Raw genomic sequence first — 110,236 nt, forward strand, 5'->3', positions numbered from 1 at the left:
GAAGTTCGAAACGCAATGCAGTTCGGCATAGGCCGGCAGCAGCGGCGCGGGCCCGGGCTTGCTTGGTCGGCTCGGCAGTTCGAGCACGCGCAGCTTCTTGCGTGCCCGCAGTTCCTTGTCGCTGAGTTCAGGCATACAGGCCTTGAAGGAACCAGCGCGGCGTGTCTTCCGCCAACCACGCCGTGGGCCGTTCCCGAAAAATCCAGACGAGCCCCGCGCCCGGGCTTTCGGCGATGAAGTAGTCACGCACCGCGAGATGGCCGTCGTCCCACCAGCCGGTCTCCAGGCGCTGCGGGCCGATGAGCTTGCTCAGGCGCCCCTGGTAATGCGGATGGCCATTGCGCACTTCGAGCGGCAGGGGTTTGTGCAGCAGCCACGGGGGGTAGAGGCTGCCGGGGGGCATGGCTGGTGCTGGTGCCGGTGCCGTTGATGGCGATGGCGATTCCGACGCCGACGCCGATGCTGATGCGGGCACACGCGCCGGCGCCGCGACCGTCTCCCCTGCCCGGCCCGCGCGCACCTTGCCCTTGGTTGCCCGGATTCTTTTCATCGCGGGTTGCCACGCCTGCATGTGCTCGGGCCGATGGTCCGCCTGCGCGACGGGCATGACGACCTGGTCGGCACCCAGGCGCGCGCCGAGCCGCTCGACCAGTTCGTGCAGCTTGTCGCCCTTGCGGTTGTCTTCCGGCAGGAAACTCGTGCTGGCGCCGGCCCATGGCGTGGTGTCGAGCGAGCGCAGCCGCAGCCAGCTGGCGGGCGCGGCGAGGCGTGTCAATGCAAGGCGCTCGGTCAGCAGGCGGCGCAGATGCGCCATGTCCTGCGTGGGCTCTGCCGTGCGCACGGCAATCTGTTCATGCGGCGGCAGGTTCACGCCGTTGTAGCGCTTGAGGTCGAGCGTCCATTGCAGTTCCAGCGCGAGCGCGCCGCGCTGGCGGGCCCGCAGCCAGATCTGCAGGCTGGTCAGCAGGCGGTTGGCCGACCACATGAGTTCAGAGGCGTTCTCGGCGAGCGCGGGCAACTCGATCTTCTGGTCGAACACATCGGGCAACGTGAGCCATGCGTGTTGTTCGGGCACGCGTCCCCAGGCCACGTCGAGCGCGTTGCGCAGGCCGGCACCGAAGCGCCGCACCAGTCCGCCGCGCGGCAGGGCGTCCAGGTCGCCCCAGGTGCGGCAGCCCATGCGCGCCAGCACGTCGAGGTGATCGCGCGCCGCGCTCAGGGTGTCCAGCGGCAGGCTGCCCGGCAGGTCGGCGCCGGAACGCTGGCCGCGCGCAAACAGCCGCAACCGCGCCAGCGCCACCAGGCTGGTCGCGCCCTGCGCCTGCTGGAGACGCACCGGCTCCGCGGGATTGAGCCGCGCCATTTCGCGCATCAGCGACTGGCGCCCACCCCACAGCCGCTCGCAGGCCGAGACTTCGAGCAACAGGCCCTCATCGACCCAGGCCACGCGCGGCGTGAACTGCAGCGCCCACCAGCCCAGGGCTTCGAGGCTGGGCATGGGAGGAGCGGGGGCAGAAGCCGGATGGGTTTCAAGCGGCCAACGCAATGCGATCCATTGCATAAGTCCGTTCCTGCTTCAACAACAAAAGTGGCGAAGCCTCGATGCGCACCACCGTCGCGCTTTCCTCCCGCGGCACGGGAGCCTCCTGCCACCGCCGCGCCTTGCGCCGCAACTGGCTCGCAGCCAGCAGGGCCGTCATGCGCTCGCTGCGCGCTGGCAGCACGACGGGCGCTGCCAGCGGCGGCCCGCGACGCTTGAGGATGTGGATGTCCATTTGCTGCTGCCCTGCCGCGCCCGCTTCGGCCGCCATCGCCGCATCGGCCACCTGCAGGCGCAGGCGTGCAGGCGAAGCCGACAGCGCCACCGATTCCGGCCGGAAGACGAAAAGCAAGGCCTCATGCTGCGCCGCCGCGAGCTGCAGCCGACGCAACTCCCCCACCCGCGCACGTGGCAGCCACGCCAACACCGCCGCCACTTCGGCGCAGCGCAGCGCCTGCTCGCAGGCCCACAGCCGCGCAGCCGGGGCTTCGCTGCGAATCCAGAGCAAGGCCTCGGATGGCAAGCCGCCCGCCGCCAGGGCAGGCGCAAAAGGCTCGTAGGGCGAGCCGATCAGCGCCACCGGCCCGCTCTTTTGCCGCACCGCCTGCGCCAAGGCCGGCAGCACCAGTTGCCAGGCATGCGCCTGGGGGCTGGACTGCAGCACTTCGGTGAGCGCACCCACCGGCCAGCCGCCGCCGGGCAACTGGGCGTCGAGCGCGGCGTGGCCCGTGGAAATGACCGCCGCGTCGGCCGCGCCCAACTCGTCGCCGCGCCAGATGGGCTGGCCTGCGGGAACCAGGGAGGAGTGAAGGGAAAGGAGGCCCATGATGGAATCTTGATTACTGTATTTTTATACAGTATCCTGATTCCCGCACGACTTTTTGTCGATGCATTTTTTCTAAAAACAAGATCTCTCATGCGCACCAAAAATATTCAGGGGGGAGGCCCACCCATCACCAAGGAGGCCGTTTTCACGTTGAAGCTCGAACCCGATCTGCGGGACAGCTTCAGGGCCGCAGCGCGCGCCGCCCACCGGCCGGCATCCCAGCTCATGCGCGAGCTGATGCGCGAATTCATCCAGCGCCAGCGACAAGCGGGCGAACAGGAGGAAGCCCGCAGCCGCAAGGCCGACGCCATCAAGGAAGCCCCGGCGACCCCTGCCGCCGTCGGCCGGTCCAACGAGGAAATCGAAGCCGAATTCGCGGCCCTGCGCGCCAGGGCGGCAGGCCAGCGATGAGGCGGGCCACCACTACCGCAGCAGGCTCCACCCCCATCCGAGCAAGCCCGCGGCCACGATGACGGGAATGACGCCGGCCTTGAAGCGAAACAGCGCCACCGCCGCCGCCACCCCGATGAGCGCCGACGCCCATTCAAAGGCGCCCGCGAACCCCTTGGGCCATAGCACATGCCAGGCAAAAAACACCGCCAGGTTCACGATCACCCCGACCACCGCGGCCGTGATGGCCGTGAGCGGCGCCGTGAACCTGAGCTTGCCGTGCGTCGACTCGATGAACGGCCCGCCCAAAAAGATGAAGAAGAACGACGGCAGGAAGGTGAAGAAGGTCACCACCGTCGCCGCCACCGCCCCCGACAGCAGCCACGAGCCGGCACCGAAGATCTCCTTCGTCCAGCCGCCCACGAACCCGACAAAGGCCACCACCATGATGAGCGGCCCCGGCGTCGTTTCGCCCAACGCGAGTCCATCGATCATCTGGGCGCCGGTCAGCCATTGGTGGTGCTCCACCGCGCCCTGGTACACATAGGGCAGCACCGCATAGGCACCCCCGAAAGTCAGCAGCGCCGCCTTGGTGAAGAACCACGCCATCTGCGTGAGCACGGCGTCCCAGCCGTACAGCGCCGTCAGCGCGCCGATGGCGAGCCCCCAAAGGCCCAGGGCCACCACCACGACCCACCAGAAGTGCACCCACGAAAAGCGCGCATGCGCGGGCGGCGGAGTCGCATCGTCGATCCATGCGGGTCCGAGCGACTTCACCACCTTGCCATGGCCCCCGCCCACCACGAACTTGCCTGGGGCCAGCCATCCCCCCAGGGCGCCGATCACCGCCGCGGCCAGCACGATCAGCGGAAAGGGCACGTGAAGGGCAAAGATGGCCACGAAGGCCGCAACGGCGATGCCCCACAACCACGCGCCCTTCAACGCCCGCGAGCCGATGCGCCACGCCGCGAACACGACGATGGCCGTCACGGCAGGCTTGATGCCATACAGCACGCCAGCCACCGCTGGCACGTTGCCGAAAGCCATGTAGACCCACGACAGCGCGATGAGGATGAACAGCGAGGGCAGCACGAACAAGCCGCCCGCCACCACGCCACCCCAGCTCCGGTGCATGAGCCAGCCGATGTAGGTCGCCAGCTGCTGCGCCTCCGGGCCCGGCAACAGCATGCAGTAGTTCAGCGCGTGCAAAAAGCGCTTCTCTGAAATCCAGCGCCGCCGCTCGACCAGCTCCTCATGCATGATCGCGATCTGCCCCGCCGGCCCGCCGAAGCTGATGAAGCCCAGCTTCAGCCAGAAGATGAAGGCCTCGCGGAACGTCAGCGGCGCTGGCGGCGTGCCCTTCCCGATCGCTGGCGTGGGCGTATCAATGGCGATGGTCCTGCGCGAGTGGCTCATGGCGATGCGAATGTACGTTCGAATCGACCTTTGCGTGCATCCCGTCTCCGCGTGACGCCGGCGCGCACGTCGTGTTCGCGCCGATGCGCTTCACCACAAATGCCTGCCGATACTGGGCTTGTTGCCCGAGCCAGCACCCGACCGCGCCTGCGCGGCTAAAGTCTCGCCTCCTTGGGAGACTTTGCCTCTTGTTCAGCTTCTTCGAAAAACTCCTGCATCCCTACCCCGACGACGAGCCGATGCCGCCGCCGTCCGGCTTCTTTGCCTTTCTGTGGGCCTGCACGCAGGGCCTGCGCGGCAAGATCCTTGCGATGGCCCTGCTCACCGCGGCGATGTCGGCCTTCGAGGCGCTGCTGTTCGCCATCCTCGGCCGCATCGTCGACTGGATCGGCGGCGTGGCGCCGCAGCAGCTGTGGGCCGAGCGCGGCACCACGCTCGGGTGGCTGGCACTGGTGCTGGTCGCGAGCATCGCCTTCGTCGCGCTGCAGACCATCGTCAAGCACCAGACGCTGGCGGTGAACCTGCCGATGCGCATGCGCTGGAACTTCCACCGCTTGATGCTCGGCCAGAGCCTGGCGTTCTATCAGGATGAGTTTGCGGGACGCATCACGGCCAAGGTCATGCAGACGGCGCTGGCCGTGCGCGACACCATCTTCGTGCTGGCTGACGTGCTGGTGGCGATGATGGTCTACGTCGCGACCATGATCATCCTGGCCGGCGCCTTCGACAGCTACCTCATCTGGCCCTTCATCGCCTGGCTGGTGCTCTACATCGCGACGATGTTTTTCTTCGTGCCGCGCCTGGGCAAGATCGGCAAGGCGCAAGCCGATGCGCGCTCGCTCATGACTGGCCGCGTGACCGACGCCTACACCAACATCGCGACCGTCAAGCTCTTCTCGCACGCGCAGCGCGAGGCCGGATTTGCGCGGGCGGCGATGCAGGATTTCATCGTCACCGGTTATGGACAGATGCGGCTGGTGAGCGCCTTCGAGATCGTCAACCACACGCTCAGCATGGCGCTCACAGGCGGAATGGCGGGCACTGCGCTGTGGCTATGGTCGCAGGGCACGATCGGCGTCGGCGCGGTGGCTGCCGCCACGGCCATGGCGCTGCGGCTGCAGGGCATGTCGCACTGGATCATGTGGGAGATGGCGAGCCTGTTCGAGAACATCGGCACGGTGCAGGACGGGATGAAGACCCTCTCGCGCCCGCGCACGGTGCTCGACGCGCCGGATGCCGTCGCGCTCGACGTGCCGCGCGGTGAAGTGCGCTTCGAAAACGTGCGCTTCAGCTACGGCCGCGAAGGGCAGGCAACGCGGCGTGTCATCGACGACCTGACCCTCACCGTGAAAGCTGGCGAAAAGATCGGCTTGGTGGGTCGATCGGGCGCCGGCAAGTCGACGCTGGTGAACCTGCTGCTGCGCTTTCATGACCTGGAAGACGGGCGCATTTTGGTCGATGGGCAGGACATTGCACGCGTCAAGCAGGACTCGCTGCGCGCGCACGTGGGCATGGTCACGCAGGACACCTCGCTGATGCACCGCTCGGTGGCCGACAACATCGCGTACGGACGTCCGGATGCCACCGAGACGCAAGTCCAGGCCGCGGCCGAGCGCGCCGAAGCGCATGAATTCATCCAGGCGCTGAGCGACGCGACCGGCCGGCACGGCTACACCGCGCACGTCGGCGAACGTGGCGTCAAGCTCTCGGGCGGACAGCGCCAGCGCATCGCCATCGCGCGGGTGATGCTGAAGGACGCGCCGATCCTGCTGCTCGACGAAGCCACCAGCGCGCTCGACTCCGAAGTGGAAGCCGCCATCCAGGCCAGCCTGTACCGCCTGATGGAAGGCAAGACCGTGATCGCCATCGCGCACCGCCTGTCGACCATCGCCGCGATGGACCGCCTCGTGGTGCTGGATGAAGGCCGCGTCGTCGAGGAAGGCGATCACCGGACGCTGCTGGCCAAGGGCGGCCTCTACGCACGGCTATGGGCGCATCAGAGTGGGGGCTTCCTGGGCGAGGAAGACTGAGGCCATAGACTTGGTTGCCTTGCTAGACAACATGGGAGCCGAAAGATGAAAAAGAATCTCTGGGCGCGCGCCACCGCCCTCCTCGCCGCCGCACTTTGCGTGGTGGGTTGCGACCCGCAGCGCATCAAGGAACTGGAAGAAGGTGTTTCGACCGAGGCCGACGTCCGCGCCCGGTTCGGTGAGCCCGAAAACATCTGGGACGTCCCCAACGGCCGCGTCCTCGAATTCAACCGCCAGCCGCAGGGCCAGAAGAACTACATGATCACCATCGGTCCCGATGGAAAGATGAGCGCGCTGCGGCAGGTGCTGACGCCGGAAAACTTCGCGAAGGTGCAACCCGGAATGGGTGCGGAGGACCTGCGCAAGATGCTTGGCAAGCCGGCCAAGCGCACGCCGTATCCGTTGAAAAATCAAACCGAGTGGGAATGGCGCTGGCTGCAGCCGCCGAATACGCCGATGGTGTTTACGGCGACGCTGAACGACGATCAGCGGGTGGTGAGTTCGGGGTCTTCGCCTGACCGGAGCACAGAGGCGAATTAAACGCTTTCGAGCATCTGCACTGCCGCCGCATCACGTTCGGATTTGAGGGATGGCTACGGTCTAGAAAATACCAAATCATCGGTTGAGACCAAAATGGTTGAAGCCAAAAACGGACGCCCACTAAGACACCGCGAGATACATTGACAACATGAACAACAAAGAAATATTTGAGTCTTTGTCCGAATTTCTTATAGAGCACGGTTATCGAATAATCGTAGATCAAGTTCGAGAAGAGCTTGCTACCGGCCGCATATCGGAGGAGAAAATTAGCACATTGGCGGAGGTAAGAGATAGCCCTCAGAGGGCGTTAGAAATTGAGTTCAAAAAGAGCTCAACCGCTGAATTTACTCGAAGAACTGAGTATTCCGAAGCCGACTCGATCGTGTTATTGCTTGAGGCTTCAAGGCGTGCGATATCTGAGGTAACGGTCATGGTGGCCGAACTTCGCGATACGCTTTTCCAAGACAACATTAAGGGCCTTAGCTTCAGGCCCGAGAGGGCAGGTGAAGTTGAGACCACCGTAGCTATTGACGAGTCAATAAACATCGAGATGGCACGGGGTCAAGGCGCGGCCATTGATCGTTTCATCCAAGACATCAGGAAGTCGTGATGCTCTCAGAAATAAAATCCGTACTCGGTTCAGCGATCGCAGCGAGTCCGGTTGCAGCCTCAGCGCTCTCAGATGTTTTTGAAGCATATGTTTTAATTTTGGTCATTCGTGCCGCCAGAGCAGAAGGCGGAAAGGTATCATTCGTTCGACGCGATGGATCTCCTGCCACCGAACTCCTGCTCAGGACCAGTCCAGGATTTATCTACTCAACGGCGCAGAACTACACGCACGCCGTTATTGAATTCAACTCCAGGCCCACCTTGGAAGTGCATGCCGGTATCAAAGTTGCGGGGAAATCACGAGTACTTCACGAACTCGATGTTGCCGTCCTAGATCGAGCCGAAGCTGAGAACTGCAGACTAAATCGAGTGTCCCCGCGCTCATCAAAGGTGAATGTCGGCATTGAATGCAAATTTTATTCGTCATCGCTTCAACTGCACTTGGCCAGAGGATTCATCGGGCTTGTGACCGACTTGTCTGTCAATACGCCATTCTTCGTAACGAACACCACTTCTGCTTCGGTCGAAAAACTGCTAAGCCACCGCGTTAAGCATGGATGGGAACATCAAATATCCCCAGCATGCAAGAATACAGAAGTAGACAGACTAGTCCATGCGCTGCGCTCATCGTTCAAGAACTATAAAGCGCAATGACGCGATCCGTAATTTGAACGGATCAGCAAAAACCGAAAAAATTCAATTTCTTCAAAATAAAACCTCTGGCATTTCGCGTCAAATGCTTGCCCCCTTGTCTTTGCGATATCATTTTTTATTGATGAGACACGACTTCAGCCAATCTATTAATCGAGGCAAGGTCGGAGCCAGTTGGAGTGCTAATCTGGAAATGCGGTATTGCATATCGCCCTTGACGGCGTTCGCAGAGTGGGCGTTGCCCCACGAAAGTGGAGTAAACACGGGAGTTGGACGCCCCGTCCAAGCGTTAGACGCGGACTGGATTCCGATTCGTTTACAAGGGGCGCACCTGCGGCGTCCAACCCTCCCCCCGGTTGTGGTCCAATTTCGGGTTCCGCAGCGGGCCGATTCCGGCCCCTCCACCCGAATACCCCGAGCAGCATCATGAGCACGATCCTTGAGAACCTCCCCACCGGCCAGAAGGTCGGCATCGCCTTTTCCGGCGGCCTCGACACCAGCGCAGCCCTTCTCTGGATGAAGAAAAAGGGCGCGGTGCCCTATGCCTACACCGCCAACCTGGGCCAGCCTGACGAGCCCGACTACGACGAAATCCCGCGCAAGGCCATGGCGTACGGCGCCACCAAGGCCCGCCTGATCGACTGCCGCACGCAACTCGTGGCCGAAGGCATCGCCGCCCTGCAGGCCGGCGCCTTCCACGTCTCCACCGCCGGCGTCACCTACTTCAACACCACGCCCATCGGCCGTGCCGTCACCGGCACCATGCTCGTGGCCGCGATGAAGGAAGACGACGTCAACATCTGGGGCGACGGCAGCACCTACAAGGGCAACGACATCGAGCGCTTCTACCGCTACGGCTTGCTGACCAACCCCGGCCTCAAGATCTACAAGCCCTGGCTGGACCAGCTGTTCATCGACGAGCTCGGCGGCCGCAAGGAAATGTCGGAGTTCATGATCGCCAACGGCTTCGACTACAAGATGTCGACCGAGAAGGCCTACAGCACCGACTCCAACATGCTCGGCGCCACGCACGAAGCCAAGGACCTGGAGCACCTCAACTCCGGCATCCGCATCGTCAACCCGATCATGGGCGTTGCCTTCTGGAAGGACGAAGTCGAGGTCAAGCGCGAGGAAGTGTCGATTAGCTTCGAGGAAGGCCAGCCGGTCGCCCTCAACGGCCAGACTTTTGCCGACCCCGTCGCGCTGCTGATGGAAGCCAACCGCATCGGCGGGCGCCACGGCCTAGGCATGAGCGACCAGATCGAGAACCGCATCATCGAAGCCAAGAGCCGCGGCATCTACGAAGCCCCCGGCTTGGCGCTGCTGCACATCGCGTACGAGCGACTCGTGACGGGCACCCACAACGAAGACACCATCGAGCAATACCGCATGAACGGCCTGAAGCTCGGCCGCCTGCTGTATCAAGGCCGCTGGTTCGACCCGCAAGCCATCATGCTGCGCGAGACGGCGCAGCGCTGGGTGGCGCGCGCCATCACCGGCGAAGTGACGCTGGAACTGCGCCGCGGCAACGACTACTCGATCCTCAACACCGAGTCGCCCAACCTCACGTACAAGCCCGAGCGCCTGAGCATGGAAAAGGTCGAAGGCGCCTTCTCGCCGCGCGACCGCATCGGCCAGCTGACCATGCGCAACCTGGACATCGTCGACACGCGCGACAAGCTGATGACGTACGTCAAGACCGGCCTGCTCGCACCCTCGACCGGCACCGAACTGCCGCAGCTCAAGGACAAGTAAGCCGGGGCTCGTTCAGGTTGCCGGGCCGCAACCTGAACAACCGCGCGATTCCCGCAGAGGCTGCCCCGTGCGTCCTACACGCGCAGGCTGTACCTTCCGACGGGGTTTGCGCTGCAAAGGCGAGATGCTGGAGACCTCTCAACACAGGAGGCTTTCAGCCGTGAACTCCATCATCTACATCGTCGGCTTGGTCGTGGTCGTCGTGGCCGTGCTTTCCTTCTTCGGGCTGCGCTGATCAACGCCGGGTGCACGCACAGCCCCGAGCGGCTGTGCTGCGCGCCGGTTTCATCCATCGCATGCGCTCGGGCATCATTGCGGGCATGACAGATTTCGACGCCCGCTCCCTCTTCATCATCAAGGCCGGCGACACCTTCGAGCCTCTGCGCCAGGCGCAGGGCGACTTCGAGCACTGGATCGCCCGAGGCCTTGAACTTTCCTCTTTCTCAACGCTTCCCGTGCGGGTGGTGGACCCTCGCCGTGGCGAAAGCCTGCCCGATGCCGCCGACTGCGCAGGCGTGGTGGTGAGCGGATCGCACGCCATGGTGTCGCACCGCGAAGCATGGAGCGAAACCACCGCGGCCTGGCTCGCGCAAGTCGTCGCGCAGGGCACGCCGGTGCTGGGCATCTGCTACGGGCATCAATTGCTCGCGCACGCCCTCGGCGGCGAAGCGGGCGACCATCCCGCAGGCCTTGAAGTCGGCACGGTGCACGTCACGCTGACCGGCGACGCCGCGCAAGACGCGCTCCTCCGCAACCTGCCTACGAGCTTTGCCGCCCATGTGGTGCATCGGCAAAGCGCGCTCGCGCTGCCGGCGGGCGCCGTGGTGCTGGCGGGCAACGCATTCGAGCCCCATCAGGCCTTTCGCGTCGGCGATTGCGCGTGGGGCGTACAGTTTCACCCCGAGTTCAACGCAGACGCCATGCGCGGCTATATCGACACAATGGCCGATTCGCTGCAAAGTGGGGGCGTCGATCCGGTTGCCCTGCGCAAGGGCGTGAAGGAAACACCCGAAGCCGCTGGCCTGCTGCAGCGTTTTGCCCACATCGCGAATGCCCATGCGACGTCGAGCCGAAAAGGCGAAGGCCTTGCGGCGCCGCAGGCACTCGCCACCACGACCTGAAGAAGAAAGCTGCCATGGCCCCACTCCCCAAAGCCGCCGTGCCGACGCCGCGCAAGCACTTCTCGATGATCCGTGGCTTTCACCTGGCCGACGTGTTCACGCTGGGCAATGCCGCATGCGGTGTCGGCGCCGTTTTCCTGGCGATGGCCTACATGGCCAGCCACTCCCAGGCGCAGTTCTTCTGGGCGGCAGCGCTGGCGCCGGCCGCCTTCATCTTCGATGTGCTGGACGGCCGCGTGGCGCGCTGGCGGCAAACGCATTCGGCGCTCGGGCGTGAACTCGATTCACTCTCCGACGTGATCTCCTTCGGCGTGATGCCCGCGGCGCTGGCCTTCGCGGCGGGGCTGGACGGCGGCTGGGACTGCGCGGTGCTGATCTACTTCGTCGGCTGCGGCGTGAGCCGCCTGGCGCGCTACAACGTGACGGCCGAAGCGCTTTCGGAAGGCGCCGACAAGGTCAAGTATTTCGAGGGCACGCCCATTCCCACCAGCGTGGTGCTGGTCGGCGTGCTGGCGTGGGCCGCCTGGAAAGGCAACGTGGGCGACAACGTGTGGGGCGGCGCGTGGCAGATCGGCCCGTGGCTGCTGCATCCGCTGGTGCTCATGTTCGGGCTGTCGGGCACGCTCATGATCAGCAAGACCCTTCGCATTCCCAAACTCTGACGACGACGACTTCCAATGGCACCCGGACTTCAGGAAATCTTGCGGCTGTGCGCCGCCCACCCACTCGCACCGGCGTGCGACCACTTCTACTTTCTGCGGCACGGGCAGACGGCGCGCAATGCGCTCAAGATCTTCCAGGCGCCGGACGAACCGCTCAACGAGACCGGCATGGAGCAGGCCCGGCGCGCGGCCCAACTGCTCGCGGGCGAGCCCATTCGCACCATCGTTTGCAGCGATGCGCAGCGCGCTTTCGACACGGCGCACACGGTCGCAGCGCCGCTGGGCCTCGTGCCGACGGCGACCGAAACGCTGCGCGAGCGCAACTTCGGCGTGTTGATCGGCACGTCTTCGGCCGACATCGACTGGGCCTGCGATCCGGAGAACGGCGAGTCGCTGGAAGTCTTCGTGGCCCGCAAGCGCGCAGCGCTCGAAGCCGCCCTCGCCCAGCCCGGCCCGGTGCTGGTCGTGGCACATGGCGGCTCGCTGTATGTGCTGGCAGCGCTTCTGGGCGTGCCCGCCGACTTGACGGTGCTGGGCAACGCGCAGCCATTGCGTTTTGAGCGCCATGGCCCCAACTGGGTGATCAGGCCGCTGTTGCAGCAAGAGGTGGACGGCGCGGCGGCCATCGCCTGAGGCGCGCCCGACAGGTCCACCGCATAACCACAGACGCCATGGACTTCAAGGACTACTACAAGACGCTGGGCCTCGAGCGCACCGCCTCCGAGGAGGAAGTGCGCAAGACCTACCGCAAGCTCGCCCGCAAGTACCACCCCGACGTCAGCAAGGAGCCGGACGCCGAGTCGCGCATGCGCGACCTGAACGAGGCCTACGACGTGCTGCGCGACAAGGAAAAGCGTGCCGCCTACGACGCGCTGGCCGATCGCGTGGCGCGTGGCGGCAGCCCCGACGGCGAGTTCCGTCCGCCACCGGGCTGGGACGAAGGCTTCGAGTTCCATCGCGGCCCGGGGCAAGGTCCGGCCGACCATGCCGACTTCAGCGAGTTCTTCTCCTCGATCTTCGGCGAGGCACAGCGTCGCGGCGCAGCGCGCCAGAACTACCGGGCGCGCGGCGAGGACCACCATGCGGCGGTCGAGATCACGCTGGAAGACGCCCTCAACGGCGCGGAGCGCGAGATCACGCTGCGCGCGCTCGACATCGACGAGCAAGGCCATCAGCAGTGGAAGCCGCGCACCCTGAGCGTGAAGATCCCGGCCGGCGTGCGCCCGGGCCAGTTCATCCGGCTGGCCGGCCAGGGCATGCCGGGACATGGCGGCGAGCCGGCGGGCGACCTCTACCTGGAAGTGCGTATCGCGCCGCACAAGCTCTACCGCATCGAGGATCGCGACCTGTACATGACGCTGCCCGTGACGCCCACCGAGGCGGCGCTCGGCGCGCAGGTGCAGGTGCCCACGCCCACCGGTGGCGTCGTCGAGGTGACGGTGCCGCGCAATGCGCGCAACGGCCTCAAGCTGCGCCTGAAGGGGCGCGGCCTGGCGGGCAAGACGCCCGGCGACCTCTACCTGCTCATCGACATCGCCCTGCCGCCGGCCGACACCGACGCTGCGCGCAAGGCCTATGAAGAACTCGCCCGCGTCGCGCCTTTCGATCCGCGTCGCCATCTGGGAGTGTGATGACCATGGCTACTGTTTCAGTTTCGCGCTTCACCGCCACCGCAGTGAGCGAATCCGACCCCATTGCGGCGAGCGAACTCGCACATGCATGCGGCGCCGGAATCGACTGGGTGGTGCAGCTCGTCGAAGTGGGCATCGTCGAGGTCCGCGCGTCCGACCGGCCGCCGCAGGACTGGCGCTTCGAAAGCGACGCGCTGCAGTGCGCGCTGGAAGCGCGTCGACTCGAGCGCGACTTCGGCGTCGGGCTGGACGCTGCCGCGCTCATCATCGACCTGGAGCGCGAGGTGCGCCGGCTCAAGGCCGTGCTTCAGGCCCGCGGCATCCGCGCAGCGTAGCGCCGCGCGAAAAGCGTCAAACCAGCAGGCCTCGCGCGTCAGGCCCGCGCCGGTTGCGCGGCCAGTTCTGCCCGCTTGTCGTGCCCGACGATCAGCACCAGCACAAAGGCCAGCACCGACAACAGCGCCAGGAACATCACGGCATAGACGTCGTTGCCCATCTTGTCCTTGAGAATCCCGAAGATCGTCGGACCCACGTACCCGCCCAGATTGCCGATGGAATTGATCCACGCGATGCCCGCCGCCGCTGCGATGCCGCTGAGCAGCGCGGTCGGCACGGTCCAGAACACGGGCAGCGCGGTGAAGATGCCGAAGGCAGCCAGCGTCACCGCCGCCATCTTGGGAATCGGCGACGAAAGCTCGGCCGCGGCCACCAGGCCCACGAAGATGCAGGCCAACGGGATCAGCAGGAACACCTTGCGCTCTTTCGTCGCGTCGGACCAGCGCGTCCAGAACAGCATCGCAATCGCGCCGACGAGGTACGGAAAGGCATTGATGAAACCGATCTGCACATTGCTCAGGCCACCGAAGCCCTTGATGATCTGCGGCAGGAAGAAGCCCAGGCCATACAGCGGCACCGTGATGCCCATGTAGACGAAGCCCAGCGCAATCACGCGCCAGTTGAACAGCGACTGCTTCCAAGAAATGCTGTGGATCGATTCGCGGTTGCGCTGCTCGGCGTCCAGCGTGCCCTGCAGCCAGTCGCGCTCTTCGGTGGTGAGCCACTTCGCATCCTTCGGACGGTCCGGCAGGTAGAGCAGCACGAAGAAGGTCAGGATCAGCGCAGGCACCGCTTCGATGATGAAGAGCCACTGCCACCCGTGCATGCCGCCCGTGCCTTCCAGGTTCAGGATGAAGCCGGAAATCGGCGCGCCGATCACGGTTGAAATGGGAATCGCGAACATGAACCAGCCCACGATGCGCGCGCGGTACGCCGCCGGAAACCACAGCGTGATGTAGAAGATCACGCCGGGGAAGAAGCCCGCCTCGGCAATGCCGAGCAGGAAGCGGATCACGTTGAAGCTCGTCGCCCCGCCCACCCACGCCTGCGCGGCCGAGACCAGGCCCCAGCTGAACATGATGCGGGCGATCCACCGGCGCGCGCCAAAGCGCTCCAGCGCCAAATTGCTCGGCACCTCGAACAGGAAGTAGGCGATGAAAAAGATGCCGGCAGCGCTGCCGAAGATGGCGGCGGTGAAGCCCAGGTCCTTCGACATGCTTGCGCCCGCAAAGCCCAGATTCACGCGGTCCAGGTAGGCGATGAAATAGCTCACCATCAACAGCGGCAGCAGCCGCCAGCTGACCTTGGACACGGTTCTCTGCTCAATCGGATTCATTTGTTCTCCAGTGTTTTTATATGTGGCGCAATGTTGCGACCGGCGGGTTATACCCCCGTGAGAGGCAGCCCGCTTGTCAACGGCCGTGTGTCTCGCGAGCGCTGCGTGCCCCCATCCCGACCTTCCCCCGGAGGGGGAAGGAGTCATTCATCCCTGCCTACCCGTGAGGCAAGGGGTGAATCAGTGCCCGACCTGCCCGCCCAGGTAGGCAGCTCGCACCGCATCGTCGGACCACAGCTGCGCCGGCTTGCCCGACACCGCCAGGCGGCCCGTCTCCAGCACATAGCCGCGATCGGCCAGCGAGAGCGCCATGCGCGCGTTCTGCTCGACCAGCAGCACCGTGGTGCCGCGCTTGCGAATCTCCGCGATGATGGAGAACACTTTCTGCACGATCACCGGCGCCAGTCCCAGCGAAGGTTCATCGAGCAGGAGCAGCCGCGGCCTGGCCATCAATCCGCGTGCCACGGCCACCATCTGCTGCTGCCCGCCTGACAGCATCCAGCCCAGGGTGTCTGCAAAGGGGCGGATGTCGGGGAACAGGTCGAACATCTCGTCGGAATCACGAATGAGTTCCGCCTTCGACAAGCGGCCGCGACTGGAGCCGCCGAGCATCATGTTTTCGCGCGAGGTGAGGCCGGGAAAAAGACGCCGGCCTTCAGGCACGTGCGAGATGCCGAGCTTGACGATGGCTTCAGGCCCCATGCCGGCAATCGATCGGCCATCGAACAGGATGTCCCCCGCCGCCGGTTTCAACAGGCCCGAGATGGCACGCAAGGTCGTCGACTTGCCGGCCCCATTGGCGCCCAGCAGGGTCACCACTTCGCCCGCATCCACGGACAGCGACAGCCCGTGCAGCGCCTCGATCTCGCCGTAGCGGACCACCAAGCCTTCAAGTGAAAGAAGGGGCATCGGGTTCGCTTCCAAGATAGGCGGCGATGACGTCGGGGTTGCGCAGCACCTCGGCCGCCACGCCATCGGCAATGCGGCGGCCGAAGTTCAGCACGGTGATGCTCTGCGCGACTTCACTCACCAGCGTCATGTCGTGGTCGATGATGAGGATGGTCAGGCCGCGCGCACTGATGCGCTTGAGCAAGTCGCGCAGGCCCTGCTTCTCGGTGGAGTTCAGGCCCGCGGCGGGTTCATCGAGCAGCAGCAATGTCGGGTTGCCGGCGAGCGCGCGGGCGATCTCGATGAGTCGCTGGTGTCCGTAGGAAAAGCTGGGCACCAGTTCATGCGCACGCGCCTCCAACCCCACGAAGTCCAGTGCAGCGCGCGCACGTTCGACCAGCGCCGCATGGCCGCCGGCGATCTCGTTGCCCGGATGTTCGGCGCCGATGATCACGTTCTCCAGCGCGGTCATCGAGCGGAACAGGCGGATGTTCTGGAAGGTGCGGCCCAGTCCGGACGCGGTGCGCACGTGCGGCGGCAAGGTGCTTACATCGCGGCCACCGAGCATCACGCGCCCGGCCGTCGCCACATAGATGCCGGACAGCACGTTGAGCGTCGTCGTCTTGCCCGATCCGTTCGGTCCGATCAGTGCATGCACTTCGCCGCGGCGCACGGAAAAGGAAATATCGTCCACCGCCTTGACGCCGCCGAAGTGCTTGCTCAGGCCCTGCACTTCCAGCGCCACCTCGCCGGGATTCGCCGCGTCCGAATAGGCCGGCTTGAGCATCAGGTCCGCAGGCGCATCGGTGAAAGGCGCAGGCGCCAGCCAGCGGCGAACGCGATGCTGCACGAAGCCCCAGATGCCGTCCTGCATGTAGCGGATGATGAGGATGATCGCCAGCCCGTAGATCGCCAGGTAAAGACCCGGCACGCTCTTGAGGAAGCGAAGGCTTTCCGGCAGCACGATGAGCAGCGCCGTGCCGATGAGCGCGCCAATCGGCGAGGCCACGCCCCCGAGCAGCGTCATCGTGATGAACACCACCGACTCCGCAAAGCTGAACTGGTCCGGGCTCACATAGGCAAAGCCGCCCGCGAAGAGCCCGCCGCCAATGCCGCCGAGGATGGCCGCCATGGCAAAGGCCGCCACCTTGGTCTTGTAGACGTTGATGCCCGCTACGCCTGCCGCGAGTTCGTTGTCGCGCACGGCCCGCATCGAGCGGCCGATGGGCGTCTGCGGCAGGCGCCACACGACGTAGCCAATGAGCGCGACGGCAAAGACGCACAGCCCCAGGAAGGCTTGCGACGACTCGAGCATCGCCGGCCGCTGGATGCGACTCACGCCGTCCGGCCCGTGCGTGACCGGAATCCAGTTGATCATGATGAGCGTCACGATCTGCTGGAAGCTGATGGTCACCATGGCCAGGTAGTGCCCGCCCAGCCGCAGCGTCGTCATGCCCAGGAAGGCGCCCATGACGAGCGCGATGCCAATGCCCATCAGCAGCGCCACCCAGAAGTTCAGGTGCAGGTCCGCCGTGCCCAGCCCCACCGCGTAGGCGCCAAAGCCGAAGAAGGCGGCTTGCGCAAGATTGATCTGGCCGCACAGCCCCAGCACCACGGTGAGCCCGAACACCGCAATGGCGAAGGTCGAGGTCTGCACGAGGATGTGCGCCGTGTAGCCCTGCAGGGGCGTCGTCGAGACAAGCGCCACGGCAACTGCCGCGAGCGCCACGTAGGCCAGTGTTCCGATGACGCCGCGCTTGCCCGCCACGTTCAGGCCTTCTCCGCGACGCGTTCGCCGAAGATGCCCTGCGGCCGGAAGATCAGGAAGGCGACGAGCACCAAGAAGGCAAATCCGTCCTTGTAAGGCACCGACACGTACGCCGCGCCAAAGGTCTCGATCACGCCCAGCGCCAGCCCGCCGATGATCGCGCCCTTCACGTCACCGAAGCCGCCGATGATGGTTGCCGCAAAGGCCTTGAGCGCGATGGTCGAGCCCATCTGGATCGACACGAAAAGAATGGGCGCAACCAGGATGCCCGCCACGCCGCCCAGCAGCGCCGAGTAGACGAAGGTCAGCATGATCATGGCCGCGACGGGAATGCCGAGCAGCGCCGCCATCTCCTTGTCCTGCGATGTGGCCTGCAGCTTCTTGCCCAGCAGCGTGCGTTCGAAGAACCAGAAGTTGAAGGCCACCAGCAGCAGCGTGACGACCATGATGAGCAAATATTGGCTGTCCAGATACACCGGCCCGATCTGGAGCCCCGGCGTCTCGAACCAGCCTTGCAGCACCTGCGGTTGCGGCCCGTACAGCGCCAGCACCGTGTTCGACAAAAAGATCGACGCACCGATGGTCGCGATGATCACCGGCAGGAAGGTGCGGTTGCGCAGCGGGTAATAGACACCCAGGTTGAAGATCGCCCCCAGCAGCGCCATGCCCGCGAGCGCCGCCAGGAAGGCCCAACCGTAGGGCCACTTCAGGTCCACCGCGAACACGACCATGAGGTACGCCCCCACCATCGAGAACTCGCCTTGCGCAAAGTTCACGACGTTGGTCGCGCGAAAGATCAGCACGAAGCCCAGCGCCACGAGCGCGTAGACCGAGCCGATGCCCAGGCCCGTGAAAAAGAGCTGAAGGGCAAGATCCATCGCAAGCGGATCAGCTTGCCGATTCGACGTGCTTGTCGAAGACGATGGTGCCCTTGTCGTTCCTGACGATGTTGTAGCCGTGCAGGCCGTCGCCGTTGGCGTCGAAGTTGTATTCGCCCTCGGCGCCCGCGTGCTTCTTGACCGACAGGATGGCCTCGCGGATGGCTTGCGGATCGGTCTTGCCGGCCTTGTTGATGGCCATGCACAGGACCGTGATGGCGTCGTAGGGCCAGGACGACTGGTTGTCCGGCGCCACCTTGGCCACCTCGCGATAGATCTTGCCGAAGGCCTTCGAGGCTTCGCTCGAATCTTCCGCGTAGTCGGCCACGCCGAAGGTTCCATGAAGCGCCGGCCCGGCCAGCTTCAGCGCCGTGATGTTCACGATCGACGGCGAGCCGATGTAGGGAATGTTCACGCCCAGCTGGCGAAGTTGCCGCGCAAAAACGCCCAGATCGTTCTCGAAAGTGAAGTACGAGCCGAGGATGTCCGCACCGGACTGCTTGATCGCCAGCACGACCGGCGTGAAGTCCTGGCTTTGGTTGGCATAGCCCTGGTCGAGCACGATGGTGGCGCCGTCCAGCTTGGCGAGGCCGGCCGTCAGGGCCTTGCCGCCCGCGGTGCCGAAGGCATCGGTCGAATGCACGATGGCCCACTTCTTCTTGCCCAGCGTCTTGACGCCGTATTCGGCGATCACGCTGCCCGAGTACGAGTCATTGGGGCGAAAGCGGAAGAGCCAGGGGTTGCCCATGTGGGTGAGCGCCGGATCCGTGCCGCCGATGAGCACCGGCTTGCCGACCTTCAAAACGTCGGGTGCCATGGCGTGCGTTTGGCGTCGAACGGATCGAGCCGAGGAAGGCCACGATGTCAGTCTGCGATGCCAGCTTTGAAAAGGCCAGCACCACGCCGGGATTGGTGGTCTGGTCGTCCTCGACGATCAATTCCACCTGCTTGCCCAGCACCCCGCCTGCCTTGTTGACCGCATCGACCGCCAGCTTCGCGCCGATCTGCGCATAGCGCCCGGACTCCGCAGCGGGCCCGGTCACCGGCGCGCACATGCCGACCTTGATGGTTGCGCCCTGTGCCGACGCCCGGCCGACAAAGGCAGGCAGCGCCACGGCTGCAGAAATCGCTCCGGAAAATCTGCGACGGGAAATGGTCATGTCTCTTCCTCTTCGTTGTTCTCAAAGATCGAAATTGACGCACTCGGCAGCGAGCAATGTATTTCACGTATGTCACAAAAAAGTTAAGGGTATTCATCCATGGGTGCCGCATGGCACGAAGCACAGCTTTGGTGCGTCACCACGCCAAGCATCGGCGCCATTCGTGAAATAGAAGCGCGGACTGCGCGTTACCGGCGGATAGGATCGCCGGCGTCCAGCCATAGAGGCGAAGTTTTCAGGGAGAGAAAGAATGATGAACGAGCAAAGGCCCGTGTCGTGGCTTTGCGCTGCCGCCCTGCTGGCGGCATTGAGCGCATGCGGCGCCAGGGGCGACAAGACGTCGCAAGCACCCGCCGCACCGATCAGTAAGGCCAACAGCCTTGTGGTGCCCGCCATCACCTATGGCAAGACCTCCGCCGGCTACAGCCTGAGTGCGTCGGACGACAAGTGCGATGTGCCAAGCGTCATGCGCACTGCCCTGCGCGACAAGCTCAGCGCGCCGCTCGAGAATCTATTGCACGAGGCGACGCCCGTCGCGCCGGACATCCCCGTGCTCAAGCTGGAGATCACCGACCTGCTCGCCAACGCGGGCGGCATCTACAGCGGACCGAAGATGGTCGAGATCAAGGGCACGCTCGAGCAGCAAGGCCAGGCGGTCGCGAGCTTCAAGGCCAGGCGCGCGTCCTTCCCGCTGATCGGCTTGCCGCGCACTACCTGCAACATCGTGAGCCGCGCGACCGACGCGCTGGCAGCCGACACGGTGGCGTGGCTCAAGCAACCGGTCGACGGGGTTTTCCTCGGCGACCGCTGAGCGACGCGGCGCGCCGCTTCAGCGCTTTTGAACCAGCTTCAGGATGCTGGAAAAGTCGAGCGCGCCATGCCCGGCCAGGCTGTGCGCGGCGTACAGGCTGCGGGCCAATCCGCCCAAGGGCGTGGCGGCGCGCACGGCACTGGCGTTTTCCTGCGCAAGTCCCAGGTCCTTGAGCATCAGGTCGGTGCCAAAGCCACCGGCGTAGTTCTTTGACGCGGGCGAGGTCTCCATCACGCCCGGCATCGGGTTGTACTTTTCCAGTGCCCAGTTGCCGCCCGAACTGCGGCGCATGATTTCCGACAGCACCTTGGGATCCAGCCCATTGGCAACGCCCAGGGCGAGCGCCTCCGACGTGCCGATCATCAGGATGCCCAACAGCATGTTGTTGCAGATCTTGGCCGTCTGCCCGGCGCCGACATCACCGGCGTGGAAGATGTTGGCGCCCATCTTCTCCAGCACCGGGCGCGCGCGCTGCAGGTCTTTTTCTTCGCCGCCGACCATGAAGGTGAGCGTGCCCGCAATGGCGCCGCCCGTGCCACCCGAGACCGGCGCATCGATCATCGCGATGCCGCGCTTGTGGGCCGCTTCGGCCACCTTGCGCGACGACGCGGCCGCGATGGTGCTGCTGTCGATGACGAGCACCCCCGCGCGAATCTGCTCCAGCAGGCCCGCCTTGCCGTCGCTCCCCAGATAAAGCGATTCCACATGCGCGCTGGCGGGCAGCATGCTGATGACGACGTCAGCGCCGACGACCGCGGCCATGGCGGACTCGGCTATCGTCATGCCCTCGCTCGCGTATTTGCGGCAGGCATCCAGCGAAAGGTCGAATGCGTTGACGGCATGGCCGGCCTTGTGCAGGTTCAAAGCCATCGGGCCACCCATGTTGCCCAGGCCAATGAATGCGATTTTCATGATTGCTTGTCTCCAGTTCTGGTTGCTTCTCTCGGGACTCAGGCCAGGGCGGCGAGCGGATGCGGCCCCTCGGTGCGCACTCGCAGATGCGCTTCGACGAACTGCGGCGTGATGTCTTCCAGCCGCGGCGGATTCCATTTTGGATTGCGGTCCTTGTCGATCAGCACGGCGCGAATGCCCTCCGCAAAGTCCTTCTGCGCGCAAAAGCCCAGCGACGCCCAATACTCCAGCCGGAACACTTCGGCCAGCGACATGCGCGGTACGCGCTGCCACAACTCGAAGGTGACGGCCGCCGAACTCGGCGCTCCCTTGGCAAAGGCCTGCGCCGCGCCCTGCAGCCACGCATCGTCGCTCTTGAATTCGCGCAGGCGTTTGGCGATGTCCAGCAGATCATCGCCCGCCATGAGTGCATTGATGGTGTCGAAATGCTCCCGCACTTTGGACGCGGGTGGCACGGCCCCTTCGCTGGCCTGCGCCAGGAGGCGCGACAACTGCGCGCGGTCGGCCTTGGCCTCGCCATGCCAGCGGGTGGCGGCGATGGCCTGCATCACTTGCGGCTTGCGGTCTTGCGGCACCATCACGTCCGCGAGGCCGCAGAACATGGCATCGGCCGCATTGATCTGCGCAGCCGTCAGCGCCAGGAACAGGCCGGTGCGCCCTGGCATGCGGCGCAGGAACCAGCTGCCGCCCACGTCGGGGTAAAGACCGATGTTGATCTCGGGCATCGCGATGCGGCTGTTCAGCGTGACGACGCGATGCGAGCACCCCGCCATCAGGCCCACGCCGCCGCCCATGACGATGCCATGGCCCCAGCACATCATCGGCTTGGGAAAGGTGTGGATGAGGTAGTCGAGTTCGTATTCCTCGCGGAAGAAGTCTTCGGCGTAGGTGTTGCGCTCGGGGCCGCACTCGAGCAGGGTCTGGTAGAGCTGGCGCAGGTCGCCGCCGGCGCTGAAGGCCTTTTCGCCTGCGGCCTGCAGCATCACGCCGACGACGCCAGTGTCTTGCGCCCATTCGCGAAAGCGCGGCAACAGCAAGCGCACCATGTCGACGGACAGTGCATTGAGCGCCGCGGGCGCGTTGAGGGTTGCCACGCCAAAGCGCTGGCCACTGGCGGTCTTGATTTCTTCGAAGAGAACGACGGGTTCGGTCATGGATTCAATAGCGATGTGAAAAGGCTGTGTTCAGCGGATGTCGCTGTCGCCTTCCAGCAATTTTCGCGCAACGATCACGCGCATGATTTCGTTGGTCCCTTCGAGGATCTGGTGCACACGCGCGTCGCGCACCAGCCGCTCGAGCGGGAATTCGCTCAGGTAGCCGTAGCCGCCGTGCAGTTGGAGCGCGTCGTTGCATACGTTGAAGCCGGCATCGGTCGCGAAGCGCTTGGCCATGGCGCAATAGGTGCTTGCGTCGGCGTGTCCGGCATCGAGCTTGCTGGCAGCGAGGCGCACCATCTGGCGCGCGGCCACGAGTTCGGTCGCCATGTCGGCGAGCTTGAACTGCAGCGCCTGAAAGCTCGCAAGCGGCTTGCCGAACTGCTGGCGCTCATGCAGGTAGCGCCGCGCGGCGTCGAGAGCGCCTTGCGCCGCGCCGACGGAACAGGTCGCGATGTTGATGCGACCGCCGTCGAGTCCCTTCATGGCGATGCGAAAGCCTTCGCCCTCCGCGCCCAGCAGGTTCTCTGCCGGAACGCGCACGTTGTCGAAGTTGATGGTGCGCGTGGGCTGACTGTTCCAGCCCATCTTGTGTTCCTTCTTGCCGTAGGTGACGCCCGGTGCGTCGGCGGGCACGGCAAAGGCCGAGATGCCGCCGGCACCGCCCGCGCCCGTGCGCGCCATGAGCACCAATACGTCGGTGGAACCCGCGCCGGAAATGAAGGCCTTGCCGCCGTTGATGACGTACTCGTTGCCTTGCAGTTCCGCACGCGTCTTGAGGGAGCCGGCGTCGGAGCCGGCGCCCGGTTCGGTCAGGCAATACGAAGCCAGCTTGCGGCCGCTGGTGAGGTCGGCGCCCCAACGCTTGCGCACGGCTTCCGTTCCCCACGTGCCGAGCATCCACGTCGCCATGTTGTGGATGGTGATGAAGGCGGTGGTCGAAGGGTCGACGGCCGCCATTTCCTCGAACACCAGCGTGGCGTCCAGGCGCGGCAGCGCGAGGCCTTCGATGCTCTCGGGCGCGTAGAGGCCGCAGAAGCCGAGTTCGCCGGCCTTGGCAATGGCGTCCCTGGGAAAGTGCGCCTCGGCGTCCCAGCGCGCGGCATGAGGTGCGAATTCGGCGAGCGCGAAGTCGCGCGCGGTCTGCGCGAAGGCGCGCTGTTCTTCGGTGAGTTCAAAGTCCATAGGTCGAATGATCAGGCATTCTTGTGCTCCCTCGCCCTGAATCGGACGCAGGGTATTTGCTCCCTCGCCCCTCCGGGGAGAGGGTTGGGGTGAGGGGCATGGGCCGTTGATGCGCCACGCACGATCAACCGCCCGGTGCCCTCACCCCTGCCCTCTCCCGGAGGGAGAGGGAGCAAGAGAACTTACTTCAGGCTGATCGTGGTGTTCACGCCGTGGCTCACCGTGCTGTCGTCGAACCAGCGCTCCGTCACCGTCTTGGTCTGCGTGTAGAACAACACAACCTGCTTGCCATACGGCCCCAGGTCGCCGAGCTTCGAAGCACGCGAACCCGTGAACGAGAACATCGGGACCGGCACCGGGATCGGCACGTTGATGCCCACCTGGCCAACGTCGATCTCTTCCTGGAACTTGCGCGCCGCCGCACCCGACTGCGTGAAGATCGCCGTGCCATTGCCGTTGGCGTTGCTGTTGATCAGCTCGATGGCCTCGTCGATGTCGTTCGCGCCCGCCACGCACAGCACCGGCCCGAAGATTTCCTGGTCGTAGATCGTCATGCCGGGCTTCACGCCCGAGAAGATCGTCGGGCCGACGAAGTTGCCCTTGTCGTAGCCCGGGACCGTAGGCTTGCGGCCATCGAGTTCCAGCGTGGCGCCATCGGCCACGCCGCGTTCGATCAAGCCCGTGACGCGGTCATAGGCCGCGCAAGAGACCAGCGGGCCCACGTCCACGCCCTTGTCCGTGCCTGCGCCCACCTTGAGCGTCCTGGCCTTGGCCACGAGGTCGGGGATCCACTTCTGCGCATCGCCCACCAGCACGGCCACCGACACCGCCATGCAGCGCTGCCCCGCGGCGCCGAAGCTCGCGCCGGCCAGTGCGTTGAGCGTCTGCTCCTTGTTGGCGTCGGGCATGACGATGGCGTGGTTCTTGGCGCCCATCATGCATTGCACGCGCTTGCCGGTGAGCGTGGCGCGGTTGTAGACGTGCGTACCGACCTTGGTCGAACCCACGAAGCTGATCGCCTTGATGTCCTTGTGATCGCAAATGGCGTTGACCACCGCTTCACCGCCATGCACAACGTTGAGCACACCGGGCGGAATGCCCGCTTCGAGCGCGAGTTCGCACAGGCGCATCGTGACCATCGGGTCTTGCTCCGAAGGCTTGAGCACGAAGGTGTTGCCGGTGACGATGGCCATCGGAAACATCCACAGCGGGATCATCGCGGGGAAGTTGAACGGCGTGATGCCGGCGCAAACACCCAGCGGTTGCAGCACGGTGTAGGTATCGACGCCGGAGGCCACGTTGTTGGCCAGTTCGCCCAGCTGAAGGTTGCCAATGGCAGCGGCGTGCTCCACCACTTCGAGGCCGCGGAACACATCGCCTTCGGCGTCGGGCAGCGTCTTGCCCTGTTCCGCGGTGAGGATGGCGGCCAGCTCGGCCATGTTCTCGCGGATGAGTTGCTGGTATTTCAGGAAGATGCGGGCGCGGGCGCCAATGGCGGTCCTCTTCCAGGTCTTGAAGGCTTCCTGCGCCGAGGCCACGGCGGCATCGACTTCGGCCTGCGTCGCGAAAGGCACACGGGCCAGCACCTGCTGCGTGGCCGGGTTGACGATGTCACGCCACTCGGTGGATCGGGATTCGACGAACTTGCCGCCGATGAGCAGCTTGACGGTAGCGACCTGTGTCGCGGGCGTGGTGGTGGCATCCATTTGCGTATGTCTCCTTGGGGAATTCGGTCTTGGGCAAGGGCATCGTAGCTTTGCAGATTTGCGATAGCAATAGACAAATATGCAGCCGCGATCTGCATAATTGCAAAGCATGGACTGGGACAACCTGCGCTACTTTCTCGAGCTGGCGCGCTCGGGCACCTTGATGAGCGCCGCGCGCCGGCTGGAAGTCGACCACACCACGGTCGCGCGCCGCATCCAGTCGCTTGAAAAGGAAGTGGGAACGCCACTCTTCGCACGCGAGGCGGGCGGCCATCGGCTCACCGAGGCGGGCCGGCGCCTGCAGCCGCAGGTCGAGGCGATGGAGAGCGCCTTCCAGGCCGTGGCGAGCACCGCGCCGGCTGCCCAGCAGGGCTTGTCGGGCGTGGTGCGCATCGGCGCGACGGAAGGCTTTGGCACCATCGTGCTGGCGCCGCAACTCGCCCTCTTTGCACGCGAGCATCCGGGGCTGACCATCGACCTGCTCGCCATGCCGCGTTTGGTGCATCTCTCGCGGCGCGAGGCCGACATCGTGATCTCGCTGGAGCGGCCTGCGCGTGGCGCGGTGCTGGTCACCAAGCTCACCGACTACACGCTGCGCCTTTACGCCGCCCGCGACTACCTGGCCCGGCACAGGCCGATCCAGTCGCGCGAAGACCTGCGCGGCCACAGCTTCATCAGCTACGTGGACGACCTGCTCTTCAGCAAGGAGCTGCAATACCTCGACGACCTGCACAAGCCCGACGCATTCGCGCTGCGCAGCACCAGCATCCTCGCGCAGCACGAAGCGGCAGCGGCCGGCGCCGGCATCGCGGTGCTGCCGGCCTTCATCGCCGACGCCGACAAACGGCTGGCGCGCGTGCTGCCCGAACAACCGCAGGCCAGCTTCACGCGCACCTTCTGGATGTCGATGCCGGCGGAGAACAAGCAGTTGGCGCGCATGCAGGCGGTGTGGGCGTTCCTGAGGGAAATCGCCGAGGGGCAGCGGCACGTGCTGACGGGATGAAGCCGGTTGCCTTGCCCGGAAACCGCCCGAACCAACGAACGAAACCGGCAAGAGGCATGATTCGCTACTTCCTGTTTCGGAGCGAGTCATGAAAGTTGCCGTCATGGGCGCGGGTGCCGTCGGTTGCTACTACGGTGGTCTGCTGGCGCGTCAGGGCCACGAGGTCGTGCTGATCGGCCGGCCGCAACACGTCGAAGCCATTGAACGACATGGCCTGCGCGTTCAAACAGCTGCCTTCGACGAACAGGTCAAGCTGGCGGCCAGCACCGGGGCGAGCGCGGCGGCAGGCGCGCAACTGGTGCTGTTCTGCGTGAAGTCGACTGCCACCGAAACCGCGGGCGCCGAGTTGAAGCCATGGCTGGGTCCGGACACCCTGCTGCTGTGCCTGCAGAACGGCGTCGACAACGCCGACCGCTTGCGCGGCGTCGTGCCGCAGGAAGTGGCCGCCGCCGTTGTGTGGGTTGCCACGGAGATGGCTGGCCCCGGCCATGTGCGGCACCATGGGCGCGGCGAACTCGTGATCGAGCCTTCGTCCACCAGCGCCGAGGTGGCCAAGGCATTCATCGCCGCGGGCGTTCCTGTCGAGATCTCGGACAACGTGCGCGGCGCTTTGTGGACCAAGCTCATCATCAACTGCGCCTACAACGCGCTGTCGGCCATCACGCAGTTGCCCTATGGCCGGCTGGTACAGGGCGATGGCATCACCGGGGTCATGAACGATATCGTCGCCGAGTGCCTGGCGATCGCGCATGCGGATGGCGTGGCGATACCCGGCGACGTGCATGCGGCCGTGCGCCGCATCTCCGAGACCATCCCTGCGCAGTACTCGTCCACTGCGCAAGATCTGGCGCGCGGGCGGCCGGGCGAGATCGATCATCTGAACGGCTTCATCGTGCGACGCGGCGAGGCGCTGGGCATCGCGACGCCGGTCAACCGGACGATGCAGGCGCTCGTGAAGGTGCTGGAGCGCAAGCAGCGCGAGAAATGGTGACGCTCTTGCGTTACTGCGCCGGCCACACCGGCGGGTGCGTGCCCGGCGGCATTGACGGACGCGGCCAGCCGGCGGGCGTGCGCGACAGTTGCGCGCTGTGGCGAACGCCCATCAACGCCCCGAAGCCCGATGACGAGCTTTCGAGATAGCGCTGGATGTCCGGCCTGGGCGCCTTCAAGCCCTGCGCGTCCCGGCCCAAACCGCGCAGCCACTGGCCGGTTTGCGCCAGCGACACCTGCACATGCCAGCTTCCGCCTTCGCGCTGCTGGCGCCAGAGCGCGGCCGATGCGCCAAAGGCCATGAGGTAGCCCGTCGCTTCGTCGAGGATCTGCATCGGCAGCGGGCGTGGCTTGCCGTCGCCGGATGCGGCCCCCTCCGCATGGTTGAAGCCCATGGCCGTCTGCACCAAAGAATCGAAGCCACGGCGCCCGGCCCACGGGCCTTGCGTGCCGTAGGCGCTGAGTGAAACGCAGACGATGCCGGGGCGAAGGCGCGCCAGTTCATTGACGCCAAATCCCAGTGCGGCCACGCCACCGGGCCGATAGCCCTGCGTGAAGACGTGTGCTTCGCTTGCGAGTGCGCGCAAGGCTGTTCGTCCTTCGTCTGTCCGCAGGTCGATGTGCGTGGACAACTTGCCACGGCTGGTGTCCGCAATGGCCGAGATGTTGGGCAGGTTCGGCGAATTCACCAGCATCACGTCGGCACCGTAGGCGGCCAGCGCGCGCCCGCCGACAGGGCCGGCCAGGATGCGCGTCAGGTCGAGCACGCGAATGCCAGTCAGCGGCCGTGCATCCGCAGCAAGGGCGGGCAGCGGCAATGGCGGCGCGTCGCCGATGCGTTCGATGGTGAACAGCGGCTGCGCTTCGATGGCTTGGCCCTGCGGCGTCGCGTCCCATTCGTCGAAGCTCCGCAGGGCCGTCGCGACCAGTCCTTTGGCCGAAGCCGCATCCTCGAAGTCTCGCGACTTCCATTCCATCAATGCCACTTCCGCGTCGGCGCGTTGGGCCTTTGCCGGGTCGAGGCCCAGCAGCCGCAAGGCGCCGTCGCGATGGTGCGCGAAGTTGGCGTGGACGCGCACATGCCCATCGGCACAGCGATAAAGCCCCGAGAAGGCGTCCCACAACTCCGGCACCTCGCCGTCGATGCTGAACCAGCCCGTGCATTCGACGGCCGCGTGCTCGACATCGACGCTGACTTGCTGGCGCGGTGAAGCGCGTGCATGCCCAAGTTCGCAGGCAGCCAAGGCTGCCGCCGCAATGGTGCTTTGCGCCGCGACACCGACGGCGAAGGAAGACGGCAAGCCGGGGCCGCTGCCCGTGAGGCTTGCAAATTCGAGCGCTTCATCCGGGAGATGCGCAGCCCGCCAAAGCGCCGCGAGGCAGTCGGTTGCATTCATGGAATGGCTCCCCAAAGAAACAAGGGCAGGGAGTGCTCTCGCACCGCCCTGCCCTTTGGCTGCTATGGCATTGACCGCCTACTGGATGAGCTTGACGCCCGTCTTGCCCTGCAGCGAGTCGAAGCTCACGCCGGGCGCCAGTTCGACCACCTTCAGGCCCTCGGGCGTCACGTCCATGACGGCGAGGTCGGTGATGATGCGGTTGACCACGCCCACGCCGGTCAGCGGCAGGGTGCAGTGCTCGAGAATCTTCAGGTCCTCGGTGCCGTCCTTCTTTTTGGCGACGTGTTCCATCAGCACGATCACGCGCTTGACGCCGGCCACGAGATCCATCGCGCCGCCCATGCCCTTGACCATCTTGCCGGGGATCATCCAGTTGGCGAGGTCGCCCTTTTCGCTGACCTGCATCGCGCCGAGGATGCTGAGGTTGATCTTGCCGCCGCGGATCATCGCGAAGCTGTCGTGGCTGCCGAAGATGGCGCTGCCGGGCAGCGTGGTCACGGTCTGCTTGCCGGCGTTGATGAGGTCGGCGTCGACTTCATCTTCCGTCGGGAAAGGGCCGATGCCGAGCATGCCGTTCTCGCTTTGCAGCCAGACTTCCTTGTCGCCCGTGAAGTTGGCCACCAGCGTGGGAATGCCGATGCCGAGGTTGACGTAGAAGCCGTCTTGCAGTTCTTGCGCCGCGCGTGCGGCCATTTGGTCTTGCGTCCAGGGCATTTCAGGCTCCTTTGTTCTTGATGGGTGCGGGCACTTCGCTGCCGACTGCCGCCTGGGCAATGACGGCTTGCGCCTCAACCTTGGCGGCTGCGGCGTCAACCGGCAATGCCGCGCTCACGGTGCGCTTCTCGATGCGCTTTTCCGGATTGCTGTTGACCACGATGCGGTGCACGTAGATGCCCGGCAGGTGGACGTCGTCCGGTGCGATGTCGCCCACTTCGACGAGCTTCTCGACCTCGACGATGCAGATCTTGCCGGCCATGGCAGCGGCCGGGTTGAAGTTGCGCGCCGTGAGGCGGAAGCGCAGATTGCCGGAGCGATCGGCCACGTCGGCCTTGACCAGCGCCACGTCGGGCACCAGCGAGCGCTCCATGACGTAGGTTTCGCCGTCGAATTCGCGCAGTTCCTTGCCTTCGGCCACTTGCGTGCCGACACCGGTCTTGGTGAAGAAAGCCGGGATGCCCGCGCCGCCAGCGCGCAGCTTTTCAGCCAGCGTGCCTTGCGGCGTGAATTCGAGTTCGAGTTCGCCGGCCAGGTACTGGCGCTCGAACTCCTTGTTCTCGCCCACGTAGCTGGCGACCATCTTCTTGATCTGCCGCGTTTCCAGCAGTTTGCCGAGGCCGAAGCCATCGACGCCCGCGTTGTTGGAAATGCAGGTGAGGTCCTTGACGCCCGAGTCCTTCAGGGCCTCGATCAATGCCTCGGGAATGCCGCAGAGGCCGAAGCCGCCAACGGCGAGTGTTTGTCCGTCGGCAACGACGCCCTTGAGCGCTGCTTCGGCGGAGGGGTAAAGCTTGTTCACGCGTGCTCCTCGGTGAAAGAAATCTGAGGGTTGAACGATACTACGTAGCGACATACGTAGTAATTCGTAGTGGTGACCCCCGATGACGGAGATCGATTTCAGGCTTGCTTTCGAACTTGCGCCCATTGGCATGGTCGTGTCGCGCAACAGGATCATCGTCGCATGCAACGCCCAGGTTTGCGAGATGTTCGGCGCGCAACCCGATGCGCTGGTCGGGCAATCCTTCAGCGTGCTCTACCCGAGCGTGGCGGAATTCGAGCGCATCGGCAAGCGCATGGAGCCCTTCCTGAACGCCAGCGGGCACTACGCCGACAACCGGATGATGAAGCGCCTGGATGGTGCATTGCGCGGCGAGACATTCTGGTGCCACGTGACGGGGCGTGCACTGAATAGGGAGGCACCGCACGAGGCCGGCATCTGGACCTTCGAGGATTTGGGTTCGCGGCGCACGGTGAAGGCCGAGTTGACGCCGCGCGAGCGCGAGGTGGCGGCGCAGGTGATGCGCGGGCTGACGTCGAAGGAGATCGGCAAGGCCCTGGCGATCAGCCACCGGACGGTGGAGATTCATCGGGCGCGGTTGATGCGGAAGTACAGCGCATCCACTACCGCCGAGTTGGTGCAGAAACTGATCGCGGGTTGACTTCATTTCCCTCTCCCCCCGGGATGTACAGACCGGGGACATGGGTAACAGGTGTGCGAGGACATGGGTGACACTTTTTCCTGTCTTGTCAGCAGGAGAGTGCAATGCCATGGAGAGGGGCCACCATGCAGGAGCAGCGAGAGGAATTCGTGCGCCTGGCAAGCTCGGAGGATGCCAACGTGAGCGAGCTGTGCCGACGCCACCAGATCAGCCGCAAGACGGCCTACAAGTGGCTGGCGCGCCACACCGAGGGAGCCTGCAGGACGCCCCCCGGCGCCCGCACCACAGCCCCACGGCCACGCCCGAGTGCGTGCAGCAACGGGTTGTGCAGGTGCGCCAGGCGCACCCGGCTTGGGGCGCGCGCAAGATCGCCCACGTGCTGCGGCGCGATCAGGCCATCACCCTGGCGGTGAGCACGGTCAACTCCATCTTGCAGCGCCACGGGCTGATTGGCGAGGCGGCCAGCCAGGCCAGCCGGCCATGGCAGCGCTTCGAGCACGAGCAGCCCAATGCGCTGTGGCAGATGGACTTCAAGGGCCACTTTCCGGTGGGCCAGGTGCGCTGTCATGCGCTGACGGTGCTGGACGACCACTCACGCTTTGCAATCGCGCTGCAGGCGCTGGACAACGAGCGCCACGCCAGCGTGCGCGAGCAACTCACGCGCGCCTTCGAGCGCTATGGCCTGCCCGAGCGCATCAACGCCGACAACGGGCCACCTTGGGGCACGGGCTGCCAGGGCATCAGCGCCTTGCACGTGTGGCTGGCCTCCCTGGAGGTCAAGCTCAGCCACAGCCGCCCGGCGCACCCCCAGACCAACGGCAAGGACGAGCGCTTCCATCGCACGCTCAAGGCCGAGTCGATCGCGGCGAACAACTTTCAGGACCTGGAGCAGGTGCAGGCCGAGTTCACGCGCTGGCGCCACATCTACAACCACCAGCGCCCGCACGAGGCGCTGGGGATGCACACGCCCGTGGAGCGTTATCGCCCCAGCCCCAGAACCCTCCCCGCGCAGCCCCCACAGCCGCAATACGAGCACCACGACCTGGTCAGGCGGGTGCAGCACGGAGGCTGGGTGAGCGTGCTCGGACGCATGGTGCGCGTGAGCAGTGCCTTGCATGGCCACGCGGTGGCGCTTCGCGCGCGGGCCGAGCAAGACGGCGCGTACGACGTGTTCTTTTTCAAGCAAAAGGTCGACTTTGTCGACCTCACAGCCTTCGACTAAGCTGTGCTGGACCTGTCACCCATGTCCTCGCACACCTGTTACCCATGTCCCCGGTCTGTACACGGGAGAGGGTCAGGGTGAGGGCACTGGGCCTGTCCACCGCCCCGCTTCATCCACCGCCCAAGCCCTCACCCCCGCCCTCTCCCGCCAGCGGGAGAGGGAGCAAGTCAAAGGCTCGCGAACTGCGATGGCCAGCGCTCGTTGCAATACTCCAGAAACGCGTCGATCTCATTGGACTTGTCGAACACCGCATCCGCGCCCAGCGTCATGCAGCGCTCGCGCATGTCCGCAGTGGCGTAGTTCGTCAGCACCACCACGCGCTGGTGCCGTTGACGGTTCATGCAGTCGCGCAGCACGCCCAGCCCGGAGCCTTCTTTCAGGAACATGTCGACCACCGCCAGGTGCCAGTTGGCCCCATTGTCGGCAAGCCACTGCGTGGCCTTGGCCTCGGTTTCCGCAAAGCCGATCACCGTGGCATCGGCCAGGTCTTCCAGAGCAGGAATCAGGTTGTCCCGAATGGTTGAGTTGTCCTCAACAAGAAAAGTGACCAGTGCCATGTCAAGCGGACTCAGCGACCCTTGACATCGAGCAGCTCCACTTCAAAGACGAGCGTTGCATTGGGCGGAATGGCGCCGCCGCCTGCGCCGGCCTTGCCGTACGCAATGCCGGGCGGACACGTCAGCCTGGCCTTGCCGCCCACCTTCATGAGCTGCAACCCTTCGGTCCAGCAGGCGATCACGCCGTTGAGCGGGAACGTGATCGGCTCGCCACGCGAGTAGGAACTGTCGAACTCCTTGCCGGAGTCCGGAAAGGTCCCGCGGTAATGCACCTTGACGCTGTCGGTCGCGGCCGGCGACTTGCCGGTGCCCTCCTTGAGCGACTGGTAGACGAGGCCACTCTTGGTGGTGACGGGCGCCGTGCCCTGGGCCCAGGCGGCAGACGCGAAGCACGACGATACGGCAAGGGCGGCACACAGTAGGAATCTCACAACAAGTCCTTTGGTGATTGGAAGAAGCAGGTCATTATTGCCCGATGCGCTACCGCACCACGATTGGACCGCAGACCTTCCACTTCGACGACCTGAAGCAGGTCATGGCGATGGCCAGCCCCGCGCGCTCGGGCGACTACCTGGCCGGCGTCGGCGCCGCGACGGCGCAGCAGCGCATGGCGGCGCGCCACGTGCTGGCGGAAACACCGCTGCGCCAGTTCCTCACCGAAGCGCTCGTGCCCTACGAAGACGACAACATCACGCGCCTCATCATCGACACGCACGACGCCGCCGCCTTCGCGCCGGTGGCCCATCTCACGGTGGGCGATTTCCGCGACTGGTTGCTGTCCGGACAAGCCACGGCGCCGGTGCTCACCGCGCTCGCGCCAGGACTCACGCCGGAAATGGTGGCCGCCGTGTCCAAGCTGATGCGCAACCAGGACCTCATTGCCGCCGCGCGCAAGTGCAGCGTGGTCACGCGCTTTCGCAACACGCTGGGCTTGCCGGGCCACATCGCCGTGCGGCTGCAGCCGAACCACCCCACCGACGACCTGCGCGGCATCGCGGCCTCCACACTCGACGGCCTGCTGATGGGCGCGGGCGACGCGGTGATCGGCGTGAACCCGGTCTCCGACAGCCTGCAGGCGCTCGACCGCCTGACGCGCATGCTGGACGAAGTCATCCAGAAATTCGCCATCCCGACGCAAAGCTGCGTGCTCACGCACGTCACGAACACCATGAAGCTGGTGGAGCGCGGCGCGCCGGTCGACCTGGTGTTCCAGTCGATCGGCGGCACCGAACAGACGAACCAGTCCTTCGGCGTCACGCCCGAACTGCTGGCCGAAGCGCAGCAGGCGGCGCAGTCGCTGCAGCGCGGCACCGTCGGCCAGAACCTCATGTACTTCGAGACCGGCCAGGGCAGCGCACTGTCGGCCAACGCCAACTTCGGCGTCGACCAGCAGACCTGCGAGGCGCGCGCCTACGGCTTGGCGCGCCGCTACCAGCCGCTGCTGGTCAACACCGTGGTCGGCTTCATCGGCCCGGAGTACCTCTACGACGGCAAGCAGATCATCCGCGCCGGCCTGGAGGACCACTTCTGCGGCAAGCTGCTGGGCTTGCCCATGGGCTGCGACGTCTGCTACACCAACCACGCCGAAGCCGACCAGGACGACATGGACACGCTGCTGGTGCTGCTGGGCAGCGCGGGCCTGAACTTCGTGATGGGCGTGCCCGGCGCGGACGACGTCATGCTCAACTACCAAAGCACATCCTTTCACGACGCCCTCTTCCTGCGCACCACGCTCGGCCTTGCCCGCGCGCCGGAGTTCGAGGAATGGCTGCAACGCATGCAGATCACCGACAAGGCCGGCCGCCTGTTGCCGCCGTCCGCGACGCACCTGCTGACCCCAATGAGCGCGCTGGCCGCGTTGACGGCATGAGCGCCGCGCCGGGCCGCCCCAAGCAAGTTCGCGCCCCCTCGGGGGGCAGCGAGGACACGAAGTGCCGAGCGTGGGGGCACAAGGATGCCGCGCCGGGCCGCCCCAAGCAAGCTCGCGCCCCCTCGGGGGGCAGCGAGGACACGAAGTGCCGAGCGTGGGGGCACAAAGATGCCGCGCCGGGCCGCCCCAAGCAAGCTCGCGCCCCCTCGGGGGGCACCGAGGACACGAAGTGCCGAGCGTGGGGGCAGCGATGAGCGCCGGCGGGCCGCGCGAAGGCGTTCACGTCGTGTTGATTGGCGCGGAGGTTCCTCAATGAGCGATGCGACCACACCGAGCCCCTGGCAAGACTGGCGCGCCGCCACACCCGCCCGCATCGCGCTCGGCCGCGCGGGCGACGCGACGCCGACGGACGAGGTGCTTCGCTTCGGATGGGCCCACGCACTGGCGCGCGACGCCATCCATGCCGAGCCCGACCTGGCTGCGCTCGAACGCGAAGTCCAGTCCCAGGGCTGGCAAACAATGCGCGTCAAAAGCCGCGCAAAAGACCGAACCGAATATCTGCGCCGGCCTGACCTGGGACGCTTGCTCAACGAGGAAGACGCCGGCCAACTGCAAGCACCCGCGGCAGGCTGCGACGTCTGCATCGTCGTCGGCGACGGCCTCTCCGCCATGGCGATCGAACGCAACGCCGCGCCGCTGCTGGCCGCGCTGCGGCAACAGTTGCCGCCGGACACGCGCTATTCGCCCATCGCCATTGCATCCCAGGCGCGCGTGGCCCTGGCTGACGACATCGGCGAGCGCTTCGGCGCCCGGCTGTCCGTGATGCTGATCGGCGAACGTCCCGGCCTGAGTTCGCCGGACAGCCTGGGCATCTACATCACATTCGATCCGAAGCGCGGGCGCCACGATGCGCAGCGCAACTGCATTTCGAACGTGCGTGCCGAAGGCTTGCAGCCCGCAACGGCTGCCGCACGGCTCGCGTGGCTTGTGCGTGAAGCCCTGCGCCGCGGACTCACCGGCGTGGCGCTCAAGGACGAGAGCGAGCACGCAACGCTCGAGGCCGGCCCCACCACTTTGACATTGGCGACCAAGCCCCAAGGAGACACCCCATGAGCGCGCCCCGCTATCCCATGGCCGAACTGGCCGACCTGCCCGAGGACATCCGCAAGACGATCCTCGAAGTGCAGGAAAAAGCAGGCTTCGTACCCAACGTGTTCCTGGCCCTCGCGCGGCGCCCCGCCGAGTGGCGCGCCTTCTTCGCGTACCACGACGCGCTCATGCTCAAGGAAGAAGGCTCGCTCACCAAGGGCGACCGCGAGATGATCGTGACGGCCACCAGCGCCGCCAACCAGTGCCTGTATTGCGTGGTCGCGCACGGCGCGCTGCTGCGCATCTACGAAAAGAAGCCGCTGGTCGCCGACGAAGTGGCAGTCAACTACCGCAAGGCCGACATCACGCCGCGCCAGCGCGCCATGCTGGACTTTGCAATGAAGGTCTGCGAGCGCTCGCACGAAATTGAAGAGGCCGACTTTCCGCCGCTGCACGTGCACGGCTTCAGCGACGAAGACATCTGGGACATTGCGGCGATCACGGCCTTCTTCGGGCTGTCCAACCGCATGGCGAGCTTCAGCGGCATGCAGCCGAATCCGGAGTTCTTCCTGATGGGCCGAGTTCCGCGCGAGAAGAAGAAATAGCGACCCGCGAACTCAGCCGTTGGTCGCGCTGGCGCGGCAGTTGGCCAGCATGTCCATCGGCTGCTTGTAGCTGGGCGAATCCACGTCCATCACCCCCAGCACCGTGTGGTAGAGGTTGTCGTGCGTGAAGGGCGAATTGAGCCCCGTTTCCATGCAGGAGCGCGACAGTTTTTCGCGCGCCTTCATGCCCTCGCTGAACCACATGACCAGGGGCACGTGCTTTTGCGCTTCCGGCGCAAAGCTGTACGGCACGCCATGCAGGAACAGGCCGAACTCGCCAAGCGATTCACCATGGTCGCTCAGGTAGAGCATGGCCGGGTCGTAGGTGGCGGACTTGCCCTTGAGCCAGTCGATGGTCTTGCCCAGGAAGCGGTCGGTGTAGGCGATCGAGTTGTCGAACGCGTTGACCAGTTCCTCATGGCTGCAGTCGGCCAGCACATTGACCCGGCATTCGGGCAGGAAGCGCTTGGCATCCGGCGACGAGCGCTTGTAGTAGGCCGGCCCGTGGCTGCCCATCTGGTGCATCAGGAGCACAACGCCCTTGGCACGTTTGGCGGCCGGCAGCGCGTCGATGCGCGCATCCAGCCCCTTGAGCATCACGTCGTCCAGGCATTCGTCGCCGTCACACATCGCGCTCTTCACGGCGGGATCGAGCCCCTGGAAAGCCGACGCGTGCGGAATGCGCTCACACACGCCCTTGCATCCGCCGGGCTGGTTGTCGAGCCAGAACACCGCAAGCCCCGCGGCCTGCAGCACGTCGGTGAGATTCTCGTAGTCGTCGCGGCTCGCCTCGAACGCTTCCTTGCCCAACGGCGAGAACATGCAGGGCAGCGACGCCAGCGTGCTCGTGCCGCAGGAACGCACGTTGTGCCAACTCAGCACCTTGCGGGCCGCCAGTTCCGGATTGGTGTTGCGGTCGTAGCCGTTGAGCGAGAAATGGTCGGCCCGCGCTGTCTCGCCAACCACCAGCACCAGCAGCGGCGGTCGCACCTGCGCGGCGTAGCTGGCGCCGAGGGCGGCGCCGCCGGAAACCGGAATCAGCTTGCGGTTGTATTTGAAGAGCGGAGCGACGCCCACCTTGATCGACGAATAGATCGGCGCGAGCGGGTTCGTCATGTAGCGCAGGTGAACGTTGTTGCGCATCAGCGGCGCAAGATCGCGGTTCATCGCGACGATGCCCGCACTGGCCACCGCGGCCGCGGCCAGCAGCAACAGCAGGTTGCGCCACAGTTGCGACAGGAAGCCCCTGCGAACCAGGCGCACTCGCCAGAGCGCAACAGCCGGCAGCGCAACGACTGCGAGCACGTAGAACAGCATTCGCCAGCTCAGCAGGTCGAGCGTCTCATGCATGTCGGTTTGCGAGGCGTTGGCCAGCATGCCGGTGTCCATGACGACCTTGTAGGTCAGCATGTAGTACTGCGAGATCGCGGCAATCAGCACCACCAGAAGCCATATCGGCTTCATCCAGCGCGACCAGGCCGTGAACGACAGGATGGCCACGGTGCCGCAAGCCACCAGCAGTGCCATGAGGCCAATGTGGGGCAGGTAGGTGGAGGGCGCTTCGCCAATGCGCGCCAGTTCGAGCCACAGCGGCCAGTTGGCCGCGAGCGTCAGGTAAAGGCCGAGCCAGACAACGACGTTGACCGGCGTGCGCGGACGTGCAAGCCTCGAACGAAAGCGCGATACAGGCGGCGTACCGGGGTCGTTGTGGCTGGAGGCGGGGGAAGCAGGCGCGGCAGAAAACACCAAAGCCGACGCTTTTGACACTGGCATCGTCCTAGTCTGTGAAACGGGAATGAAGTAACCCTGAACACCCTGTTCAGACAGCGTTCAGGAAAGGAGCAAATCAGATGGTTTGTTCCGTTTTCCGGGACATCAGGCGCTTGTTTCCTGAACGAATCGCCGACACAACCACGTCAACGACGAGGCCAACCACCCAGCACACCCATCCGGTCCACAGTGTATGGCTCATGTAGTGGGCGCCCCGCATTTGCTGCATGAGACCCAGAACAAAGCCGGCAGCGATCGCGCAGATCAACCACCAGCGCGCCACCTGCGGCAAGCGCCTGCGAAGGACGAAATAGCCGCCGACGTATGCGAAAGCCGCGGACGCGTGGCCTGCGGGAAAACACTTGCCGGGCCCTCCGTCGCGCGCACCCCAGGACCAATGTGAAACGTAGTGCGCCACACCTCCGAAAGCGTCGAGGTCCCACGGGCAACTGGTGCGGCTCGAATTCTTGAGCAAGGAGATGGCGACCACCGACCCGATCACGGTCAGTGCCAGTTGTGCGCGTTCGCTGCGACTGAGTTGACGCAAGAAGCCCAGAGGCCATTGAATGGCCACCACCAGCCCGATGGCCAGCACCCAACTCAAATCCTTGGCAGCCTCATGCATCACCAGCACCAGGAACCGGTTGTCGCGAAGGGGAAAGCCGGAGGGCCCACCGCCAAGCCAGCGCGCAGCCTGCACATCGAGGCCGCTGGCGTCCCACAGCAAAACGATCGCAAGCGAGAGAACGGTCCAGGCGAGAAGAGGCGAACGTGAGGGGCGAGGCGTCATTGAAGCCCACGATGTTAGCCAGCGAGGCTGAACAAATCCTGAGGACTGTGGCCCATCGCTGCACGCTAAACTTCCGCCACTCTCCAATTGAAGGACGGCAACGTGCGCATCTTGCTGGTCGAAGACGATGTCGCCTTGGCGAATGCGGTCTGCAGCTATCTGGAATCCAAGGCATTCGTGGTCGATGTCGCCAGGGGGATCGCCGATGCGCGCGCGGCCTTGCTGGGCGTGAAGTACGCCGCCGTGCTGCTCGACCTGCATCTGGTCGACGGCGACGGGCTGAACCTGCTGCCGCACGTGCGTGCACTGGCCGATCGCCCCATCGTCATCGTGCTCACCGCCCGCGACCAGGTCACCGACCGCATCCGCGGACTCGACGCGGGTGCCGACGACTACATCATCAAGCCTTACGACCCCGCGGAGCTGCTCGCCCGGCTGCGCGCGGTGGAGCGCCGGCGCAGCGCCAACAGCTCGACGGTGCTGCGGCTGGGGCTGCTCGAAATCGACCTGGCGCGCGACCTCGTGCAGAAGAACGGCGTGCCGGTGCTGCTCACGCAAAAGGAATGGGCCCTCCTTCGCGTGATGGCCACGCGCCCTGACCGCATTCACACGCGAGAGCTTCTGCAGGACGCGCTCTACGGCTATTCCGACGAAGCGGACAGCAACACGCTCGAGGTCTTCATCAGCCGCTTGCGGCGCAAGCTCGGACGCGGCCACATCGTCACGCTGCGCGGCCTGGGCTACCGCCTCTCGCCTTCGGACGAGGAAGACTGAATGGCCCTGTGGGCACGCCGGCGCGATGACAAGTCGCCGCACGCCGAATCACTGGCCGGGCACCTCACACGCACGCTGATCATCTGGGTGGGCGGCGCATGGCTCATCGGCGTGCTGGCGGTGGTCTGGTATGTGGACCACGAGATCAACCAGAACTTCGACAACGAGCTGGCCGAGATATCGCATCGGCTCTTCGACTTTGCGGCGCGCGAACTCGACGTCCCCGGCCAGCGCGACAGCACCGCTCCGCTCATCGCGTCGGAGCCACTGTTCTCCGAAGACACCGTGATGTTCATCGTCATGGATGCCAGCGGCAAGCAGCTGCTGCGAACGGCCGATGCGCCCACCCGATCCTTTGGTGTCCCGCTGGTGCCGGGCTACGCCAATGCGGGCGTATGGCGCATCTACACGGTGCAGCACCCGTCGCGGCCGCTCTTCCTGCAGGTGGCCGATCCGCTGGAGGAGCGGCGCACCGCGCTCAATCGCACGCTGCTCGGCCTGATCATTCCCCTGGCGGCCGTGCTGCCCCTGCTGGCGCTGGTGCTCCGGAACATTGCGCGAAAGGAACTGCGGCCGCTGCAGTGGCTCGCTGCCGAGATCCGCCAACGCGGCGGCGCCGACCTGCGTCCGATCGAGCTGCCGGCGCTGCCGCAGGAGCTGCGCTCGGTCGGCGACGACGCCAATCATCTTCTCGAGCGGCTCGCGCAGTCGCTGGACGTGGAGCGCGCGCTGGCCGCCAACGCCGCGCATGAACTGCGCACGCCGCTCGCGGCTGCGCGCCTGCGCCTGCAGACCGCGCTCGACCATGACCTGCGCCGCGAAGACATTGCGCAAGCCCTCGAAGCCTTGCGCACGCTGAGCCACCGCGCCGAAAAGCTCCTTCAACTCTCACGCGCGGAGTCGGGCGCGTCGTTGCGCCGCGAAAGCGTCGACCTCGTGCAGTTGGCGGGCGTCGTCGCGCAGGAGTTCTGGGCCGACGACGAAGCGCAGAAGCGCCTGGACCTGCGCGTGCCGCAAACCGAACTGGCGCACGTGCTGGGCGATGTGGATGCACTGGCCATCGCGCTGCGCAACCTCGTGGAGAACGCGTTGCGCCACGGGCCCGGCGTGCCGGTCGTCATCGAAGTCATGGCGCCCTGCACCCTGGCCGTTCGCGACTTTGGCCCCGGCGTCAGCGCCGAGCAACTGGAGACGCTTGCGCAGCGCCATGTGCGGCACAGCCCCATGCGCACCGGCTACGGCCTGGGCGTGTCGATCGTGAACACCATCGTGTCCAAACACGGCGGCCGCCTGGAACTTTTTTCGCCGCCGCCGGGAGCCAACAGCGGCCTGGAGGCGCGCATCGTGCTGCGGCCGATGGCCTGAACTGCTTCGTCGTCAAAGCGCAAAGCCGTCGTCCGCCGCGATCACCGCGCCGTTGACGAAGTGGCTCTGCGCACTGGCCAAGAGCACGACCAGCCCGTCCAGGTCTTCCGGCTTGCCCACGCGCTTTCTTGGCAGCATGGCGACGAGCTTCTGCCCGTTCTCGGTCTGCCAGTGGTGCGTGTTGAGCTCGGTGTCGATGTAGCCGGGGCACAGCGCATTCACGTTGATGCCGAAGCGCCCCCACTCCAGGGCCATCGACTTCGTCATCTGGATGACGGCGGCCTTGCTCATGCAATACACGCCAATCTGCGGCAAGACCTTCAGGCCCGCCATCGACGCGATGTTGATGATGCGCCCGCCCGTGTAAGTGCCGGGCGCCGCACCGCGGGCGCGCGCCAGCATGCGCTTGGCCACTTCCTGCGCAACGAAGAAGCCGCCCTTCACGTTGGTGTCGAACATGAAGTCGTAGTCGTCCTCGCTCACTTCCTGCAGGCGCTGCGTGGTGCTGACGCCGGAGTTGTTGACCAGGATGTCGATGGAGCCTACCTGCGTTTCCGCGTGCGCCACGGCGGAGCGGATGCTGGCCAGGTCGGTCACGTCGAGTTCGGTGACGTGGGCGCTGCCGCCCTCGCCTTCGATGCGGGCGCGCAGTTCCTTGAGCTTCTCGACGCGGCGGCTGGCCAGCACGACCGCGGCGCCTGCGCGCGAGATGGCTTTGGCGAACTGCGCACCGAGCCCGCTGGAGGCGCCCGTGATGAAAGCCACCCGGCCGGAAAGATCGATGCTGTATGCCATGAAGCGGCCCTCCCTGCGCCAGAAATCGGGAAAGGTGGCGCCCCGTGGCCCGCCGAATAGAATCGACGAGCGTCGCGGCGCGACAAAGTACACAAAATCATTATCGACGAGACCCCGATGACCCAAGACGAAATCCTCGCCCAATTCGGCCCCCGCGAAGCCATGGAATACGACGTTGTCGTCGTTGGTGGCGGCCCGGCCGGCCTGTCCACCGCCATTCGCCTGAAGCAACTTGCCGCCAACCACGGCACGGAAGTCTCGGTCGTGGTGCTGGAAAAAGGCTCCGAACCGGGGTCGCACATCCTTTCCGGCGCCATCATGGACCCGCGCGCCCTCAACGAGCTGCTGCCCGACTGGCGCGAGCAAGGCGCCCCGCTGAACCAGCCCGTCACCGACGACGCGATGGTCTTCCTCGGCGAAAAGGCATCGTTCCGCACGCCCAACATGTTCCTGCCGGGCTGCTTCCAGAACCACGGCAACTACATCATCAGCCTGGGCAACTTCACCAAGTGGCTCGGCCAGCAGGCTGAAAACCTCGGCGTCGAGATCTTCCCGGGCTTTCCCGCGGCCGAAGTGCTCTACAACGACGATGGCTCGGTGCGCGGCGTGGCCACCGGCAACATGGGCGTCGGCAAGGACGGCGAGCCCACCGACAACTTCCAGCTCGGCATGGAGCTGCACGGCAAGTACACGATCTTCGCGGAAGGCGCACGCGGCCACCTGGGCCGCCAGCTCATCAGCAAGTTCAAGCTCGACGCCGGCAAGGACCCGCAGACCTACGGCCTGGGCGTCAAGGAAGTGTGGGAAATCGACCCCAAGCGCCACCAGCCCGGCTTCGTGCTGCACACCGCCGGCTGGCCGATGAAGGCCGACACCTATGGCGGCGCCTTCCTCTATCACATGGAAGACAACAAGGTCACGCTCGGCTTCATCACCGGGCTGGACTACAGCAACCCGTACCTGAGCCCGTTCGAGGAGATGCAGCGCTGGAAGACGCACCCGAACATCCGCTGGTACCTCGAAGGCGACGAAGAGCACGGCATCAAGCCGGCCAAGCGCATCGGCTATGGCGCGCGCGCCATCACGGCCGGTGGCCTGATGTCGCTGCCCAAGACGGTGTTCCCGGGCGGCGCGCTGGTCGGCTGCGAAGCGGGCTACCTCAACGTGAGCCGCATCAAGGGCAGCCACGCCGCCATCAAGACCGGCATGCTCGCGGCGGAGGCCGCCTACGAAGCACTGCAAGCCGGCCGCCAGCACGACGAACTCACCGCCTACCCGGCCGCGTTCGAAAAGAGCTGGCTTTACACCGAACTCAACAAGGCGCGCAACTTCAAGGCCTGGTTCAAGAAGGGCCTGGGCATCGCCACCGTCATGAACGGCGTCGAGCAATGGTTGCTCCGCGGGCACATCCCGTGGACGCTGCGCCGCGACAAGCCGGACCACGCCAACCTGAAGCCGGCGGCCGAGTGCAAGCCCATCGTGTATCCCAAGCCCGATGGCAAGCTGACCTTCGACCGCCTCTCCAGCGTGTTCATCAGCAACACCAACCACGAAGAGCACCAGCCGGCCCACCTGACGCTCAAGGACGCGTCGGTGCCCGTGAACATCAACCTGGCGAAGTACGCCGGCCCCGAACAACGCTACTGCCCGGCGGGCGTGTACGAGTTCGTGCCGGACGGCGAAGCCGGCAAGCAGCGCCTGCAAATCAACGCGCAGAACTGCGTGCACTGCAAGACCTGCGACATCAAGGACCCGACGCAGAACATCGTGTGGGTCACGCCTGAAGGCGGCGGCGGCCCCAACTACGTGGGCATGTAGTCGCGCGACGCGGGGCAGACATCCTTGAAGGCATGAAGTCCAAGGCGTTGGCCCATCTGAACAACTCAACACGGCGGCGCGTGCTCTTCTGGGTCGCGCTGGTGGCCGGGCTGGCGGCCGCCATCTGGTTCGTGGTGCGCGTCCTGAGCCCGGCACCGCCGCGCTTCCTCGTGATGAGCACGGGCGTGACGGACGGGGCCTATCACCGCTTCGGCCTGCGCTACCAGGAGATCCTGCGCGCCAGCGGCATCACGCTCGAACTGCGGCCTTCGAGCGGCGGTGTCGAGAACCTCCAGCGGCTGAACGACGGATCGGTGTCCGTGGCGTTCGTGCAGGGCGGCACCGGCGTGCTGGCACAGGATCCGGACGCGCTGCCCGAATCCACACCCCTTCGCTCGCTGGCCACGGTGGCCTACGAGCCGGTGTGGATCTTCACGCACACGCTCGACGTCAACAAAGGGCTGGGCGCGCTGGCCGGCAAGCGCATCGCCGTCGGCGTGCCCGGCAGCGGCAACTTCCAGGTGGCGCGGCAACTGCTCGCGGTGTATGGCGTGGTCCCGGACGAGGCGAAGCTCGGCTCCAACGGCACCACCTTCGTCAGCGAAGGCGGCATGACGGCCGTGCAGATGCTCTACGACCACACGATCGATGCCGCCATCATCATCGCGGCGCCGCAAGCCCCTGCGGTGCAAAAGCTGCTGGGCGACGGCACGGCGCGCCTGGCGTCGCTGGACCATGTGGAAGGGCTGGCAAGGCGCTTTCCGTACTTCCAGCCCCTGAGCCTCAAGCGAGGCTCGGTCGACCCGCGGCGCGACTTGCCCGGGCAAGACATCACCTTGCTCGCGACAAAGGCCAACCTGGTGGTGCGCGACGAAGTGCACCCGGCCCTCTCCTACCTCTTGCTCGAAGCGGCGTGGCAGGTGCACAAGCACCCGAGCATCCTCAACAAGCCCGATGATTTCCCCAGCCCGCAGGGCACGGACTATCCCCTGGCGGTCGCGGCCGAGCGCTATTTCAAGAACGGCCGGCCCTTCCTGCAGAACTACATGCCATTCTGGGCCGCGAACTTCGTGCAGCGACTGCTGCTGTTCCTGGTGCCGCTGGTGGCCATCCTCGTGCCCTTGAGCCGCCTGCTGCCGCAACTGGTGACATGGCGCCGCCAGCGCCACCTGTACCGCCGCTACGGCGAGCTGAAATTCCTCGAACAGGACCTGGCATCGCGCAAGCTGACGCAGGAAGAGCGAAAGGCCGCGCGCGCCCAGCTCGACCGCATCGAAAGCGATATCGTCCACACCAAGTTCGCGCTTGATTTTTCGGACCGGGTGTACACCTTGCGCCAGCACGTGGACTATGTGCGCGGGCAGATTGACCGGCAGGCCGACAGCACCGGCGCATAGCAAAAGCACGCACGCATTGCGGCGAAGGCAGAACCGATCCCTTACACTCGCCCGGTCAGGAGAGAGCCCCGCCAGACGGGGCCGCCGAAGGCGCAGGGCCCATCGATTTCAAGGGCCCGAACGCTCAGGCAAAAGGACTGACAAGGCACCTGGATTTGCTCCGGGTGTTTCCTTGCTGGAGAGAGGTGGCGCGCAGACCATGTGCACCGCCCACCGAAGGAGCAAACCCCGATCGTGGGGCGAATCTCTCAGGTAAAGCGGACAGCAGGGGTGGCCCATGGCTTGCGTCATGGAATTCGACTGCCCCTTTTGGAGAGCGCCTTGTCCGCCCCATCCGACGATCTGCTCAAGACACCGCTTTACGACCTGCACGTTGAACTTGGCGCGCGCATGGTGCCCTTTGCCGGCTATTCGATGCCGGTCCAGTACCCCGCAGGGCTCATGGCCGAGCACAAGCACACGCGCGAGGCCGCGGGCCTGTTCGACATCTCGCACATGGGCCAGCTGCGCCTGCAGGGCCCCGAGGCGGCCGCCGCCTTCGAGACGCTGATGCCGGTCGACGTGATCGGCCTGGCGCCCGGCAAGCAGCGCTACGGCCTGCTGCTGGACGACAACGGCGGCATCCTGGACGACCTGATGTTCTTCAACGAAGGACATGACTCGCTCTTCGTCATCGTCAATGGCGCCTGCAAGGTGGCGGACATCGCGCACATCACGGCGCGCATCGGCCAGCGCTGCAGCGTCCAGCCCTTGCCGGACCACGCCCTTCTCGCACTGCAAGGCCCGCAGGCAGTCACGGCCATGACGCGCCTGTCGCCCGGCATCGAGCGCTTCGTGTTCATGACCGGCGGCGCGGTGCAAATTGGCGGCATTCCCGCCTTCGTCACGCGCAGCGGCTACACCGGCGAAGACGGCTTCGAGATCTCGGTGGCGCAGGCCAATGCTGACGCGCTCGCCCGCCTCTTGCTGGCGCAGCCGGAGGTCAAGCCCATCGGCCTGGGTGCGCGCAACTCGCTGCGCCTGGAAGCAGGCCTGTGCCTCTACGGCAACGACATCGACACCAGCACCACGCCGGTCGAAGCCTCGCTGAACTGGGCGATGCAGAAGGTGCGCCGCACCGGCGGCGCGCGCGCCGGCGGCTTTCCGGGTGCGGACAAGATCCTGGCGCAACTCGCCGTGGCGACCGACCTCGCCGGCCACGTCGACCAGCAGGTGCTCACGCGCAAGCGCGTCGGCCTCGTGGCGCTCGAACGCGTGCCGGTGCGCGACGGCACGGAACTCCAATCCTTCGAAGGCCATCCGATCGGCAAGGTGACCAGTGGCCTGCTCGGGCCCACGGCCGACCGTCCCATCGCGATGGCCTACGTTGCCACTGCCTTCTCGGAACCCGGTACGCGCATCCAGGCCATCGTGCGCGGCAAGGCGGTGCCGATGGAAGTCAGCACCATGCCCTTCGTTCCGACGAACTATTTCCGTGGATGATTCGCAGCGGCTGATCCGCATGTCATCCAACCAACCAATTCCCGTATTTCTTTCCAGGAGCAAGCAATGACCGTCAAGTACACCAAGGACCACGAATGGGTTGCCACCGAGGGTGACGTCGCCACGGTGGGCATCACCGTGCATGCGCAGGACGCGCTGGGCGACGTGGTCTTCGTTGACCTGCCCGAGGTCGGCAAGGGCTTCGCGCAGGGCGACGTGGCCGGCGTGGTCGAGTCGGTCAAGGCCGCAGCCGATGTGTTCATGCCCGTGTCGGGCGAGATCACCGAAGTCAACGAAGCGCTGCGCGCCGACCCGTCGCTGGCCAACAGCGCGCCGCTCGACGCCGGCTGGTTCTTCAAGGTGAAGCTGAGCGACCCGACGCAACTCGACGCGCTGATGGACGCCACCAGCTACGAGAAGTTTTCCGCCGAAGCCTGATTCAATTTTTCACCGACATGCCGACCTCTGCCCTGCCCCTTTTGCCCACGCTTCGCGAACTCGAGAATCACGAAGAATTCATCGCGCGCCACATCGGCATCGAAGCTTCGGATGAAGCGCAGATGCTGCGCGTGGTCGGCTCGGAAACGCGTGCGGAACTGATCGACGGCATCGTGCCCGCCGCCATCCGCCGCTCGCACCCGATGCGCCTGCCCACGCCCGTCACCGAGGCCGAGGCACTGGCGGAAATGAAAGCCATCGCGGACCAGAACAAGGTCTTCAAGAACTTCATCGGGCAGGGCTACTACGGCGCGCACACGCCCGGCGTCATCCTGCGCAACATCCTGGAGAACCCGGCTTGGTACACGGCGTACACGCCCTATCAGGCCGAGATTTCGCAGGGGCGCATGGAAGCGCTGGTCAACTTCCAGACGATGGTGTGCGACCTCACCGGCATGGCGATCGCCAACGCGTCGATGCTCGACGAAGCCACGGCTGCGGCCGAGGCCATGACGCTGGCGCGGCGCAGCGTCAAGTCGAAGAGCAATGTCTTTCTCGTTTCCGGCGACTGCCATCCGCAGACCATCGAAGTGCTGCAGACGCGTGCTGCGCCGCTGGGCATCGAGATCAAGGTGAGCACAGCCGCCGAGACACTCCCGCACCTGATGGCCGCGGGCGAGTTCTTCGGCGCGCTGGCGCAATACCCCGGCACGACCGGCGTCGTTCATGACCTGCGGCCGCTCGCCGGCCACGCCCACCAGAAAGGCGCCGCGCTGTGCGTGGCGGCCGACCTGCTGGCGCTCACGCTGCTCGCGCCACCGGGCGAATGGGACGCGGACATCGTCTGCGGCACCACGCAGCGCTTCGGCATGCCGCTGTGCAATGGCGGCCCGCACGCGGCCTACCTTGCCTGCCGCGATGAATTCAAGCGCTCGCTGCCGGGGCGCCTCGTTGGCGTGAGCGTCGACGAGCACGGGCAGCCGGCCTATCGGCTCGCGCTTCAAACGCGCGAGCAGCACATCCGCCGCGAGAAGGCCACGTCCAACATTTGCACGGCGCAAGTGCTGCCAGCCGTGATCGCGAGCATGTACGCGGTCTACCACGGTCCGGACGGACTGCGCCGCATCGCGCAGCGCGTGAGCCTGCTGGCCTCGGTGTTCGCCGAAGGGCTGGCGCAGATGGGGCTGAAATGCTTCAACGCGTCGTCCTTCGACACGCTGACCGTGGAGACGGGCGACGACACGGCGCGCATCGTCGAGGCCGCGCTGGCGGCGGAGATCAACCTGAGCCGTCGCCTGACGCATCACCTGGGCGTGTCTTTCGACGAGACGACGACACGTGCCGATGTGGAAGCGCTGTGGGACCTGTTCGTGCCAGCGGGCCAGGTGGCGCCCTCGTTCGACGATGTGGCCGGGGACGCCAGGCCGCGCATTCCCGCCGAGCTGGTGCGCACCAGCGCTTTCCTCACGCATCCGGTCTTCAACACGCACAAGAGCGAGACGGCCATGCTGCGCTACATCCGCAGCCTGTCCGACAAGGACCTCGCGCTGGACCGCAGCATGATCCCGCTGGGGAGCTGCACGATGAAGCTCAACGCCACGAGCGAGATGATCCCGATCACCTGGCCGGGCTTTGCCGACATCCACCCCTTTGCGCCTGCCGACCAGCTGGCCGGCTATGCACTGCTGGACGAGCAGCTGCGCGCGTGGTTGTGCGAGGCCACCGGCTACGCCGACATCAGCCTGCAGCCCAACGCCGGCTCACAAGGCGAATACGCGGGCCTGCTCGCGATCAAGGCTTTTCATGAAGCGAAGGGCGAAGGGCACCGCAACATCTGCCTGATTCCGTCGTCGGCGCATGGCACCAATCCGGCGAGCGCGCAGATGGCGGGCATGCAGGTGGTCGTGACCGCGTGCGACGCACTGGGCAACGTCGACATCGACGACCTGAAGCGCGCCTGCGAGAAGCACGGCGACAAGCTGGCCTGCGTGATGATCACTTATCCCAGCACGCACGGCGTGTTCGAGACGCGCGTCAAGGAGCTGTGCGAGATCGTGCATTCGTTCGGCGGGCGGGTGTACGTGGACGGCGCCAACATGAACGCGCTGGTCGGCGTGGCGGCGCCGGGCGAATTCGGCGGCGACGTGAGCCATCTCAACCTGCACAAGACCTTCTGCATTCCGCACGGCGGCGGTGGACCGGGCGTGGGGCCCGTGTGCGTGGTGGAAGACCTGGTGCCTTACCTGCCCGGCCATGCCACGGCAGGCGACACGCCGCACGTGGGCGCCATTTCCGCGGCGCCGCTGGGCAACGCGGCGGTGCTGCCGATCAGCTGGATGTACTGCCGCATGATGGGCGCGTCGGGCCTGAAGGCGGCGACCGAAGTCGCCATCCTGAGCGCGAATTACATCAGCTCGCGGCTGAAGGACCACTACCCGACGCTTTACGCGAGCCCCAACGGCCACGTGGCACACGAGTGCATCCTCGACCTGCGCCCGCTCAAGGACACCAGCGGCGTGACGGCAGAGGACGTGGCCAAGCGCCTGATCGACTACGGCTTCCACGCGCCGACTTTGAGCTTCCCGGTGCCGGGGACGCTGATGGTCGAACCGACGGAAAGCGAACCGCTGGCGGAGCTCGACCGTTTTGTCGACGCGATGATCGCCATTCGCGGCGAGATCCGCCGCATCGAGGAAGGCGTCTGGCCGAAGGACGACAACCCGCTCAAGCACGCACCGCACACGGCGGCGAGCTTGATGGGCACGGAGTGGGCGCGGCCGTATTCGCGCGAACTGGCGGCGTTTCCGTTGGCCACGCTGAAGCAGGCCAAATACTGGCCGCCGATTGGGCGTGTCGACAACGTCTACGGGGACCGGAATTTGTTCTGCAGTTGTGTGCCGGTGGGTGAGTACGTCGAGGCGGGTTGAGGTTTTTGTACGGTTTCTCGATTGACAAACCATCCTGGCGTGCTCTGGGTGTGGTGGGGCGTGTGAACCGTTGGCCTGTGTTCTTTGTTCTGTCGTTGGGGGTGCGCCGCGGCAGGTGATCTGCGGCGCGGGCTCATACCGGGGCGGTCGATGCTGCGCATCGACTGCACTCCGGTGCTCGTTCGCGGGGCGCGGCGCAGAACTCGCTCCGCGCTCCTTCGGCGCGCTACGCTCAAACAGCTGCACCGAGTCAGATGACGAAGCGCGTGTCCTTCGGCACGCGCCGCCCCGCGCCCTGTGCTCCTCGCCGCCCCGGAAATCGCCCGCGCCGCAGATCACCTGCCGCGGCGAGATACGTCGTGCGTGTTCAGAGAGGGGGGCGAAACGCTGTGCCGCTATGGCGGTTGCGGCGCACGGTGCCGGCGTCGCACACCACACCGTTTCCAGAGCAAAGGCGCCTGCGGGCCCGGCGTGACGCGCCTCTGCAGCGCCGAGAAGCGCAGCGCGACCGGCCTGCACGCGTGCCGAAGGACACGCGTGCTTCGTGATCTGACTTGCCGCGGCTGTTTGAGCAGAGTGAACGAAGTGAACGTCGCGAGTTCCGCGGCAGGCCGGTCGCGTGAGCATCGCAGGGCGGTCGGTGCGCAGCACCGACCGCTGCAGTGGCGCGTCACGCCGGGCCCGCAGGTGCCTTTGCGTCGGGCGCGAACTCAGCAAACAACGGGCCCACACGTGCCTTCCGTCGCGCGCACACGTGCCGAGCAACGAGCCCCGCCTGCTCAATATTTAGAGCATGGAGCACAAACCCATATCAGCCAACAGGCGGCGGCGCAGGATCGCTCCAGAGCTTGCCCCCCGTCGCCCAGTCGTGCTTGGCGATGTCGTAGAACAAGATGTCGACACCGTCGGGCGAGCCGCCCAGCGTGCGCACGGTGGCCTCGGTCAGGGCTTGCGCGAGCGCGCGTTTTTGTTCGATCGTGCGGCCTTCGAAAAGCTCGACGCGGATGGTTGGCATATGGGGTTCTCCTCCTGTTGAATGATCGGTTGCGTGTTCTTCAATCGCGGTAGCTGGGCGAGGCACGGTCGAGCCTGCGCAGAAGGGCTGGCCATTCGACATCGCCATCCCACTCGCTGCCGTCGCCGAGCCATTCGCGGTACGTGCGTGCGGCCAGCTCTTCGCTCACCACCTTGATGGCGCCGCCGGTGGCGGCCATGGCGCGCAGTTGGGCCTGCGCCGCGCGCTCGAGCAGATGCATCAGCATCCAGGCTTCGGCAACGGTGCGGCCGACGACCAGCGTGCCGTGGTTCTCGAGGATGAGGCCGTCGAGCGCGCCGAGATCCGCCACCAGCCGCTTCTGCTCATCGGCGCCGAGCGCCAGGCCTTCGTAGGCGTGCCTACCCAATCGCTTGTGCAGTCGCATCGCGTACTGCGATGTGGGCTGCAGGCCATCCGGCAGCATCGACAGCGCCACGCCCCAAGGCGTGTGCAGATGGATGACGCATTCGACCTCTGGCCGCGCCGCATGCACGCAGCCATGGATCGCGAAACCGCTCGGGTTCACGCGCGCGCCGGAGCCGTCGACCACCTCGCCGCGCACGTTCACCTTGACCAGGCTCGACGCCGTGATCTCGTCAAAGGTCGCGCCAAACGGGTTGAGCAGGTAGTGCCCCGGTTCGCCGGGAACACTCGCCGAAAGATGGGTGTAGACCGTGTCGTCCCAGCCGTTCTGCGCGGCCATGCGGTAGGCTGCGGCAAGGTCGATGCGAACGTCGCGTTCGGTGCGCGGCTGGCGTGGACGGGTGGATGTGTGCTCGATCATGCGATGACGCAGTGCGATGTATGGCCGTGTCGTAGCCCGTCACTTTAACGCGTGGTTTCGAGCATTGCCGACGCGGCACTTCGCTGGACAATGATCGCGAAAGGCATGAATCCATCCAGGAGCCCCGAGGCCGATGTCCAAAGCGCTGAATCACTTCCTTGCCGCCGTCATTGGCGTTGCTGCGCTGACCAGCGCGTCAGCCCAGGACTTGCCGACGCATCCTTCAAAGGAGGCTGCAACTGTCTTCACCCGCGCGCGACTGCAGTCCGTCTTCCAGGAGGCTGACGGCAAGCTGTATGTGCGACTGAAGCTCCTGCCAGGAGCCAAGATTCCCTTCACGACACAAACCTTCCGCTTGCCGGATCGCTCGCTGCTCGCGGAGATTCCCGAGGGATCGCCAGTCAAGTTCACGTCGAAGCAAGTCGATGGCGAGAACACGGTGACGGCGATCCACATGGCGCCGGATTGCAAGCGCTTCGAGAAGTGCGATTGATTGACATCACGAAATCGACGAAGCACCAATGACCATCAGCAACGCCGACAACCTGCGCATCGACGCATGCGTATACATCCTGCACGGCCTTCTTCAACGCCTTGAACGGCAGCAGCCTGGGTTGCTGGCGGAGATGATCGAGGGCATGACGAACGATCAGGCCGCGATGGCTGAAACGCCTCCCGGTTCGCCAGATGCATCGCGAGGACGCGACATTGCAGGCGAGGCCATTCGCATGCTGCGTCTTGCCAATGACCAGTTGCACATGACGGTGGTGCCCCCCGCAAAATCTTGAAGGCATGCATCACGCGCCCGGTGGCGCGAATGCACCAATCCAAGTCGCGCGAAGTCGGCAAACGCGATGACACGCACCAAGACGAGCAACGCGCGCACCATCATCGAACCCAACGTTCGGCGCTGTCGAATCCAGGCATCAACGCAATCACCAGAGCACTCGAAAAGCCGCTTCAACAAGCGATTGCACAACGACAATGCGCAGTCCGTCACTGCAGCCCTTGTCGTGCGCATCCTCCTCGTCTCCGACCTGCACTACACATTGCCTCAACTCGATTGGGTGGTGCGATTGGCGCCGACCTTCGATCTCGTGGTGATTGCCGGCGACCATCTCGACGTGAGTTCGCCAGTTTCGCTGGACGCGCAGTCGCTTGTGCTGCTGCGCTACTTTGCGCTGATGAAGCCAGGCGTTTCGCTGGTGCTCGCCTCGGGCAATCACGACCTCACCGGCGCGGACCACCACGGCGAGCGCGCGGCGCTGTGGCTGCCGGAAAGCCGCCGCAATGGCGTGTTCACCGACGGCGATTCGCTCACCCTCGGCGACACCTTGATCACGGTCTGCCCGTGGTGGGACGGCCCAGCCGGCCGTGCCGCGCTCGAAAAGCAACTGAGCATGGATGCGCAGCGCCGCCCTGCCCGCTGGGCCTGGATCTACCACTGGCCTCCAACAGGCTCGCCCACCTGCTGGACCGGCAAGCGCGAGTACGGCGACGCCGACCTTGCAGCGTGGATTGAAAGCTTCCAGCCCGATCTCGTGCTGACGGGACACGTGCACGAACCACCGTTCAAGCCCGCAGGCGCATGGGCGGATCGCATTGGCAGCACCTGGGTCTTCAACGCCGGAAGGCAGATCGGCCCGGTGCCCGCGCACATCGTCATCGACCTGGCCGAAGGCACCGCGTCGTGGTATTCGATGATGGGCGAAGAGGCGTTGGCGCTGGACGCGCAACGCGCACCTGCGCGATCGGTCTTCTGAGTCCGGCGTGACGCTGGGCAAGCATCTGGCGAGAGCGCGCCGAGGATGCGCAGCCCACCGAGGACTTGTTCAGCCTCAGTAATCCGGGTTGGGCTCGCGCACCGATCCCGCACGCGCCGGCGTACGCTGATGGTGCGTCAACTGACCCAGCACATCCGACACCATCGCCAGCCCGGGCGAATCGCTGTACTGGTTCTTCAGGTCCGCGAGATAAGTCGTGACAAGGGCCAGGCGTTCGGCAAGGCCAACAGCAATCAAGCGCGTGACGTCTGGATCACTCATCAGCAGCGAGCGGCCATCGGCCGCGTAGCGAACGATGCTCGACTCGCTCGCCACCACCGTCGCGCTGTAGGGCGAGTTCAGAAGGATCGACACCTCGCCGATGGCGGCGCCGGGCTGGCTGATGGATGCGATCGCCACGGCCGCCTTGCTGACTGCCAGTCGGCCTGAAACCAGAATCCAGAGACCGTCGCCCTTTTCGCCTTCCCGCACGATGGTCTCGCCCGCGGCCAGCGTGAGTTCAGGCAGACCCTCGGTGCGGCGCAATAGTTGATCCATGCGCCCATGTTAGGCGAACTGCAACGCGCGCGTGCAAGGCGCGCGTTGTGAATCACGCGATCAGGGCAGGAAGTTCAACGCTTCGGGCAAGGGCAACGCAATCGGCATCTCGAAGAACGGCCCCGCGCCATCCGGGTCGATCACCAGCGCACCGTCCGAAGCAAAGAACAGCGCAATCTGCGTCTGTGCAGCAACGGCCAGCGGCGCGGCCGCCGGAATGCCGATGTTCGTCAGGAAGGTATGCGGGTTCTTCGGAATGGCCCCGCCCAAGGCCGCAAAGGCCAGGTCGTTGCGAAAGAACATCGCGCGGTCGGACAACTCGCCTGCGCGAACGAGGGCGCTGCTCGTCGGGTTCGGCACCGTCTGGTCGCCCTTGGCGAACTGCACGATCACCGGCTTGGGCCCGTTGCCTGGCAATGGTTGCTTGCGGATGTACGGCGCATAGGACACCGGATTGCCCGTCTGCTGCACCCACGTATTGTTTTCCAGCACCTGCTGGATGGCCGACGCGCCCGGCACCTCGTTTACCAGCGGGGGCAAGTCGCGCAGCGGAATGTTTTCATTGAAGTTGAGCGGCACCGGCAGGCTCGCCGTCGGGGGCAGGTTGAGCAATTGCGGCTGGCGGGTGGCCAGCGCAAAGCCCGTCAGCGGGCGGAACACGCCAAGTCGCGCCACCTCGGGGATCGAGCCACCCGGCACGTTTGGCACGCCGGCCCTGACGGCCCCTTCCACGCCGAGGAAGATCGTGCCGTAGATGCCGCCGAAGGACTGGCCCGCGTAGTAGATGCGGTTCTTGTCGATGTCGACCGAACCGTCGCCTTCAACGTCAATGCCCTTCTGGATCTGCCGCACCAGTTGCATCAGGTCGATGACCGTCTGGCGCAGCCCGTCGCGGCTGGACACGATGGACACGGAGCCGACTGCGCTCGAGCCTTCCGTTGAATCGATGGTCCCGTTGCCGTCCTGATCAATGCCGCGGCCGCCCGAAGGCACAGTGACTGGCGCTCCGCCCGTGGGGAACACGTTGAGCGTTCCCAGCGCACCGCCGCCATGGCCCACGACGCTGATCGCCATCGTGGCGATGCCCCTTGACGCAAACACCGACGCGACCGTCCACGGCGCGCCGTAAATGCTGTCGGTGAACCCGTGGCCGAAGATCGCGACAGGCCAGCCGCCGGCCGGTCGCGGACCGCTGGGCAGGAACAGTTCCACGATCAGGTCGTTGGATGACTGGGGCGTCGGATGCCCGATCAGCGTCCCCGTCGCAGGAATGACCCGGGCTGCGTTCTGGTAGTCGGGCGAGCGGAAGCTGCCGAAGGCCACCCGGCCGACCGCCCCCGCCACGACACCCAGCGCCGGCGTTGGCAGGAACGATGGGGTGAACGCTGGCGGCGCGGTGCCCGTCTGGCGCATCCACTGGATGCCGCTCAGCTCTGCCACGGGGAACACCGCGCGGGCAGTGCCGCCGTTGCCGATCATGAAGTTGACGGGCGCGGGGTTGGACCGCCGGATCTGCTCATGGATCTTCAGCAGGTCGGCGCTGATGCTCTGCGTGGTGAAGAGGCTCAATGCGACCACGCGATGACGGGCAGGGCGAATGGAGCGCTCTGCATTTTGCAGTGCGCCCTGGTAGTCCATCAGGTCGCGGTCCTGCCCGCCACCACGGCCCCACTGCTGGGTCAGCCGGGAGAAGAGCCCGCCCTCGATGGGATCGCCCGCTTCATCGCGGATGCCGTTGGTGACCACCAGCACGTAGCGTGAATGCTCCTGCAGCAGTTCATCGGACTGGACCACCAGCGTCTTGGCCGCAGGGTCCCATGACACCTGGTTGATGCCGACCTTGTCCCCGAAACCGCGGCCGGAGAGCGTGTCGCCCAGGTTCAGCAGGTACAGCGTGTCGCTGTTGACGGTGGCCACGTTGATCTTGCCGGTGAAGGGCACGGTGATGCGCGGCTGCGTGTTGAAGCCGTCGAGCGTGTTGATGACGTCGATGTCCGCGCAATCGGACACCATCACCGCGCAGTTCGGCTTGGGAAGGTTCACGCGCTTGAAGGTGTTTTGCGTCCAGTCCGGGCGGGTGAAGCGGTCGCTCGGGAAGGGGCTCGTGGCCGGACTGGAGAAGTCCATCTTCACGCTGACGCCAGCGGCCAGTGCAAGGATGGGCGCCATCGTGAGCACCGCGACCGCCATCAGGCGACGAGAAAAACGGGCGCCACGGAAGAATCCGCGGTCCGATGGGACCGCCAGTCGAGCCTGCATGTGTTTGTCTCCTGCCGAACAGTTGTGGTGGGACCGCAGCAATGCATGACACCGGGGCCGCGTCGGCTGCGAGGGACACGCCGCAGGCTTTATATCCCCTTGTTGCAAGCAGGGACAGCTAGGGTAGTCCCCCTCGCGACCGCGCAACCATTGCGTGCAGGCACTTGCGCCTGCGGGGTCACTTCTTCACGAACTCCCCGGTCGCCACCTGGTCGCGAAACGCCTTGAGCCGCGCCTTTATCCGCCGCTCGTTCACCAGCCCCACGCGCACCATCATCTTCTGCCCCGCGGACAGCGATTCCAGCTGCGGATCGGCGAACTCATAGTGCACCCACGGCTGCTCCAGGGGCGAATCGCCCTTGACTTCGGTGAGCTTCACCCGCAGCGGGCCTTGCGGTTCGGGTGCACGCAATAGATGGTCGATCACCGCCACCAGCCGGTCGTTGAAATACTTGCCGGGATAGCCCAGCTCTTCATACGCCTGCTGAAAGAGCGGATAGAGCCCGGTATAGACCTTGGCGGCGCGCGCCGGATCGACCGTCTCGGCCATCAGGATCAAGGGCGTGTAGCGCGAGCCGTTGTCCAGGGCGATCGCTTGGGCCTCCCCGCTGCCGCTGACCGAGAAGCGCTTGCCCATCGGATGCACCGGCCACATGCGCGGCGCCGCGTGCTCGCGCGGCAGGTTGTCGACGGTGGCGACAAAGCGGCGCACGAAGCCGTCCACTTGCAGCATCGAGATGACGTTCTTCTTGCCGAACAGTTCGTTCAGCGAAGCCGTGACCTGCGAATCGGAACTGCCCAAGGGCGGCAAGGGGCCCTGCGGCGTGTCGATGGGATTTTGCGGGCTTGCATCCGCGACGGGCGGCGGCGCCATGTCGCTTGGGGTTGGCGTCTGTTCGGCAGTGGAAGCGGCGGGCGGCGCCTGCAAAGGGGCCTGCTCCTGCGACCAGCGCCACCACAAGGCGCCGGCGCCCAGCAACAACACGACGACCACCACGGCCGTCCAGACGGAAGACTCACGAACAGGTCTGAACTCTGCACGATCGCGATCAGGCATGGCTGCGATTCCTTTCCTCGGCCCAAGAAACGGAGACTGCGCTATTGGACGCCCATCGCAGGCGCCGCGCCACAATCCGCCATGGCGCCGGGGATACTTTCTGCGTCAGCGCAGTCCTACAGCCAGTTGCTGCGTGAGTTCGCCAGCCCCGATGGCCTTGCAACCGCTCGCGTTCTGGCCCGACCACAGCGGCGAGAAATCCCCGCTGCCCTGTGCCTCGGCCTTGGCGCGAATCGGCGCGATGGCGGCGGTTGCCAGCGGAAACTCCGGCGGTGCATCGCTCATCGGGCCCAGTTCACGCAGGATGCGGTTGATGATGCCGCGCGCAGGCCGCCCGGTGAACAGGTTGGTCAGCGCGGTGTGGCGTGCCGCCTCGCTCGCGAGCGCCGCGCGATGCGGTTTGCTGATCGTCGATTCCGGGCACAGCAGGTAGACAGTGCCCAACTGCACCGCCGACGCACCGAGCGCCAAGGCAGCCGCAACGCCATCGGCGTCGACGATGCCGCCGGCCGCAATCACCGGCACGTCGACCGCCTTCACGATCTGCGGCAGCAAGGCGAAGGTGCCCATTTGCGCCGTGAGGTCGTGGTGGAGGAAATGGCCGCGATGGCCGCCCGCTTCCAGCCCTTGCGCGATGACCGCATCGACACCGCGCGACGCGAGCCAGCGTGCCTCGTCCACGGTGGTGGCCGACGAGAGCACCTTGGCGCCCCAGGCACGCACGCGGGCCAACAACTCTTCAGACGGCAGGCCGAAATGAAAACTCACGACCGGCGGCTTGAACTCGGCGAGCACGTCCGCCACATCGGCGCTGAACGGATTGCGCCCGCCGCCCGCTGCGATGCCCGCGGCGTCGATGCCGAACTCCGCGTAATAAGGCGCCAGCGCCGCACGCCAAGTGGCCTCGCGCTCCGGATTCGGCACCGGCGTCGTGTGGCTGAAGAAGTTGACGTTGAAGGGCCCGTCAGTGCCCGCCTGGATGGCCGCGAGTTCGCTGCGCATCGCATCCGGCGTGAGCATGGCGCAGGGCATGGAACCCAAGCCGCCCGCATTGCACACGGCAATGGTCAATGCACTGCCCTGCGCGCCCGCCATGGGCGCCTGGATGATCGGCAAGCGCGTGCCGAGAATCGATTGAATGGAAGCCATGCGTCAAACCCTCAATGTGCAGCCGACAGCGCGAACGAATCCATCGCGAGGATGCCGTACATGACCTCGCGGCTGAGCCAATCCACTTCGGCGCCCGGCTGCGTTCCCCATCCACCGGCGCCCAACGCAAAGAAGATCGGCAGGAAGTGGTCTTCGCTGGGATGTGCGCGTTCGGCGTGCGGTGCCTGGCGGCGGTAGTCGAGCAAGGCATCGACGTCGCGGCGCGCAATGGCGTCTTCCACCCAGCGGCTGAACTCGAGCACGTAGGGCAAGGGTTCACGCTCGCCACCGAAGAATTCGCGCAGGTTGTGCGTCATGCTGCCCGTGCCGATCACCAGAACGCCGCGCACGCGCAGCGGCGCAACGGCGCGCCCCATCGCCAGCACTTCGGCCGGGCCGGCGCTCATCGGCAACGCGACCTGCACGACCGGCACGTCGGCTTGGGGGAAGAGATGCATCAAGGGCACCCAAGTCCCGTGGTCGAAGGGCCGCTTGGCATCGGCCTGCGTCGCGATGCCGGCGGCATCGAGCAGGTCGATGACCTCCTGCCCCAGCGCGGGCGCCCCGGGGGCGGGGTATTGCAGTTGATACAGCGCCTGTGGAAAGCCGCCGAAGTCGTGCCAGGTCTCGGGCCTGGCCGTCGTCATGACGGCGGGTGAGCGCGCCATCCAGTGCGGCGACATGATGACCACGCCGCGCAGGCTTTCGCCAACGCTCGCGCTCAGTTCATGGCCCCAGCGCGTGAGCGTGGGCCCGGTCTCGCCCTGCTCGATGGCAAACATGGGCGAGCCGTGCGACACGAAGAGCGCAGGCAGTGGGGCGGCGGGCGCGGCCATCAGGCGCTGACCACGCTTTGTTCGGCCGCTCCGACGATCTGGCGCAGCGCACGCTCGAAAATTTCCGTCGGCTGGCCGCCGGAGATGAGGTGCTTGTTGTCGATGATGACGGCGGGCACGGAGTGGATGCCGGCGCCTGTGTAAAGCCGCTCGCGTTCACGCGTTTCCGCAGCGTAGCGGTCGCTCGCCAGGATCTCGCGGGCCTCCACCGTGTCCAGCCCCGCCTCGCCGGCCAGGCGAACCAGCAGGTCGGCATCCGAGGGGTTGAGCCCGTCTGTGAAGTAGGCCTTGAGCAGCGATTTCTTGAGCACGCGCTGCTTTTGCAGGTCCACCACTTCAGCCCAATGCAGCAGACGGTGCGCGTCGAAGGTGTTCCACACGCGCTTGCGCCGGTCCATCGAAAAGTCGAAGCCCACCGCGGCGCCGCGCTGGCGGATGGCATCGCCATTGGCACGCGCCTGCTCTTCGGAGATGCCGTATTTTTCGGTGAGATGCTCGATGGCATCCTGCCCTTCGCGGGGCATGTTCGGGTTGAGCTCGAAGGGCTGGAAATGCAGCTGCGCCGTGATGTCGGGCGACAGGCGCTCCAGCGCCGCTTCGAGCGCGCCAAGGCCGACGGCGCACCAGGGGCACGACACGTCGGAAACGAAGTCGATTCGTAGGGATGTGGTCATGGGCGGGATTGTCCACCCGGGCGCGAAACGGTGCGCTGAATGCGGTTTTTCCTGACGACGACCCCAAGGCCGGAAAAGCCTGGAGGGCTCCGGCCACGTCCCCGTCAGGCTTCCTCGCCGAAGTCCAGCAGCACCTTGCAGCTGTAGCGCGGATTCTTTTCAGCGATGTCGAAGGCGCCGGCCACATCGCGGAAATCCACCTTGTGGCTGATGATGCGACCGGGGTCGACGAGCCCACGCTCGATCCAGTCGATGACGGTCGGGAACATCGCACAGTTCAGGCGCGAGGCATACAGCGTGAGCTCCTTCTTCGTCAGCTCCTGCTGCGGAATTGCAGAGGGCGATGACGAGAAGCCCAGGATGCCGATGCGCCCCGCGGGCGCCGCGATCCGCACCGCCTCCTCGAGGATCGAAGGATGGCACACGGCGTCGTAGATCAGGGTCGGACCGCCTTCCACGCCGCGCTTGGCCAGCGCCTCCTGCAGCGGTTCGCGCGACGTGTTGATGATCTCGTCCTCGGCGGCACCGCAGGCCAGGGCCAGCTGGAGTCGTTCGTCGAAGTGGTCCGTGATGAAGGCGCGAATGCCATGGACGCGCTTGAGCACCTGCATCAGGTTCAGCCCCACCGGCCCCGCACCATAGATCAGCGCCACGTCGCTCGGGAATACGCCGGTGCGCCCCGTCACATTGGCCGCGACGGCGAAGGGCTCGATGACGGAGGCACTCGCATGGGCCAGGCCCTTCGGCACGACGTACGCATTCTTCCCGGGCGCACAAGCGTATTCGCTGAAGCCGCCGTCGCGGTGCACGCCGATCACCTGAAGCCGGCTGCACACGTTCTGCCGCCCGATGAGGCAGGCGTGGCACTGGCCGCAGCTGATGACCGGGTCGACCACGACTGTCTCGCCGATGCGCGAGGGGCTCACGCCCTCGCCCACCGATTCGACGCGGCCCACGAACTCATGGCCGATCACGCGCGGATACGACACGAACGGGTTGTGCCCGTGAAAGATGTGCAGGTCGGAGCCACAGATGCCGGCAAAGCGCACGCGCACGCGCACCTCTCCGGCCTGCGGCTCGGGCATGGGCCGTTCGCGCACGGCCATGCTGTTGGGTTGATCGACGACGACACTCAGCATGATGGATTCCTTTGGTTTGTGATGCGGTGAAACGGCTGCATCACCAGTTCCACATCGAGCCGTCGGCCAGGCGCGCCACCGGCAGGTAGGCGCGTTCGTACGGATACTTGGCGGCCAGCTCCTCGTCGATGTCGACGCCGAGGCCGGGCACGTCGTCCATCACCAGATAGCCGTCTTCGTAGCGGTAGTTGTGCGGAAAGACTTCGTCGGTCAGCGGCGAATGCGGCATCAGCTCCTGGATACCGAAGTTGGGCACCCACAGTCCGAAGTTCACCGCCGCCGCCATGCACACCGGCGACAGGTCCGTCGCACCATGAAAGCCCGTGCGCACCTGGTACATCGCCGCGAAGTCCGCGATGCGCCGTACGTGCGTGATGCCGCCGGCATGCACGATGGTGGAGCGGATGTAGTCGACCAGCTGTTCGCTGATGAGGTCCTTGCAATCCCAGATCGAGTTGAACACCTCGCCGATGGCAAGCGGCGTGGTCGTGTGCTGGCGGATCAGCCGAAAGGCTTCCTGGTTTTCCGCGGGCGTTGCGTCCTCGATCCAGAACAGGCTGTAGGGCTCCAGTTCCTTGCCGAGCCGCCCCGCCTCGATCGGCGTCAGGCGATGGTGTGCATCGTGCAGCAGGTGCGGCTCGAAGCCGACGGCCTCGCGCACCTTGCGGAACAGCTCGGGCGTGTGGCGCAAGTACAGCGAGGTGTCCCATGGCTCTTCAGGCGGCAAGCCTTTTTCCGCCGGCTCGTAGTGGCCCTTGGTCTTGCCCACGCCATAGGTCTTGGCCAGGCCCGGCACGCCCGACTGCACGCGGATCGCCTTGTAGCCCTCCTCCACATGCTTTTGCACGGCCTCGATGGCTTCGGCATGGTCGCGCCCGTTGGCATGGCCATACACCATCAAGCCGTTGCGGCTCTTGCCGCCCAGCAGCTGGTAGACCGGCATGCCGGCCAGCTTGCCCTTGATGTCCCACAGCGCCATGTCGATGGCGGCGATGGCGGTCATCGTGACCGGGCCGCGCCGCCAGTAGGCACCGCGATACATGTACTGCCAGATGTCCTCGATGTTGCGCGGGTCCCGGCCGATGAGGCACGGGAACAGGTGGTCTTCGAGGTACGACTTGACGGACAACTCACGGCCGTTGAGCGTGGCGTCGCCGAGGCCGACCACGCCTTCGTCGGTGACGATCTTCACCGTCACGAAGTTGCGGCCCGGGCAGGTCACGATGGTGGTGATGCGTTCGATTTTCAATTTGAGCTCCAGGAAAGTTGCGGACTGCGCATCACAGGAAACCGACCGAGAACCACGGCACGAAGACCAGCAGCAACAGCGCGATGAACAGCGCCGCCATGTGCGGCCAGACGCGCGGCATCGCCACGTCCGGCGACACACGGCCGATGGCGCATGCGGCATAGAAACCAACACCGAAGGGCGGCGCGAACAAGCCGAGGCCCATCGCGAAGATCACGACCATGGCGTAGTGCACCTCGTTGACCCCGACCATCTTGGCGATCGGGAACAGGAGCGGGCCGAACAGCACGATCGCCGGTATGCCTTCGAGCAGGCTGCCCAGCACCACGAAGGCGAGCGCCGACACCAGCAGGAAGCCCATCTTGCCGCCCGGCACAGACGTCATGATCTTGACCAGGTCCTGCGCAAAGCCCGACTGCGTGAGGGCCCATGCCATCGCGGTGGCACAGCCGACGATCAGCAGGATGGCGCCCGACAGCGATGCCGTGTCCAGCAGCATCGGATAGATCCGCTTCCAGTCGAACTGCCGGTAGATGAACAGGCCGGCAAGCACGGTGTAGAAGATGCCGATGGTCGACACCTCGGTGGCCGTCGCCACGCCCTCGACAACGGCGGTGCGGATGATCACCGGCAAGGCCAGCGCCGGCAGGGCCACGAGCAACAGCTTGCCGATCTGCTGGCGCGTGGCCTTCGTCACGCCCGACATGTCTTCGCGACGTGTTTGCCACCAGACGACGATGGCCATCAGCACGAGGCCGACCACCGCCGGCATCAAACCGCCAATGAACAGCGACGTGATCGACACGCCCGTCACCGAGCCGACCGTGATCAGCACGATGCTCGGCGGAATGGTTTCCGACATGGCGCCGGAAGCCGACAGCAATCCGATCAGGTCCCCGTCCTTGCTGCCGCGCTTTTTCATCTCCGGAAATAAGGCCGGTGCCACGGCCGCCATGTCGGCCGCCTTGGCACCCGAGATGCCCGAGACGATGTACATGGCGCCCAGCAGCACGTACTGCAGTCCACCGCGCACGTGGCCGATCAGGCTCACCAGGAAGTTGATCATCGCGCGGGCCAGGCCGGTCATCTCGATCAGCGAACCGAGGAAGACGAAGAGCGGCACCGCCAGCAGGATCAGGTGCGACATGCCTTCCTGCATGCGGTTGGGCATGATTGACATCGGCGTGGTGGTCGAGAAGGCCAGGTAGGACATCGTCGCCAACCCGAACGCGAACGCGATCGGCACGCCGATCACGATGCAGCCAACCAGCATCACAAGGAAGAAGATCACGAGGTTGAGGTTGCCGAGCGTCGCCAGCGCCGGTGCCAGCAGCCACAGCGCGCCACCACCCAACGCCACCGCGGTGCCGCACACGGCGATCTGTTTCCATGGCGACTGCTCCACGAGCCGTGTCACCGCCGTCACCAGCATCAGGATCGCGCCCGCGAACACCGCCCCTGCACGCCAGCCTTCGCTGATGCCGAGCACCGGCGTGGTCACTTCGATCTCCTCGTGCCAATGCTGCCAGGCCGGACCGGTGAACATGGCCAGGAAAGCCACCACCAGGCACATGCCCAGCGCATCGGTCCACGCGCGCCTTTCGGGCGACAAGTCCTTGACGAAAGTCGTCAGGTGCATGTGGGCGGTGCGCCGCAAGGCAATGCAGGAGCCGAGCATCGCGAGCCACAGGAACAGGATGCTCGCGAGTTCGTCCGTCCAGGTGAGCGGCTCATGAAGCACGTAGCGCGCGAAGGCGCCACCGCCAAGGATGAAGATTTCTGCCACCACGATGGCGGCCGCGGGAATTTCGGTGACCCAGGCCAGCAACCGGTCGAACCAGCGTGGGCTGGTGTCCGGGACGATGTCGAGCGGGTCTACGGTGGACTGCATGGCGCTGCCCCTCAAGCCAGCTTGCCGGAGTACTTCTCCAGCTTGGCCCACACCTCATCGCCGTACTTGGTCTTCCACTCGGTGTAGAAGCCCGCGGTCTTGAGCAGCTCCCGGAACGGCGCCGCGTCGGGCTTGTTGAAGGTGACCCCCAGCTTGGTCAACTGTGCCTGCGCATCGGTGTTGAGCTTGGCGATGTCTTCGCGTTGCTTGAGCGCAGCGGCGTTGAGGTTCTTGGCAAGCGCCTCCTGCACTTCCTTCGGCAAGGACTGCAGCTTCTTCGCATTGCCGAAGATGAAGTGGCCGTCCCACGTATGGGCCGTCAGCGAGCAGAACTTCTGCACTTCGTAGAGCTTGGCGCTCTGGATGAGCGCGAGCGGGTTCTCCTGCCCGTCGACCACCTTGGTCTGCAGCGACGAATAGAGCTCGCCGAACGGAATCGCCGTGGGCGACGCACCGAGCGCCTTGAACATCGAGATCCACAGCGGAATGCCCGGCACGCGGATCTTGAAGCCCTTGAGGTCGGCTGGCGTCACGATCGGCTTGCTGGCCGACGTGATGTTGCGATAGCCGTTGTCCAGGCACTTGTCGTATGCGTAGAGGTTGACCTTGAGCAGCGCGCTGCGCACATAGGCGCCCAGGTCGCCGTCCATCGCGGCCCACACGGCGGCGTAGTCCTTGAACGCGAAGGCCACGCCGTTGATGCCGGCCGTCGGCACCAGCGTCTGCAGGTTGGTGCCGGCCGTGGACATGATGTCGATGGCCCCGGCACGCGTCTGCGAAATCATGTCGGGCTCGCTGCCGAGTTGGCTGGTCGGATAGACCTGCAGGTCGACCTTGCCGCCGGTGTCCTTGCGGATGGCTTCGGCCGCTTCCTTGATGCGCAGCGTTCCCGGATGGTCTGCCGGAAAGGCGGTGCCGTACTTGAGCTTGATCTCGCCCTCGGCAAAGGCGAAGCGGGGCAGCGTCACCGCGGCGCCGGCAGCGGCAAGCGTGGTGGCAAATTGGCGACGGGTGGGCGCAAAGGTCATGTCGGTGTCTCCGGTAGGTGTTGAGTGGCGATGTGCGTGAATGCTTTGAATCAGGGGGACAGCAGCGCGGTCATCCCGCCGCGGCGCAACGTGGACAAGTGGCCGGCCAGGCGCTCGACGAAGGCCGGCGGCCACGGCTGCAAGCCGAACACGGGGCTGTGGGCCAGCGCGGCATTCGCTGCGTCCATGTCGTTGGCGGTCTGACGCAAACGTGCCGCCAGTGCCTCGGCGCCAGGGTCGCTGATGACCAGTGCGGCACCGCTGTCACTGCGTCCCGTCGAGAGGTAGTGCAGCCAGCTTGCGAGGGCACGCTCGAGTTGAGGACGCTCGACGCCCGCGGCCAGGCTCTCGCGCAAGGCCGGCAGCCAGCGCACCGGCACCTTCTGCGTGCCGTCCATCGCGATTTGCTGCGTACGGTGGGCCAAGGTCGGGTTCTCGAAGCGCTTGAGCAGGTCGTGGCAATAGGCCAGCACGTCGTAGCCCGGCGGCACCGCCACGGTGGCGCGAAGGTCTTCGATCATCAGGCGGCGGGCGAACTGTCCGACCAGCGGATGCGCCATGGCGTCGGCCACCGTCTCCAGTCCGCAGAGCTGCCCGGCATATGCGAGGGCCGAGTGCGTGCCATTGAGCAGGCGCAGCTTCATCGCCTGGTAGGGGCGCACGTCGCTGGTCAGCAAGGCCCCGGCGTCCTCCCAGGCGGGACGGATGCTTGCAAAGCGGTCTTCGATCACCCATTGGGTGAACGGCTCGCAAACGATGGCCGCCTCGTCGCGCAGGCCCAGGCGTTCGGCCGCCCAATCGAGTGAGGCCGGCGTCGCGGCCGGAACGATACGGTCCACCATGCTGTTGGGACAGCCGATCTCCCGTTCGATGCGGCGTGCGAGCTTTGCATCGAACATGCTGGCGTATTGCGCCAGCAGCTTGCGCAGGGTGTCACCGTTGCCGGCCATGTTGTCGCAGCACACCAGCGTCAGGGGCGCACCGGACGGGCGATTCCTTATCCCGGCAGCGAGCACGCCGAGCGTGGTGCGCGGTGATTCCGGATGCGCGAGGTCATGGCGCACGTCCGCGTTGTCGATGTCGAGGTCGGCGCTGGCCGGGTTCTGGCTGTAGCCCTTTTCGGTCACCGTGCTGGTCACGATGGACACGGTGGGATCGGCAATGGCCGCGATCACCTGCGCGAGGTCCCGCGGCGCGAACAAGGCGCCGCGCAATGCACCGACGATCCGCGTGTGCGCTTCATCACCGTGTCGCTCGGTGACGGAGTACAGGTGGTCCTGCCCGGCCAGCACATCCGGAACGCGCGGATCGCGAAGGCTCACGCCGACGATGCCCCAGCGCAGGTCGCCTTGGGCGATCACTTTTTCGGTGTAGAGAGCCTGATGGGCCCGGTGAAAGGCACCCAGGCCCAGATGGACGATGCCCCGTTGCAGTTGAGTGCGGTCATAGCCTGGGCGGGCTACCGATTCGCGGGCGATACGTAGGTTGCCTGCCGATAGACGCTCGCTGCTCTGGATGACTCTCGAAGGCATTCATGTCCTCGGTTTATTACCACAGTACCATGGTAGTCATGGGCCTGTTGCGGAGTCTATTGACGGTGTTTCACTATTTATAGCGGGATAACCCTATGAAATGAGGCGATGACTAGTTGACTACCATGGTAGAAAATGCATCCATTGCCCTCAACAAGGATTCTTCATCTCCATGTCCGCTCCAATCCCGGCCCGCCCCCGAGGCAAGGCCGCCGAATCAGCGCCGACCGAAGGCCCCCTGGTTGACGCCCTTGCAGGTTTTCAGCTCGATCCAGCACGCTCGTACACGGCACAAGTGCACGACGTCCTGCTGCGGGCGATCGTTCGCGGCACGCTCCCTCCGCGCACTGCACTCTCGGAAGCGACGATCTCCAAGCTGATTGACGTCAGTCGCACGCCGGTGCGCGAGGCGCTGGCCCAGTTGGCCGACGAGCAGATGGTGTTGATTTACCGGCAGGTGGGCACGATCGTCGCGCCGGTACGCACGCAACTGCTCGAAGAAGGTCGCTTCGTACGCAGCACGCTCGAGTGCGCCAGTCATGTGCAACTGGTGCAGACGATCACGCCGTCGCAACTCGAGGAGTTCGGGCAAATCGTCCAGCGGCAACGCAGCGCGGTCGAGACCGGGGAGATCGACAGGTTCTCGGAGCTTGACGAGTTGATGCACCGCCGCCTGTTCGAGTTCGCCGGCCGTGGGCACGTGTGGGAGATGCTTGAACCCATCAAGCGGCAGTTCGACCGGGTGCGCTGGCTGCTCCTGGGCCACGTGGCCGGTCATGCGGACCGCGCCTTGCAGGAACATGAGCAGATGCTCGCGCAAATGGCATCCCGCGACGTGGCAGGCCTCGGCGCCAGCGTCTCATCTCACATCAACCACATCACCACGCACCTGGCGGCGCTTCGTGAACAGGCGCCTGAGAGCTACTTCTCAAATTGACTGGACGGCGGGGGTCGTGAACCCCTGCCCTCGTTTCGCGAACAGGCCCCGATCACCCCAGCGACGCGTGAAACTGCGTCACCAGCCGCACGAACTCCGCCGGCAGCTCCACCGCACTCAGGTGCGCACCGTCAATAGTTGCCAGCCGCGCCCCCGGAATCGCCGCCACCATCTCCTCTGACATGGCCAGCGGCGTGGCCTCGTCGAGCGTGCCGGCGATGACGAGCACCGGCCGCTGGACGCGCTTGTTGCTCTCCCGAAAATCGATCGCCGCCACCGCCTCGCAGCTCGCCGCATAGCCGGCGGCGTCGGTGCACACCAGCGCACTTTCCAGCAGGCCCGCAGCCGCTTCGCCGGCGGGCGTGGCAACGAAGCCGGGCGTCAGCCAGCGCGCCACGGCGCCCGGTGCTATCGCCGAAATGCCCTGCGACGCCACGGTCTCCACACGCGTCTTCCACGGCGCCTTGTCCGGGTAGTACGACGCCGAATTGGCAATCACCACGCTGGCGAGCAGATCCGGGCGCCGCACCGCCAGCGCCTGCGCCGTCATGCCGCCCATCGACAAACCCACGAAGTGCACCGGCTCGCCGCCCGCCTCGCGTTCGATGAGTTCAGCCACGTCGTCGGCCAGCGTGTCGATGGAATGATCGCCCGTCACCACCTCGGAGCGCCCATGGTTGCGGTGGTCGTAGCGCAGCACGGTGCAGGTGCGCGCCAGCAGCGGCGCAACGCCGTCCCACATGTGCAGGTCACAGCCCAGGGCGTGGCTGAGCACGACCATCGGGCCTTGCCCTTCGCGAACCACATTCAGACGGATCATCATTTTTCCTTTCTTGGAGTATTGAGCGTTGGCAGCCATGCAAAAGCAATCACGACCAGCGTGACGCCGGCCACCATCAAGGGCACCACCATCGGCCAAGCGCCGTGACTGTATTGCGCATCCACGAATCGTGCAGCAACCTGGCCGGTGCAGAACGCGACCAGCATCATGCCGAATCCGGACCACGACACGGCGCGCCCCGCCAGATGCGGCAAGTCACCGACGGCGCCGGCTTGTCCGCAGGGCTGGTGGATGCCGTGTCCCAGGCAATAGATGGCGTGGCCCAGCAGCAATGGCCAGGCGCTCAGCGGCAGCAGCCAGCAGCCCAGCCCCTGGATGGCCGCGCCCGTCAGGCTGAGCGACGCCCCCAAACGAATGGTCCGCAGCTGCCCGTACTTGCGCAGCAAGCGCCGGCACATCGTGGTGCTGAAGATGTAGACCAGCGAACCGCCGGCCGGAATCCATCCGTACCACGCGGGTGACCAGCCGAGATAGCCGATGTAGACCATCGGCGACAGCAGCAAGAAACAGAACAGGCCGCCGTAGGTTGTCGCCGAAAGGGACGACCACACCCGAAAGCTGCGGCTGGCAAATACTTCGCGCACACCGCCGCCGGGTGCAGGCTGGCTGGCATCGTGCGGCGCGCGGGTTTCGGCAAAGGAGTGCCAGCACATGGCCAGCAGCACGGCGGCGTAGAGCGCCATGGTCGCCAGCACCCAGCGCCAGCCAGCCCACTGCACGATCCACGCGCCCAACACAGGCGCCAGCAAGGCGACCACACCCAGCCCCGTGAGGCCTCGCGCCATCACGTGCGGCCCTTCGTGCGCCGGATACAGGTCACGCACCGCGGCCCGCGAGCACACCAGGATCGCCGCCATGGACGCACCTTGCATCGCCCGCACCACCGCCAGCATCAGGGCGGAAGTCGCCAGCGCGCCGGCCAGCGCGGCCACGACATAGAAGCCAAGGCCGCCCAGCAGCACGGGTCGCCGCCCGATGCGATCGGCCAGGCTTCCCACGGGAATCTGCGCAATGCCAAAGGCCAGCACGAACATCGTCAGGCTGGTGCTGGCCGAACCCAGCTCCGAGGCAATCGCCGGCAGGGCAGGCAGGTAGCTGTCGGTCGCCACAGGCTGCGCCGCCAGCAGCAGCGGCAGCAACAACGCAAAGCTGAGCCCGTCGGCCCGCGTCCTCACGTGGGCGTGTCCGCGAGCAGGCCCTTTTCTTTGAGGATGGCCGTTGCGATGCCGAAGGCGTGGTTGGCCGCCGGCACGCCGACGTAGATGGCCGACATCATGATGACTTCCTTGATGTCGTCGGGCGTGAGCCGCGATTCGGGCGGGCCGTCGAGCGCGGCGCGCATGTGCATCGCAAACTCCTCGAAGGACTTGATGCCCAGCATCATCGACAGCACCATGAAGCGGCGCGTCTTGTCGCCCAGCGCGGGCCGGCCCCAGATGTCGTTCCACGCATGGCGCGTGATGAGGTCCTGGAACTCGGCGTTGAACGCGTTGCGGTTGGCCAGCGACTTGTCGACCCACGCATCGCCGAGCACGCGGCGGCGGTTGACCATGCCCGCTTCGTAATCGTTGGCGGGCGGCTTGGGGTTGCTCATGAAACGGTTTCCTTTCGGGGTACGCGGGCGGCGATGCTGAAACGGGCGCGCAGCACGTCGACCTGCTGCAGCGTCGCGACGCCGGCGTGCTGCGCGAGTGCGGGACTGAACCATTCGTCGGCGGCTTCCGCCGGCAGCACCGCGCGCAAATTCTCGATATTGGCACGCATGCGCTGTGCGTCGATCTGCAGGCCGGGCAAGGCCCCTGCCAGCGCCCGGACGCTGCCGTGCGCGCTCATCAGCAGTTGCGGCCATTCGCCCAGTTCGGCTTGCCAGTTGCCCAGGGCACGCTCGTGTTCCTGCACCATGGTGGCAAGCAGCGCTGCCACGCGTTGCGGCGCACGTTGCGCGGCGGCCAGCGCGACCATCGAGCCGACGGGGTTTCGCTTGTGCGGCATGGCGGACGAACCGCCCCGCCCCGGCTCGCTGGGCTCGGCCACTTCGCCGACTTCGTATTGCCCCATGAGCGCGATGTCGCGGGCGATCTTTCCGAGGCTCCCGGCCAGCAGGCCCATCTCGCAGCCCAGCGCCACCCATTCGTCGCGCTGCGTGTGCCACACCATGCCGTCGTTGCCCAGCCCGAGTTCGTCGGCCATGCGCTGGCGCACGGTCGGGCCCAGGCCCTTCATTTGCGCGAGCGTGCCGACGGCGCCGCCCAACTGCACCTTGAGCGCGTTGTGCCTTGCGGCGCCGATGCGTTCCCGGCAGCGCACCAGTGGCGCCACCCAGCCCGCGCACTTGAGCCCGAAGCTGGTGACCGAGCCCGGTTGCATCAAGGTGCGCGCCAAGATCGGCGTGGTGGCGTGCTGAGTGGCGTGGCCCAGCAGCGCCTCGATGGCCTTGTCCAGGTCGGCCTCGATCAACTCCACCGCGCTGCGGGTCACCAGCGACATGGCCGTGTCGATCACGTCCTGGCTGGTGCTGCCGAAATGCACGAAGGGCAAAGCCTCTTCGTTGAACAGGGCCACCGATTCCTTCAGGCTCTTGATGAGCGGAATGGCCACGCTGCCGGCCCGGCCGCTGTCGCGCACGATCTTGGCCACGTCGAATAGCTCGACCTTGCAACTGCCGATGATCGTTTGCGCGGCCGATTCCGGAATCAGGCCCAGCTGCGACTGGGCGCGCGTCAAGGCTGCTTCAAAGCGCAGCATCGCATCGACGAACTGATGGTCGCTGAACGCCTCCAGCACCTCGGGCGTCGAGAGAAAGCCTTCGAAAACACTCATGCGGGGTCTGTCCTGTGTTGAATTTTTTCAGGCCACGCTGGCCGAGTGGTAGCGCAGCGGGTTGCGGGCTTCATCCGCGAGTTCGGCCGGATAGATCAGGTCGCGCAGGAAGCCCGCGTCGTCACGCACACCTTGCGCCGCCTCGGTGTAGCCGAAGTAGTCGAGGTAATAGGGGATCTGCTGGATGAGCATTTCGAAGCCCGGCTGCGCATGCAGGCCGCGGTCGCGCACCGCTTTCACAAAAGGCGTGGGCTGGCCGCGCAGCAGCACGTCGAATGCCGCGGCGTGGCTGTCCATCCGCGCGACGTCGCAGGGCAGCGCGTCGCCTGCTGCCAGGCCCAGCTGGGTTGCGTTGACCACGAGGTCGAAGCCGGCCGGATCGCTCGTGTCGACCGACACCACCGTGGCGTCGAAGAACGAATCCAGATGCGTTGCCAGACCGATGGCCTTGCCCGCGACCGGATCGTAGAACGCGATGTGCTCCGCGCCATTGACTGTGCCGCCATCGGCCAACGCCACGCCGATGGCCGCGCCGGTGACGCCTGCGCCGAGGATCAGCGCGCGCTTGCCCCGAAAGGGAATGTTGAAGTAGTCGAGCGCGCTGGCAAAGCCTTCGCCGTCGAACAGGTCGCCCTCGAGTTCGCCGTTGGCGGTGCAGCGCACCACGTTCACCGAGCCGGCGACGCGCCCGAACAAACCGCAGCCGTCGAGCAGGCTGACCACCAGCGGCTTGTGCGGCGGCGCGATGACCATGCCCCGGACGTTCCGGGCCAGAAAGCTCCCCTTGAGGAACACCGCCAGGTCGCGCACCGGCACACGCACCGGCACCAGCACTGCATCGATGCCGAAGCGCTCGAACACGGCGTTGAACATGCGCGGCGCGCGGACGTTGACGACCGGGTCACCCGGGATCAGGTACACGTCCGTGGTGCCATGGATGGATTGCATGCAGCGTCTCCGGCTCTTTTTGGGTTCGTTCGACTATCGTTCGGGGCGCGATGGCGCAGTGACGACTTTAGTCAGAACTTTGTCAACGCGGAAGTCCGGGGGCTTTCATGGCGTTCGATCATCGGACAGCCTTGATCGACTATTGAACGAATCGGGGGCTTCACCTAGGATCGCCGGCATGACAAAAGACGACGATGGCGTCCCGCCGGGTCTCGACAAACGCGACTGGATCGCCGGTCTGGAGCGCGGCGTCAGCATCATCGAAGCCTTTGACGACGCCAATGCCCGCATGACGGCCAGCCAGGCCGGCCAGCGCACCGGCATGACGCGCACCGCAGCGCGCCGCTATCTGCTCACGCTGCAGCACATGGGCTATGTGGCGAGCGACGGCAAGCTGTTCTGGCTCACGCCGCGCGTGCTGCGGCTGGGCCAGTCGTACCTCGAATCGGCGCGGCTGCCGCGCATCGTGCAACCGTTCCTGCAGCGCGTGGCCGTGGGCACGCACGAGATTGCCTACCTCAGCGTGATGGACGGCGACGAAGTGGTCTACATCGCCCGCAACGGACCCAACCGCAGCATGAGCACCGGCTATGTGCTGGGCGCGCGCGTGGCGGCGCAGGTCACGGCCGCGGGCCTGCTGATGCTGGCCCTGCGCAGCGACGAAGAGCAGGCGCAATGGTTGGCCACGCACGACCTGGCGGTGTTCACGTCGTTCACCATTGCCAGCAAGGAGCGCATGCGGCTGGAACTGGCCCGCATCCGCAACCAGGGCTGGGCCTTGTCGGAGCAGCAACTGGACCTGAATTCGCGCGGCATCGCCGTGCCGCTGCGCGACCGCCGCGGCGACGTGGTCGGCGCGCTCAACGTCACCATGCCGATGGGGCACGAATCGACCGAAGACGCCGTCGCGCGCGTGCTGCCGGTGCTGCGGGAAACGGCGCAGGCGATGCGCAACATGATTTAGGGAGACGCTGAACAAGTCCTCGGCGGACCGCGCCAGGACTTGTTCAGGGCCTCCCTGGACGCGCACAATCAACAGCCTGCGCAAACGCCAAGGGGGTACCCCATGCTCGCCGATGCTGCCGTGACCACGATGCTGCCCGTCAAGGACCTGGAGCGCGCACGCCGCTTCTACGAAGACCGGCTGGGCCTGAAGCCCGAGGGGCTGCAGGCCGACGGCAAGTTCACCTATCGATGTGCCGGTACCATCCTGGCGCTGTTTCCCAAGGAAGGCGGCACCAAGGCCGACCACACGACCATCAGTTTCCAGGTGCCCGACATCGCGGCGGCCATTGCCGCGCTGAAAAAAACGGGCGTGGTGTTCGAGGACTACGACTTTCCGGGACTCAAGACCGTTGAACACGTCTGCGTGCTCGGCTCCGAAAAGGCGGCGTGGTTCCTGGACACCGAGGGCAACATCCTGTGCCTGCACGAAGACCTGCCAAAGGCCAAGGCATGAACGGCAAGAATGGCATGAACGGCAAGAAGCGTGTGCTGGTGATCGGCCTGGAGCCCTCGCTCGTCGATTTCAGCGCCATGCCCGACCTCAACGCCGACAAGGTTCGCCGGGGTCTCGAAACCGACCAGGCCACCCTGAACGGCCTGGGCTACGACGCGCAACTGTGCCTGACCGACCTGGGCGACACGGCCGCACAGGTCGTCGCCGACCGGCTTTCGCAGGCGCCGTGGGACTGCATCGTGATCGGTGCCGGCATCCGCACCCTGCCCGCTCACTTCCTGCTGTTCGAAAAGCTGATCAACGTGCTGCACCAAGGCGCGCCGAAAGCGAAGATCTGCTTCAACACGAAGCCGAGCGATACGGCGCAGGCGGTGCAGCGCTGGGTCTGAGACCTTGCGCGCTGTCGTGCTGATTTATCGCGAAGCCGTGTGAACGGCTAAGGCCAGCGCAAGCCGAGCCCCGACCTCGGCGTTGTTCTTCACCAGCGCAATGTTGGTCGCCAGGCTGCGCCCGCCCGTCAGCGCCTTGATCCGCGAAAGCAGGAAGGGCGTCACGGCCTTTCCGGTGATGCCCTGCACTTTGGCGTCTTCGAGCGCTTGCAACGTGAGCGCGTCGATTTCCTCGCGCGGCATCTCCGCGGCCGCGGGCACCGGCACGCTCAGCACCACGCCGCCCGCGAGGCCGAGGTCCCATTTGGTGCGGATGAAGCGCGCCTGCGCCTGCGCATCGTCCAGCCGGTAATCGGCCTTGAAACCGCTGTCGCGCGTGTAGAACGCCGCGAAATTCTCTTGCCCGCAACTGAGCACGGGCACGCCATGCGTCTCGAGGTATTCGAGCGTGAGGCCGATGTCCAGGATCGACTTGGCGCCGGCGCACACCACGGCGACGGAGGTGGTGGCGAGTTCCTGCAGGTCGGCCGAGATGTCGAAGCTTTCCGGGGCGCCGCGGTGCACGCCGCCAATGCCGCCGGTGACAAAGACCTCGATGCCGGCGAGCGCCGCGCAGATCATCGTGCCGGCCACCGTGGTGGCACCCAGTGCACCGTTGGACACCACTGCGGGCAGGTCGCGGCGGCTGACCTTGGCGACGGCGTTGCCGGCGCGGCCGAGCAGCTCCAGTTCGTCGTCCGACAGGCCGATGCGGATCCGCCCGTCCATCACGGCAATGGTCGCGGGCTCCGCGCCCAGTTGGCGGATGATCGCCTCCACTTCGCGCGCCGTGCGAACGTTTTCCGGGTACGGCATGCCGTGGGCGATGATGGTCGATTCCAGCGCGACGACGGGCCGTCCGGCGGCGCGCGCGGCGGCCACGGCGGGGCTGAAGGTGAGCCAGGAAGGGGTAGCTTGGGCGGACATGATCAAGAGATTCTGCCCGTGCGCGTTTCAAGGTGGCGCCGAGCACGCCATACTTCGGCCCATCGTCAAACGAGGAAGGGATTCACATGCAAGCCGTTTCGATTCATGTCGTGGATATTGCCAATGGCGTCGTCGCCGTTGGCATGGAGGTCGAGATTGCGCGACATGAGGGCAAGACCTGGAAAAGCGTGGCCACGGGCAAGGTGGGCACCAACGGCGTGGTCGCCGGCATCGAGGGGCGCGAGACGCTGTTCGACATCGGCGTCTACGAATTGCGGCTGCATGTGGCCGACTACTACCGCGCGAAAGGCACGAAGCTGCCTGAGCCGGCGTTCATGGATGTGCAGACCTTCCGCTTCGGGTTGTCGGACATGTCGCAGCACTACCACCTGCCGGTGAAGTTGTCGCCTTGGGGGTTGTCTTGCTTTCGGGGGGCGGCCTGAGGGTTCCTGTTCTTCACACCGCACGGGGTTGCGAGACGGTCTCGCGCGCATAATTTGCGGTCCCACACGACGAAAGGGCGTGCCTTCATGGAACAGCTCGAACAAGAGAAGATCGTCTCGGTGCTCAACCGCCTGCTGGAAGCCGAGTTGGCCGGCGTGGTGCGCTACACGCACTACTCGTTCCTGGTGTTCGGCTTTGGCCGGATTCCCATCGTCTCGTGGCTGCGCGAGCAGGCCAACGAATCGCTGATGCATGCGCAGCAGGTGGGCGAATGGATCACCACCCTGGGCGCCTACCCGTCACTCGCCATCGGCCCGCTGCTCGATTCGCACCAGACCGACATCGGCGCCATGTTGCGCGAGTCGCTCGACACCGAGGCGCGTGCGCTGGCCCTGTACCGGGAACTGCTAACGGTCGTGGAAGGACGGTCGGTGGCGCTGGAAGAGTTCGCGCGGCAGATGATCCAGCTCGAGGAACTGCATGCCGCCGATGTCGACAAGATGTTGCGCAAGCCGGGCGACGTGGCAGCCTTCAAGCCGGCCAAGGCCTAGATCTGGAACACCCGCGTCCGCCGGCGCGAATCTCACTCGCGTCGCACCGCATACGACCGCCGTGATGCCTCAGCGCAAGACCGCTCAGGGTGACGGCAGCTTTGACAACCTCACGACAGCGTCGGCCAACGCGTCGATCCCCGCATCAGACAGATCCCCCGTCTCCACGTTGAGCCGCTGCGCCCACTGGTGGAAGTGCCTGGCCTGCGAGCGCTCGTAGTGCGGGTCGTAGTGCAGCGCCATCAGTTCGGCAAAGAGGTGCGGCAGGTCATGCGCCTGCGCCCACGCCTGCCAGCGCTGCACGGTTTCCTTGCCCTGTATTTCCTTGAGCTTGCCCAGTTGGGTGGCCAGCGCGTCGGCGTCATCGCCCAGATAGCTGTAGTCGCGCAGCAGGTAGTCGAGCCGCGCCTGCGGCGTTGCCCGAACTTCAATGCAAGGCGCCGCGCGCATCTGCTCGACCAATACCAGCGGCACCGACAGCCGGCCGATGCGCGCGCTCTCGCCTTCGACGTACAGCGTGCGCGACAGGTCCAGCGACTCCAGCAGGGTCGCAATCGAAGTCTCGAAATGCTTTTGCGACGGCTGCGGCACGCCCGGCAGCGCGCCGAGCAATGAGCCCTTGTGCGCAGCAAAGGCTTCCAGGTCCAGCACCTGTTCGCCGCGCGCCGCCAGTGCGTGCAGCACACGGGTCTTGGCGCTGCCCGTGGCACCGCAGATGACCTGCAGTTTGAGCCGCGGGCACAGGGCGCCGAGCTGCTCCAGCACGTGGTGCCTGAAGCTCTTGTAGCCACCGGCCAGTTGCTGTGCGTCCCAGCCAACCAGGCGCAGCCATTGGACCATCGAGCCGCTGCGCAGCCCGCCGCGCCAGCAATAGATGAGCGGCTTCCAGTTCGCCGGCCGGTCGTGAAAAGTCTCGCGCAGATGGCGTGCCAGGTTGGCCGCCACCATCGCCCCGCCCACGCGCCGCGCCTCGAAGGCGCCCTGCTGCTTGTAGAGGGTGCCGACGATGCGGCGCTCCTCGTTGTCCAGCACCGGGCAGTTGATCGCGCCCGGAATGTGGTCCAGCGCAAACTCCGCAGGCGAGCGCGCGTCGATGGTGGTGTCGAAGGCGTGCCGGTCGGTCGGGCGAACAGGCTGATGGTGCGTCACACGGCGTGCGCCTTCAGGGCAATGGGCGGCTTGTGCGCGGCCAGGGCCGCTTCGACGTCGCCATGGAACTTCGCGGGGCCGCATTCGGTCGCGCCGAAGTACAGGCTCTGCAGCGCGCCGCTCGCCAGCGTGGATTGCACTGAACGGCCGAGCGCAAAGTCTTCATCCAGCGCGCCCCAGAACGAGTCGACGTTCTTGCGCCAGTAGTTCACCGACTTCTCCGTGGTCGGCAGCTCGGGCACCAGCGTGCTGGCTACCACGCGCGAGTGGCCGACGGCCTCGGGCAAGACGGTGAAGGCATTGGTGTGGTCGCCTTCGTGCAGGATCAGCGTGGACGGAAAGAAGAAATAAATGATGTTGGAATGCGGCCCCACCTGCCAGTCGCTCGCTGGCTGCTCACGCAGGCCCTCGATGCTGCGCTTGGGCAGGAAGATGCGCTGGTGCGGCCCGTCGTGGTCGGCCACCAGCAGGTTGTCGTAAAACATCGGCGCAATGCTGTTGCGGTGAGCGTACTGGAAGTGATAGGTCTCCAGATTGGCCTCGATGGGCACCTTCCAGTTGGTCGGATTCCCGAACTCGCGCTGGTGCACCGGCTTCCAGCTGTCGTAGCCCCAGTTGCGCAGGTCGGCACCGAAGCGGCCCAGCCAGGCGTCGATGTCCAGCGCCGCATCTTCGCCCGGCGCGAGCACGCGCGGCACGACCCACACGAGTCCCAGCGCCTCGGCCGCGGGCACGCGCACCAGCGAACAGTCGGCGGCGGGCGCATGCGGAAATTCAGCAGCGTGCGGACGTCCACGCAATGCGCCGTCCAACCCGTAGGTCCAGCTGTGATACGGGCACACCAGAGCCCGCTGGCTCGATGCGCCCGGCGGCTTCAGCCGTGCGCCGCGATGGCGGCAGGCATTGACGAATGCGTTCAGCTTTCCGCCCTCGCCCCGCACGATGACGATGGGCAGGCCCGCAACGTCGATGGCGTATGAATCGCCCGCCTGCGCCAGCGCGGCGGATGGGCACAGGGCCAGCGGATGGCGCCCGAAGACGGCTCCCTTTTCCTGTTCGAAGCGCGCGGCGTCGAGGTAGCGCGAGACAGGGCTCGTGGCCGGTTCGCCGCGCTCGCTGCCGCGGGTGTCGATCAGCGCCAATGCGCGCCGGATCAGGGCTATCTGCTCATCGTGGTTCATTTGTGCTTGTTGTCTCCTTCCCGAAGATTCTGTCAGACCAGCACTGTCTCGACCTCCGTCTTGACCTCGGTCATCAGCCGGTGCACGGGGCACTTGCCCGCCACGCGCAGCAGTTCGGCGCGCTGCGCATCGTTCAGGTCGCCGGTGAGCTTCAGCGAGGCCTTCAGGCGATAGGTGCCTTGTCGCTCCTGGGAAGCGTCGCGATCGATCACCACTTCGATGTTCTCGACGGGCATCTCCTTGCGCTGCGCATACAGCAGCACCGTGAGGGCCTTGCACGCCGCGAGCGCGCTGTCGTAGAGGTCGTGCGGCGTCGGGCCCTCGTCCTTGCTGCCGGCTTCCGACGATGCATCGACGGCGATCTTGTGGTTGCGAACGGTGAGGACGTGCCGCGTGCCGCCCATGTCGTCACGGCGAACTGAAATGCTCATGAATGCGCTCCTGTTGAAGATGAATGCTTTACCCGGCACCACCGTAGCGCTCGGTGCGAATGAGCGTCGCCGGCACGCCGGCATCGAGCAGGCCCGTGGTGGCCGCCTCGACAAAACGGTTGGAGCCGCAGACGTACACGCTCGCGGGCTCATAGTCCCAGCGCGTGAGAATGGCTTCGATGTGCGCTGCGTCGATGCGACGGTCCAGATCGTCCTTGCGACGCGCGGGCTCGCGCGTGGTGACGGCCACGAACATGAAGTTGGGCGCCTGCTCCTGCAGCGCCAGCAACTCGTCGCCAAAGGCCAGCTCGGCCCAGGTGCGGGCGGAGTAGATCAGCAACAGGGGCGTGGTCGCCGACGACGAGCGCCATTGGCGCACCATCGCCATCAAAGGGGCGATGCCCGATCCGCCGCCCACCAGCAGCAAGGGGCCGCCGTCTTCAGGTTGCCAGATGAAGTGGCCGCCCAGCGGCCCGCGCAACTCGATGGTGTCGCCGGGCTGCACGACGTCGTGGAAAAAGGGCGAGACCTCGCCGTCGTCGAGCTTTTCGATGATGAGCTCGATGCCATCGGCGTGCGGCGCGGAAGCGATGGAATAGCTGCGTTGCGCCGCGTAGCCGTCCGGCGCGGTGAGGCGCACGTCCACATGCTGGCCGGCGACCGGCCGCGGCAACGGCGCCTGCAGGACGACGCTGACGATGCGCGGCGTGATGTGGGCCAGGCTTTGCACGGTCGCATCGTGCCAGGGCGATACCCCGCTCATTGCTGCCCCCACGCTCGGCACTCCGTGTCCTCCCTGGCCCCCGAGGGGGCGCGAGCTTGCTTGGGGCGGCCCGGCGCTATGTCCATGCACCCCCACGCTCGGCACTTCGTGTCCTCCCTGCCCCCCGAGGGGGCGCGAGCTTGCTTGGGGCGGCCCGGCGCTGCGCTCATGGATCATCCGAAAAACGCTGCTGCCGCCAGGGATCGCCGTACATGTGATAGCCGCGCAGCTCCCAGAAGCCCGCCTCGTCGCGCTGCGTGAAGCGCAGGCCCTTGAGCCACTTCGCGCTCTTCCAGAAATACAGGTGGGGCACGAGCAGGCGTGCCGGGCCGCCGTGTTGCGCCTCGAGCGGCCGGCCGCCGAAGCGCGTGGCCACCATGGCACGGCCGCCCAGCAGGTCGGCGGCCGGCACGTTGGTGTCGTAGTCGTCGTGCGAGAGGGCAAGCAGGTAAGGCGTGGGCGGCGCGATGCCCGCGGCAGCCAGCAGGTCGTCGATGCTGACGCCTTCCCACAAGGTGTCGAACTTGGTCCACTTGGTCACGCAGTGGATGTCGCCCTGCCAGGCGGTGCGCGGCAAGGCATCGAACTCGGCCCAGTTCCAGCTCGCCAGCGGTCGCGGGCCCTCGCTCAGCGTGAAGCGCCAGGTCGCCAGGTCGACGCGCGGCGTCGGCCCCTTGCTCAGCACCGGGAAATCTTCCTCCTGATACTGGCCGGGCGGCAAGCGGTTCGCGAAAGCGGCCGAGGGGCGTCGCCCCGTGAATCCACGCGTTGCCATCTGGCACTCCTTGGTGAAAGGTTGCGCGGCCATCGTAGCAGCGTCAAAACAGCGAAAGTGCCCATTCGCGCAAAGCCCTAGCCTGCCCGCGAAGGACCAAAACCCCAACTGACTGCCGGCCTTGTGGCGCGGCCCACCCCCCCACTATGATGCGGCGTTTGGCATTTGCCATGCTTGGGAGCGCTACATGAGACATATCGATTCGACCCGTCCTCTTTCGCGCCGCAGCGCGCTGCAACTCGGCCTGGGTGGCCTTGGCGCCGGCATCCTCCCGGGCATGGCATCGGCACAGGGGGCTTGGCCCACCAAGCCGGTCACGCTGGTGGTGGGCTATCCGCCCGGCGGACAAACGGACTTTGCGGGCCGCGTGCTCACCGCAGGCATGCAGACCAGCCTGGGCCAGGGCGTCGTGATCGACAACAAGCCCGGTGTCAACGGCAACATCGCCACCGACTACGTCGCGAAGTCGCCGGCCGACGGCTACAAGCTGCTGGTGGGCAACGGCAGCAACATGGTGCTCAACCCCCACACCTACCGCAACACGCCGGTGGCCGACCCGCTCAAGCTCACGCCGATCGGCCTGCTGCTGACCTCGTCGCTCATGCTGGTGGTGCCGGCCAGCCTGCCGGTCAAGACGGTGGAAGAATTCATCGCGTGGGTCAAGGCCGAGGACAAGGCGGGCAAGACGGTCGACTATGCGTCGGGCGGCCCCGGCAGCCTGGTGCAGACCGCCATGGAACTGTTCCGCGAGCGCATCGGCAAGCCCAAGATGAGCCACGTGCCGTACAAGGGCAGCAGCCCCGCCATGATCGACCTGATCGCCGGGCGCATCCCCTGCATGTTCGACGCATCGTCGGTGGTGGCGCCCATGCTCAAGTCAGGGCAACTCAAGGCGCTGATCTCCACCGGCGCCAAGCGCGTGCCGGCCTTCCCCGACGTGCCGACCGCCAAGGAGCGCGGCATCAAGGACTTCGAGATCATCTCCTTCATCGGCCTGTATGGCCCGGCGGGCCTGCCCGCGGACATCGTGAAGAAGACCAACGCAGCGATGAACACGGCGCTGAAGGACCCCAACGTGCAGAAGACCATCAGCGAGCGCGGCGACGACGCTGGCGGCGGCACGCCCGAGCAGCTCGACGCCATGACGAAGAGCTACTACAAGCTGCTGGGCGAAGTGGTCAAGAACAACGACATCCGGGCTGAGTAAGGCCCTTCGGCCGCGTCTTGGGCGGCCACTTCGGCGGCTGCTTCGGCCGCCTCACGCGGCCTGCGCCAGCGGCATCACCTTGCTGGCGCCCCGATGCACCTCCGCCTCGCCATGCCGGGCCAGCAACTGCATCAGGTTCTTGCGGATCAGCATCCCCGGCCGGTCCGACTCCATCGAGTATTCAACCCCACGCCGGCGCGTGTCGACCAGCGCATCGGGGTCGGTCGATTCGAGGATGTCCTTGTCCTCGCGCGTCACCTTTTCATCAAAGTCGATCAGCATCTGCGCGGGGCAGTCCGCCTCGGTGTCGTTGCGAAACAGCCATTGGCACAACTGCATTCGCCCGTCGTCGATGGGCGTGAAGCAGTTGATGATGATGTGGCGCACCCCTGACGGGTATTCGATGTCCAGCCGCCGCGAGAAGGGCAGGAAGTACGCGTTGCGCATGTGGCGCGTGGTGATCGGATCCGTCACGCCGCTGATGGCGTGGAATTGGGGCGGGTTCACCGCTTCGATGATCGTCTCGGCGTAGAAGCCGTTGTCGTTCTCGACCAGGTTGTACTTGCTCGGCTTGGGGTTGGCCGCCACGCCGAAGGTGCCGCGGTGCACAAAGCTGAAGTGCGAGTTGTCGAAGGAATTCTCCAGCGCGCGCATCGGGCTGGTCTGCCACTCTTCATAAAACTGGAAGATGGTCCGAAAGCCCGCGTCCTCGAACTCCGGCACCGGCGGGATGTCGGCAATGGGTTCTTCGAGCGACACCCATGCGTAGCCATAGCGCGCGGTGCAGTGATAGGCGGCGGTCTTGTACTCGGGCGAGATGGGCCGGTCGGGCTCGTACTGCGGAATGCGCACCACCTGGCCGCTGCGGTCATAGGTCCAGCCGTGGTAGCCGCACTGGATGGCGCCCTGCCCGCAGCTCTGGCCCTGGGCATCCACGCACCAGCCTTTGGAGAGCTTGGCGGTTCGGTGGCAGCAGCGGTCGCGCAAGGCGGCGGGCTGGCCATCGGCATCGAGGAACAGCACGATGTCCTCGCCAAGGAGCTTGAACGGTTTGGGGCCCTGCGCCAGTTCGGTCAGCGGAATGACGGCATGCCAGAACTTGCGGAAAACGGGTTGTTGGGTGACGAGCATGGGCGAACTCCTTCCATTGCGTGAACAGACACAAACATGAAAGAGCAATTTCCTGCCGGGCGGCCCGGCTGAACGCTTCTACTCTGCGATGCGCAACATGCAAGTTGCGCACCAGCATTTTGCCCTGCGTTTTCGAGACCCGGGGGCGCGCACCTCTGTCATCGACAATACCGCCTCACAAAAATGACGGGAGGAAAACATGAGAACGAGACTATGGCTTCTCGCGGGCTGCGCATGGGGCATTGCGCCCATGGCTTTCGCTGGGGAAGAGGACGACGAAAGGGCCTCTTGGACGTACCGTGGTCATCGCGGTGCAGAGCATTGGGCGCAATTGCATCCAGGCTTCAGGGCCTGCCAGCGGGGGAAATCGCAGTCACCCATCAACATCGACACCAAGCGGGTCCAGCGCCCCGTGAAAGCGACGCCGCTCGCCTTTGCGTATGTGCCCGGCAGCGGCGAAGTCGTCAACAACGGCCACACCATCCAGGTGAACCTGTCGGCGCCCGGCTCGCTGGACATCGGCGGCGTCGAATACCAACTGCTGCAGTTTCATTTCCACGCGCCGAGCGAAGAAAGGATCGACGGCAAGGCCTATCCCCTCGTGGCGCACCTGGTCCACAAGAACGCGCAAGGGCAACTGGCGGTGGTGGCGGTTCTCTTCAGGGCCGGCAAGGAAAACGCTGCACTGCAACGCGTCTTCGAGCACATGCCTCTCAAGAAGGGCGAAGTGCAGCCGCTGGCAACGGCGTTCAACCCAGCCGACCTGCTGCCCGCCGACCACACCCACTACGCTTTCATGGGCTCGGTCACGACGCCGCCCTGCAGCGAGAACGTGCGTTGGCAGGTGCTGCGCAAGCCGGTCGAAATCTCCGCCGCGCAATTGGGCGCGTTCAAGAAGCTCTATGGCATGAACGCACGCCCGCTGCAGCCGCGCAACAACAGGCCCGTGTTGCTGGCGGGCTGACCGGTTCGAGGGGGCTGCAGGCCCGGACGTTGTCAGATGTCACGCGCGCGCCCCCAAAGATCGCCCGACGCATCCATCGTGGCACACCTCATGCATGATCCTGGTGCATGAGCTTCCCCGATGAAACAAAACTCGACGAACGCGACGGCCGCTACCTGCGCAAGGCCATCGTCTGGTCCCACGCAGCGCGGCGCCGCGGCAACCGGCCCTTTGGTGCGGTGGTCGTGTCCCAGGCTGGCGAGGTGCTGGCCGAGGCGTATTGCAACGCCACCGAAACCGGCGACTGCACCGGCCACGCCGAAACCAACGCGGTGCGCCTGCTGGGCCAACGCAAGATCCCCCGAGAAGAACTGGCCAAGGCGACCATCTACTCGTCCGGCGAGCCTTGCGTGATGTGCGCCGGCGCCATCTTCTGGTCGGCCATCGGGCGGGTGGTGTTCGGCATCGACGCCGCTCGGCTGCGCGTGTTTCGCGGTGACCATGGCGACCAGCGCGACGCCGAGTTGTCCTGCCACGACGTGTTCGACGCCTCGCCCCACCGCATCGAATGCATCGGCCCGGCGCTGATCGACGAAGCGGCGGCCGCGCACATTGGCGCGTGGAAAAGCTGACATGCCCTGGCACGCGAAACTCGACCTCTCCTACCAAGCCGACAACCACCGAAGCACCGCCCGATTCAGCCACAGCGGGCCGCTGCGCATCCTGCAGAGCCTCTACCCGGAAGGTGACGCGGTCTGCCACAACGTGATGATCCACCCGCCCGGCGGCCTCGTCGGCGGAGACACGCTGGACATCGGCATCAGCGCCGAGAGCGGCAGCCACGGGCTGGTCACCACGCCGGGCGCGACGCGCTTCTACCGATCCGAAGGCGAAGCCGCCGTGCAGCGCACCCGCATCGCGCTGGCGCCGGGCGCACGCGTCGAATGGCTGCCGCTGGAAGCCATCTGCTACAGCGGTTGCCGCGCCGAGAACCGCTTGCGCATCGAGGCCGCACCCGGCGCCGAACTCATCGGCTGGGACGTGAGCGCCTTGGGACTGCCCCACGCCAACCAGCCTTTTGAGCGCGGCAGTTTGCTGCAGCACATCGAAGTGCCGGGCGTGTGGCTCGAACGCGGCCGCATCGACGCGGCGGACCAGCGGCTGATGCAAAGCCCCCTCGGGCTGAGCGGCCACCGCTGCATGGCCTCGCTCTTCTACGTTGCCGGATCGCCCATTGCGCGCGAGCGGCGCGATGCCGCGCTCGATCTCGCCCGGTCGCTGTGCGATGAAAGCCCGCTGCAGGCAAGCGCCGGCGCCACCAGCCCGCATGCCGAAATCATCGTCCTGCGCGTGCTGGCGCCGGTGGTCGAACCGGCCATGCAACTGCTCAGGCAGGTGTGGCGCGCGTGGCGCTCCGAACTCTGGAAGATGGACGCCACCGCGCCGCGCATCTGGTCGATGTAGCCACGACACACATTCGTCTGAGGGATTTCACTCATTCACTGCAGATTCACGCCGTCCCGCACCAAAAAGGTGACAGTGGCTGACAAAATGTTCCTATATTTATTTGCCCGGCTCCCCAGACCGGCCAGCCACGAGGAAGGGTGAGATGGAAAGACTGACCGAGCGCGGAACCGTTGCGGCCGTTCTCGCAACGCTCGTTCGCCAGCGCTGCGCCGCCACGGGCGGCAGCCGGACCTTGCGTACGGGGCTGCAGGCCATGGTGCCGGTCAGCGAGCGGCCATCGGTGCGCCGCGGGCTCGACGCGCTCATCGAGCAGGGCCTGCTTTTCGCGAGTGGCGAAGACATCGGTTTCAGTCCACAAGGCAAGGTATTCATGGCCCACATCCAGCGCCTGCGCGGCGAGTTGCAGACCCCCGAAAACGCCCGAGACGCCGAGGCTGCCAAGGCCATGCTGGCCAGCATCGAGAAAGACGCCCGCTTCGATCCTGACCGCGACATCGAGGACGTGCGCACCCTCCCCGGCCGGCTCGAAGGCTACCGTGCAGCGCGCCAGCCGCGCTTTACAAAGCTGCTGGTGCTGGCGGGCTTCATCCTCTTGGTTGCAGTGGTTTACTACTTCACCCGGCACTGACGCCCGGCGCCGATGACGGCGGCCCTACACTGGCGGCCCTCTTTCATCGACGGTAATCACGCTCATGCAGGCCATGCAGATCGAGTTGCTGCAGCAAATGCCCATCTTCGGCGCGGTGTCTGAAAGCACGCTGGAATTCCTGCTGGCACCGGCGCAGGTCTTCGACGTGCCGGCCGGCCAGTACTTCTTTCGCGAAGGCGATGCCGCCAGCGGCATGTTCGTGCTGGAGCACGGCCGCGTGGCCGTGCGCAAGCAATGGGAGCGCCGCGACATGCTGCTGCGCGAACTCGGCCGGGGCGACTGCTTCGGCGAGATGGCGCTGCTGGACCTGTCCGCGCGCAGCGCCTCGGTGGTGGCGCTGGAGGACTGCCACGCGATCGAGCTCACGCCCGACAACCTGTTCCGGCTCTTCGAACTCGACCCGGGGCAGTTCGCGCTCATCCAGATGAACATTGCCCGCGAGATGAGCCGGCGCCTGCGCTACACCGACGAAATGCTGTTTCGCGCCCGGATGGAAGAGGTCAACGCATCGCTGGAAGAAGTGTTCCGCTGGGCTTAGGAGTCCGGGCGGCAGAAGCAGCGGCTTCTGCCGCGCAGACTGCTCGTGCCCAGAAAATCAGCACGCGGTGCCGTCCGACGAGACGCGCTGCGGGAATTCCCTAGACTTGAGGCCCATGCAAAGAAGAACCTTCCTGGGCGCCGCTGGCGCCATGGCTGCGACCGGCTGCTCCAACATCCTCGTTTCCCCGGCTGCGCAGGCCGCTGGCCTGCAACCGCTGGGCGCATCCCAACCCTTCGACTACGCCTGGCTCAAGGGCACGGCCAGCGCGATGGCGGGCAAGCCCTACACGCAACACGGGCGCCCCCTGCCCGCCGACGTGGCGGCACTGGACTGGGACCAGTACCAGTCGATCCAGTTCAAGCCCGACCACGCGATGTGGAACGACCAGAAGCTGAAATTCCAGATCAAGCTGTTTCACCTGGGCCTGTTCTTCAAGCGGCCGGTGCGCATGCACGAAGTCAATCGCGGACGTGCGCAAGAGCTGGCCTACGACCCCGCCATGTTCGACTACGGCAAGAGCGGCCTGGTCGGCAGCAAGCAGCCGCGCGACCTGGGCTTCGCGGGCTTTCGGGTCAACTCCTCCATCGACAGCTTCAAGAGTGACGTGGCCGCTTTCCTGGGTGCGAGCTATTTCCGCGCCGTGGGCGTCGAAGGGCAATACGGCCTGTCCGCACGCGGCCTGGCGGTGGACACGGCCTTGCCGCGCGATGAGGAGTTTCCGGACTTCACGGACTTCTACTTCGAGCAGCCCGAAGCGCCATCGGACACCGTGGTGGTCTACGCCCTGCTCGATTCGCCGAGCATCGTGGGCGCCTACCGCTTCGCGATCACGCCGGGCGATGTGCTCTTGATGGACATCGACGCCGCGCTCTACCCGCGCAAGCCCATCGAGCGTCTGGGCATTGCGCCCTGCACGAGCATGTTCCAGTTCGGCGAGAACGACCGCCGCATGAGCAACGACTGGCGCCCCGAGATCCACGATTCCGACGGCCTGGCGATGAACAGCGGCAGCGGCGAATGGATCTGGCGCCCGCTCACCAACCCGGCGACGCTCAGCTTCAATTCCTTTGCCGACCAGAACCCCAAGGGTTTTGGCCTGCTGCAGCGCGACCGCAACTTCGACCACTACCAGGACGACGGCGTGTTCTACGAAAAGCGTCCCTGCCTGTGGGTTGAGCCCAAGACCGGCTGGGGTGACGGCGCGATCCAGCTCGTTCAGATCCCGACGGTGGACGAAACCTTCGACAACATCGTCGCCTTCTGGAACCCCGCGCAGAAGGTGCAGCCGGGCCAAGAGATGCTCTTCGGCTACCGCCTGTACTGGGGCGCGCAGCCACCGAGCCGGCCGCCGCTGGCGATCTGCGTGGCGACGCGCACCGGCATCGGCGGCATCGTGGGCCAGAAGCGCAAGTACTACTCCTACCGTTTCACCATCGACTTCGCGGGCGGCGCGCTGGCGCAGATCGACTGGAAGACGGCAAAGGTCGAGCCCGTTATCACGCTGTCGAGCGGCAAGGCCGAGATCACGTCGGCGCGGCCACTGGATTCGATTCGCGGCGTGCGCGCCATGTTCGACGTGGTGCCCACTGAAAGCACCGAGCCGGTCACGATGCGCGTCTACCTGAAGGGCGGCGAGCAGACCTTGAGCGAGACCTGGCTGTACGAATGGGTGCCGCCTGCCTTGGCGGACCGCAAGTAGCACGCACGCCGGCGATGGGATGAACGGCACCGACATCCCTGCCCGCCTCGACCGGCTTCCGTGGTCGCGCTGGCATTGGCGTGTCGTCATTGCGCTGGGCGTGGCCTGGGTGCTCGACGGGCTCGAAGTCACGCTGGTCGGCTCGCTGGGTGGCGTGCTGGAGCGCAGCGACACGCTGGCGCTGACGGCCACGCAAGTCGGCATCACCGGATCGCTCTACATCGGCGGTGCGGTGATCGGCGCGCTGGTGTTCGGGCGCTTGGCGGACAGGCTCGGGCGCAAGCGGCTTTTCCTGCTGACGCTGGTGCTGTATTCGATCGCGACCTTTGCCACGGCGTTTTCAACGGACTTCCTGTTCTTTGCGCTGTGCCGCTTTGCGACGGGACTGGGCATCGGCGGTGAGTACGCTGCCATCAACTCCGCCATCGACGAGCTGATTCCGGCGCGCGTTCGCGGGCGCGTGAATCTCGCGATCAATGGCAGCTTCTGGATCGGCGCGGCGCTGGGGGCGGGTTTGAGCCTCGTGCTGCTTGATCCGCAGATGCTCGGGCCGGTGTGGGGGTGGCGCGTGTGCTTCGGGCTGGGGGCAGTTCTGGCCGTTGCCATCCTGCTGGTGCGGCGCGATGTGCCGGAGAGTCCGCGCTGGTTGGCATCGCATGGGCGCGTGGACGAAGCGATGCGCGTGATCGAGGGCATCGAGGCGCAGGTCAGCGCCACGCACGGGCCGCTGCCGCCAGTTGCTGCAGCGCGGTCCACGCCGTCGCGCGGCTCGGCGTCGTTTCGTGAGATCGCCCATGTGCTGCTGCACCGCTATCGCCAGCGCAGCGTCGTCGCGCTCGCGCTGATGATCTCGCAGGCCTTCTTCTACAACGCGATCTTCTTCACCTATTCGCTCGTGCTCACACGCTTCTACGACGTGCCGGACGCGCGTGTGGCGCTCTACATCTTTCCATTTGCGCTGGGCAACGTGCTGGGTCCGTTGCTGCTGGGGCCGCTGTTCGACAGTTGGGGGCGTCGGCGGATGATCGCCATCACCTACGTGCTGTCCGGCGTGGGCCTCGGGCTGACGGGCGGGGCGTTCATGGCGGGATGGCTGGATGCACGCAGCCAGGCCTTGTGCTGGTCGGCCGTGTTCTTCCTGGCATCGGCAGCGGCGAGTTCGGCCTACCTCACGGTGAGCGAAGTGTTCCCGCTGCAGATGCGGGCGATGGCCATCGCGATCTTCTATGCGGTGGGCACGGGCGCTGGCGGATTCGTGGCGCCATGGCTTTTCGGTGCGTTGATCGAGACGGGCAGCCGTGGCGCCGTGGCCGTGGGCTATGCGATTGGCGCAGTGCTGGTCATCGTCGCGGGCTTGCTGGCGCTTCGCTTTGCAGTGGATGCGGAGCGCAAGCCACTGGAGGAAATTGCGCCGCCGCTGGCATGACGTGTCACTGCATGCCGACCGCCACGCTGGCCGTCATGTACGGGTGTACGGAGCACACGTATTCGTAGACGCCGGGCTTGTCGAAGCTGCGACTGAAGCTCTGGCCCGGCAGGATCAGCTCCATGCCCTTGGCGCCATCCTTGAAGGCCAGGCCGTGCGGCGCGCCGTCGTCGTTGACCCATTGCACCGCCTGTCCCGGTGCGATGGAAACGCGCATCGGGCCGAACATGAAGTTGTTGATCGACACCCTGGCGGCGCCTGCCGCGACCTTCGTGGCCAAGCCATGCTGGACAGCCACCTTGCGCGGCGCGGTGCCCACCGCGATGGTGCTGGACGCGCCGCCGGCCAGATCGACCACCGTGACGTCGTTGGAGCCTTCGTTGGTCACCAGCACCTTCTTGCCGCCGGGCACCACGTCGACCCAGTGCGGCTGCTTTCCGACGGGCACGCTGCGGACGGCCGCGTTTGTCGCCGGGTCGAAGAGCATCAGTTCACCCGGCCCTTGCACGACGGCAACGCCGTGGGGCGTGCCCGCGAAATGCTGCGCGATGTGCGGCGACACGCCCGTCGGAATCTGCGCGACGATCTGCCTGGTTTCGGGGTCGATGACCTGCACGGCGCTGACGCCCGCCAGCGTCACGTAGAGGAATTTGCCATCCGCGCCGAATTCAAGGTCACGTGGCGTCTTCTCCATCGGCAACGTGGTGGTGACGGCGCGCGTCGCCAAGTCGACCACGGCAAGCGAGTACTGGCCCGGCTGCTGCGAAGAAACCCAGGCCTGCTTGCCGCCCGGCCGGATGGCGATGGTGTGCGGTTTGCCCACAGGCGCCGTCGCAACGACCGCATGCGTGCTGCTGTCGATGAAGGCCACGCGGTCGTCGCCGTTGACGGCCGCCAGCACCCACTTGCCGTCCGCCGTGATGGCCAGGCCTTGTGGTCCCTTGCCGACTTCGACGGTGGCCTTGACCTTGTCGCTCGCCGTGTCGATCACGTTGATCGTCGATGCGCTGGCGCCGCTGACGAAGGCCTCGGCATCGTTGCGCGCAATGACGATGCCGTCCGGCCCCGCGCCCACGGGAACCGTCGCAACGACACGTGCCTCGCCCGTGTCGATCACGCTGACCGTGTTGTCCTTGAAATTCCCGACGTAGGCCTTGGGGCCTGCCGCCAAAGCGGTGCCCGCCAGCGCCAGTGCGGCGACGGCGCAAACGATGGAAGATTGCAGCTTCATGAGCGAACTCTTGGGTTTTCGACAGCAGGCATGACGCGTCGGCCGGGCCGGCTATTCCCGCCTTCACGCTTTGTTGCGAAGTCGTGGAATAAAGCGGAGGCTTGCTGCGTCAGGCCATGCAAGGAAGTCTTTCTCTTGAGACATCGCACGCAGCGCTTCGAGAACGCCGCCCTGCCGCATCTGCCGGCGGCGTACAACCTTGCGCGCTGGTTGCTGCGCGACGACCAGCAGGCCGAAGACGCCGTGCAGGAGGCCTACCTGCGTGCATTTCGTTTTTTCGACGACCTGCGTGGCGACAACGCACGGCCATGGCTCTTGGGCATCGTTCGCAACGCCTGCTACGACTGGATGCGCCAGCACCGACAACTGGCCGACCAGGTGGCGTTCGACGAACTGCGCGACAGCGACGTCGACGGGCCCGCCTTTGCCGCGCACGCGCCGGGCGGCGGCGACCCTGCGGTGTTGTGGGAGCAGTCGATGCGCGGCAAGAGCGTGAACGAGGCCATCGCCGCGCTGCCGCCGGGCTTTCGCGAAGTGATCGTGCTGCGCGAGCTGGAAGAGATGACCTATGAGGAGATTGCGCGCGTGGCGGGCGTGCCGGTGGGCACGGTGATGTCGCGCCTGTCGCGCGCCCGTGCGTTGCTGCGTGTGGCATTGAAGTCGGAAGCGCCCACGGCCCGGCCATCGTCGGAAAGGAAAAAGCACGATGCAAGTGCCTGAGGACGAAGCGCTCGGTTCGCAGATCCGGCGCGATGCGACACGGCATGCGCCGCCGCCGGCGTTGGCGGTTCGCATTGCCGATGGCGTGCGGGAGGCGGCGGCCGTGCCGGCGGATGGTGCGGCGCCTTCAAGACGCCGTTCGCACACGCCCTGGCGGTGGTTGCAGTCTGTCGCCCTGTTCGGCGCAGGCGCCGCCGTGTCGTGGGGATTGGCGCTGAGCCTTCTGGCGACGCCACAGGCCGCACTCATGAGCGAGGCCGTCACGTCGAGTCACGTGCGCTCGCTGATGGGCGCGCACCTGGTCGACGTGGGCTCGTCAGACCATCACACCGTCAAGCCGTGGTTCGCCGGCAAGCTGGACTTTTCGCCGCCAGTGATCGACCTGGCGGCGCAGGGCTTTCCACTGACGGGGGGTCGACTGGACTACCTCGATGGCCGGCCTGTTGCTGCGTTGATCTATGGCGCCGGCCCGCACATCGTCAACCTCTTCGTCTGGCCGGCCGCCGGGGCCAAGACTGCGACGCCGCCGCAGGCATCGACGCACCGGGGCTACAACCTCGTGCACTGGGTCGAGGGCGGCATGCAGGCCTGGGCGGTGTCGGATCTCAATCCGGCGGAGTTGCAGGTGTTCGCGTCGCGGGTGCGCGACCAACAGTTGGCAGCGGCGCCTTCGCCCCGCTGATGTCGTGGCTCAGATCGCGACGAGCTGGCGCACGCCGTTCGCTTCCATCTCCTTGCCGACGCCGCGTGCGATGACTTCGCCGCGTTCCATCACGAGGTAGTCGTCAGCCAGCTCTTGCGCAAAGTCGTAGTATTGCTCGCACAGCACGATGGCCATGTCGCCGCGGTCGGCCAGCATGCGGATGACGCGGCCGATGTCCTTGATGATGCTGGGCTGGATGCCTTCGGTAGGCTCGTCCAGGATCAGCAGCTTGGGCTTGGGCGCAAGGGCGCGTGCGATGGCGAGTTGCTGCTGCTGGCCGCCGGAGAGGTCGCCGCCTCTTCGGTTGATCATTTGCTTGAGCACGGGGAAGAGTTCGAAGAGTTCGGCGGGGATGGGCGTGCTGCCGCTCTTGTAGGCGAGGCCCATGCGGAGGTTTTCTTCGACCGTGAGCCTTGCGAAGATTTCGCGGCCCTGGGGGACGAACCCCATGCCGGATCTGGCGCGCTCGTAGGGCGTCTTTTTCTGGATCTGCTGGCCATCGAACTCGATGGTGCCGGACTTGATGGGGATGAGGCCCATCAGCGACTTCAGCAACGTCGTCTTGCCGACGCCGTTGCGGCCGAGGAGGACGGTGACCTTGCCGAGGTGGGCTTCGATGCTCACGTCCCGCAGGATGTGGGAGCCGCCGTAGTACTGGTGGATGTTCTTGACTTTGAGCATGTTCGTTCAGCGTCCGAGATAAACCTCGATGACCCGTTCATCCGCCTGCACTTCATCCAGAGTGCCCTGCGCCAGAACGGACCCGTCGCACAGCACCGTCACGATCTCGGAGATGGTCTTGATGAAGCTCATGTCGTGCTCCACCACCATCAGCGAATGCTGGCCCTTGAGCGTGAGGAACAGTTCGGCAGTACGCGCCGTTTCCTCATCCGTCATGCCAGCCACCGGCTCATCGAGCAACAACAGCTTCGGGTCCTGCATCAGCAGCATGCCGATCTCCAGCCACTGCTTCTGACCGTGACTCAGGTTGCCGGCGAGCCGCGACACACTGCCCGCCAGGTGAATCGTCTCCAGCACCTCCGACAGCCGATCGCTCTGCGCCGAATCCAGCTTGAACAGCATCGACGCCTTCACGCCCTTGTTTGTCTTGAGCGCCAACTCGAGGTTCTCGAACACGGTCAGGTGCTCGAACACCGTCGGTTTCTGGAACTTGCGGCCGATGCCCAACTGCGCGATTTCCGCCTCCTTGTGCCGTAACAGGTCGATCGTGCTGCCGAAGAAAACAGTGCCCGAATCCGGTCGCGTCTTGCCGGTGATGATGTCCATCATCGTCGTCTTGCCCGCACCGTTCGGTCCGATGATGCAGCGCAACTCGCCCGGTGCGATGTCCAGGCTGAGCTTGTTGATCGCCTTGAAGCCGTCGAAGCTCACGCTGACGTCTTCGAGGTACAGGATGCGGCCATGCGTCACGTCCACTTCGCCGGGCGTGGCATGCCGGCCGAAGCCCGCTGCACGTCCACCTGATTCCGTCTGCAATGCAAGCTCGGGGTGAAAGTGATGCGCCAGACGCTCGGCGCCGGCTTCCATCAGGTCGGGCGTCATGCGCGTGCTCCTTTGGGGTCGGCAGCAAGCGGCACCATCGCGCTGGGCTCGGCGCCCTCTTCCGTGGCCAGCGAACGACGCGCCTGCCGAACACCCTCTGTCGCAGCGGCGGCTGGCGCAGCCTCCTTCTTGCTGCGCATGCGGGCAGTCCACTTGCGCACCAGGCCGACCACACCATCCGGCAGGAACAGCGTCACGCCAATGAACAACGCACCCAGGAAATAGAGCCAGTACTCCGGCGCCGCCACGGTCAACCAGCTTTTCGCGCCGTTGACGATGAAGGCACCGACGATCGGTCCGATCAATGTTGCACGCCCGCCGACCGCCGTCCAGATCGCAATTTCGATCGACGCGGCAGCGCTCATTTCACCGGGGTTGATGATGCCCACCTGCGGCACATACAGCGCACCAGCCACGCCGCACATCATCGCGGAGATGACCCAGATCGTGAGCTTGTACGGCAGCGGGTTGTAGCCCGAGAACATGACGCGCGATTCGGCGTCGCGAATGGCTTGCAGCACGCGGCCGAACTTGCTGCCGATCAACCACTTGGCGAACAGGAAGAAGCCCAGCAGCGTGAGTCCCGTCAGCACGAAGATCGTCATGCGCATCTCTTGCGTGGCAATCGGAATGCCCAGGATGCGCTTGAAATCGGTGAAGCCGTTGTTGCCGCCGAAGCCCGTTTCATTGCGGAAGAACAGCAGCATCGCCGCAAAGGTCATGGCCTGCGTGATGATGGAGAAATACACGCCCTTGATGCGCGAGCGGAAAGCAAAGAAACCGAACACGAAAGCGATCAGCCCCGGCACGGCGACGACGAGGAAGAGCGTCGCCCAGAAGCTGCCCGACAGCGTCCAGTGCCACGGCAGTTCTTTCCAGTCCAGGAACACCATGAAGTCCGGCAGGTCGCTCTTGTAGTTGCCGTCGCGGCCGATCTGGCGCATGAGGTACATGCCCATCATGTAGCCGCCCAGCGCAAAGAAGAGGCCATGGCCCAGCGAGAGGATGCCGGTGTAGCCCCAGATGAGGTCCATCGCCAGCGCGCAGATGGCGTAGCACATGATCTTGCCGACCAGCGCCACGGCGTAGTCGCTCATGTGGAATGCCGAGCCCGCCGGCACCCAGATGTTGAGCAGCGGCGCCACCGCGCAGATCACGATCAGCACGACGAAGAACGCCGTCCAGCCCTTGCCGCTCAAGAGCGGCCCTTTTGATGGAAGTACGACGCGACTCATGCTTCGGCACTCCGGCCCTTGACGGCAAAGATCCCTTGTGGACGTTTCTGGATGAAGATGATGAGGAACACCAGCACCGCGATCTTCGCGAGCACCGCGCCGGCCCAGCCTTCGATGAACTTGTTGAGAATGCCCAGCCCCAGCGCCGCATACACCGTGCCCGCCAGCTGGCCGACGCCGCCCATCACCACCACCATGAAGGAGTCGACGATGTAGCTCTGGCCGAGGTCTGGACCCACGTTGCCGATCTGGCTCAGCGCGCAGCCTGCGAGGCCCGCGATGCCCGAGCCGAGCGCAAAGGCGTAGGTATCGATCCGCGCCGTGTTCACGCCCATGCAGGACGCAATCGGCCGGTTCTGCGTCACACCGCGAACGAAGAGGCCCAGCCGCGTGCGGCCGATCAGGAAGCCCATGGCCAGCAACACAAGCACCGCAAAAATGATGATGCAGATGCGGTTCCACGGCAGCGTGACGTTCGACAGCATCTGCAGACCGCCGCTCATCCACGCGGGGTTTTCGACGCCGACGTTCTGCGCGCCGAAGAAGCTGCGCACCAGTTGCTGCAGCATCAGGCTGATCCCCCAGGTGGCGAGCAGCGTTTCCAGCGGCCGGCCGTAGAGGAAACGGATCACGCCGCGCTCCAGGATCGCACCCGTCAGCGCCGACGCGCAGAAGGCCACCGGAATCGCAGCCACCAGATACCAGTTGAACAGGCCAGGTGGCAGGTATTTCTGGAACACGCCCTGCATCACATAAGTGGCATAGGCGCCGATCATCATCAGCTCGCCGTGCGCCATGTTGATGACGCCCATCAGGCCGTAGGTGATGGCCAGGCCGAGCGCGGCCAGCAACAGCACCGAGCCCAGGCTGACGCCGCTGAAGATGGCGTTGATGCGGTCGCCCCACACGAGCGACGCGTCGATGTTCTTGATGGACGCGACGATGGCGGTCTTGACTTCCGCGTCGGTCTCGTCGGCCAGTCGCTGGTTGAGCAACAATTTCGTGTCGGGGTTGCGGTTATCGCCCAGTTCCTTGGCGGCAACCAGGCGCTTGGCCTTGTCAGAACTCGTCAGCAGGCCGGCTGCGCGCACGAGTTCGAGTTGCGCCTTGATGTCGGCATTGGTCTCGACGGACAGTGCCTTTTCGACCAGCGGCACGCGCGATTCGTCAGGCTCCTTGAAGAGCGCCTTCGCGGCGGCGGCGCGCACGGCGTCGTCCTTGCTGGTGAGTTGCAGCCCCGCCTGCGCGGCCTCGAGCGCACCGCGCATGAGGTTGTTGTTGGTCACGTCTTCGGCGTCGTCGGGAAGCTTGAGTTCCGCGCCGGTGACGGGGTCGAATGCCTTGTCGTCCTTGATGACGAAAACCTTGTCCTGCGTGAAGCGCACTGCGTCGTCGGACATGGCCTGGATGAACGCGGCGGTCTTGTCGTCGGCGGTCGTGACGGCCTTGTTGAGGGCGGCAATGCGCTCCTCGGTATCGCCCGAGGCGATGGCCCTGGCTTCTTCGGAAGTGAGTGCGTGAGCGCTCCAGGTCGCGATGAGCAGCGAGGCAGCGATTGCGCAGTGGAGTGTTCGTCGAAGCATCGTAAGAATCAGGTTGGGTATTGCCCCCTCCCCTTCCGGGGGAGGGTTGGGGTGGGGGCAAGCGGCGGATCCATCGACTTGATATTTCCGCCGCCGCATGCCCCCACCCCTGCCCTCCCCCGGAGGGGGAGGGAGAGAACAGCCTTACATCGACTTGCCAGACGGATAGTCCGGCTTCTTGTCGTTGCCTTCGATGAACGGGCTCCACGGTTGGGCCTTGATCGGGGCCGGCGTCTTCCAAACCACGCTGAACTGGCCGTCAGCCTTGATCTCGCCGATGAACACCGGCTTGTGCAGGTGGTGGTTCTTCGGGTCCATCTCGACCGTGAAGCCGTCCGGTGCCTTGAAGGTCTGGCCTGCCATCGCGGCGACGACCTTGTCGGTGTCGGTGCTCTTGGCCTTTTCAACGGCCTGCTTCCACATGTGCATGCCGATGTAGGTGGCTTCCATCGGGTCGTTGGTCAGCGGCTTGTCCATCTGGCCGGGCAGCTTCTTGGCCTTGGCGTAGTCGCTCCACTGCTTGATCCAGGCGGCGTTGGTCGGGTTCTTGATCGACATGAAGTAGTTCCATGCGGCAAGGTGACCCACCAGCGGCTTGGTGTCCACGCCGCGCAGTTCTTCTTCGCCCACCGAGAAGGCGACGACCGGCACGTCCTTGGCCTTGAGGCCCGCGTTGCCCAGTTCCTTGTAGAAGGGCACGTTGGAGTCGCCGTTGATCGTCGAGATCACGGCCGTCTTGCCACCCTGCGAGAACTTCTTGATGTCGGCAACGATGGTCTGGTAGTCGCTGTGGCCGAAGGGCGTGTACTTCTCGTCGATGTCGGCATCCTTCACGCCCTTGCTCTTGAGGAAGGCGCGCAGGATCTTGTTGGTGGTGCGCGGGTACACGTAGTCAGTGCCCAGCAGCACGAAGCGCTTGGCACCGCCGCCTTCCTTGCTCATCAGGTATTCGACGGCCGGGATGGCTTGCTGGTTCGGCGCGGCACCCGTGTAGAACACGTTCTTGCTCAGCTCTTCGCCTTCGTACTGCACGGGGTAGAACAGCAGGCCGTTCATTTCTTCGATGACCGGCAGCACCGACTTGCGCGACACCGAGGTCCAGCAGCCGAAGATCACGGCGACCTTGTCCTGACCCAACAGTTGCTTGGTCTTCTCGGCGAACAGCGGCCAGTTGGAGGCCGGGTCGACGATCACCGGCTCGAGCTTCTTGCCCATCACGCCGCCCTTGGCGTTGATTTCCTCGATGGTCATGAGGGCCATGTCCTTGAGGGCCGTCTCGGAAATCGCCATCGTGCCCGACAGCGAGTGCAGGATGCCGACCTTGATGGTGTCAGCGGCATGGGCCGGCACGGCGGTGAGGCCGCCGACGGACGCCAGCGCGACCGCGGCGGTCAGCGCCTTGAGAGTGAAACGACGTTGTTGCATGAGGACCTTCTCCAGTTGTGTTGAACGACGAAGCCGAGTCTGCGCATGCACCCCCTTGCCGAAAATACGCCCGGTGGCGTACGAATGACGCGTCGGCGAGACAGTGGCGACGCGCGTTCCAGGTCGCTCCGACCTTCCCTCCAAGGGCATAGCCCCCTTGGTGGATGACGCGGTGCGCGGCCGGCCCTAGTGTGTTGACCTGCAGTTCACCGGCATCGCGTGCCCGTGTCCGGCAGACAACAAAGGAGGCCGGCCATGTTCCAGACGCCCGTCATTTCCGTCGCCATGGGGCTTTGCTTTGCCTTCGGCTCCGTGGCGCTGATCGCCTCCGCCCTGAACGAGGCCTTCGCCAGCCTGCTCAAGTTGCGCGGCCGCCTCCTGCTGGACGGCATGAAGGAGTTGCTCAACCGCAACCCCGAGTTGCTCAAGTCGATCTACACCCACTCCGTGGTGAACCCGATGGAGCCGCTTTCCACGCTCGGCAAGGCGATTCCCGGCGTGGCGACCTGGCTCCAGCACGACGGCCTGTGGGGCATGCTGCGCGGGCGCATCAGCGGCGGGCTGCCCTTTGCCAAAGTGCCCTCCTACATTCCGTCGAAGTCCTTTGTCGTGGCGTTGATCGACGCCATTGGCGGCACGCAGCGCCAACTCGCCGCCATCGAGGCAGCCATCGCCCGCATCGGCGATCCGCAACTGCGCGCCGCGCTGACCACACTGGCGCAACGGGCCGAAGGCAACATCGACGTGTTCGAAAAAAGTGTCGCCGACTGGTTCGACCAGGCGATGGACCGGCTGTCAGGCTCCTACAAGCGGCGTGCGCAGCTCTTCACCTTTCTCTTCGGCTTCCTGGTGGCGGTGGTGCTGAACGTCGATGCCACGCATCTGGCGACGGTGCTGTGGTCACAACCCGTCCTGCAGGCGCCCAATGCAGGCGCAACGCCGGCGGACGCGCAGGCGGCTGTTGCCGCGCTGGCGCAATTGCCGATCGGGTGGCTCGACAGCACGAACCCGTTCACCACGGCGGGGCCGATCCATGTGCACATCGGCGGCCTCAGCTTTACGCCGTCGGCCTTCGTGGCGCACGTGGTGGGTTGGCTTTTGACGGCGTCGGCGGCGCTGTTCGGCGCGCCCTTCTGGTTCGACCTGCTGCAGCGCGTGGTGCAACTGCGCTCCACCGGACCGAAGCCTGACGCAGGCGGCGCTCCCCGCGCCTGATTCAGGCGCCTGATTCAGGGGCCTGGCGCCGCAGTGGCCGTCGTCGCTGCGCGAAAGGCACGCAGCGCAAACGCCCAAACCATGCGCGTCGCATCCGGCCCGCTGCTGTCGCTGAAAGCCTGGCTGCCCAAGCCGCCGCTCCACGCGTGGCCGAGCCCGGCGACTTCGCACACAGTGACCAGCGTGCGGCCCTTGCGCTTGTAGTCGGTCAGTTGGGCCGCATAGCGATTGCCGCGCTGCAGGGTACGCGCGTCGCCCGAACGCGCGCCGGTGGCGGTGGCCCAGATCAGGGCGCTGCTGTGGGCGTTGTTGAGCGCGACCACCCGGTCCGCATCGCCGTGCAGCACGAGCAATGGCGGCAAGGTCGTGAACACCGCCGCGGCCCCCATGGCCTTGCCCACGGCGGTCGTTAGCGTGGGCGCCGTGTGCTGGCCGCGCATGGCACCGAGCGCCGTGGTGGCGGATTTAGCCGCGCCCGGCGCCACGCCCGAATGCATCGCCACCGCCTTGAAGCGCGTGGGATAGCGCGTGGCCAGCAAGGCCGCCATGCTGGCACCGGCCGACAGGCCCGCGATGGCGATGCGATCCCGATCGACGCCGTACAAGGTCGACACCTGATCGATGGCCGACATCAGCGTTGCGGCTTCGGCATCGGCCTTTCCGGAGCGCCGCTCGAACCAGTTCCAGCAGCCCTGCGCGTTGGCGAGGCGGTCCTGCTCCGGATACAGCACGAGAAAGCCTTCACGCGACGCCAGCCGGTTCATGCGCGTGCTGACGGCGAAGTCGCGCCCGGTCTGGCCGCAGCCGTGCAGCATCACCATGAGCGGCAGCTTTTCTCCGGGCGCGGGCTGCAGGCCGGGCGGACGGTAGAGATGAAAGCGCCGCGCACCGGCTGGTCCCAGCGCAACGCCGGGCAGCCAGTCGCCCGGCCCCGGCGGCGGGCGGTTCATGCGCACGGCGGCGCGCTGCACTTGTCCGGCAATGCGCTTGCTGCCGGCCAGCGTGGCGCGCGTCATGGCTTTCAGGTTGCGCTCGTAGGCCTTTGCGAGAACGGAAGTGGCGGAAGATCGGCGTCGGGCCATGCAGAAGGGATCGTGGTGGTCAGACGCTACACCCTAGCGCGCCGTTGCCATCGTCGGTGAAGGCCAATGCCGCGAATTCGCGCTTCTTCGCCCTTGCGTGGACGTGATGCAACATGCCGCCCCCGAATGGGTTGCAAACGAAACGGTTTCGTCCGGCGCCCCTCTTCAGTCAGAAGCGCTCGGGCACCATCATTTCCTGCGGAACCGGATGGCGCAGGTAGTCCGCATTGCGCACGCGTGCCGGCAGCGCAACCGGCGGCCGCGCCACTTCGTGATAGGGCATCTGCTCCAGCAGGTGGTTGATGCAGTTGAGCCGCGCCTTTTTCTTGTCCACGGCCTGCACGACCCACCACGGCGCTTCGGGGATGTGCGTGCGCTCGAGCATGATTTCCTTGGCCTTGGTGTACTCCTCCCACAGGCGCCGGCTTTCCAGGTCCATGGGGCTGAGCTTCCATTGCTTGAGCGGATCGTGGATGCGGCCGAGAAAGCGCATGTGCTGCTCGTCGTCGGTGATGGAGAACCAGTACTTGATGAGCCGTATGCCCGAGCGCACCAGCATGCGCTCGAACTCCGGCACGCTGCGAAAGAACTCCTCGTATTCATCGTCGGTGCAAAAGCCCATGACGCGCTCGACGCCCGCGCGGTTGTACCAGCTGCGATCGAAGAGCACCATTTCGCCGGCCGCCGGCAGGTGCGCGACGTAGCGCTGGAAGTACCACTGCGTTCGTTCGCGGTCGTTGGGCGCAGGCAGCGCCGCAACACGCGCGACACGCGGGTTGAGCCGCTGCGTGATGCGCTTGATGACACCACCCTTGCCGGCCGCATCGCGCCCCTCGAAGAGGATGACGACGCGCTGGCCGGTGTGCTGCACCCAGTCCTGCAGCTTGACCAGTTCGCCTTGCAGGCGGAACAGTTCCTTGAAGTAGACGCGACGCGCCTCCTTGTCGATGTCGCGCGGCATGCCGCCTTCGTCGATCTCGCGGTCGTCCAGCTCGAGTTCGATCTCTTCGTCGAAGCTGTCGACCACGTCGCGTGCGATGCGCTGCATCAGGTCGTCGTGTTCGTTGGTGAGGTCTGGGAGTGTCATGGTCGTAGGCGATGAAAACACTGATGATGTGTCGGGAGCGTGACGAGTGGGTGACAAAGTGCTGCGGGCGGGGAGGCGCCGGTGGGCGGTATGCCTGTGGTCGGCTGACGCCTGCGGTCCTTCGGACTTCGCTGCTGCTCCCCAGAAAAGGCGGGGGCCGCAGAACTCACTGCGCTTCGCTCCGTTCAAACAGCTGCGGCCACATCCCACTGCTATCGTTTTGCGAGCGCACCCAACAGTGCCCGAGCCCCTGCAAGCCCGATCGAGAAAGAATAAGATCAAGACGTGACTTCCATCCTCAACGCCGACCTTCACTGCCACTCCGTGGTGTCGGACGGCACGCTCACCCCCGAAGAACTCGCGGCCCGCGCTGCCGCCAATGGCGTGGAACTCTGGGCGCTCACCGACCATGACGAAGTCGGCGGACAGCACCGCGCCGCCGCCGCAGCGCGCGCCAACGGCATCAAGTACCTCACCGGCACCGAGATCTCCGTCACCTTCGCCAACGAGACCGTGCACATCGTCGGCCTCGGCTTCGACCCCGACGACGCCGCCATGACCCAAGGCTTGTACGACACCCGCGGCGGCCGCGGCAAGCGCGCCATGGAGATGTCCGATGGGCTCGCCAAGATCGGCATCCATGGTGCCTACGAAGGCGCGCTCAAGTTCGTCGGCAATCCGGAGTTGATCTCCCGCACCCACTTTGCGCGCTTCCTCGTCGAAGCGGGCCACTGCCGCGACACCAACGAGGTGTTCCGCAAGTTCCTGACCGAAGGCAAGCCCGGCTACGTGCCGCACCGCTGGGCCACCCTCAAGGACGCGGTGCACTGGATCACCGCCGCCAAGGGCCTTGCCGTCATCGCACACCCCGGCCGCTACAAATTCACTGCCAACGAAGAGTACGCACTCTTCCTCGAATTCAAGGCGCACGGCGGACAGGCCATCGAAGTCGTCACCGGCAGCCACAGCACCGCCGAGTTTGCCGAGTACGCCGACAAGGCCCTCGAGTTCGGCTTTGCCGCCTCGCGCGGCAGCGACTTCCACAGCCCCGACGAAAGCCATTGCGACCTGGGCAAGCTTCCGTGGCTGCCCGGCAACCTGCAACCTGTCTGGGAGTTGCTGGAGCATCGCTTCCAGTGAGCGCGCCGCCAACTGTTGCGCCGGGCACCCGCGACCTCGAATCTGAACGCATCCTCGCCGGCATCGGCCTCGCCCTGCTGGCGCTGGCCTGCTTTGCGACGCTCGACACCGCCACCAAGGTTTCCACCGCCGTCGTGCCCATCGTGATGGGCGTGTGGTTCCGCTATTTCTTCCAGGCGGTGGCCACAACGGCCTGGCTGCTGCCACGCCGCGGCGTCGCACTGCTGTACACCGCGCACCCGAAGTACCAGGCGCTGCGTGGCGCCCTGCTGCTCGGCTCCAGCATGTTCGCCTTCCTGAGCCTGCGCTACATGCCGCTGGCCGAGTTCACGTCCATCGTGCTCATCACGCCGCTGGTCATCACCCTGCTGGCGGCCACCACGCTCAAGGAGAGCGTGTCGCCCCTGCGCTGGGCGCTGGTGGCGGGCGGTTTTGTTGGCACGCTCGTCATCTTGCGGCCCGGCGGCGAGGCCTTTACCTGGGCGATGCTGCTCCCGCTCGGGCTGGTGGTCACCAACGCGTGGTTCCAGGTGCTCACCAGCAAGCTCGCGCGCACCGAAGATCCGCTCACCATGCACTTCTACACGGGCTGGGTCGGCACGCTCATCGCGTCGCTGGCGCTGCCTTTCGGCTGGACCGCCCTGCCCTCGTGGCACTGGTGGGCGCTGCTGTGCCTGATGGGCTTCATGGGCACCATCGGGCACTTCTTTCTCATCCTGGCTTACCAGCGCACGGCCGCGTCCACGCTCACGCCCTACCTCTACACCCAGATTGCCTTTGCCATGTTCGGCGGCTGGCTCGTGTTTTCGAACATTCCGGATTTTGTTTCGCTCGTGGGCATGGGCATGATCGCCGTGTGCGGCGCGGCGGGCGCGTGGCTCACGGTGCGGGAACGCCGCGTGCCCATCGAGCCCACGGAATCGTAGACTGCAGCAAAAGCACCCTGAACCCAACATGGCCCAGTACTTCGAAGTCCACCCCGACAATCCGCAACCCCGCCTCCTCAAGCAGGCCGCGGCGCTGCTGGCGCGCGGCGAAGTGATTGCCGTGCCCACCGATTCGAGCTATGCGCTGGCCTGCCACCTGGACGACAAGGACGCCATCGACCAGTTGCGCCGCATCCGCCAGGTCGACGACAAGCACCACCTCACCCTGCTGTGCCGCGACCTGAGCGAGTTGGCCAACTACGCGCGCGTCGACAACAAGCAATACCGGCTGCTGAAGGCGGCCACGCCCGGGCCGTACACCTTCCTGCTCGAGGCGACCAAGGAAGTGCCGCGCCGCGTGAGCCACCCGCAGCGCAAGACCATCGGCCTGCGCGTGCCCGACCACAAGGTGCTCAGTGAGCTGCTGATGCTGCACGGCGAAGCGCTGCTGGCCACCACGCTCATTCCGCCCGGCGAGACCGAGGCGCTCAACGACGCGCAATCGATTCGCGAGCGCTTCGAGAAGCAGATCGGCGGCGTGATCGACGCCGGCGCCTGCCCGTCCCAACCTACCACGGTGGTCGACCTCACGCCCATGGGCATCGGCAACGACCCGATCGTCGTGCGGCAAGGCCGCGGCTCGCTGGCCGCCTTGGGGCTCTAAGGTCTCCTTAAGCCGGGCCTTTCGGGCGCTCTGAGACAATTGACGGGTGGACATCAATAACCTCATCCAAACCATCCTGATCTATGCCATTCCGGTGATCTTCGCGATCACCGTGCACGAGGCAGCGCATGGCTATGCAGCCCGCTATTTCGGCGACAACACCGCATGGATGATGGGTCGGGTCACGCTCAATCCGGTCAAGCACATCGATCCGATGGGCACGATCCTGATGCCGCTGCTGCTCTATTTCGCGACCTCGGGCGCGTTCCTCTTCGGCTACGCCAAGCCGGTGCCGGTGAATTTCGGGCAACTGCGCCATCCCAAGCGCGACATGGTCTGGGTGGCGCTGGCCGGGCCCGCTTCGAATTTCGTGCAGGCGGTGTTGTGGGCCTTGCTGCTGGTCGCGCTGGTCGCCGCTGGCGTGCGGGAGCCCTTCTTCGTCAAGATGTGCCAAGGCGGCGTGCTGGTGAACCTGGTGATGTGCGCCTTCAACCTCTTTCCGCTGCCTCCGCTGGATGGCGGCCGCGTGCTGGCGGGCCTGTTGCCCCGCGGCGGTGCCCAGCAATTGCTCGCGCGCATCGAGCCCTTCGGATTCTTCATCGTGATGGGCCTGGTGATTGCCGGCGTCGTGGGCAAGTGGTGGCTGCAGCCGCTCATGGGCGTCGGCTACGACGTCATCAATTTCCTGCTGATTCCCTTTGCAGCGCTCCTGCGCTGACCTGCCGAAGAAACCGCAAGTCCAACATGGCCTCGACTCCCTCCATCACCCGTTACCTCACCGGCATCACCACGACGGGGACGCCGCACCTGGGCAACTACGTCGGCTCGGTGCGCCCCTCGGTGCACTTCAGCCGCCACGACAATGTCCAGAGCTTCTACTTCCTGGCGGACTACCACGCACTCATCAAGTGCGACGAGCCGTCGCGCATCCAGCGCTCCACGCTGGAGATCGCCGCCACCTGGCTGGCCTGCGGACTCGATCCGGAGCGCGTTACTTTCTATCGCCAGTCCGACATTCCGGAAATTCCCGAACTCACCTGGCTGCTGACCTGCGTGAGCGCCAAGGGCATGCTCAACCGCGCGCACGCCTACAAGGCGGCGGTCGACAAGAACGTTGCCAGGGGCGAAGACCCGGATGGCGACGTGAGCGCGGGCCTGTTCATGTACCCGGTGCTCATGGCCGCGGACATCCTGATGTTCAACGCCCACAAGGTGCCGGTCGGCCGCGACCAGGTGCAACACCTGGAAATGACGCGCGACATCGCGCAGCGCTTCAACCACCTGTATGGCGAGCACTTCACGCTGCCCGAGGTGGTGATCGACGACGCCGTCGCCCTGCTCCCCGGCCTGGACGGCCGCAAGATGAGCAAAAGCTACGACAACACGATTCCGCTCTTCACGCCGCGCAAGCAGCTGCAAAAGCTCATTGCCGGCATCGTGACCGACTCGCGCGCGCCGGGCGAGCCCAAGGACACGGAAGGCTCCGCGCTGTTCCAGATCTACCAGGCCTTTGCCTCGGAAAACGAGACGCAGGCGATGCGCAAGGCCTTTGCCGACGGCATCGGCTGGAGCGACGCCAAGCAACTGCTGTTCGAGCGCATCGACCAGGAAATCGGCCCGCTGCGCGAACGCTACGAAGCCTTGATGGCCGATCCCTCGCAAATCGAGCGCACCCTGCAGGCCGGCGCCGGGAAGGCCCGGGCGATCTCAAAGCCCTTTACCACGGGCCTGAGGCACGCCGTGGGCCTTCGAAGCCTCGCGGCGACCGCCGTAAACCCCTCCGCAAAGGCTGCCAAAGTCGCCAAGGTGACCAAAACTGGTTTCAAACAGTATCGGGAAAAGGACGGGCTTTTCTACTTCAAGCTCCAGAATGAACAAGGAAGTACGCTTTTACAGAGCCGCGGCTTCCAATCCCCGCAAGAAGCAGGCCGCGTAATTGGCGCGTTGCAACAACTTCCGCACGAATCTTTGATATCTTTCGCGGCGCAGCTCGAACCCATCGACAATGAGGGTGCGCGCGCAGCGACACAAGCGCTTGAGGCGCTCGCCAGGTCAACAGGCGAAAGTTAGGGGAGAAGGAAAGCGCTCCGGGCCATACAACAAAGAACGGTCCCACCGAACCCGGAATGCGCGAATTGAATTTGAAGCATGAGCATTTACGTCATCGACGATCATCCCCTGATGCGTGACGCTATCGTGATGGTTTTGCGCCGTCTGCGTCCCGCCGAGAACATCGTCGAACTGGAACGTCTCGACCGCCTCGCGGCAGCCGTGCGGCAGCACGGCACGCCCGAGCTCTTTTGCCTCGATCTCAAGCTTCCGGACACGACCGGCGTGTCCGGCGTGCTGGCCGTGAAGCACACCTATCCCGACATTCCGGTGGCGGTGTATTCGGCCTCGCCCGCAGCGGACATGGAAGAAGCCTGCATCGAAGCCGGCGCGGACATCTACATCGAAAAATCTGCCGGCTCCGGCGAACTCGCTGCCGCCCTGCGCGGACTGCTGCAGGCCGACGACGAGCGTGAAGACGCCGCACCCGCGAACAACAGCAAGCTCTCCAAGCGCCAGACGCAACTGATCGCCATGCTCGACAAGGGCATGAGCAATCGCGAAATCGCCACGCAGCTGGAAATCAGCGAACACACGGTGAAGGTGCACCTGTGGCGCCTGTTCCGCCGCCTGGGCGTCAAGAGCCGCACGCAAGCGCTGCACCACGCACGCAACCACGGCTTGCTCTCAACTTCTAGCTGATCTGAAGGGGACGCGGCCTCCAGCTGCCCCTGCCGCGCCGCCATTCGCCCAAAGCTCGAAGCGCTCCCGCGCGTCCAATCCAAGCCCCACACCGCGGAACCGGCTTCGCCGGGCCGCAGGTGAGGTCCCCTCCTCGGGAGGTGGCGAATTACACGAAGCGAAGCGGAGTGAAAAGCCGGGAGGCTTGTTAACCCACCGCGCCTGAGATGCGGGATTGTGCTTGCGCTTCGTCGGCGTCGTGCAGTGCGACGCGGAAGACGCTGCCTCGGCCCAGTCTGGAGCGGACGCTGACGGGATGCCCCAAGGCGTGCGACAGCCGTGCCACGATGGCCAGGCCCAAGCCGAAGCCGTCGGAGGTGCCGGCGTGGTCGGCCACCTTGTAGAACTCAAGGAACACATCGCGCAGATGCTCTCGCGCGATGCCGATGCCTGTGTCCCACACTTCCACGCGCAGGCCGTCTCGGGTGTGGCGCGAGGCGATCAGCACGCCGCCTTCCGCGGTGTACTTGATGGCGTTGGCGATCAGGTTGCCGATCATGCGGCGCACGCGAATCGGGTCGGTGAGCACCGTGCCGGCCGTGGCGTGCACGCGGAAGGTCAGGCCCTTGGCTTCAGCCACGGGACGGTACTGCAGCTCGAGGTCATGCAACAGTTGCTTGACGTCGACGCGCGCGATGTGCAGCCGCACCTGGCCTGAGTCGATGCGCGCCAGGTCGAAGAGCGAATCGAAAAGCGCGTTGACCGCATGCGTGGCGCGAACGATCTTGGGCGCAATCTCCTGCACCAGTTCGGGCTCGTTGCGCAGCCAGTCGGCATAGAGCGACAAGGCCAGCACGGGTTGGCGCATGTCGTGCGCCGCGCTGGCCAGAAAGCGGTTCTTCATCGCCACCGCGGCCACCGCGGCCTGCCGCTGCTGCGTCAGCGAGTTGATCAGGATGTGGTTGTGATAGAGCAGCTCGAAACTGTTGCGTGCCGTCTCGTGAATGCGGCGGCCGGCGCGCAGCAGCATCCACCAGTGCAACAGCGGCAGCGCCAGGAACCCGTAGTTGAAGTTCGCCTTCGCAAAATCGAGCTGCAGGATGCGATAGAACAAGGCGCACATCATCGAGATGAAGAGCGCATTGATGTAGCGGTTGAGCAGCGGCGGATGCAACGACAGGCTGTTGAGCGGAAAGGTCGCCACGCCCGCCACGATGAGCCAGCACATGAACTGGTTCACCAGCGGCGCACGCTCGAAGAAGATCAGGATCGACAAACCCCACACCAACCCGCTCGCGCTCCAGAGGTGGTGAAAGCGCTCCATGAAGCGCTGCTGCGAAGCGGAGTCGCGCGCCGCGTACTGGGTGGCGTAAACACGCTCGCCCCACACCCGGCACGCGGTCACCACCACGCCAAAGCCGAGCCAGGCGAGCAGCTGCCAGTTGGGCACGTGTCCCCAGCACAGCGCGGCCATGGTCGGCATCATGAAGGCGGACAGCAGGTACGAGCCGCGGGCTGCGCGCATCAGGCTGCGGATGAGTTCCCCGCGCACCCACGGTTCTGCCTCGTCCGCCGTCGCGGGCGCCGGCGTGAGGCTGGCGAAGGACGAATTGCCGAGCCCGGCGAAGGCTGAATTGCCCCTCACGTCAACCGCCGCGCGAACCGTCGGCCGTGGCCGACGCTTGCGTCTTCTGCTTTGCCTTCCACGCGTCTTCGTCCATTACCAGGCGAAAGCCCAGGTGCGACATGCTGGTGTAGGGATCGGTGCCACGGCGGGCGCTGGGTCGATAGCTCAAGCAATAGTCCTCGTTGCACAAAAAGGAGCCGCCGCGCGTCACGCGCTTGGGTGCATTGACCGGCACGCCGGGCTCCGTGGGGTCGAAACTGTCGTTGGGGCCGCGCGGGTTGTCCAGGCCCTTGCCGGCCGAGGCTTCGCGCCGGAACTGGTCCGCGCGATACCAGTCGGCCACCCATTGCCAGGCGTTGCCCGTCATGTCGTAAAGGCCGTAGCCGTTGGCCGGAAAGGTGCCTGCGGCACTGGTGCCCACCGCACCGCCCGCCTTGGCGTTGACGACCGGAAATTGACGCGGTTGTTGCCCTTGCCACACGTTGGCCATCTGCTGCCCCTTGACCGGCGCGAAATCTTCGCCCCAGACGTAGGTGGCTTGCTCCAGTCCACCGCGCGCGGCGAACTCCCATTCGGCCTCGGTCGGCAGGCGCTTGCCGGCCCATTTGGCGTAGGCCAGCGCGTCTTCGTAACTCACCTGCACGACCGGGTGCGCGTCCTTGCCGTCGATGTTGCTGCCCGGGCCTTGCGGATGCTTCCAGTCGGCGCCCGGCACGTAGCGCCACCAGCGGGAAAAGTCGCTGTAGTCGACCACCGCAGGCGTGCCCACGAAGACCATGGCACCGGCCACCATCGAGCCTTCAGGCGGCTTGGGCGTGCCGGGCGCCACCTGCACCTTGACGGTTTCCCAGTCGGGCGGAAGCTCGGCCGTCGTGCGATAGCCGGTCGCGTCGACAAAGCGGCGGAACTCGGCGTTTGTGACGTGATGGCGATCCATCCAGAAGCCATGCACCTGCGCCTTGTGCGCGGGCTTTTCGTTGGCCTGCGCGTTCTTGCTGTCGCTGCCCATGAGGAACTCGCCGCCGGGCACCCACGCCATGTCCGCAGGCCCCTTCTTGCCGTCGCCAAGCACGACCTGCGGCCCCTTGGGCGCGCTCTTTCCGGTGAGCAGCATGACGCCGCCATAGCCTGCCGCAGCGCAGGCTATGACGGCCGCGCCGATCAGCCACTCGCGCCGGCGCGAAGGCGCCTTGACGGCAACCGCGGGCGCGGCAACGGCTCGCGGCGCAACGGATTTCGAGGATTGCGGTTTTCGGTTGCCACGGCTCATGCGCGAACTGTAGCAAGAGACTCGCGCCAACGCCGTGCCGTCGCCGCAACGGCAAAGACCCCAACACAAGCAGCATTGCCTCTTGACACGCGCCTCCGGCTCGCTAGATACTGAACCAAATGGTTAAGTCTTCACACGCCGACCTCGATCTTGTCTTTGCCGCCTTGTCCGACAGCACGCGGCGCGACGTGCTGCTCGCGCTCGGCCAGGGCAGCCAGAGCGTGACCGAACTTGCCCAGCCCTACGGCATGTCCCTGACCGGGTTCATGAAGCATCTGCGCGTGCTCGAAGACGCCGGCCTCATTGCGCGAGAGAAGGAAGGCCGCGTCGTGCGTTGCGAGATTTCCGCGCAGCCCTTGCAGGAGGCCGCCGTGTGGTTGTCCCGCTATGAAAAGTTCTGGACCGAGCGCTTCGATGCACTCGGACGATTCCTCTATCACGACCAGGAGTTGAACCCATGGCCCAAACCGCCGGCACCGCCGCCCGCGCCGACAAACCCGCCCTCCGCCTCCAGCGCCACTTCGAAGTCGCGCCAGAAAAAGTCTGGCACGCGTGGACCGACCCGAAAGCGTTGAGCGTCTGGTTCGGTCCGGGCCACGACAACTCCGTG

The 110,236-nt window shown here is 65.6% G+C and carries 110 protein-coding genes, 1 pseudogene and 2 riboswitches (2 of these 113 cut by a window edge); of the genes and pseudogenes, 54 read left to right on the forward strand and 57 right to left on the reverse strand.

What is annotated here, in order from left to right; genetic code table 11:
- The 3 genes in view from QTI66_RS11430 to imuA are tightly spaced (each overlapping or abutting the next) and all read right to left on the reverse strand, a layout consistent with a single transcriptional unit that may run on beyond the window.
- Positions 1 to 135, reverse strand: the 5' end (the start) of a protein-coding gene (locus QTI66_RS11430) for an error-prone DNA polymerase (protein WP_286559619.1). It extends 3,216 nt beyond the left edge of the window; 135 of the gene's 3,351 nt are visible here — the first part of the coding sequence; its start codon is at positions 133 to 135; its stop codon lies off the left edge, out of view.
- On the reverse strand, positions 128 to 1,561 hold the full coding sequence (locus QTI66_RS11435; RefSeq protein ID WP_286559620.1) for a Y-family DNA polymerase: 1,434 nt from the start codon (positions 1,559 to 1,561) through the stop codon (positions 128 to 130). The genes QTI66_RS11430 and QTI66_RS11435 overlap by 8 nt, the downstream gene beginning before the upstream one ends.
- On the reverse strand, positions 1,530 to 2,366 hold the full coding sequence (gene imuA, locus QTI66_RS11440; RefSeq protein ID WP_286559621.1) for a translesion DNA synthesis-associated protein ImuA: 837 nt from the start codon (positions 2,364 to 2,366) through the stop codon (positions 1,530 to 1,532). Before imuA ends, QTI66_RS11435 begins: the two co-directional genes overlap by 32 nt.
- Before the next feature lie 9 nt (positions 2,367 to 2,375).
- Between imuA and QTI66_RS11445 the strand changes: the two genes are divergently transcribed.
- Positions 2,376 to 2,777 carry a hypothetical protein gene (locus QTI66_RS11445; protein WP_353506192.1) on the forward strand — a complete coding sequence of 134 codons (402 nt, stop codon included), beginning with the start codon at positions 2,376 to 2,378 and terminating at the stop codon, positions 2,775 to 2,777.
- A gap of 12 nt (positions 2,778 to 2,789) precedes the next feature.
- Here QTI66_RS11445 and chrA read toward each other — a convergent pair whose 3' ends face one another.
- Entirely contained in the window at positions 2,790 to 4,172 is a 1,383-nt protein-coding gene (gene chrA, locus QTI66_RS11450; RefSeq protein WP_286559622.1) for a chromate efflux transporter, read from the reverse strand.
- 188 nt (positions 4,173 to 4,360) lie between these two features.
- Here chrA and QTI66_RS11455 point away from each other — a divergent pair, with 188 nt between their 5' ends.
- The 10 genes from QTI66_RS11455 (at position 4,361) to QTI66_RS11500 (ending at position 13,506) form a co-directional block, all read left to right on the forward strand.
- Positions 4,361 to 6,202 carry an ABC transporter ATP-binding protein gene (locus tag QTI66_RS11455; RefSeq protein WP_286559623.1) on the forward strand — a complete coding sequence of 614 codons (1,842 nt, stop codon included), beginning with the start codon at positions 4,361 to 4,363 and terminating at the stop codon, positions 6,200 to 6,202.
- 45 nt (positions 6,203 to 6,247) lie between these two features.
- Positions 6,248 to 6,742: an outer membrane protein assembly factor BamE gene (locus tag QTI66_RS11460; RefSeq protein WP_286559624.1), complete on the forward strand. Its 495-nt coding sequence runs from the start codon at positions 6,248 to 6,250 to the stop codon at positions 6,740 to 6,742.
- Positions 6,743 to 6,890: 148 nt separating this feature from the next.
- Positions 6,891 to 7,352, forward strand: coding sequence for a hypothetical protein (locus tag QTI66_RS11465; protein ID WP_286559625.1), 462 nt, complete (start codon positions 6,891 to 6,893; stop codon positions 7,350 to 7,352).
- A complete protein-coding gene (locus tag QTI66_RS11470) occupies positions 7,349 to 8,005 on the forward strand; it encodes a hypothetical protein (protein WP_286559626.1) in 657 nt (218 codons plus the stop codon). The genes QTI66_RS11465 and QTI66_RS11470 overlap by 4 nt, the downstream gene beginning before the upstream one ends.
- Positions 8,006 to 8,428: 423 nt before the next feature.
- Positions 8,429 to 9,757, forward strand: coding sequence for an argininosuccinate synthase (argG, locus tag QTI66_RS11475; RefSeq protein WP_286559627.1), 1,329 nt, complete (start codon positions 8,429 to 8,431; stop codon positions 9,755 to 9,757).
- A gap of 320 nt (positions 9,758 to 10,077) precedes the next feature.
- On the forward strand, positions 10,078 to 10,878 hold the full coding sequence (locus tag QTI66_RS11480; RefSeq protein ID WP_286559628.1) for a glutamine amidotransferase: 801 nt from the start codon (positions 10,078 to 10,080) through the stop codon (positions 10,876 to 10,878).
- A 14-nt stretch (positions 10,879 to 10,892) separates the two neighbouring features.
- Positions 10,893 to 11,540 (forward strand): CDP-alcohol phosphatidyltransferase family protein, encoded by a 648-nt coding sequence (locus QTI66_RS11485; protein WP_286559629.1) that lies wholly within the window; start codon positions 10,893 to 10,895, stop codon positions 11,538 to 11,540.
- A gap of 15 nt (positions 11,541 to 11,555) precedes the next feature.
- Positions 11,556 to 12,173 (forward strand): histidine phosphatase family protein, encoded by a 618-nt coding sequence (locus QTI66_RS11490; protein WP_286559630.1) that lies wholly within the window; start codon positions 11,556 to 11,558, stop codon positions 12,171 to 12,173.
- A 38-nt stretch (positions 12,174 to 12,211) separates the two neighbouring features.
- A complete protein-coding gene (locus QTI66_RS11495; RefSeq protein WP_286559631.1) occupies positions 12,212 to 13,171 on the forward strand; it encodes a DnaJ C-terminal domain-containing protein in 960 nt (319 codons plus the stop codon).
- Between the two features lie 5 nt (positions 13,172 to 13,176).
- Positions 13,177 to 13,506 carry a chaperone modulator CbpM gene (locus QTI66_RS11500; protein WP_286559632.1) on the forward strand — a complete coding sequence of 110 codons (330 nt, stop codon included), beginning with the start codon at positions 13,177 to 13,179 and terminating at the stop codon, positions 13,504 to 13,506.
- Between the two features lie 38 nt (positions 13,507 to 13,544).
- On the opposite strand, the gene QTI66_RS11505 is transcribed toward QTI66_RS11500, so the two are convergent.
- The 6 genes from QTI66_RS11505 to QTI66_RS11530 all read right to left on the reverse strand — a co-directional run bounded on the left by QTI66_RS11505 (position 13,545) and on the right by QTI66_RS11530 (position 19,537).
- Positions 13,545 to 14,843, reverse strand: coding sequence for an MFS transporter (locus tag QTI66_RS11505; protein WP_286559633.1), 1,299 nt, complete (start codon positions 14,841 to 14,843; stop codon positions 13,545 to 13,547).
- Positions 14,844 to 15,023: 180 nt separating this feature from the next.
- The gene (locus tag QTI66_RS11510) at positions 15,024 to 15,752 is read right to left on the reverse strand and encodes an ABC transporter ATP-binding protein (protein WP_286559634.1); all 729 of its coding nucleotides are present in this window, start codon (positions 15,750 to 15,752) and stop codon (positions 15,024 to 15,026) included.
- On the reverse strand, positions 15,733 to 17,499 hold the full coding sequence (locus QTI66_RS11515) for a branched-chain amino acid ABC transporter ATP-binding protein/permease (protein ID WP_286559635.1): 1,767 nt from the start codon (positions 17,497 to 17,499) through the stop codon (positions 15,733 to 15,735). The genes QTI66_RS11510 and QTI66_RS11515 overlap by 20 nt, the downstream gene beginning before the upstream one ends.
- A gap of 2 nt (positions 17,500 to 17,501) precedes the next feature.
- Complete coding sequence (locus tag QTI66_RS11520) at positions 17,502 to 18,377, reverse strand: branched-chain amino acid ABC transporter permease (protein ID WP_286559636.1); 876 nt, start codon at positions 18,375 to 18,377, stop codon at positions 17,502 to 17,504.
- 10 nt (positions 18,378 to 18,387) lie between these two features.
- A complete protein-coding gene (locus tag QTI66_RS11525) occupies positions 18,388 to 19,194 on the reverse strand; it encodes an ABC transporter substrate-binding protein (RefSeq protein ID WP_286559637.1) in 807 nt (268 codons plus the stop codon).
- Positions 19,088 to 19,537, reverse strand: coding sequence for an ABC transporter substrate-binding protein (locus QTI66_RS11530; protein ID WP_286559638.1), 450 nt, complete (start codon positions 19,535 to 19,537; stop codon positions 19,088 to 19,090). Before QTI66_RS11530 ends, QTI66_RS11525 begins: the two co-directional genes overlap by 107 nt.
- A gap of 250 nt (positions 19,538 to 19,787) precedes the next feature.
- On the opposite strand from QTI66_RS11530, the gene QTI66_RS11535 reads away from it, so the two are divergent.
- Positions 19,788 to 20,348 (forward strand): hypothetical protein, encoded by a 561-nt coding sequence (locus QTI66_RS11535; protein ID WP_286559639.1) that lies wholly within the window; start codon positions 19,788 to 19,790, stop codon positions 20,346 to 20,348.
- Positions 20,349 to 20,366: 18 nt separating this feature from the next.
- On the opposite strand, the gene mmsB is transcribed toward QTI66_RS11535, so the two are convergent.
- From mmsB to QTI66_RS11555, 4 genes are all read right to left on the reverse strand, one after another.
- Positions 20,367 to 21,260 carry a 3-hydroxyisobutyrate dehydrogenase gene (mmsB, locus tag QTI66_RS11540; protein WP_286559640.1) on the reverse strand — a complete coding sequence of 298 codons (894 nt, stop codon included), beginning with the start codon at positions 21,258 to 21,260 and terminating at the stop codon, positions 20,367 to 20,369.
- A 38-nt stretch (positions 21,261 to 21,298) separates the two neighbouring features.
- Positions 21,299 to 22,414, reverse strand: a complete 1,116-nt coding sequence (locus tag QTI66_RS11545) for an enoyl-CoA hydratase/isomerase family protein (RefSeq protein ID WP_286559641.1) — start codon at positions 22,412 to 22,414, stop codon at positions 21,299 to 21,301.
- A gap of 30 nt (positions 22,415 to 22,444) precedes the next feature.
- Entirely contained in the window at positions 22,445 to 23,599 is a 1,155-nt protein-coding gene (locus tag QTI66_RS11550) for an acyl-CoA dehydrogenase family protein (protein ID WP_286559642.1), read from the reverse strand.
- A gap of 182 nt (positions 23,600 to 23,781) precedes the next feature.
- Positions 23,782 to 25,305 carry a CoA-acylating methylmalonate-semialdehyde dehydrogenase gene (locus tag QTI66_RS11555; protein WP_286559643.1) on the reverse strand — a complete coding sequence of 508 codons (1,524 nt, stop codon included), beginning with the start codon at positions 25,303 to 25,305 and terminating at the stop codon, positions 23,782 to 23,784.
- Positions 25,306 to 25,414: 109 nt separating this feature from the next.
- Between QTI66_RS11555 and QTI66_RS11560 the strand changes: the two genes are divergently transcribed.
- Positions 25,415 to 26,308 (forward strand): LysR family transcriptional regulator, encoded by an 894-nt coding sequence (locus QTI66_RS11560; RefSeq protein WP_286559644.1) that lies wholly within the window; start codon positions 25,415 to 25,417, stop codon positions 26,306 to 26,308.
- A gap of 88 nt (positions 26,309 to 26,396) precedes the next feature.
- A complete protein-coding gene (locus tag QTI66_RS11565; protein WP_286559645.1) occupies positions 26,397 to 27,299 on the forward strand; it encodes a ketopantoate reductase family protein in 903 nt (300 codons plus the stop codon).
- 10 nt (positions 27,300 to 27,309) lie between these two features.
- Here QTI66_RS11565 and QTI66_RS11570 read toward each other — a convergent pair whose 3' ends face one another.
- From QTI66_RS11570 to QTI66_RS11580, 3 genes are all read right to left on the reverse strand, one after another.
- Positions 27,310 to 28,695 (reverse strand): CoA transferase, encoded by a 1,386-nt coding sequence (locus QTI66_RS11570; protein WP_286559646.1) that lies wholly within the window; start codon positions 28,693 to 28,695, stop codon positions 27,310 to 27,312.
- Positions 28,696 to 28,773: 78 nt separating this feature from the next.
- Positions 28,774 to 29,412 (reverse strand): 3-oxoacid CoA-transferase subunit B, encoded by a 639-nt coding sequence (locus tag QTI66_RS11575; protein ID WP_286559647.1) that lies wholly within the window; start codon positions 29,410 to 29,412, stop codon positions 28,774 to 28,776.
- A 1-nt stretch (position 29,413) separates the two neighbouring features.
- Complete coding sequence (locus QTI66_RS11580) at positions 29,414 to 30,214, reverse strand: CoA transferase subunit A (protein WP_286559648.1); 801 nt, start codon at positions 30,212 to 30,214, stop codon at positions 29,414 to 29,416.
- Between the two features lie 82 nt (positions 30,215 to 30,296).
- Between QTI66_RS11580 and QTI66_RS11585 the strand changes: the two genes are divergently transcribed.
- Entirely contained in the window at positions 30,297 to 30,854 is a 558-nt protein-coding gene (locus tag QTI66_RS11585) for a PAS and helix-turn-helix domain-containing protein (protein WP_286559649.1), read from the forward strand.
- 104 nt (positions 30,855 to 30,958) lie between these two features.
- Positions 30,959 to 32,076: pseudogene (locus tag QTI66_RS11590) on the forward strand (IS481 family transposase).
- A gap of 167 nt (positions 32,077 to 32,243) precedes the next feature.
- Here QTI66_RS11590 and QTI66_RS11595 read toward each other — a convergent pair.
- Positions 32,244 to 32,633, reverse strand: a complete 390-nt coding sequence (locus QTI66_RS11595) for a response regulator (RefSeq protein WP_286559650.1) — start codon at positions 32,631 to 32,633, stop codon at positions 32,244 to 32,246.
- Positions 32,634 to 32,644: 11 nt separating this feature from the next.
- On the reverse strand, positions 32,645 to 33,064 hold the full coding sequence (locus QTI66_RS11600; protein ID WP_286559651.1) for an FKBP-type peptidyl-prolyl cis-trans isomerase: 420 nt from the start codon (positions 33,062 to 33,064) through the stop codon (positions 32,645 to 32,647).
- Positions 33,065 to 33,108: 44 nt separating this feature from the next.
- On the opposite strand from QTI66_RS11600, the gene QTI66_RS11605 reads away from it, so the two are divergent.
- The 3 genes from QTI66_RS11605 (at position 33,109) to QTI66_RS11615 (ending at position 36,197) form a co-directional block, all read left to right on the forward strand.
- Positions 33,109 to 34,503 (forward strand): ethanolamine ammonia-lyase subunit EutB, encoded by a 1,395-nt coding sequence (locus tag QTI66_RS11605; RefSeq protein WP_286559652.1) that lies wholly within the window; start codon positions 33,109 to 33,111, stop codon positions 34,501 to 34,503.
- Positions 34,504 to 34,815: 312 nt separating this feature from the next.
- Positions 34,816 to 35,616, forward strand: coding sequence for an ethanolamine ammonia-lyase subunit EutC (gene eutC / locus QTI66_RS11610; RefSeq protein WP_286559653.1), 801 nt, complete (start codon positions 34,816 to 34,818; stop codon positions 35,614 to 35,616).
- The gene (locus tag QTI66_RS11615; protein ID WP_286559654.1) at positions 35,613 to 36,197 is read left to right on the forward strand and encodes a peroxidase-related enzyme; all 585 of its coding nucleotides are present in this window, start codon (positions 35,613 to 35,615) and stop codon (positions 36,195 to 36,197) included. Before eutC ends, QTI66_RS11615 begins: the two co-directional genes overlap by 4 nt.
- A gap of 12 nt (positions 36,198 to 36,209) precedes the next feature.
- Here the strand turns inward: QTI66_RS11615 and QTI66_RS11620 are convergent, their stop codons facing one another.
- Positions 36,210 to 37,970: a phosphoethanolamine transferase gene (locus QTI66_RS11620; RefSeq protein ID WP_286559655.1), complete on the reverse strand. Its 1,761-nt coding sequence runs from the start codon at positions 37,968 to 37,970 to the stop codon at positions 36,210 to 36,212.
- Between the two features lie 73 nt (positions 37,971 to 38,043).
- Positions 38,044 to 38,757 carry a phosphatase PAP2 family protein gene (locus tag QTI66_RS11625; RefSeq protein WP_286559656.1) on the reverse strand — a complete coding sequence of 238 codons (714 nt, stop codon included), beginning with the start codon at positions 38,755 to 38,757 and terminating at the stop codon, positions 38,044 to 38,046.
- A 102-nt stretch (positions 38,758 to 38,859) separates the two neighbouring features.
- On the opposite strand from QTI66_RS11625, the gene QTI66_RS11630 reads away from it, so the two are divergent.
- Together QTI66_RS11630 and QTI66_RS11635 are read left to right on the forward strand one after the other, a co-directional pair.
- Positions 38,860 to 39,531 (forward strand): response regulator, encoded by a 672-nt coding sequence (locus QTI66_RS11630; RefSeq protein ID WP_286559657.1) that lies wholly within the window; start codon positions 38,860 to 38,862, stop codon positions 39,529 to 39,531.
- Positions 39,532 to 40,896 carry a sensor histidine kinase gene (locus QTI66_RS11635; protein WP_286559658.1) on the forward strand — a complete coding sequence of 455 codons (1,365 nt, stop codon included), beginning with the start codon at positions 39,532 to 39,534 and terminating at the stop codon, positions 40,894 to 40,896.
- Between the two features lie 12 nt (positions 40,897 to 40,908).
- On the opposite strand, the gene QTI66_RS11640 is transcribed toward QTI66_RS11635, so the two are convergent.
- Positions 40,909 to 41,691: an SDR family oxidoreductase gene (locus QTI66_RS11640; RefSeq protein WP_286559659.1), complete on the reverse strand. Its 783-nt coding sequence runs from the start codon at positions 41,689 to 41,691 to the stop codon at positions 40,909 to 40,911.
- A gap of 117 nt (positions 41,692 to 41,808) precedes the next feature.
- Here QTI66_RS11640 and QTI66_RS11645 point away from each other — a divergent pair, with 117 nt between their 5' ends.
- From QTI66_RS11645 to gcvP, 5 genes are all read left to right on the forward strand, one after another.
- On the forward strand, positions 41,809 to 43,509 hold the full coding sequence (locus tag QTI66_RS11645; protein WP_286559660.1) for an electron transfer flavoprotein-ubiquinone oxidoreductase: 1,701 nt from the start codon (positions 41,809 to 41,811) through the stop codon (positions 43,507 to 43,509).
- A gap of 32 nt (positions 43,510 to 43,541) precedes the next feature.
- Positions 43,542 to 44,906, forward strand: a complete 1,365-nt coding sequence (locus QTI66_RS11650) for a TAXI family TRAP transporter solute-binding subunit (RefSeq protein WP_286559661.1) — start codon at positions 43,542 to 43,544, stop codon at positions 44,904 to 44,906.
- Between the two features lie 46 nt (positions 44,907 to 44,952).
- Positions 44,953 to 45,056: riboswitch (glycine riboswitch) on the forward strand.
- A gap of 15 nt (positions 45,057 to 45,071) precedes the next feature.
- Positions 45,072 to 45,181: riboswitch (glycine riboswitch) on the forward strand.
- A 46-nt stretch (positions 45,182 to 45,227) separates the two neighbouring features.
- Entirely contained in the window at positions 45,228 to 46,388 is a 1,161-nt protein-coding gene (gene gcvT, locus QTI66_RS11655; RefSeq protein WP_444814984.1) for a glycine cleavage system aminomethyltransferase GcvT, read from the forward strand.
- A gap of 66 nt (positions 46,389 to 46,454) precedes the next feature.
- A complete protein-coding gene (gene gcvH, locus QTI66_RS11660) occupies positions 46,455 to 46,826 on the forward strand; it encodes a glycine cleavage system protein GcvH (protein ID WP_286559662.1) in 372 nt (123 codons plus the stop codon).
- Between the two features lie 17 nt (positions 46,827 to 46,843).
- A complete protein-coding gene (gene gcvP / locus QTI66_RS11665; RefSeq protein ID WP_286559663.1) occupies positions 46,844 to 49,753 on the forward strand; it encodes an aminomethyl-transferring glycine dehydrogenase in 2,910 nt (969 codons plus the stop codon).
- An 811-nt stretch (positions 49,754 to 50,564) separates the two neighbouring features.
- Here gcvP and QTI66_RS11670 read toward each other — a convergent pair.
- On the reverse strand, positions 50,565 to 50,768 hold the full coding sequence (locus QTI66_RS11670) for a 4-oxalocrotonate tautomerase (protein WP_286559664.1): 204 nt from the start codon (positions 50,766 to 50,768) through the stop codon (positions 50,565 to 50,567).
- A gap of 40 nt (positions 50,769 to 50,808) precedes the next feature.
- Positions 50,809 to 51,573: a class II aldolase/adducin family protein gene (locus QTI66_RS11675; protein ID WP_286559665.1), complete on the reverse strand. Its 765-nt coding sequence runs from the start codon at positions 51,571 to 51,573 to the stop codon at positions 50,809 to 50,811.
- A gap of 133 nt (positions 51,574 to 51,706) precedes the next feature.
- Here QTI66_RS11675 and QTI66_RS11680 point away from each other — a divergent pair, with 133 nt between their 5' ends.
- The 3 genes from QTI66_RS11680 (at position 51,707) to QTI66_RS11690 (ending at position 53,336) form a co-directional block, all read left to right on the forward strand.
- Positions 51,707 to 52,066 carry a copper-binding protein gene (locus tag QTI66_RS11680; RefSeq protein ID WP_286559666.1) on the forward strand — a complete coding sequence of 120 codons (360 nt, stop codon included), beginning with the start codon at positions 51,707 to 51,709 and terminating at the stop codon, positions 52,064 to 52,066.
- A gap of 28 nt (positions 52,067 to 52,094) precedes the next feature.
- On the forward strand, positions 52,095 to 52,361 hold the full coding sequence (locus tag QTI66_RS11685) for a hypothetical protein (RefSeq protein ID WP_286559667.1): 267 nt from the start codon (positions 52,095 to 52,097) through the stop codon (positions 52,359 to 52,361).
- 66 nt (positions 52,362 to 52,427) lie between these two features.
- Complete coding sequence (locus QTI66_RS11690; protein ID WP_286559668.1) at positions 52,428 to 53,336, forward strand: metallophosphoesterase family protein; 909 nt, start codon at positions 52,428 to 52,430, stop codon at positions 53,334 to 53,336.
- Positions 53,337 to 53,411: 75 nt separating this feature from the next.
- On the opposite strand, the gene QTI66_RS11695 is transcribed toward QTI66_RS11690, so the two are convergent.
- The 11 genes from QTI66_RS11695 to QTI66_RS11745 all read right to left on the reverse strand — a co-directional run bounded on the left by QTI66_RS11695 (position 53,412) and on the right by QTI66_RS11745 (position 66,708).
- Positions 53,412 to 53,894 (reverse strand): cyclic nucleotide-binding domain-containing protein, encoded by a 483-nt coding sequence (locus QTI66_RS11695; protein WP_286559669.1) that lies wholly within the window; start codon positions 53,892 to 53,894, stop codon positions 53,412 to 53,414.
- 60 nt (positions 53,895 to 53,954) lie between these two features.
- Positions 53,955 to 56,153, reverse strand: a complete 2,199-nt coding sequence (locus QTI66_RS11700; RefSeq protein WP_286559670.1) for a hypothetical protein — start codon at positions 56,151 to 56,153, stop codon at positions 53,955 to 53,957.
- A 178-nt stretch (positions 56,154 to 56,331) separates the two neighbouring features.
- A complete protein-coding gene (locus QTI66_RS11705) occupies positions 56,332 to 57,210 on the reverse strand; it encodes a DUF3014 domain-containing protein (protein ID WP_286559671.1) in 879 nt (292 codons plus the stop codon).
- Positions 57,211 to 57,315: 105 nt separating this feature from the next.
- Complete coding sequence (locus QTI66_RS11710) at positions 57,316 to 58,359, reverse strand: NAD(P)H-dependent flavin oxidoreductase (RefSeq protein ID WP_286559672.1); 1,044 nt, start codon at positions 58,357 to 58,359, stop codon at positions 57,316 to 57,318.
- 11 nt (positions 58,360 to 58,370) lie between these two features.
- Positions 58,371 to 59,195, reverse strand: a complete 825-nt coding sequence (locus tag QTI66_RS11715) for a DODA-type extradiol aromatic ring-opening family dioxygenase (RefSeq protein ID WP_286559673.1) — start codon at positions 59,193 to 59,195, stop codon at positions 58,371 to 58,373.
- The gene (locus tag QTI66_RS11720) at positions 59,195 to 59,869 is read right to left on the reverse strand and encodes a DsbA family oxidoreductase (RefSeq protein ID WP_286559674.1); all 675 of its coding nucleotides are present in this window, start codon (positions 59,867 to 59,869) and stop codon (positions 59,195 to 59,197) included. The genes QTI66_RS11715 and QTI66_RS11720 overlap by 1 nt, the downstream gene beginning before the upstream one ends.
- A gap of 104 nt (positions 59,870 to 59,973) precedes the next feature.
- Entirely contained in the window at positions 59,974 to 61,008 is a 1,035-nt protein-coding gene (locus QTI66_RS11725; protein ID WP_286559676.1) for a Zn-dependent oxidoreductase, read from the reverse strand.
- Between the two features lie 40 nt (positions 61,009 to 61,048).
- A complete protein-coding gene (manD, locus tag QTI66_RS11730; RefSeq protein ID WP_286559678.1) occupies positions 61,049 to 62,257 on the reverse strand; it encodes a D-mannonate dehydratase ManD in 1,209 nt (402 codons plus the stop codon).
- A 31-nt stretch (positions 62,258 to 62,288) separates the two neighbouring features.
- Complete coding sequence (locus QTI66_RS11735; protein WP_286559680.1) at positions 62,289 to 64,148, reverse strand: TRAP transporter large permease; 1,860 nt, start codon at positions 64,146 to 64,148, stop codon at positions 62,289 to 62,291.
- Positions 64,149 to 64,159: 11 nt separating this feature from the next.
- Positions 64,160 to 65,176 (reverse strand): TRAP transporter substrate-binding protein, encoded by a 1,017-nt coding sequence (locus tag QTI66_RS11740; protein ID WP_286559682.1) that lies wholly within the window; start codon positions 65,174 to 65,176, stop codon positions 64,160 to 64,162.
- Between the two features lie 50 nt (positions 65,177 to 65,226).
- On the reverse strand, positions 65,227 to 66,708 hold the full coding sequence (locus tag QTI66_RS11745) for a mannitol dehydrogenase family protein (protein WP_286559683.1): 1,482 nt from the start codon (positions 66,706 to 66,708) through the stop codon (positions 65,227 to 65,229).
- Between the two features lie 172 nt (positions 66,709 to 66,880).
- Here QTI66_RS11745 and QTI66_RS11750 point away from each other — a divergent pair, with 172 nt between their 5' ends.
- Positions 66,881 to 67,645 carry a GntR family transcriptional regulator gene (locus QTI66_RS11750; protein ID WP_286559684.1) on the forward strand — a complete coding sequence of 255 codons (765 nt, stop codon included), beginning with the start codon at positions 66,881 to 66,883 and terminating at the stop codon, positions 67,643 to 67,645.
- A 52-nt stretch (positions 67,646 to 67,697) separates the two neighbouring features.
- Here QTI66_RS11750 and QTI66_RS11755 read toward each other — a convergent pair whose 3' ends face one another.
- The 5 genes from QTI66_RS11755 to QTI66_RS11775 are packed head-to-tail and all read right to left on the reverse strand — an operon-like array spanning position 67,698 to position 72,254.
- A complete protein-coding gene (locus tag QTI66_RS11755; RefSeq protein WP_286559984.1) occupies positions 67,698 to 68,465 on the reverse strand; it encodes an alpha/beta fold hydrolase in 768 nt (255 codons plus the stop codon).
- On the reverse strand, positions 68,465 to 69,661 hold the full coding sequence (locus tag QTI66_RS11760; RefSeq protein WP_286559685.1) for an MFS transporter: 1,197 nt from the start codon (positions 69,659 to 69,661) through the stop codon (positions 68,465 to 68,467). The genes QTI66_RS11755 and QTI66_RS11760 overlap by 1 nt, the downstream gene beginning before the upstream one ends.
- The gene (locus QTI66_RS11765) at positions 69,658 to 70,080 is read right to left on the reverse strand and encodes a carboxymuconolactone decarboxylase family protein (protein ID WP_286559686.1); all 423 of its coding nucleotides are present in this window, start codon (positions 70,078 to 70,080) and stop codon (positions 69,658 to 69,660) included. Before QTI66_RS11765 ends, QTI66_RS11760 begins: the two co-directional genes overlap by 4 nt.
- On the reverse strand, positions 70,077 to 71,306 hold the full coding sequence (gene pcaB / locus QTI66_RS11770) for a 3-carboxy-cis,cis-muconate cycloisomerase (protein WP_286559687.1): 1,230 nt from the start codon (positions 71,304 to 71,306) through the stop codon (positions 70,077 to 70,079). Before pcaB ends, QTI66_RS11765 begins: the two co-directional genes overlap by 4 nt.
- Positions 71,307 to 71,333: 27 nt before the next feature.
- A complete protein-coding gene (locus QTI66_RS11775) occupies positions 71,334 to 72,254 on the reverse strand; it encodes a shikimate dehydrogenase family protein (protein ID WP_286559688.1) in 921 nt (306 codons plus the stop codon).
- Positions 72,255 to 72,432: 178 nt separating this feature from the next.
- Between QTI66_RS11775 and QTI66_RS11780 the strand changes: the two genes are divergently transcribed.
- The 3 genes from QTI66_RS11780 (at position 72,433) to QTI66_RS11790 (ending at position 74,102) form a co-directional block, all read left to right on the forward strand.
- Positions 72,433 to 73,218, forward strand: a complete 786-nt coding sequence (locus QTI66_RS11780; RefSeq protein ID WP_286559690.1) for an IclR family transcriptional regulator domain-containing protein — start codon at positions 72,433 to 72,435, stop codon at positions 73,216 to 73,218.
- 102 nt (positions 73,219 to 73,320) lie between these two features.
- On the forward strand, positions 73,321 to 73,713 hold the full coding sequence (locus QTI66_RS11785) for a VOC family protein (RefSeq protein WP_286559691.1): 393 nt from the start codon (positions 73,321 to 73,323) through the stop codon (positions 73,711 to 73,713).
- Positions 73,710 to 74,102, forward strand: coding sequence for a hypothetical protein (locus tag QTI66_RS11790; RefSeq protein ID WP_286559692.1), 393 nt, complete (start codon positions 73,710 to 73,712; stop codon positions 74,100 to 74,102). The genes QTI66_RS11785 and QTI66_RS11790 overlap by 4 nt, the downstream gene beginning before the upstream one ends.
- A gap of 24 nt (positions 74,103 to 74,126) precedes the next feature.
- Here QTI66_RS11790 and QTI66_RS11795 read toward each other — a convergent pair whose 3' ends face one another.
- Positions 74,127 to 75,068, reverse strand: coding sequence for a pseudouridine-5'-phosphate glycosidase (locus QTI66_RS11795; RefSeq protein WP_286559693.1), 942 nt, complete (start codon positions 75,066 to 75,068; stop codon positions 74,127 to 74,129).
- A gap of 86 nt (positions 75,069 to 75,154) precedes the next feature.
- Between QTI66_RS11795 and QTI66_RS11800 the strand changes: the two genes are divergently transcribed.
- Positions 75,155 to 75,511: a hydroxyisourate hydrolase gene (locus QTI66_RS11800; RefSeq protein ID WP_286559694.1), complete on the forward strand. Its 357-nt coding sequence runs from the start codon at positions 75,155 to 75,157 to the stop codon at positions 75,509 to 75,511.
- 87 nt (positions 75,512 to 75,598) lie between these two features.
- The gene (locus QTI66_RS11805) at positions 75,599 to 76,063 is read left to right on the forward strand and encodes a ferritin-like domain-containing protein (protein WP_286559695.1); all 465 of its coding nucleotides are present in this window, start codon (positions 75,599 to 75,601) and stop codon (positions 76,061 to 76,063) included.
- Between the two features lie 84 nt (positions 76,064 to 76,147).
- On the opposite strand, the gene mnmH is transcribed toward QTI66_RS11805, so the two are convergent.
- From mnmH to QTI66_RS11830, 5 genes are all read right to left on the reverse strand, one after another.
- Positions 76,148 to 77,212 (reverse strand): tRNA 2-selenouridine(34) synthase MnmH, encoded by a 1,065-nt coding sequence (mnmH, locus tag QTI66_RS11810; protein WP_286559696.1) that lies wholly within the window; start codon positions 77,210 to 77,212, stop codon positions 76,148 to 76,150.
- Positions 77,209 to 78,393: an aromatic ring-hydroxylating oxygenase subunit alpha gene (locus QTI66_RS11815; RefSeq protein ID WP_286559697.1), complete on the reverse strand. Its 1,185-nt coding sequence runs from the start codon at positions 78,391 to 78,393 to the stop codon at positions 77,209 to 77,211. The genes mnmH and QTI66_RS11815 overlap by 4 nt, the downstream gene beginning before the upstream one ends.
- A 32-nt stretch (positions 78,394 to 78,425) precedes the next feature.
- Positions 78,426 to 78,824, reverse strand: coding sequence for an OsmC family protein (locus tag QTI66_RS11820; RefSeq protein ID WP_286559698.1), 399 nt, complete (start codon positions 78,822 to 78,824; stop codon positions 78,426 to 78,428).
- Positions 78,825 to 78,852: 28 nt separating this feature from the next.
- A complete protein-coding gene (locus QTI66_RS11825; RefSeq protein ID WP_286559699.1) occupies positions 78,853 to 79,587 on the reverse strand; it encodes an FAD-binding oxidoreductase in 735 nt (244 codons plus the stop codon).
- Between the two features lie 166 nt (positions 79,588 to 79,753).
- A complete protein-coding gene (locus QTI66_RS11830; protein WP_286559700.1) occupies positions 79,754 to 80,362 on the reverse strand; it encodes a sulfite oxidase-like oxidoreductase in 609 nt (202 codons plus the stop codon).
- A 187-nt stretch (positions 80,363 to 80,549) separates the two neighbouring features.
- On the opposite strand from QTI66_RS11830, the gene QTI66_RS11835 reads away from it, so the two are divergent.
- Complete coding sequence (locus QTI66_RS11835) at positions 80,550 to 81,569, forward strand: Bug family tripartite tricarboxylate transporter substrate binding protein (protein ID WP_286559701.1); 1,020 nt, start codon at positions 80,550 to 80,552, stop codon at positions 81,567 to 81,569.
- A 51-nt stretch (positions 81,570 to 81,620) separates the two neighbouring features.
- Here QTI66_RS11835 and QTI66_RS11840 read toward each other — a convergent pair whose 3' ends face one another.
- Positions 81,621 to 82,700 carry an aromatic ring-hydroxylating dioxygenase subunit alpha gene (locus QTI66_RS11840; protein WP_286559702.1) on the reverse strand — a complete coding sequence of 360 codons (1,080 nt, stop codon included), beginning with the start codon at positions 82,698 to 82,700 and terminating at the stop codon, positions 81,621 to 81,623.
- Between the two features lie 250 nt (positions 82,701 to 82,950).
- Between QTI66_RS11840 and QTI66_RS11845 the strand changes: the two genes are divergently transcribed.
- The 7 genes from QTI66_RS11845 (at position 82,951) to QTI66_RS11875 (ending at position 89,425) form a co-directional block, all read left to right on the forward strand.
- Entirely contained in the window at positions 82,951 to 83,664 is a 714-nt protein-coding gene (locus QTI66_RS11845) for a carbonic anhydrase (protein ID WP_286559985.1), read from the forward strand.
- 107 nt (positions 83,665 to 83,771) lie between these two features.
- Positions 83,772 to 84,275 (forward strand): nucleoside deaminase, encoded by a 504-nt coding sequence (locus QTI66_RS11850; protein WP_286559703.1) that lies wholly within the window; start codon positions 83,772 to 83,774, stop codon positions 84,273 to 84,275.
- A 1-nt stretch (position 84,276) separates the two neighbouring features.
- Positions 84,277 to 85,107, forward strand: coding sequence for an urease accessory protein UreD (locus QTI66_RS11855; protein ID WP_286559704.1), 831 nt, complete (start codon positions 84,277 to 84,279; stop codon positions 85,105 to 85,107).
- Positions 85,108 to 85,252: 145 nt separating this feature from the next.
- Complete coding sequence (locus tag QTI66_RS11860) at positions 85,253 to 85,738, forward strand: hypothetical protein (protein WP_286559705.1); 486 nt, start codon at positions 85,253 to 85,255, stop codon at positions 85,736 to 85,738.
- A 64-nt stretch (positions 85,739 to 85,802) separates the two neighbouring features.
- Positions 85,803 to 86,297 carry a Crp/Fnr family transcriptional regulator gene (locus QTI66_RS11865; RefSeq protein ID WP_286559706.1) on the forward strand — a complete coding sequence of 165 codons (495 nt, stop codon included), beginning with the start codon at positions 85,803 to 85,805 and terminating at the stop codon, positions 86,295 to 86,297.
- Between the two features lie 115 nt (positions 86,298 to 86,412).
- Positions 86,413 to 87,999: an OpgD/OpgG family glucan biosynthesis protein gene (locus tag QTI66_RS11870; RefSeq protein ID WP_286559707.1), complete on the forward strand. Its 1,587-nt coding sequence runs from the start codon at positions 86,413 to 86,415 to the stop codon at positions 87,997 to 87,999.
- A gap of 19 nt (positions 88,000 to 88,018) precedes the next feature.
- A complete protein-coding gene (locus QTI66_RS11875) occupies positions 88,019 to 89,425 on the forward strand; it encodes an MFS transporter (protein ID WP_286559708.1) in 1,407 nt (468 codons plus the stop codon).
- 4 nt (positions 89,426 to 89,429) lie between these two features.
- Here the strand turns inward: QTI66_RS11875 and QTI66_RS11880 are convergent, their stop codons facing one another.
- Positions 89,430 to 90,656, reverse strand: coding sequence for a YVTN family beta-propeller repeat protein (locus QTI66_RS11880; RefSeq protein ID WP_286559709.1), 1,227 nt, complete (start codon positions 90,654 to 90,656; stop codon positions 89,430 to 89,432).
- Between the two features lie 135 nt (positions 90,657 to 90,791).
- On the opposite strand from QTI66_RS11880, the gene QTI66_RS11885 reads away from it, so the two are divergent.
- Both QTI66_RS11885 and QTI66_RS11890 read left to right on the forward strand, forming a co-directional pair.
- Positions 90,792 to 91,376, forward strand: coding sequence for a sigma-70 family RNA polymerase sigma factor (locus QTI66_RS11885; protein WP_286559710.1), 585 nt, complete (start codon positions 90,792 to 90,794; stop codon positions 91,374 to 91,376).
- Positions 91,363 to 92,058 (forward strand): anti-sigma factor family protein, encoded by a 696-nt coding sequence (locus QTI66_RS11890; RefSeq protein WP_286559711.1) that lies wholly within the window; start codon positions 91,363 to 91,365, stop codon positions 92,056 to 92,058. Before QTI66_RS11885 ends, QTI66_RS11890 begins: the two co-directional genes overlap by 14 nt.
- Positions 92,059 to 92,067: 9 nt before the next feature.
- On the opposite strand, the gene urtE is transcribed toward QTI66_RS11890, so the two are convergent.
- The 5 genes from urtE to urtA form a co-directional block, all read right to left on the reverse strand.
- Positions 92,068 to 92,760, reverse strand: coding sequence for an urea ABC transporter ATP-binding subunit UrtE (gene urtE / locus QTI66_RS11895; RefSeq protein ID WP_286559712.1), 693 nt, complete (start codon positions 92,758 to 92,760; stop codon positions 92,068 to 92,070).
- A gap of 6 nt (positions 92,761 to 92,766) precedes the next feature.
- Positions 92,767 to 93,642 carry an urea ABC transporter ATP-binding protein UrtD gene (urtD, locus tag QTI66_RS11900; protein WP_286559713.1) on the reverse strand — a complete coding sequence of 292 codons (876 nt, stop codon included), beginning with the start codon at positions 93,640 to 93,642 and terminating at the stop codon, positions 92,767 to 92,769.
- Positions 93,639 to 94,877: an urea ABC transporter permease subunit UrtC gene (gene urtC, locus QTI66_RS11905; RefSeq protein WP_286559714.1), complete on the reverse strand. Its 1,239-nt coding sequence runs from the start codon at positions 94,875 to 94,877 to the stop codon at positions 93,639 to 93,641. The genes urtD and urtC overlap by 4 nt, the downstream gene beginning before the upstream one ends.
- A complete protein-coding gene (urtB, locus tag QTI66_RS11910) occupies positions 94,874 to 96,460 on the reverse strand; it encodes an urea ABC transporter permease subunit UrtB (protein ID WP_286559715.1) in 1,587 nt (528 codons plus the stop codon). The genes urtC and urtB overlap by 4 nt, the downstream gene beginning before the upstream one ends.
- 144 nt (positions 96,461 to 96,604) lie before the next feature.
- A complete protein-coding gene (gene urtA / locus QTI66_RS11915) occupies positions 96,605 to 97,885 on the reverse strand; it encodes an urea ABC transporter substrate-binding protein (protein WP_286559716.1) in 1,281 nt (426 codons plus the stop codon).
- 255 nt (positions 97,886 to 98,140) lie between these two features.
- On the opposite strand from urtA, the gene QTI66_RS11920 reads away from it, so the two are divergent.
- Positions 98,141 to 99,100, forward strand: a complete 960-nt coding sequence (locus QTI66_RS11920; RefSeq protein WP_286559717.1) for a hypothetical protein — start codon at positions 98,141 to 98,143, stop codon at positions 99,098 to 99,100.
- A gap of 14 nt (positions 99,101 to 99,114) precedes the next feature.
- Here the strand turns inward: QTI66_RS11920 and QTI66_RS11925 are convergent, their stop codons facing one another.
- Both QTI66_RS11925 and ppk2 read right to left on the reverse strand, forming a co-directional pair.
- Entirely contained in the window at positions 99,115 to 100,182 is a 1,068-nt protein-coding gene (locus QTI66_RS11925) for an extracellular catalytic domain type 1 short-chain-length polyhydroxyalkanoate depolymerase (RefSeq protein WP_286559718.1), read from the reverse strand.
- A gap of 169 nt (positions 100,183 to 100,351) precedes the next feature.
- Positions 100,352 to 101,269, reverse strand: a complete 918-nt coding sequence (ppk2, locus tag QTI66_RS11930; protein WP_286559719.1) for a polyphosphate kinase 2 — start codon at positions 101,267 to 101,269, stop codon at positions 100,352 to 100,354.
- Positions 101,270 to 101,554: 285 nt separating this feature from the next.
- Here ppk2 and QTI66_RS11935 point away from each other — a divergent pair, with 285 nt between their 5' ends.
- The 6 genes from QTI66_RS11935 (at position 101,555) to QTI66_RS11960 (ending at position 106,750) form a co-directional block, all read left to right on the forward strand.
- Entirely contained in the window at positions 101,555 to 102,409 is an 855-nt protein-coding gene (locus tag QTI66_RS11935; protein WP_286559721.1) for a 3',5'-nucleoside bisphosphate phosphatase, read from the forward strand.
- Positions 102,406 to 103,335 (forward strand): DMT family transporter, encoded by a 930-nt coding sequence (locus QTI66_RS11940; protein ID WP_286559722.1) that lies wholly within the window; start codon positions 102,406 to 102,408, stop codon positions 103,333 to 103,335. The genes QTI66_RS11935 and QTI66_RS11940 overlap by 4 nt, the downstream gene beginning before the upstream one ends.
- A gap of 28 nt (positions 103,336 to 103,363) precedes the next feature.
- Positions 103,364 to 103,999 carry an L-threonylcarbamoyladenylate synthase gene (locus QTI66_RS11945; RefSeq protein WP_286559723.1) on the forward strand — a complete coding sequence of 212 codons (636 nt, stop codon included), beginning with the start codon at positions 103,364 to 103,366 and terminating at the stop codon, positions 103,997 to 103,999.
- Between the two features lie 46 nt (positions 104,000 to 104,045).
- Positions 104,046 to 104,717 (forward strand): site-2 protease family protein, encoded by a 672-nt coding sequence (locus QTI66_RS11950; RefSeq protein WP_286559724.1) that lies wholly within the window; start codon positions 104,046 to 104,048, stop codon positions 104,715 to 104,717.
- A 26-nt stretch (positions 104,718 to 104,743) separates the two neighbouring features.
- On the forward strand, positions 104,744 to 106,069 hold the full coding sequence (locus QTI66_RS11955; protein ID WP_286559725.1) for a tryptophan--tRNA ligase: 1,326 nt from the start codon (positions 104,744 to 104,746) through the stop codon (positions 106,067 to 106,069).
- A 78-nt stretch (positions 106,070 to 106,147) separates the two neighbouring features.
- Entirely contained in the window at positions 106,148 to 106,750 is a 603-nt protein-coding gene (locus tag QTI66_RS11960; protein WP_286559726.1) for a response regulator transcription factor, read from the forward strand.
- Between the two features lie 187 nt (positions 106,751 to 106,937).
- Here the strand turns inward: QTI66_RS11960 and shkS are convergent, their stop codons facing one another.
- Positions 106,938 to 108,374: a surface-behavior sensor histidine kinase ShkS gene (shkS, locus tag QTI66_RS11965; protein ID WP_286559727.1), complete on the reverse strand. Its 1,437-nt coding sequence runs from the start codon at positions 108,372 to 108,374 to the stop codon at positions 106,938 to 106,940.
- A gap of 1 nt (position 108,375) precedes the next feature.
- On the reverse strand, positions 108,376 to 109,626 hold the full coding sequence (locus QTI66_RS11970; RefSeq protein ID WP_444814985.1) for a formylglycine-generating enzyme family protein: 1,251 nt from the start codon (positions 109,624 to 109,626) through the stop codon (positions 108,376 to 108,378).
- Positions 109,627 to 109,745: 119 nt separating this feature from the next.
- On the opposite strand from QTI66_RS11970, the gene QTI66_RS11975 reads away from it, so the two are divergent.
- Together QTI66_RS11975 and QTI66_RS11980 are read left to right on the forward strand one after the other, a co-directional pair.
- Complete coding sequence (locus tag QTI66_RS11975) at positions 109,746 to 110,201, forward strand: ArsR/SmtB family transcription factor (RefSeq protein WP_286559728.1); 456 nt, start codon at positions 109,746 to 109,748, stop codon at positions 110,199 to 110,201.
- A protein-coding gene (locus QTI66_RS11980) for an SRPBCC family protein (RefSeq protein ID WP_286559729.1) crosses the window boundary here: on the forward strand, positions 110,084 to 110,236 show its beginning. It continues 312 nt past the right edge of the window; only the first 153 of its 465 coding nucleotides appear in the window; its start codon is at positions 110,084 to 110,086; its stop codon lies off the right edge, out of view. Before QTI66_RS11975 ends, QTI66_RS11980 begins: the two co-directional genes overlap by 118 nt.

It is taken from the genome of Variovorax brevis, from assembly GCF_030317105.1.
In the GTDB taxonomy this organism is placed as follows: domain Bacteria; phylum Pseudomonadota; class Gammaproteobacteria; order Burkholderiales; family Burkholderiaceae_C; genus Variovorax; species Variovorax brevis.

What these genes read in the sequence shown, in the direction of transcription:
- ppk2 (WP_286559719.1), bottom strand. Translation starts at nt 101,269, where the DNA reads ATGACACTCCCAGACCTCACCAACGAACACGACGACCTGATGCAGCGC.
- QTI66_RS11700 (WP_286559670.1), bottom strand. Translation starts at nt 56,153, where the DNA reads ATGCAGGCTCGACTGGCGGTCCCATCGGACCGCGGATTCTTCCGTGGC.
- QTI66_RS11595 (WP_286559650.1), bottom strand. Translation starts at nt 32,633, where the DNA reads ATGGCACTGGTCACTTTTCTTGTTGAGGACAACTCAACCATTCGGGAC.
- QTI66_RS11945 (WP_286559723.1), top strand. Translation starts at nt 103,364, where the DNA reads ATGGCCCAGTACTTCGAAGTCCACCCCGACAATCCGCAACCCCGCCTC.
- QTI66_RS11865 (WP_286559706.1), top strand. Translation starts at nt 85,803, where the DNA reads ATGCAGGCCATGCAGATCGAGTTGCTGCAGCAAATGCCCATCTTCGGC.
- QTI66_RS11790 (WP_286559692.1), top strand. Translation starts at nt 73,710, where the DNA reads ATGAACGGCAAGAATGGCATGAACGGCAAGAAGCGTGTGCTGGTGATC.
- QTI66_RS11480 (WP_286559628.1), top strand. Translation starts at nt 10,078, where the DNA reads ATGACAGATTTCGACGCCCGCTCCCTCTTCATCATCAAGGCCGGCGAC.
- QTI66_RS11970 (WP_444814985.1), bottom strand. Translation starts at nt 109,626, where the DNA reads ATGAGCCGTGGCAACCGAAAACCGCAATCCTCGAAATCCGTTGCGCCG.
- QTI66_RS11605 (WP_286559652.1), top strand. Translation starts at nt 33,109, where the DNA reads ATGCGCTACCGCACCACGATTGGACCGCAGACCTTCCACTTCGACGAC.
- QTI66_RS11745 (WP_286559683.1), bottom strand. Translation starts at nt 66,708, where the DNA reads ATGCCTTCGAGAGTCATCCAGAGCAGCGAGCGTCTATCGGCAGGCAAC.
- QTI66_RS11875 (WP_286559708.1), top strand. Translation starts at nt 88,019, where the DNA reads ATGAACGGCACCGACATCCCTGCCCGCCTCGACCGGCTTCCGTGGTCG.
- urtB (WP_286559715.1), bottom strand. Translation starts at nt 96,460, where the DNA reads ATGCTTCGACGAACACTCCACTGCGCAATCGCTGCCTCGCTGCTCATC.
- urtE (WP_286559712.1), bottom strand. Translation starts at nt 92,760, where the DNA reads ATGCTCAAAGTCAAGAACATCCACCAGTACTACGGCGGCTCCCACATC.
- QTI66_RS11570 (WP_286559646.1), bottom strand. Translation starts at nt 28,695, where the DNA reads ATGAATGCAACCGACTGCCTCGCGGCGCTTTGGCGGGCTGCGCATCTC.
- QTI66_RS11735 (WP_286559680.1), bottom strand. Translation starts at nt 64,148, where the DNA reads ATGCAGTCCACCGTAGACCCGCTCGACATCGTCCCGGACACCAGCCCA.
- QTI66_RS11555 (WP_286559643.1), bottom strand. Translation starts at nt 25,305, where the DNA reads ATGGATGCCACCACCACGCCCGCGACACAGGTCGCTACCGTCAAGCTG.
- QTI66_RS11820 (WP_286559698.1), bottom strand. Translation starts at nt 78,824, where the DNA reads ATGAGCATTTCAGTTCGCCGTGACGACATGGGCGGCACGCGGCACGTC.
- QTI66_RS11825 (WP_286559699.1), bottom strand. Translation starts at nt 79,587, where the DNA reads ATGAGCGGGGTATCGCCCTGGCACGATGCGACCGTGCAAAGCCTGGCC.
- QTI66_RS11490 (WP_286559630.1), top strand. Translation starts at nt 11,556, where the DNA reads ATGGCACCCGGACTTCAGGAAATCTTGCGGCTGTGCGCCGCCCACCCA.
- QTI66_RS11675 (WP_286559665.1), bottom strand. Translation starts at nt 51,573, where the DNA reads ATGATCGAGCACACATCCACCCGTCCACGCCAGCCGCGCACCGAACGC.
- pcaB (WP_286559687.1), bottom strand. Translation starts at nt 71,306, where the DNA reads ATGAGTGTTTTCGAAGGCTTTCTCTCGACGCCCGAGGTGCTGGAGGCG.
- QTI66_RS11710 (WP_286559672.1), bottom strand. Translation starts at nt 58,359, where the DNA reads ATGGCTTCCATTCAATCGATTCTCGGCACGCGCTTGCCGATCATCCAG.
- QTI66_RS11685 (WP_286559667.1), top strand. Translation starts at nt 52,095, where the DNA reads ATGACCATCAGCAACGCCGACAACCTGCGCATCGACGCATGCGTATAC.
- QTI66_RS11625 (WP_286559656.1), bottom strand. Translation starts at nt 38,757, where the DNA reads ATGACGCCTCGCCCCTCACGTTCGCCTCTTCTCGCCTGGACCGTTCTC.
- QTI66_RS11460 (WP_286559624.1), top strand. Translation starts at nt 6,248, where the DNA reads ATGAAAAAGAATCTCTGGGCGCGCGCCACCGCCCTCCTCGCCGCCGCA.
- QTI66_RS11845 (WP_286559985.1), top strand. Translation starts at nt 82,951, where the DNA reads ATGGCTTTCGCTGGGGAAGAGGACGACGAAAGGGCCTCTTGGACGTAC.
- mmsB (WP_286559640.1), bottom strand. Translation starts at nt 21,260, where the DNA reads ATGAAAATCGCATTCATTGGCCTGGGCAACATGGGTGGCCCGATGGCT.
- gcvP (WP_286559663.1), top strand. Translation starts at nt 46,844, where the DNA reads ATGCCGACCTCTGCCCTGCCCCTTTTGCCCACGCTTCGCGAACTCGAG.
- chrA (WP_286559622.1), bottom strand. Translation starts at nt 4,172, where the DNA reads ATGAGCCACTCGCGCAGGACCATCGCCATTGATACGCCCACGCCAGCG.
- QTI66_RS11830 (WP_286559700.1), bottom strand. Translation starts at nt 80,362, where the DNA reads ATGGCAACGCGTGGATTCACGGGGCGACGCCCCTCGGCCGCTTTCGCG.
- QTI66_RS11500 (WP_286559632.1), top strand. Translation starts at nt 13,177, where the DNA reads ATGGCTACTGTTTCAGTTTCGCGCTTCACCGCCACCGCAGTGAGCGAA.
- urtC (WP_286559714.1), bottom strand. Translation starts at nt 94,877, where the DNA reads ATGAGTCGCGTCGTACTTCCATCAAAAGGGCCGCTCTTGAGCGGCAAG.
- QTI66_RS11465 (WP_286559625.1), top strand. Translation starts at nt 6,891, where the DNA reads ATGAACAACAAAGAAATATTTGAGTCTTTGTCCGAATTTCTTATAGAG.
- QTI66_RS11505 (WP_286559633.1), bottom strand. Translation starts at nt 14,843, where the DNA reads ATGAATCCGATTGAGCAGAGAACCGTGTCCAAGGTCAGCTGGCGGCTG.
- QTI66_RS11720 (WP_286559674.1), bottom strand. Translation starts at nt 59,869, where the DNA reads ATGACCACATCCCTACGAATCGACTTCGTTTCCGACGTGTCGTGCCCC.
- QTI66_RS11855 (WP_286559704.1), top strand. Translation starts at nt 84,277, where the DNA reads ATGCCCTGGCACGCGAAACTCGACCTCTCCTACCAAGCCGACAACCAC.
- eutC (WP_286559653.1), top strand. Translation starts at nt 34,816, where the DNA reads ATGAGCGATGCGACCACACCGAGCCCCTGGCAAGACTGGCGCGCCGCC.
- QTI66_RS11890 (WP_286559711.1), top strand. Translation starts at nt 91,363, where the DNA reads ATGCAAGTGCCTGAGGACGAAGCGCTCGGTTCGCAGATCCGGCGCGAT.
- QTI66_RS11800 (WP_286559694.1), top strand. Translation starts at nt 75,155, where the DNA reads ATGCAAGCCGTTTCGATTCATGTCGTGGATATTGCCAATGGCGTCGTC.
- QTI66_RS11805 (WP_286559695.1), top strand. Translation starts at nt 75,599, where the DNA reads ATGGAACAGCTCGAACAAGAGAAGATCGTCTCGGTGCTCAACCGCCTG.
- QTI66_RS11560 (WP_286559644.1), top strand. Translation starts at nt 25,415, where the DNA reads ATGGACTGGGACAACCTGCGCTACTTTCTCGAGCTGGCGCGCTCGGGC.
- QTI66_RS11565 (WP_286559645.1), top strand. Translation starts at nt 26,397, where the DNA reads ATGAAAGTTGCCGTCATGGGCGCGGGTGCCGTCGGTTGCTACTACGGT.
- QTI66_RS11870 (WP_286559707.1), top strand. Translation starts at nt 86,413, where the DNA reads ATGCAAAGAAGAACCTTCCTGGGCGCCGCTGGCGCCATGGCTGCGACC.
- QTI66_RS11765 (WP_286559686.1), bottom strand. Translation starts at nt 70,080, where the DNA reads ATGAGCAACCCCAAGCCGCCCGCCAACGATTACGAAGCGGGCATGGTC.
- QTI66_RS11795 (WP_286559693.1), bottom strand. Translation starts at nt 75,068, where the DNA reads ATGTCCGCCCAAGCTACCCCTTCCTGGCTCACCTTCAGCCCCGCCGTG.
- QTI66_RS11520 (WP_286559636.1), bottom strand. Translation starts at nt 18,377, where the DNA reads ATGGATCTTGCCCTTCAGCTCTTTTTCACGGGCCTGGGCATCGGCTCG.
- QTI66_RS11960 (WP_286559726.1), top strand. Translation starts at nt 106,148, where the DNA reads ATGAGCATTTACGTCATCGACGATCATCCCCTGATGCGTGACGCTATC.
- QTI66_RS11835 (WP_286559701.1), top strand. Translation starts at nt 80,550, where the DNA reads ATGAGACATATCGATTCGACCCGTCCTCTTTCGCGCCGCAGCGCGCTG.
- QTI66_RS11755 (WP_286559984.1), bottom strand. Translation starts at nt 68,465, where the DNA reads ATGATCCGTCTGAATGTGGTTCGCGAAGGGCAAGGCCCGATGGTCGTG.
- QTI66_RS11815 (WP_286559697.1), bottom strand. Translation starts at nt 78,393, where the DNA reads ATGAACCACGATGAGCAGATAGCCCTGATCCGGCGCGCATTGGCGCTG.
- QTI66_RS11615 (WP_286559654.1), top strand. Translation starts at nt 35,613, where the DNA reads ATGAGCGCGCCCCGCTATCCCATGGCCGAACTGGCCGACCTGCCCGAG.
- urtA (WP_286559716.1), bottom strand. Translation starts at nt 97,885, where the DNA reads ATGCAACAACGTCGTTTCACTCTCAAGGCGCTGACCGCCGCGGTCGCG.
- QTI66_RS11840 (WP_286559702.1), bottom strand. Translation starts at nt 82,700, where the DNA reads ATGCTCGTCACCCAACAACCCGTTTTCCGCAAGTTCTGGCATGCCGTC.
- QTI66_RS11550 (WP_286559642.1), bottom strand. Translation starts at nt 23,599, where the DNA reads ATGGACTTTGAACTCACCGAAGAACAGCGCGCCTTCGCGCAGACCGCG.
- QTI66_RS11525 (WP_286559637.1), bottom strand. Translation starts at nt 19,194, where the DNA reads ATGGCACCCGACGTTTTGAAGGTCGGCAAGCCGGTGCTCATCGGCGGC.
- QTI66_RS11920 (WP_286559717.1), top strand. Translation starts at nt 98,141, where the DNA reads ATGTTCCAGACGCCCGTCATTTCCGTCGCCATGGGGCTTTGCTTTGCC.
- QTI66_RS11690 (WP_286559668.1), top strand. Translation starts at nt 52,428, where the DNA reads ATGACACGCACCAAGACGAGCAACGCGCGCACCATCATCGAACCCAAC.
- QTI66_RS11545 (WP_286559641.1), bottom strand. Translation starts at nt 22,414, where the DNA reads ATGACCGAACCCGTCGTTCTCTTCGAAGAAATCAAGACCGCCAGTGGC.
- QTI66_RS11575 (WP_286559647.1), bottom strand. Translation starts at nt 29,412, where the DNA reads ATGCCCTGGACGCAAGACCAAATGGCCGCACGCGCGGCGCAAGAACTG.
- QTI66_RS11640 (WP_286559659.1), bottom strand. Translation starts at nt 41,691, where the DNA reads ATGGCATACAGCATCGATCTTTCCGGCCGGGTGGCTTTCATCACGGGC.
- QTI66_RS11495 (WP_286559631.1), top strand. Translation starts at nt 12,212, where the DNA reads ATGGACTTCAAGGACTACTACAAGACGCTGGGCCTCGAGCGCACCGCC.
- QTI66_RS11650 (WP_286559661.1), top strand. Translation starts at nt 43,542, where the DNA reads ATGAAGTCCAAGGCGTTGGCCCATCTGAACAACTCAACACGGCGGCGC.
- QTI66_RS11750 (WP_286559684.1), top strand. Translation starts at nt 66,881, where the DNA reads ATGTCCGCTCCAATCCCGGCCCGCCCCCGAGGCAAGGCCGCCGAATCA.
- QTI66_RS11530 (WP_286559638.1), bottom strand. Translation starts at nt 19,537, where the DNA reads ATGACCATTTCCCGTCGCAGATTTTCCGGAGCGATTTCTGCAGCCGTG.
- QTI66_RS11955 (WP_286559725.1), top strand. Translation starts at nt 104,744, where the DNA reads ATGGCCTCGACTCCCTCCATCACCCGTTACCTCACCGGCATCACCACG.
- QTI66_RS11775 (WP_286559688.1), bottom strand. Translation starts at nt 72,254, where the DNA reads ATGCAATCCATCCATGGCACCACGGACGTGTACCTGATCCCGGGTGAC.
- QTI66_RS11585 (WP_286559649.1), top strand. Translation starts at nt 30,297, where the DNA reads ATGACGGAGATCGATTTCAGGCTTGCTTTCGAACTTGCGCCCATTGGC.
- urtD (WP_286559713.1), bottom strand. Translation starts at nt 93,642, where the DNA reads ATGACGCCCGACCTGATGGAAGCCGGCGCCGAGCGTCTGGCGCATCAC.
- QTI66_RS11670 (WP_286559664.1), bottom strand. Translation starts at nt 50,768, where the DNA reads ATGCCAACCATCCGCGTCGAGCTTTTCGAAGGCCGCACGATCGAACAA.
- QTI66_RS11740 (WP_286559682.1), bottom strand. Translation starts at nt 65,176, where the DNA reads ATGACCTTTGCGCCCACCCGTCGCCAATTTGCCACCACGCTTGCCGCT.
- QTI66_RS11850 (WP_286559703.1), top strand. Translation starts at nt 83,772, where the DNA reads ATGAGCTTCCCCGATGAAACAAAACTCGACGAACGCGACGGCCGCTAC.
- QTI66_RS11510 (WP_286559634.1), bottom strand. Translation starts at nt 15,752, where the DNA reads ATGCCCCTTCTTTCACTTGAAGGCTTGGTGGTCCGCTACGGCGAGATC.
- QTI66_RS11725 (WP_286559676.1), bottom strand. Translation starts at nt 61,008, where the DNA reads ATGCTGAGTGTCGTCGTCGATCAACCCAACAGCATGGCCGTGCGCGAA.
- QTI66_RS11860 (WP_286559705.1), top strand. Translation starts at nt 85,253, where the DNA reads ATGGAAAGACTGACCGAGCGCGGAACCGTTGCGGCCGTTCTCGCAACG.
- QTI66_RS11435 (WP_286559620.1), bottom strand. Translation starts at nt 1,561, where the DNA reads ATGCAATGGATCGCATTGCGTTGGCCGCTTGAAACCCATCCGGCTTCT.
- QTI66_RS11925 (WP_286559718.1), bottom strand. Translation starts at nt 100,182, where the DNA reads ATGGCCCGACGCCGATCTTCCGCCACTTCCGTTCTCGCAAAGGCCTAC.
- QTI66_RS11645 (WP_286559660.1), top strand. Translation starts at nt 41,809, where the DNA reads ATGACCCAAGACGAAATCCTCGCCCAATTCGGCCCCCGCGAAGCCATG.
- QTI66_RS11635 (WP_286559658.1), top strand. Translation starts at nt 39,532, where the DNA reads ATGGCCCTGTGGGCACGCCGGCGCGATGACAAGTCGCCGCACGCCGAA.
- imuA (WP_286559621.1), bottom strand. Translation starts at nt 2,366, where the DNA reads ATGGGCCTCCTTTCCCTTCACTCCTCCCTGGTTCCCGCAGGCCAGCCC.
- QTI66_RS11535 (WP_286559639.1), top strand. Translation starts at nt 19,788, where the DNA reads ATGATGAACGAGCAAAGGCCCGTGTCGTGGCTTTGCGCTGCCGCCCTG.
- argG (WP_286559627.1), top strand. Translation starts at nt 8,429, where the DNA reads ATGAGCACGATCCTTGAGAACCTCCCCACCGGCCAGAAGGTCGGCATC.
- QTI66_RS11785 (WP_286559691.1), top strand. Translation starts at nt 73,321, where the DNA reads ATGCTCGCCGATGCTGCCGTGACCACGATGCTGCCCGTCAAGGACCTG.
- QTI66_RS11695 (WP_286559669.1), bottom strand. Translation starts at nt 53,894, where the DNA reads ATGGATCAACTATTGCGCCGCACCGAGGGTCTGCCTGAACTCACGCTG.
- gcvH (WP_286559662.1), top strand. Translation starts at nt 46,455, where the DNA reads ATGACCGTCAAGTACACCAAGGACCACGAATGGGTTGCCACCGAGGGT.
- QTI66_RS11620 (WP_286559655.1), bottom strand. Translation starts at nt 37,970, where the DNA reads ATGCCAGTGTCAAAAGCGTCGGCTTTGGTGTTTTCTGCCGCGCCTGCT.
- QTI66_RS11705 (WP_286559671.1), bottom strand. Translation starts at nt 57,210, where the DNA reads ATGCCTGATCGCGATCGTGCAGAGTTCAGACCTGTTCGTGAGTCTTCC.
- QTI66_RS11975 (WP_286559728.1), top strand. Translation starts at nt 109,746, where the DNA reads ATGGTTAAGTCTTCACACGCCGACCTCGATCTTGTCTTTGCCGCCTTG.
- QTI66_RS11485 (WP_286559629.1), top strand. Translation starts at nt 10,893, where the DNA reads ATGGCCCCACTCCCCAAAGCCGCCGTGCCGACGCCGCGCAAGCACTTC.
- QTI66_RS11715 (WP_286559673.1), bottom strand. Translation starts at nt 59,195, where the DNA reads ATGGCCGCGCCCGCCGCCCCACTGCCTGCGCTCTTCGTGTCGCACGGC.
- QTI66_RS11780 (WP_286559690.1), top strand. Translation starts at nt 72,433, where the DNA reads ATGACAAAAGACGACGATGGCGTCCCGCCGGGTCTCGACAAACGCGAC.
- QTI66_RS11880 (WP_286559709.1), bottom strand. Translation starts at nt 90,656, where the DNA reads ATGAAGCTGCAATCTTCCATCGTTTGCGCCGTCGCCGCACTGGCGCTG.
- QTI66_RS11680 (WP_286559666.1), top strand. Translation starts at nt 51,707, where the DNA reads ATGTCCAAAGCGCTGAATCACTTCCTTGCCGCCGTCATTGGCGTTGCT.